Here is a 115,343-nt window from a genome sequence, read left to right as displayed (position 1 = left end):
TGCCTTTCTGCAAGACCTGCAGTTTTTTCGCCAGTTCGATTTCGGCGAAGTAGAGTTTGGGTAGATAGACCAGATCCCGCCCCTGGAAATCGGCTCGCTGGATCAGGCGCTTGGCTTCCACGGAATAGTCGAGCGCGCGCTCGATGATTTCGAGGTCGATATCCAGCAGCTCGGCGGTGCGCGATAGGAGGTCGTTGCGGACATAGGCGCAGTGCCCGTTGGCGGTCAGCTCGCCCAGGGTGAATTCGAGCCCGGCGCGGGCCCTGAGATCGGAATCCTTGGCAATGCCCAGCTTCATGGCGATCTGGTCGGCAATCAGGAAGCCGATGCCGCGGATGTCGCGCGCCAGGCAGTAGGGATCGCGCTGGACAAATTCGATGGCCTTGTCACCATAGGTTTTGTGGATGCGGAAGGCGCGCGTGGTGCTGATCCCGTGGCTAAAGAGGAACGACATGATCTGCCGGACGTTCTTCTGCTCGTCCCACGCCTTTTTGATGTTGTCCTTGCGCTGCTGGCCAATGCCCTCGACCTTGAGCAACTTGCCGGAGGATTTTTCGATGACGTCGAAGACATCGCGCCCGAAGGTTTGCACCAGCCGCTTTGCATATTCCTTGCCGATGCCCTTAACCAGGTCGGAAGCGAGATATTTCTCAATGCCCTCCAGCGTATCGGGCTTGGACATGCGCATTCTCTCGGCCTTGAACTGCCGGCCGTGGCGCGGGTCGGTGAGCCATTCGCCGTCGCCCGCCATCCATTCGCCGGGATTGACCGTGGGCACGGTGCCGGTCACGGTCACCAAATCCTTATGGCCGCGCACCTTGACCCGTAAAACGCAAAAGCCGTTTTCCTCGTTACGGAAAACGACCCGCTCAATCTGTCCATCCAGCTTGTCCATCTAATACTTCTTTTCGTATTCACCCTTGCCCAGTTTTTCATAGGTGGTGAAGCCGGCGTTCTTGGCGCGGTCGTGCAGGCCGGTTTGCGAGGCGCCGACGCTGGGGGCGGAGAGTTGCCGCCGGATCTTTTCGCCGCAGCGCGGACAGGCGGTCTTCGCCTCGGCATCCATGGTTTCCATCTCCTCGAACCCCGTTTTGCAGTGGCGGCAGGATTTTTTTGGATCAACGGCGGCATATTCGCGAATGGGCATGGGTTTAGCCTTCGGTTGGAATGGTGAAATCGACGAGCGCCATTTGGCGGACATCGAACACGCGCTTGATGTCCGACAACCGGGAGGAGCCATACCCGATGATGGCACCGGGATCGGCGGCATCCAGCACATGGCAGCGGCGGCCCTCCACCTCGACCCACGGCACGGCATCCAGCTCCGGATATTTGCTCGTGAAGCGAACCAGGGCGAACACGTGGTCGTCCGTGAAAACCATGTAGGTCGTAACGCCGACGGATTCAAGCAGCGAACAGAGCAGGACGGTCTGGTCTTCGCAGTCGCCGCCACCGGAGATCAAGGTGCTGAGCGGATCCTTGGCGTGCTCCTCCCCGTCGGCTGGATCGGAAACATAGCGGATTTCGTTGCTGACCAGCGAAAGGATCGCCTTGGTCTTGCGCAGCTCGTCGTCGTTGCAGTCGCGCACGGTACGGACGGCCAGCATATTGATCTGCTCGTCGAGATAATCCACCTTCTTGAGATAGCCCATGTAGTTGCCGGCAATGAGCGTGTTGGCCACATCCCCGATCTGCTCAATCTTGAAGATGGCCTGCCCGCATTTTTCCAAGGCCCCCAGGAAGCGCAGCCTGCCGCTTGCCGCATCGTTCCAGTTGGAGACCGTTACGGCAACGAAAGCCAGCGAAAGCAAGGCCATCAGGATTTGAACCATCGCCTTGCGAAAAACGATGAACAGTAGCGCCAGGCTTCCGTATATGGTTGCTGCAACCGCAACCGGGGAGGAGAGGTTCCGCACAACCATCCGCAACGAAAACAGGACAAGCAAGGCGCTCATGAACGCAACGAGATACCACGTCCGGGTATACATCGAATGTTTCCGGGGAGCCGTCCCACAGTTGAAGAGCGCGTTGCTGAACAGCATCAGCCCCAGCAAGGCCGCCGTTCCGCCCACGATTTTCATCGGAAGCGATGGCCAGTAGAGGTAGGTGCAGGCGCAGAAAATAAAGAGATAGAGCGAGAGCAGGGAGAACGAAATGCGCTCGTCGGCATTGAGTGAACGCGTTTCGCTCGGCTTCCAGCGTCTGACGGCCGGTTCCCTGCGTTCCTCAACACTCTGCATGTTTTCAGTCATAAAGCCCCCATTAGTACCCTGCGGCGCATTCGCAATCAAGCGATATCCGTGCCGGGTGGAGGGCAAAAACGCATGCGATGCCCGACTTGGGGCAACTCTAAAACACCTGGTTGCGTAGATGCAGCTCCGTGGGATGCGGTTTCAGGTAGTATTGCTGCCCCAGGTAAGGTTCCTGGTATTTGCGGACATAATGGTTGATGAGCGTCACCGGGACAATCAGCGGAACGTGCGCCTGCCTATAGCTCGCGATGGTTTCCACCAGTTCCTGCTTTTCATCCGGCCCAAGCTGCCTCTTGAAATAGCCGGCCATGTGCTCGAGCACGTTCACATGCTTCTTGATCGTGGCCCGCAACCGCAAGGCCTCCATCAGTTGCGCGTGATAGATCGCCTGAACAGCCGGCAACCGCTTCCCCTTCACGTCCGCAACAATCCGCCCCAGCTCCCGGTAGTGCGGAATGCTGTGCGACATCAGCAAGTATTTATGCCGCTCGTGGAACTTGACCAAGCCGGCGCGCGAATCGTCTTCGGCGAGCATTTCGCGCCAGCGCTTCAATGTAAAGAGGCGCTCGATGAAGTTTTCGCGCAAGGCGGGATCGTTCAACCGGCCCTCTTCCTCCACGGGCAACAGCGGGAAGTGCTGCATGAAGGCATGGGCAAACAGGCCCCTCCCCTTGTTGACCGGCATGCCGCCTCCGGTCGGGTAGACTTTTACGCGCTCCATGCCGCTGCTCGGCGACTTGCTCTTGAAAATATAGCCACACAGGTTTTCACGCTCGAGCTCCTTCACGCGCCGGGAACACCACGCCAGCATGGGCTCCGTAAGGTCGCGGCGCGTCTTGCCCGTAACCAAACGGGGATTTTCAGGATCGCCCTCCAGCCGCATTGTTTCGCGCGGAACGCCTAGCCCAAGCTCGAACTCCGGACAAACCGGAACAAACTCGAACCACTGGCCCAAGGTTCCCGTGATGTAGCTGTCGTGCTTATGCTGCCCATCATAGCGGACTTTTTCGCCCAGCAGGCAGGCGCTCACTCCGATTCGTATTTTTTCCATAGCCGACTCTCCCTTCTTGGTTGCAGTGCGGAAACGCCTACGGCAGCTCGAAGACCGAAATGCTGTGGAAGCCATCCGTTTCGTTCGGACCGTAGCTGAGATCAATGTTCGCGGCATAGACCTTGTTGCCGCGGCGGATGCATTCGGAGGGCGCATCCATGGACCCGTCCTCGCCGGTTCCCGGCTCGTTTTTGGCGACGATTTTCACCTTGCCGCTCTTCGGGCAGATGCAGGCAATGGCATTGCCCAGGAAGTCGGCCGTCCAGAGCTTGCCGAATTCGTCGATCTGCAAGCCATCAACGCAAGCAAGCCCCTGCTGCTTGCCCTTGCTGAATAGCGCCCAACAGGCCACTTCGCCGCTCTTCGCGAAGGTGGCCTTCCAAATTTCGGCATCGCCGAAGTTGCAGACAAACAGGTCGCCGTTGGCGGCATAAGCCACGCCGTTGGCACCGATTTGGTGTTCCTTGTTCCGGGTTTTCAGGGTCACGATCAGGTGCGGGTCGCCGAGCCCCTCAACCTCGACCGGACCGCCGTTCAACTCCTCGAGGGTGAAGCGGTAGGTGCCGGAGGTCAATGGATAGGTTTTATCGATGCTGGTATCGTTGACCACAATGTAGTCGCCATGGGCGGAAAGTCCGTTGGCCATCTGCAACCCCGCAACCACCACATCCGTGCCGACCGGCTTTCCATCCTGGATGTTGACGCGCAACAAACGGGAGAGTCCCGGCTGGTCGGAGACAAACGTCTGGTTATCGGCCACATAGAGATGTCCGTCGGAGCCGAACACCATCCCCAGCGGGCTCACCTTGCCGGTTTCCGGGTGCACCGGAAGGTCGGTAAAAACACGGACTTCGTCGTTGGAATCGATGATGCCAACCTTGGCCGGGTGCGACTGGTCGCCGACGTTGTTGATCGACAGGTAAATATTGCCATCCTTGCCGAGGGTCATTCCATCGGGGCTGTTCCACTCGTCCGGCAGCACAATCGGAGCGGAGGGTTTAACCAGCTCCCCGCCCAGCTTGCACAACCCGCTGCACCCACACGGCTCCGTCGTCTTGCACCCCGCAACCGCAAACACCGACACTGCCACCAAGCCCATAAATGTTTTCATTGCATCCATCTTCTCCGTATCCCCATCCATGCCTGAAAGCGTTCAGTTAAATCATCTAATGATTCCGCAGTATCTTGCCAGCTATTTCCCTAGGAAGTTGTCGTTTGCGGCAAGATGCCAGTCTTCGGACAGCATCTGGTTCGGAAGCAGAAACAGATCTGTCTTCATGCATTTTCCCTGTTCATTATTCATGAACATATAGGCTTCCATGCCCATTGCCACCAAAACGGCAGCGGCAACCACACGCTATTCCTCAATGATCACCCGGAAACCGAGGTAGGGCAGACGAATGTTTTCGTCGTAGCCCCAGCGCACGGCCGAGGTTGCATCCTCCGGCATGTCCGACCACGAGCCGCCTCTGACAACATACCTTCCTTCGCCATCCTTGGTGGCCGTCCACTCCTCGGCGTTGCCCGCCATATCGTAGAGTCCCCAGGCATTGGGCGTGTAGCTCTTCACCGGAGCGGTGACGTGGTGCCTATCGTTCACCTGTTCCACATAGGTGAAATACAGCGGTGCGTTGCGGCGCATCAACCCGCTGGCAAAGCGCGCCCTGTCGGACAGGTTTGCAAACCGGGCGAAGTCCGCATCGCGAGCTCCATACCAAAGGTCGGAGCCGGTCCCGGCGCGTGCCGCCCACTCCCACTGCTCCTCCGTCGGCAGCGCCACGGGCTTGCTGGATTCAATGGAAAGCCACTTGCAGAAGGAATTTGCCTTCCTGTGGCTGACGCGTACCGCGGGCTGGGCTTCGGTGTAGAGCGGTTCACCGCGCTCCGTCTGGTCTTTTTGCCGCGCTGGCTCACGAGAACCAGGATTTGCGGATGGTCCAAGCCGGAAATATCCACTTGGATCGTTCGCTCCTTCGATTCGTAATACCGCCATTCCAGCCCGTCGGCGCCCCGATCCCGATAGGCCGGGGGGCCGTTATTCCGTAACGGCTTCCTGCGCGGCGGCCATCTTCTGGAGAAACGCCACATTGCCAAATGCGCCGATGGCCGCCATGGCCACGACCCAGGTTGAAATTGTTTTTTTCATCGACTATCGACCTTCCTTCTTCGCACGCATGGCATGGGAAATCTTGATGGCCTTGGCGCGGGCCTCGTTGTCGTAGTTCCAGTATTCGTCAATCACTTGGTTGAGGGCGAACTTCGGATCGTCCTCGCCCAGCTCGGCGCGGCGCGCCTTGAGCTGCTCTTTCAGCGTTTCAATGACACCGGCATATTCCGGGTTGTCGTAGACATTGTTGTCTTCGGTCGGATCGTTCTTTAGGTCGTACAGTTCCCAGCCCGGCGGGGTGTCGGGTTCGGTTTCGCCCTTCCAACCGGCGCCGTAGAACAGGATGAGCTTGTAGCGCTTGGTGCGGATGGCAATGTGCGCCGGGTTGTCGTGGTGCGCCATGTGCATCCAGTAGTGGTAATAAGCGGCCTGCTTGGCATCCGCCGGTTCCTTTCCGGTCTCGAGAACGGTCTTGAAACTTTGGCCGTGCATGTAGTCCGGCGTCGCGACGCCCGCAAAATCGAGCATGGTCGGCGCATAGTCGATGTTCTCGACGATCGCCTCCGAGCGGCCGTTCTTGACCGACTTCGGATAGCGAACGATGAACGGCATGCGCATCGACTCCTCGTAGGCCCACCGCTTGTCCATGTAGTCGTGCTCGCCCAGCCAGAAGCCTTGGTCGCCGGTATACATGATAACGGTGTTGTCGTAGAGCCCTTCCGCCTTGAGATAATCCACCACTCGCTTGAGGTTGTCGTCCACGCCCTTGACGCAACGGAGGTAGGCCTTCATGTAGCCTTGGTAGGCATCGGCGATGATCTCGTCATCGGACTTCGATTGATCCAGATCCTTCGCCCACATGCCGCTCTTGGTGTAGTTGCGGCGCGGGTTGCGGCGGCCGATGGAGGTGCCGATGTAGGGCACCAGCTCGTCGTTGTGGCCACGCGTGGCAATGGAGCCGTGGTTCTTCCGGTCGCGCATGTTGTCGGGTTCGGGAATCTCGACGTCGGCGAGATAGGACTCGTAGCGCGGGGCATATTCGAACATGTCGTGCGGCGCCTTGAAGTGCAGTTTCAGGAAGAAGGGCTTGTTCGGGTCGCGCTTGGTCTTGAACCATTCCAGCGCCGAGTCGGCAATGCAGTCGGACGAGTGCCCTTTCATTCTAACCGCCCCTTCAAACTTCTGCGTCCAGCCACCCTGTTTATTGCTATATTGGCGGCTCTGCGTTTCCGTTGCCCCCGTCTCATAAAAGATGGGGTCGAAAAAGTCGCCCTGCCCCGGCAGCACCTTGTAGTAGTCGAACGTCGAAGGCCGTTCCTTGAGGTGCCACTTGCCGACGATGGCGGTCTGGTAGCCCGCCTTCTTCATTTCAAGGGATAGATACTGGCGCTCGGGCGGAAGCTTTTCGTTCAGGGTGATGCAGCCATTCACGGCGGCGCTCTGACCGGTCATGATGGCGGCGCGGCTCGGGGTGCAGATCGCGTTCTGGCAAAACGCGTTTTCCATCACCATGCCCTCATGGGCAATGGAGTCGATCGTCGGCGTCGGGTTCAGCTTTTGCAACCGCCCCCCATAAACGCCGATCGCCTGCGAGGTGTGGTCGTCCGACATCACGAACAGGATATTGGGCTTGCCGCCCAGGCAACTACCGGCAAGCAAAACAGACAACAGAACCAAGTTTTTCATCTTCATCATCATCACACTCCTTCAATTAGTTTAACGCGGCACCATACTGGAACCTTACGTTCCGAATCCCTCGTCGCCGCGGATCTGGTTCAGGAGCGCGTAGAGCTCCTGTTCCTTCGCCTCCGCCCGCACCATCGATCAGCTTCCATTCTCCCGATTTATCAACAATTGCATACTGTCCTTTAGACGAGTGCTGGATGAACCCGGCTCGGCGCGCTTTCGGCATCGGCTTGTCGTTCTTCGACTCGAGCCACGCGTAGGGCTCCAGATCGCGGTTCCAATGCCGCGCGAGCCGCCGGTGACGGGCGCCGTCTTTCCCTTCACATGAAGCCTCATTTCAAGGACCTCTATTTAGCAAAATCCTTAAAAGAAAAAAACTGGCTTCGACTGCATCCGTTGACAGGACAACATTTTGCACCCAATCATTTTTCTTCCACCCGTTCTTTAATAATCGCTCTTGGATATCGAGTTGCCTCAAATTAAATGACACCGAAGCATCCGATAGGATGCGGGCGGAAAGGATTCGTTGACTCACAAAAAATCACACCCTGTATACAGGGAGGATGAAAGAGATGAGTTGCGAAACCAGAATGGAATACATCGCGGTACAAAAACGCCGCTATAGGCGCGCGGAAAAGGCCTACAAGACCCGGTTGCTCGATGAAGTATGCGCGGTATGCGGCTATGATCGCAAGCATGCCACCAAGCTGCTCAACGACTCGTTTACGCCCTCCAGGGGCAAACGCGGCCGCAAAGGCGAGTACGACTCTGCTGAATTGCGCAAGACCCTCAAAACTCTGTGGCTTCGTTCTGGACAACTGTGCGGGAAGCGCCTCAAGCCTGCTATGCCACATTGGCTGAAGCACTATGAAAAACATTACGAACCGCTATCGACCGAATGCCGTGAAAAGCTACTGAGAATCAGCCCGGCAAGCATCGACCGGGTGCTCAAACCCTTCAAAGCGCAGTACCAGCGAAGGCGCAATACCGGTACCAAGCCCGGCTCGCTGCTCAAGAATCAGATCCCAATCCGCACCTCCACCGAGGACATCGACCGGCCCGGCTATCTCGAAGCCGACACAGTAGCCCACTGTGGCGGATCGATGAGCGGGGACTTCATCTGGTCGATCACCTATACGGACATCATAAGCACCTGGACGGTAACCCGCGCGGTCTGGAACAAAGGCGCTGAAGGCGTGATGCACCAAACCCACGACGTGGAAAACAAGCTGCCCTTCGCCATCCTGGGCTTCGACTGCGACAACGGCAGCGAGTTCCTCAACCACCATCTCACGCGCTACTTCCTGCAACGCAAACAGCCCGTCTGTTTTACACGCAGCAGACCGTACCACAAGAACGACAACGCCCATGTCGAACAAAAGAACTGGACGCACGTGCGCGAGTTGCTCGGCTACGACCGGCTCGACAACCCGGCCATGATCAGAGAGCTCAACGCACTCTACCGCGACTGGGAACGGCTCAACAACTTCTTCAAACCCTCGTTCAAGCTAAAAAGCAAGGTTCGCGTCAAAAGCCGGTACAAAAAGAAATACGATGCCCCCGCCACGCCCTTTGACCGCCTGAAGGTCAGCGGCATCCTTGGCGAACAACAGGAGGCTGCTCTGCAACGCGAATACGAAACGCTCGACCCTTTCGAGCTGGGCAATCGCATCCAGCGCCGACGTCGCAAGATCGAAAAAATGAAGAAAACCGGCGAGTCCGCCGCAGTCGGGGAACCCGGGTTCCCCGACTGCCTCCCCACCTTGACAACCCCCGAATTAGAGGGTACCCATTAATGCAGTCAAACGACTCCTCATCCGCACCTCTACGGTGTCATTTATTTTTGAGGCAACGCGATATTCCCCCATCCAGAACCGTCGCCGTTGCCCCGATTCCGAGACGATCGACGCCCTGCTCCAAATAGGCGACCGCGGTGGCCCAATCGCGGATGCCACCGGAGGCTTTTATTTTCATCCTGCCGCCGACTGTCTTAATCATGACATCGATGATTTCCAGCGTGGCGGAGGAGGAGCCGAAACCCGTGGAGGTTTTCACGAAATCCGCGCCGGCTTCGAAGGAGAGTTCGCAGGCCTTGGCGACTTGCTCCAAGGTGAGATAGCAGCTTTCCTGAATGACCTTCACAATCACGCCGGTTGCATGGGCGACTTCGACGACGGCCTTGATGTCGTCGCGCACGAAGTCGTAGTTTCCGGAGAGGAACTGGCCAATGTTCATGACCATATCGATTTCCTGCACGCCGTCTTCGATGGCTTGCCTGGCCTGTGCCGCTTTCACCGGGGTTGCATCCGCGCCATGCGGAAAACTGAGCACGCACGAAACCAGGACGGGCGAATCCTTGAGCAACCCGGCGGCAAGCTTTACGTCGCACGGCCGCACACACATGCTGGCCACACCGCGCTCGATGCACAGGCCGGCATTGTCGCGTACGTCCTGTTCGGTTTGCTCCGGTTTAAGCACGGCGTGGTCGATGGTGGCGGCGACTTGTTCAACAGTATACATAGTCAACTCCTTTATGCGCGGCCCGCTGAACCAAATTTGTTCATCTTGGCGGCAATGTTTTTCTTCATGGCGGCGTGAGGCTTTTCGTTCACGCCACGGGCGTGGGCAAAGTCGGCCACTTCCTTCGACGAAATTAGCATTGATTTCCCCTATCTCTTCCTTCCTGTTAAACCTGTTCGACCAACAAACCGGCTTCTTCAAGCGCATGGCGTGCGCCGGCGGGCAACCCCGTGTCGGTAATGAGCACATCGATGTTTTCCAACCCCATGATGTGCGCGAACCCCGCCCGGCCATATTTCGACGAATCGGCCAGCAGGATGCGTTGGTCGGATTGCGCGGCGGCGACTTTCACAATCTCCGCCATCTCCACCACATCGGCGGTGATGCCCTTCCCGAGCGAAACGCCGTCGGTGCCGAGAAAGGCCTTGTTGGCATGGAACTGCTGCATGTCGCGCGTGGCATTGGGCCCGAGCATCGCCTCGCCGGCGGCGCGGAATTCGCCGCCGACCACGGTCAGGCGTAGCGCCGGGTTGATGCGCGCCTGGGGGTAGATGAGCGTCGAGTTGGTCACAATGTGGATGTCGCGCTTGCCGAGCAGATATTTCACCATCAGCGGCGTGGTGGTTCCGGCGACAATCATGATGTTGTCGCCATCTTCAACATGGTCGGCGGCGGCCTTGGCGATGCGTTCCTTTTCCTCGACCATGTTTTTCTGGCGCTCCAGGATGGAGGGGTGGAAAGCGGGGAAAGCGCCGCCGCGCGTGCGAACCACCAGCCCCTTGTCGGCCAGCGCCTTCAGGTCGCTACGGATCGTCACGGCCGAAACCTCCAGCATTTCGCTGATTTCCGTAACCGTTTTCCCGCTGTCTTCCGATAGAATCCGCAGGATTTCCTTTTCCCTGCCCATCATCTGAACCATTGCGCCACCCTTTTGCATTGCTTTCATTTCGCTTGTGCAAGCATTTCGTTCTAACCACCCAACGTCTTCAATTCAAGTTTTTAGACAAAAAATATGGAAATCAATCTGCGCTTGGAAATTGACGGGATATCGAGGTGAACCTAAACTGTGTTGAGTTTATAACCGAAAAGGGAGGCAGGACGTGCCGGATCAGGAAAAACGCAAGAAGGGTTACAAGAAGAACGGCAAACTGGAAAAGAAACACTATGAGTCGGAGCTGGCCCGCTTGCAGGTGGAACTGGTGAAACTCCAGGAATGGGTCAAGTACAAGGGGCTTAAGGTGGTCGTCCTTTTCGAAGGTCGCGATGCCGCCGGCAAGGGCGGCGTGATCAAGCGCATTACCGAAAGCCTGAATCCCCGCGTTGCCCGGGTGGTCGCGCTGGGCAAGCCGACGGAGCGCGAGGAGACGCAATGGTATTTCCAGCGCTATGTGCCCGAGCTTCCCGCCGCAGGCGAAATTGCCCTGTTCGACCGCTCCTGGTACAACTGCGCCGGCGTGGACCGCGTGATGGGATTTGTTACGGAAGACCAGGTTCAGGAATTTTTCAAGTCCTGCCCGCAGTTTGAGCGCATGATTATCCGTTCGGGAATCATCCTGATCAAATATTGGTTCTCAGTCAGCGACGAGGAACAGGAAAAGCGGTTCCTCTCGCGGATCGACGATCCCACCAAACGTTGGAAGCTGAGCCCGATGGACTTGAAATCGCGCGAAAAATGGGCGGAATATTCCAAGGCCAAGGATGACATGTTCGAGCACACGGATATCGAAAAGGCCCCGTGGTGGGTGGTGGAGGCCGACGACAAAAAGAAAGCGCGCCTCAACTGCATTTCGCATCTGCTCAGCCAGATTCCCTATGAAGACCTCACACCGGAATCGATCAAGCTGCCTCCGCGGGCGGATGACGGTTCCTATGAGCGCCCACCGCACGAGGAACAAAACTTCGTACCGCATATCTATTAAGGCTACATGTCCAACGGCCTTGGACTTTTTGGGCGGGGATAGATGATTTTCGTCACCGAATGGGTTTCCGGCCGCCAGCCTCGACAACCGGGCAGTCCTATTCCGGGAAAGAGCCAAAGGCAGGATTGCGGCGACTGAGCAGGAAGTGGTGCCTGACCACCTGCAGCAGGAGCCAGGCATCGCGAATGGGTGCGACGTGGCTGCGGCGCTTGCGGTTGTAGATGGTCGATACCCGCACCGAGTCGATCCGGATATGCCGAAGGGCGGCGTGCACCAGCACATCGAATTCAAAAGCGAACCGCGGCAGGTCGCTCATGATGAACGGCAACACATCGGTGCGGTAGAAGCGGTAGCCACAGGGTGGATCCGCCACATAGATCCTTACCAACCGGTTCAGGATCCAAGCCATGGTTCGGTTCGTCCAGCGCCGGATATAGGGCATGCCGGTCGTGTCGGCCATGCGGTTGCCCACCAGCACGGGAATCCGGGTGCGCTCGTAGGCATCCAGAAAACACCCAATCTCGGCCGGGTCATGCTGCCCGTCGCCATCCACCACCACCACGGCGTCGAAGCCTTGGTTGCACACATGCTCGAAACCGCGCTTGAGCGAAGCGCCTTTACCTAGGTTTTCCGAATTGCGCAGGACACGTGCTCCGGCCTGTTCGGCCAACGTTGCCGTGTTGTCGGAGGAACCATCATCGACCACAACCACTTCGCAGGCCTGGTGCTCGATGATGCCGCGAACCACCTGCCCAATGTGCCCAGACTCGTTGAACGCGCAAACCAACACGCAAAGTTTTTCAATCTTCCCGGTTTGGTTTGCGTGATCCATGGCGCGGCATCCCGGTCAGGCAGTGACCATGTTATCGGCCCGGTAGGACGAGCGGACGAGCGGGCCTGAGGCGACGGCCTCAAAACCGATTTTGTAGGCGGCGTCCTCGAAGTCGGTAAATTCCTTTGGGGTGACGAAGCGCTTTGTCCGGGCATGGTCGCGCGTCGGGGCCATGTATTGCCCGATCGTCAACAGGCGGACACCGTGGTCATAAATATCCTGTAGGCATTCCATGACCTCTTCGTTCGTTTCGCCAAGCCCCAGCATGATCCCGGTTTTGACCTTGATGGAACCATCGCCGTATTCGGAGGCATGTTTCAAGATCTTCAGCGACCGCTCATAGGTTGCCCCGGAACGGATCGAGCGCTGCAGCCGCTTCACGGTTTCCACGTTGTGGTTGAACACCACCGGCCCGGCATCCAGCACCTTGAAGAGCAGCTCCTTGCGCCCGAGGAAGTCCGGCGTCAGCACTTCGACGGTCACTTCCGGCATGCGTGTTTTGATCGCCATGATGGTCTGCGCAAAGATTTCGGCGCCGCCGTCGGGCAGGTCGTCGCGGGTGACACTAGTGATCACCACATGCTTGAGCTTCATGGTTTCGACCGCTTCGGCCACGCGCTGCGGCTCTTCGGTGTCGAGGCCGTCCGGCTTGCCGGTGGCAATCGAGCAGAAGCGGCAATCGCGCGTGCAGACATTGCCGAGAATCATGATGGTTGCCGTGCCGTGGTTCCAGCACTCGTGCCGGTTCGGGCATTTGGCATCCTCGCAGACGGTGTGCAGGCCGTTTTTCTTGAGTGTGGCATGCGTTTCCGCATAGTCCACATCGGTTTGGATCGGGCGTCGCATCCATTCCGGGATGCGTGCGGGTCGTACTGTTTCAGTGGTATCAATCATTCATTTTCTCCGTTTCACCCCTGAAGCACCCCCGCAGACATTCACTGGCAAATCGGGGGAAACATAGCAGAACCTCCGTCCGGGGAAACAAAATTTAACGAAATTGAAGCCCCTGCGAGCTCCAGCGTTCCGTCCGCGTTGCAGCGGTACCCGTGCAAGTCCCATCAATAGATCGCGGAGATTCCAACGAACGGGCCTTCGAGCGAAACGTCTGCAGCGATTTCGCTCGTGGTTCCTTGCAGATCCACCGCGAAGTTGACCAAGCGGTAGCCACCAACGAGATCGAGCTTGAAGCGTCTATCGACTAAGCGATAGCCAAGATCGACCTTGTAATCGGAATAGACAATGTTTGCGCCATCCACATCGAGACTGAGTCCATTTAAAGCGAAACCATAAAGAAACCGCTTATACCTGCTATTGAAGTGCATGCGCAAGAAACCGAAAGGGAGCTGCCCGTCGTATACCAGGGCGGCACCCACCTCCGGGCTGATGCTTAGATCGACCATGGTTTGGCCCAGGCCAAAGCCGATGCCGAACACCGAGTCGCGGGTTTGGACAAAGTTGTAGTAGGCGCTGGCGAGCAGCATATCCACATCGATCTTCGTCTCGAGCGGTGTTTCGAAGAACAAGCCGGCATTGGCCCCGGATCCTGCGACCAGCGCCGATCCAGCTCCCTCGAACGAGGTAGGCATGTAGTTTATCCCAATGCCGAAACGCTTGTATTGCGCGGCGATGGCGAGCATCGCGCCCTGGCTGTCGTCCACGCCCATGGCATCGCCGGTGGTGACCATATGGCCGTATGCCCCCTCGGAGATGGCATTGTGGCTAACAATAGTGCCATCCAGTGAGCGGGAGCTGTAGACGACATTACCGGAGAAATGCCAGTTGGATGGCTTTTCCTGGGTTTCGCCATTCGAAACCAAGGCGAATCCGAGCAGGCCAACGATGATGCAAATGCGTTTCATGTTGTTCCCCAATCCTGCTTACAGGCCGGCAGTGTAGGTGATGAATGCGGCCACACCGGAGATTTCGGAGGCCCCGCCAACATCGGTGAAATCGATATCGCACCAGTTGCCGCGGATGCCCGCGCCCAGATAACCCCCCGGATGAACCTGCAACTCAAAACCCGTGCGGGCATAGGCGCCCCAGCCGAACGAGGTATCGGAATGGGAGGTGTTGACATAATCGCTCTCGGAATTGTAGTAGCCCAGCATGATCAATGGGCCCGCCCCGATGTACAGGCGAAGCTTTTCGCCCAAGGGAAGGTTGGCATAGACACCGCCGGCAATATCGAACATCCATAGGTAGCTCGACACATCGACATAAACATTCTTAACCCCGCTGTAGGTATTCACATCGTCGAACTTGAACCCGAGCAGGAAAGAGGCTTCCATGCCGAACTGGAGCTTTTCGCCTTTAGGCAAGGTGGCCCACGCGCCACCGAGCTGCGGGAGGGTCGACATATCGACCTCCACTGAATCGCCAGAACCGTTCTCGCTGGTGAACAACAGGTCGTCGTATCTAATTCCACCGAGCAAAGCCTGGATGGTGTAGGGTTTGCTGTCGTAGCCGTACTGGTTCGCGTGCGCGGTGAATGCACCCATCATGCACAATATGCCGGCGGTGATCGAGGTTTTCGTTTTCATTGGTTTATCCTTTCCCTTGGTTGTTTAAAAATCGTATGCGAGTGAAAAAATCAGTTGGTAGTCGTCCTGCTCCGGCGTCCGCCCGGAGGAGTCCGCGGTGGGTTCTTCAACGCGATCCCATACCAGGGAAACATCCAAGTCCAGATCGTCGCCGATCAGATCCATCGATAGCGTGGTGACCAAGTGGTGCGTGTAGGTTCCGTTCGACTCGTTGAGTACCCGGCAGGAATAGTCGAGCAGATAATCTATGTTCGAGTTGAGTTCATAGTCAAACATTGTGCCGGCCTCGAAATAAGGGGATTCCGATGCCTCGTCGCCTCCGGCCTCAACCGAGATATATTCGGTGCGCTGGTAACCGGCGCCGGCGCCGACCGACCATTCCAGCTTCGGATTGTGGAACAGATAATAGCCCACCCCGGTATGCACCGAATACTGCTGGTCGATGTTGCTGAACTTATCGCGATAGAATTCCGCCTCGACAATACGCCAGTAGACACGCGAGCTGAGGAACACATTGGCGTCCATGCTCAAGCGCTGGTTGTTCGCGGTTTCCTCGTTGCGAGTGCCGCTGTAGTTGGCAAGGTAGTCGAGATTGTAGCGGGTCAGCGCGGTCTGCCGTTTTAGGTTGGCGGAAACGTTCGCGTCCATCGTCTCCGAGTTGCCTCCGCGCATGTTCACACCGATGGATAGGCTGCCCGACCACTTGTTGCGTTCGTGTTCCGCCCGCTGGGCAATGGCAACGATTTCCTCGCGCGGGAAATCCACTGATTCGCCATCGTTGTGGAGAAAAATCCTATCGTGCTCCAGCTCCAGTTGCCCGGTAAAGATTTTCGCTTCGCCCCTCGTTTTCTGGACGAGTACGCGCTGGACATTGCGGGTGCGGAGGCGGATCACGTCTTCGAAATCGAAATCCAGCAGCTCCATTTTGTCGCTGTCAAACTCGAGGCTTTGGTCATACATCACCTTTAGATCGCCCTTGAGCCACTCGCCGGAATCCAATTGAATCCAGTCGAACTCCGAGTCGGGCGGAGGGTCGAAATCCTCCCAGGAGTCGGCGGCATGGCCCAATCCGCAAAGGCCGATGACCACGGCTCCGATGATCGCCTTCAAACCATCCCCTGGATTATTCGTTCCTCTATGCTCAAATCCAGTCATGTTACGAAGGATTTTTTCACCACAGAAGACACGGAGGCGCAGAGGTACGGGACACTCTGTGCCTCCGTGCTCTCTAGCAAAGCGGGTGGTTAAATTTTGCTCCGGCTCTGCTGGGTTCGGTTTTTTTATTCGTGCAAACAGCGTTCCATTCCTCCAGTTTTAGAAAACCATCGTTGCCTTCAGCATCCCGCGCGCCTCCAGATCCCAGACGATGCCGTCCACCACCCGCTCCATGTTGGAGGCCTTGGAATTGAAGCTGTATACCTCTTTCAGGCCGCTCCAAACCATTTTCCCGGAGCGAACATCGAATATCGATGTTTCAATCGTGTTGTCAAGGAAGCTGGCGGCCGCTTCATCCAGCTGATAGGAACTGCAATAGGTGGAACACGATCCGCTTGACGTCGCGTAGGTTTGGTAGGAGACGCCGTAAGGCACCAACTGGGTCCGGTCGACCGAGCCGACCCGGTGCGTGACAATCAGGGTTTGCACCTGGTTCCGCTTCAACAGGTTTTCGATCTGCTTCTTGTCGAGCTCCGTGAAATTCGTGACCGCGGCACGCAGGGAAACCGCGGGCACAAAGTTGCGGAGGCGTTCGGCGAAGATGGCCTCGAACTGCCCGGCGAGGTATTCATCCTCGAACGTGGCCAACACCGCCGTCTTTCCAATGGAGTGCTCCTGGAACTCCGGATTCACCCACGAATGGGTTTTGAGCGAGGAACACCCGCTCAGCAACAGGCCACTCACCGCCGCAACGGCGATTAGGCAGTAGACCCTCTTCGAGCATCTATTTCTGGTCTTTGGTAAAAACAGCGTTCCATTCCTCCGGCGTCAGGTTGGCCTTCATGGCTTTAAGCGTTTTCAGATCCAGCGCAAAACCCTTGGCTTGATCCGCCTTGAGCTGTTGCGCCACCGCATCGAAATCCTTCCCCGTGGATTCAAAATCAATATGGGTTTCCAGCAGCTGGACGAAATGATCCGTCACCGATCCGGCAACCTCTTTCATGCCATCCATGTGGGCACCGGTGGCCTCGAGAACCGCTTCACGCCGATCCTCATCCTCCACCGCGTGCTTAATGTTTTTTTCCAGATCCGCCGTCCAGCCGCTCCCGGCGGCGCCTCCGAGCATCAACAGGGCAATTAGTGCAATGAGTGCTGCAATCATTTTAGTCTCCTAGAGAAAAGCGATGTTCTTGAGTTCGTGGTAGTGGGCGGTAAGCTGTTCCCACTCCTCGGCGGAACAATGCTTGCGCAGTTCCAGGCTGTGGGTCTTGGCGGCCGAGCATAGGCGGCCTAGACTGGCGGCGACATCCTGCTGCAGTTCCTTGAGTTGCGCATCGGTCGTTTCATAGTTCCTCAGAGCCGTATCGTAGCGTTTCCGCGCCTGTTCCGAATCGGATGCAATGGCATGAATCTCCGTCTCGAAAGAGTCCATAACCGCCAGCATGGTGGACCGCCGCTCCGGATCCTGGATCGTCTTTTCTATGGCCGCGCGGTTTTCATCGCACTGCTTTGTTATGGCCTGCTCCGGCGAGACGGTTTTGCACCCCGTCAATGCCGCCAGCAGAACCGTGGTCATCATGATACGCTTGAACATGGCGTCTCCTTGGATTTAACGCCGGGGATCGATTCCCCGGCGCACGGGGTAGATCAGGGTTTATAGTTGCTGTATGGTCCGCCGACGCGGTCGTAGGTGTTGTCGAGTTCATCCTGGAGGATCATGGTCTTGCCATTGTCGGTGGTGAAAACCAGCTCCTTTCCAAGCTCGATGCTTCGGAATTTCCAACCTTCGGGCAGCTCAAGGCGTGAGCCGAGATCCTTCAAATCCTCGAACTTCTGATCGGGGAATTTGACATTGCTCATGGCTTTCATGCACCAGGTGTTGCCGTCCGGATCGTCCAGCAAGTAGACACGGGTGCCTTTACGGATGCCCATGCTGGTATCGCGCAGGGCATTCATGCTCTCATAGGGAACATGCACCCCCTTCAGCATGGCCGGCGGAATCGGGAACCACATGACCCAGTGCGCCTTGAGCCCCTGGAAATCGCGTACCTTGCCAGCCTTCACACCGAGATAATCGATCGTCCAACGACGCGGACCGTTCTTAACCACGCTCAGCGCCTTGTTGTCTTTCTTTACCTGTTTCAGGTCGATGGCATCCAGGATTTCCAAAGGAGAGCTGTCGCCCGGCCCTTTCGGATCCGCACCGTTCATTCCGACGGTATTGTAAACCCCCGCCGTCACGTTCTTGGTGAGGCCATTGCCGTAGACGAGAAGAATTTCGGTGTAGCGGCTGCCGCCAATACCATCGAACTTCATTTCCGTCAGTTCGGCATTGTCCGGCGGGATGGCTTTGCAGCCGGCCAAGAGGGCCAGTGCGGCCATGGCCGAAATTTTTACGAGGGTCTGTTTTTTCATTATTTTATTCCCCTTGCTTTTCAACCGATATGGCCACCATCTGGGTGGATTCGAAAACAATCTTCTCTCCGAGGCGGTGCTGGGTGAGGTCGATGTCGTCGCGCACGGCAACCGTGGTAATGCTACCGTCTTCGAACATCAGCGAGGCGGTTCGGGACAACCCATCGAGCGCCACAACAACGGCCGTTTCCCGTACCGTATCAATTGCGATGGCTCCGGGCTGTTCACCTTCGGCCGCGGCAACCACAACGGCTTCCTCACCATCGCCGAGTTCGGCGTCCGATGAGCCCATCGCGATGACCAGTTCCTCGGTTACCACGGCTTCGACCATGTCACCCTTCTTGATTTGGTTGAAGTTGACGGCTTCGGGGCCCACGGCAATCACTTCCACGATACCGCCCGGCAGCAGCAGGGCCACCTCGCGGGCTTGATAATCAATCCCGACCACCTTGGCCTGGATTTCCAGCGTGCTGACCACCACACCGCCCGGTACGCCTTCGGCCATGCCAACCACCACATCCATTTCCGCCGCCGGCTTCTTATCTGCAGCCGAGGTTGCAAGCACCAGTGCCAACGCACCCAGAACCACACCTGTTTTCATTCCAAACATTTTCATTCTCTATTTCTCCCTTGGGTTACTTTTGATTTTCCACATGTTCAACCGAGATGGCAACCGCCTCGAACATATCGATCACGACCTGGTCGCCGACCGTGGCTTGGTTCATTTCAATATCATCGCGCACGGTAAGGGTCTTGGTGGTGCCGTCCTTCAGAGTCAGGTTGATGGTGCGTGCTTCGGCATCGATCGCCGTAATCGTAGCCGTAACGCGAACCGCAGCAGCCACTAGGCCAGCCGGCATTCCCCCTTGCCTGGAGAGCAGCGCAACAACATCCGCGCTATCTTTCAAGTCGGCTTCGGAGGAGGCCAGCTGGAAGACGACTTCCTCGGTGATGACGGCATTGATGATGTCGCCCTTCTTCACCTGGTCGAAGTTAACGGCCGACGGATCGACCTTGGTCTTGACCACGGAACCGCCCGGAATCAGTAGCTTGACCTCGCGCTTCCTGTAGTTGATGTCGAGCACCTTGGCCTGCACCGCCAGGGTATCGACCACGGCACCGCCGGGAATGCCTTCCACCGCAACCGCGGCAACGTTTTCCTCGGCCGCGAGCCCCTTGGCCTCTTCCTTATACTTTGCACTCTTGCAGCCCGACGTCAACAATGCGCCCCCGACACAAACGACTCCAACCATGGCACATACATTTTTCTTCATTCTCTTCTCCTGTATTTGGTTTTGTTTCTGGTCAGTTTTCTCTTCGTTTTCATCTCTAAACTACTTCTCTTGATTGGGGGTTGATGCCTTCGGCGTCTTCTCCCCTGTTTTATCCCGAGTTTTGATTGGATAAGATGGGGTCGTTCCAAGCCCTTTTGCCGCACGCAAAAAAAACAGGGAAGACCCCATGAAAAATGATCTAAGGAAACTGCTTCGCTGGGTATGTCGCAAGCTTACCTACAACGATCTGGCTTCGGTGGTGCCGGTGCTGCTCGAAGTACTCAACGGTTCAAGGCAGGATATCGAACTCAAGCCGCAGGAAGTGCGGCCTCCGCACTATCGCCAGTTCCGGGTCGATCCTCAACCGCCGCTATGCGAACCATTGCTGCCGCACGCACCGCAAAAGGACTGGGAGGAGCTTCAGGCCGACCATTTGCGCGCCACGGGAAAAACAATCGCCAAGGTAGCGCGTCGGACGGGTTCGCCCATGCCGCCTGAAAAATGCCGATGCCGGCACTGCCATGCCCCCGTGCGCTATCTCTACCTCAACAACGGAAAGCTTGGGTCGCAGGTTCAGTGCAAGATCTGCAAAAGGACTTCGCCAACCGACAAGCCCCGGCGCGAAAGCAAGGCGCGCTACTGGTGCCCGCATTGCGGCTATGCACTCTTTCGATGGAAGGAGGATGGCCTGTGCACCGCCTTCAAGTGCCCGAACGACCACTGCCCCGTCTACGTACGGAACCTCGCCCAGCTCACGCCCGAAGAGCACGCCATGCGCAAAGCCGGAAACACCAGCCAGTTCAAGCTGCGCTACCTCTTCCGCGAATACCACTTCGCCTCGCAAGACCTTCCGCTCAAACGCCCCGAAGACGCCCCGGTCGATCTCAACCGCATCCACCACAGCCTGCATACCCTCGGACTCTGCCTCACCTTCTCCATCAGCCTCGGACTCAGCGCAAGGCTCACCGCCCAGGCGCTCGAACGCGTCTTCGGGATCCGCATCTCGCACCAGACCGTCGTCAACTACATCAAGGCCGCAGCCTGCCAGCTCGCCGACTTCACCGATGAAAACAGTCCCGTTCCCGAAGGAACCTGCGCGGCGGACGAAACCTACATCAAGATCGGCGGGAAAACCCGCTACACCTGGCTCGTCATCACCGAAACACGGCGGGCCATCTGCGGCTACAACCTCTCCGAAACCCGTGGGGCCGAACCGGCGCTCGGACTCATCCAAAGCATGTGCGGCCCGCCGGACGCGCCCCGGGCCGAAGCCTTCGAACTCGTCACCGACGGCCTGCCGTCCTACGACAGCGCCACCGTCGCCTACAACACCGCCGCCGTGGTGGCCGGAGGCGAAGCAGTCCTGAATAAACGTACCGTCATCGGACTCAAGAACCTCGATCCCGAAAGCGAGACCTACCGCGTCTACAAGCAGCTCATCGAGCGGCTCAACCGCACCTATAAATACCACACGCGACCCCGCGCCGGCTTCAAGAGCTTCGACGGAGCCACGGCACTCACCACGCTCTTCGTCGCCTACTACAACTTCATGCGCCCGCACGGCAGCCTCGGCGGGCATCCGCCCGTCGCGATCGCCTGCCTCAAAGGCAAGAGGCTCTACCCCGACATGTGGGTCGAGCTCCTCCGGCAAGCCGCATGAACAATCAAAACTCGGATGTCAAAGAACACGAGGCTTTCGCCTCAGCTACCCACAGCCCCGCTGTGCGTCGCCGCCCTCATCAGGGCTAAAAAACAACAATCAAATCATCGCCGACACAGAAACCATCCCCATCAAAAGCCTTCTTTCGGCCCAGTAAGGGGACCCATCTCACCTTGCTTCTCTGCCATCGGCTCTTTCATCGAAAATTTTACAGAACCTTGGTTTTTTATACAAAAATCACAATCAGCAGCAACACGACCCCGTATAGCAACGGGAAAGCCCATCGACAGCCGTGGTCGATCCGGCGGGCAAGGGCCTGGCGCCCCTGCCGATCGAAGGTTCCGACCACCAGGTTGACCAGGGCCGTGGCGCACATCAAAAAAAAGCTGGCCGCAAGGAAGGCATGGATTCGGGTAACGTAGGCGATTTGCGGAAGGAGGTCGCCGACCTTTGTTTGATAGGCCACGGCCGTCAGGATTCCAACGAAGGATGCACTCATTCGATTCCCGAGCGAGGAATGCTCCATCCAGAACACCGACCAGGACAACATGCAGATGACCATGAGCGGCAGCACCACCAACCGAATGATGAACAACGACTTGCGATGCACCATGAAACTCATGGTGACCGAAGAAAAACCATCCCCGGATTCCCTATTATCCGACATCCCGATTCCTGCCAGTTTCCACTGCGGCACCGATACCCGAAGCAGTTGATCGGTTTGATAACCGCTCATTTCGGAAGGCTTCAGCACGACCTCGTCCCGATCAAATCCCAACACCCCGAAATGGAGTTGCAGTTGCTGGGTATCGAATGGAATTTTTCTTAGATCAAACAACGTACGGGCATCGACCGTGATCATCTCCGTCTGCTGGCAACTGCCGTCCGGCGCCACCCGCAGCAATACCCCGTGGCTCGTGTATGTCCCCGCCGTATTGATCGGCATCAGCTGCGGAAACCAGGACGGGGATACTTTGTTAAACTGGAAGGTGCCGTTATATATTTTTTCCGCGCACCCGGCCTTCTCCGGGTCAAAGGCCAGACGGCTGTCCTTCCAACGAAGCGTCAGCATTCCGGAAATGCAAAACGTTTCGCTTTCTTCATCGATCGCATGGACATCCTGCAAATCGAACCCGACGCGAACCACCACCGGTCCATCTGCTGGTGGTGGCGTCAACATGGGCTCCAGGGGAAGCGGCTCCCCTTCCATTGCCCAGGTCAACGAAGCACACAGCGTAGACAGGATAAACATCCACATCCCTATTGTACGCTTAGCCATCATGCCTTTCCCATAATCCTCGCGGGCGCTACCACCGGAACGATCCGCCGAGAACCGGGCCACTGTATTCCATGGTCTCGATTCCCATGTCCGCCACGTCGTAATACATATAGCGCCAAGCCGCCACGATTTCAGCCCAGCCGAATGAATAGCCAAGCCCCACCGCCCCCTGCCAGGTGAAGTCGGAATCGCCCGCGCCCACATCCAGTTCGTAGGGAACAAATATGGATTTTCCGGGACCGAACATCAGTCGGCCGCGCGTGCCGATGATGGCATCCCAGTTTTCCACCTCAACCGTTTGACTGCCCGACCGGTCGGCTACCGTCACCGAGTTAACCGTACCGTTCAGCTTCCAGTCCAGGGTTTGGTCCACATCGAAGTAGCGGGTGCCCGCAATGACATTCATCGTCAGCCAGTCTTTCTCCACCGCCTGGTAGGTGCCGGCCAACGTCCAAAACAGATTTTCCAGCACCAGCCCCACATCGGCACTCGCATTGGCCGGCAGCTGCTGGTTGCCGACGGTAAAATCCTTCGTTCCGGATTTTGATCCCTCGATATCCATGTAGACGAAATCCGTCAGCACCCCCCACCTCCCTTTCCGGGCCTCGAACGAAACCATCAGGACGGCCTCGATGTTATCAAGTACATCCTCGACGTTGACCGTGAACGAGTCGCTACCCCCCGGTGGTGTAAAAGCCAACTGCCCGGACATATCCGGGAACCAGCCATAGATGCTGGCACCGAACTCCCATCCGTCGTTTTTTTGTGCTTCTTCTGCCAATCCCCCCGTTGCCGGGAGCATGAGTGCAGCCACAGCCGCCATGATGAATTTTGATGTATTGCATTTCATAATTTCCTCCATATCTTTTGCCTAGTCTTCCGCCGGGTTGGCGTGCATGGCGTCCTGCAGTTTTTTGATGTCTTCCGGCGATAGTTCCGGCCGGTCGATGGTGAGCGTCAGTTGGTCGAGTGTGCCGGTGAAGCGGAAGGGGCACTTGTAATCCTTGTCGGAAACCGGGGAACCGGTGTCGGCACCCACATCGAAGCTTTCGCACCACTGCATCAGCATCGGGATGGTCTTGTCGATCTTCTTGGTGGCGACCACCTGGCCGTCCACCTTGAGGATGCCGGCACCGCCCTGCCCCAGTCCGCTCGGGCTGCCGTACTGCAGGGTTGCGGCGCCGAGTCCGTCGTATTGGAAGTCGAACTCAAGCGTATGCTTCCCGGGAGCCAGCGCAGCCGCACCTTCCCACTTGAAGCGTTGCATGCCGAGCAGGTTGTAGGTGAAGGTGGGTTTCCCTTTCAGCAGATAGAACCCGTAGCCGGCAAAGCGGCCGCCGTGGGTCACAAGCATGCCTTCGGCACCGCCTTCGGGAACCACGACCTCGGCCTTAAGGTTGAACGACGAGGCCAGCACATTCGGCGCGTTGCCGTTGGGGGTGCCGGTCACTTCCCCGGAATAGTTGAACACGGAGCGGCCGGCCGAAAGGTTCGGGCGCGGCAGCAGCGAGCGGGTGAAGGTGGTGGTGTCCATTGGCAGCACCTGGTTCTTTTCCGCCTCTTCCCAGAAAAGCTTTTCGAGTTCCGTCACCTTCTCGGGATACTGGGCGGAAACATCGTTGTATTGCGTCCAGTCCTTGGAAAGGTCGTACAGCTCCCACGGCCAGGTCGAAGGATCGCCATAGTTTTTACCGCTGTTGTCCCACGGCGGGCGCATCACTTTCGTGCTCAGGATCCAGCCGTCGTGATAGATCGCATGGTCGCCGATCATTTCGAAATATTGGGTCTTGTGTGTCGAGGGTGCGTCGGCATTCTGTTCGTCGAAGGTATAGAGCATGCTGACGCCATCCATGGGATCCTGGGCGATGCCATCGATCATTTCAGGCAGCGGGACGCCGGTGGCTTCCATGATGGTAGGGGCAATATCGACCACATGGTGGAACTGGTTGCGGATACCGCCCTTGTCCTTGATCACCTTCGGCCAGGAAATGGCCGTGCCCTGCTTGGTTCCGCCAAAGTGCGAGCAGACCATCTTCGTCCACGAGAACGGCGTTCCGAACGCCCACGTCCAGCCGACGGACATGTGCGGATAGGTCTGGTCAGAACCCCACACGTCGTAATACTGCATCTGCGCTTCGACCGGCAGGTGCAGTCCCTGCACCGACGCGATCTCGTTCGGCGTGCCGGTTGCCCCGCCTTCGGAGCTGGTGCCGTTGTCGCCGGTGATGTAGATGATTAGGGTGTTGTCGAGCCGCCCCAGATCCTCGACCGTCTGGATCACGCGGCCAATCTCGTGGTCGGTATAGGCCACATAGGCCGCAAACACATTTGCCTGCTTGATGAACAGTTTCTTTTCCTGTTCAGAGACCTGATCCCATTCCTTGATTAGATCCTTCGGCCATGGGGTCAGCTTGGCATCCTGCGGGATGACGCCGAGTTTTTTCTGGTTGGCGAAGATGGTTTTGCGAAGCTCATGCCAGCCATCGTTGAAGAGTTCCATCTTGCTGATTTTTTCGATCCACTCTGGAGTCGGGTGGTGCGGCGCATGGGTGGCGCCGGGGGCATAATAGAGGAAGAAGGGTTGATCCGGGCTCAGCGCATCGACGGTTCGCATATAATCAATCGCGTCATCCGCCATGGCGGTAACCAGGTTCCAGCCGGGTTCGTTCTCGTAGGGATGAATATAGGTGGTGTTGCGCACCAGGTTGCCCGGTTGCCACTGGCTGGTGTCGCCGCCCATGAAGCCGTAGAAATAGTCGAAGCCCAATCCGAGCGGCCACTGGTCGTAGGGGCCGATCTTGCTGATCTGGATGTCCGGCGTGTTGTGGTTTTTGCCGAACCAGGAGGTCACATAGCCATGGCCTTTGAGGATGCGGGCAACGGACGCCTTATCCTTGGTCATTAGACAGTTGTAGCCCGGATAGCCCGTCGAAAGCTCAGGGATTGCGCCGGTGCCCATGCGGTGATGGTTGCGCCCCGTGATGAGCGACGCACGCGTCGGCGAGCAGACTGCGGTGGAATGGAAGTGGGTGTATCGCAGGCCGTTATTGGCCACGCGATCCAAGGCCGGCGTAGGGATAACGCCGCCGAACGTGCTGGACACGCCATAGCCCGCATCGTCGGTAATGATCAGCAGCACATTGGGCGCATCCTTACCTTTCGGTGCCACAACCGTGGGCGGCCAGTAAGGGGTTGAATCGATCGCGTTGCGCTCTATCGTTCCGCCAAAGTGGTCATCCACCGGTGGAGGGAGCTGCTTGCCGTCGAGGGTCGTTTTAGCGCTGGGCAACCCCGGCGTTCCTATCACCCTCGATTGATCTGTCTCGTTAGTTTTGCAGCCGGCCAAGCCGGTCGCCACCAAGGCTATGCCAATCATTATTCTGTATGTCTTCATGTCTCTTCCTTCATTTTCTATTAAACACTGGTGGGCGAGGCTGGCCGGTATGGTTCCTGACCCTACGGAATATAGTTTGAGCACCCGTCGCCAAGATAGTCGTAGGTGTTTTCAAACTCATCCTGCATCACCGTTGCAACGCCGCCGGTCGGTTTAAGCACCAGATCCTTCTCCAGCACTTTCACACGCGTGGAGAATCCTTCGGGCAGCTTTTTGTAGCGTTTGCCGAGATCTTTCAGCGTTTCATAGCTCTGTCCATAGCTGTCCCGATACGCTTTCATAACCCAGACTTTTCCATCCGGATCATCCAGCAGGAAAACTTCCTTACCCGCTTTGAAGGTAAAGGTGGATTTGCGCTCTACGGGACATCTTTTGTAGGTCAGGAAGCCCGGCTTCATTTCAATGTTGGCCGGCATATGACTCGAGGCCATCCAGTAATAATCCATGCCGTCGAGTTCACGTACGGCACCGACAGGAATCAGCATCTCATCCATAATCCAATGCCGCGGCTGGTTGAAATATATCCCATCCAGCTTGTAGTGCTTTATAAGCCCTTCGATATCCAGCTTAGACAACAGTTCATCCGGACAGGAATCCTTCGTCTTTTCCATGCCGTTTAAACCGGTCGGGTTATAGACATTCAATTCATTCTGGTCGCCCTTAACCCGAATAAAGAACAGTTCACAGAACCGCGCATCACGCAGGTTCTTGATCGGAATGTTAACGGCTTTTGCTCCATCCGCTTCATAGTCGAGATCCGCCGGCCCCTTTTTAGGAACATCGATATCCGCACCTGTACTTTTGCATCCCGAAAAGGCCATAAGGCCAGTAAGTGCCAATCCAGTTATCATGTATTGGGTTCGTTTCATTATTTTATCCTCGGTTAGTTATGGTTTCTGGTCAGTTTTCTCTTCGTTTTCATCTCTAAACTACTTCTCTTGATTGGGGGTTGATGCCTTCGGCGTCTTCTCCCCTGTTTTATCCCGAGTTTTGATTGGATAAGATGGGGTCGTTCCAAGCCCTTTTGCCGCACGCAAAAAAAACAGGGAAGACCCCATGAAAAATGATCTAAGGAAACTGCTTCGCTGGGTATGTCGCAAGCTTACCTACAACGATCTGGCTTCGGTGGTGCCGGTGCTGCTCGAAGTACTCAACGGTTCAAGGCAGGATATCGAACTCAAGCCGCAGGAAGTGCGGCCTCCGCACTATCGCCAGTTCCGGGTCGATCCTCAACCGCCGCTATGCGAACCATTGCTGCCGCACGCACCGCAAAAGGACTGGGAGGAGCTTCAGGCCGACCATTTGCGCGCCACGGGAAAAACAATCGCCAAGGTAGCGCGTCGGACGGGTTCGCCCATGCCGCCTGAAAAATGCCGATGCCGGCACTGCCATGCCCCCGTGCGCTATCTCTACCTCAACAACGGAAAGCTTGGGTCGCAGGTTCAGTGCAAGATCTGCAAAAGGACTTCGCCAACCGACAAGCCCCGGCGCGAAAGCAAGGCGCGCTACTGGTGCCCGCATTGCGGCTATGCACTCTTTCGATGGAAGGAGGATGGCCTGTGCACCGCCTTCAAGTGCCCGAACGACCACTGCCCCGTCTACGTACGGAACCTCGCCCAGCTCACGCCCGAAGAGCACGCCATGCGCAAAGCCGGAAACACCAGCCAGTTCAAGCTGCGCTACCTCTTCCGCGAATACCACTTCGCCTCGCAAGACCTTCCGCTCAAACGCCCCGAAGACGCCCCGGTCGATCTCAACCGCATCCACCACAGCCTGCATACCCTCGGACTCTGCCTCACCTTCTCCATCAGCCTCGGACTCAGCGCAAGGCTCACCGCCCAGGCGCTCGAACGCGTCTTCGGGATCCGCATCTCGCACCAGACCGTCGTCAACTACATCAAGGCCGCAGCCTGCCAGCTCGCCGACTTCACCGATGAAAACAGTCCCGTTCCCGAAGGAACCTGCGCGGCGGACGAAACCTACATCAAGATCGGCGGGAAAACCCGCTACACCTGGCTCGTCATCACCGAAACACGGCGGGCCATCTGCGGCTACAACCTCTCCGAAACCCGTGGCGCCAAACCGACGCCCGGATTCACCCAAAGCATGTGCGCCCCACCGGCCGCACCCCAGACCGACGCCTTGGAACTCGGCACCGACGGCCTGCCGTCCTACGACAGCGCCACCGTCGCCTACAACACCGCCGCCGTGGTGGCCGGAGGCGAAGCAGTCCTGAATAAACGTACCGTCATCGGACTCAAGAACCTCGATCCCGAAAGCGAGACCTACCGCGTCTACAAGCAGCTCATCGAGCGGCTCAACCGCACCTATAAATACCACACGCGACCCCGCGCCGGCTTCAAGAGCTTCGACGGAGCCACGGCACTCACCACGCTCTTCGTCGCCTACTACAACTTCATGCGCCCGCACGGCAGCCTCGGCGGGCATCCGCCCGTCGCGATCGCCTGCCTCAAAGGCAAGAGGCTCTACCCCGACATGTGGGTCGAGCTCCTCCGGCAAGCCGCATGAACAATCAAAACTCGGATGTCAAAGAACACGAGGCTTTCGCCTCAGCTACCCACAGCCCCGCTGTGCGTCGCCGCCCTCATCAGGGCTAAAAAACAACAATCAAATCATCGCCGACACAGAAACCATCCCCATCAAAAGCCTTCTTTCGGCCCAGTAAGGGGACCCATCTCACCTTGCTTCTCTGCCATCGGCTCTTTCATCGAAAATTTTACAGAACCTAGTTATGTTCTACTTTTTCACTTTGTTTGCAGCCGGAGGCGTCCAGCTTCCATCCAGAATGGATGGAGATTTTTGCGAAGGCCCGTATAGACGCAAGACCAGGTCAAACTGCCCTTCAGGCGCGGGCAGCCAGTTGGCTTCTTTTTCTTTTCCGGGCGATTCCGCCTGAATATAAATCTCGATCGACCCGTCGGCATTTTCGATCAATTCATCGCGCTGGCTCAAGGTGTAGCGATCCATGCTGTTGGGGACAAAGAACATCTTTTTGTCGTAGAGCGTCAGCGACCAGAAGCCCACCTTCTTAACAGGGGGCAGTTCCCCTTTTTCAAAGCGCAGGACATAGTTGTTTTTTGCGCCGTCATATTTCTTTCCGTCCGCATCGTTGAAAGAGAGCGGGTAGATCGCATCGTGCGGGCGGTTCCAGCCCGGCCCGAGGAAGCTAGCCATACCCCGGGTAATATAATCCGTTCCAAAGTTGCCCACGCCTTCGGTAAAATAGAGCCAGCCATTGGAGGTCGGCTGCTTCTTCAGGTGCAGGCCCATTTCCAATTTGGCTAGCTTCGGCACCTCGCTGAGTAGCTTTTGATCCAGATCACTGTACGCTGAAAGATCAAATTTTTCCCCGGGAACAATTCCGATTTCGGCCAGTTTCTCAAGCATACCGGTATCGGCTTCGTGCGGCGGATTCTTAACCAACAGCTTCGCAAAGTAGGAAAAATAATCACTGGTAGACAGCTCGCCCAGCTGCTCTTTAACAGCAGCTTTCATGTCGAGGGAAGGATCAACAACCCCTTTGGGTGGAGTGTAGGGTTTTCCATACGCACTCAGCGGATAGAGCTTCACCTGATCCTGCAGCTTATGTGCTGCCGCATAGTCTTCCGGTGTTCCGGTGCAATAGATTCGGCCGCACATCCAGATCATAGCCGTGGGAGATTCGATCTTCATCATTCCCGCCGGCACTTCACCTTTCCATCCTTTGGAAACAACGAGATACTCTTTTTGATCCTCTCCCTCAACACCGGCGCCAATCACATCAATCATCTCGGAATATCCATCCATCAGCGGCAGCATGTAATAGCGGTCGCCCATATCGGGCACACCAACCACCATAGGCTCTTCCGAAACATCGAGCCAGGCCAGCGTGTAGAGCGTATCCGTATTGGGAGCCGCGGCGGCATGGTCGTCCACCGCCGGATATTTGCGCATCTTGATCAACTGCCCCATCGGCGCCCCCGAGCCGGTCGGCACCTCGGTGTTGGTCTCATGTCGGCGTACCATGTCGAAGGTTACCAGTGGATAGGCATAGATATAGGCGTCCACCGCCTTCTTGACCACCGCGCTCTGGTGCACCTTTTTCGAGCATCCGCCCAACACCAGGGCCAGTGCACTCACCAATGTAAGAATACCAAGTTTTTTCATGTTCATCTCCTCGGAATTAAATGCCTGCGCGAACATGGCCAGGCAGCTAGTTTCATCGAGCCTTACTCGACTCTTTTCAGAAAGTCTTTGTTTTCCGACATGATCACCGTGTTTTTCGCCGGAAGGTTCAAGGTCGATTTCGAAACATGGCTAACCCCGGAGGAAAACTCGTCATAGTGGATTTCCCCGCTGATTGGATCACCACCCATGCTGCTCGAAAACGATTTGGAGATGAACAGCTTGCTGGCTTTATCAACCTGTATCGTCAACTGGTCTCCATTGAGTAGCACGTCCGAGGCCTTGGCCATCAAAACGCCTTTTTCATCCGTGATTTTGGCTTTGCTGAAAAAATCGAGCAGCTGCCCTTTGGTCATATACATATAAGCCAGGGAATATTCGATAGCCCCATCCAGATACTTGGCGTTGTTTTCCGCCGCCTTTTGCTGCATTCGCCCCCGAAGTCCCCGTTGCCGTTTAACATGGGTCTCGATATCCAGGTTTACCATGGAAATATCCCCATTCTCCTGGATGCTGATTTCATTGAGTATGTCCACCATTTCTTTTCCGTCAACGGTGACCTTGGAGGCTTTTTTCCAGATAAACGCTTTCATTTTATCCTTGTTGGCCGAATTCGCCTTGCTGATTTCGAGCGAAAGCTGGTCGCGATCCATTTCAGCCAAGGCATTCGATCCGACCAGTGCGATTCCCAAAACGGCAAGTGCTGTAAATAAACGATTCATGATATGTGTCCCCGTAATTTTTGAATGCATTAAAACTTCATCCCGATACCGACCATGGCCGACTCCACCAAACCATCCTGGAAATAGGTGTTCGACATGTAGGCCCACTCATATTCGATATTGGCGAAAAACTTATCCTTGAGCACCAGCATGGCACCGAGCGAACCACCGCCGTAGAACCCGAATTCATCGGCGCTGCCGCTGTCCAAAGTTCCGGAACGGGTGTAGTCGGAGAAGTGGCACCCCAGCGCGCCTTTGGCGAAAACCTTAACCGCTTTTTTACCCAGTATGATTTTCGGGGCATAATAGATCGGGATGGTTTTCACCTCATACTTAACCGTCTGGGCATTGCTGGTGCGCTCCGCCGATGTTTCCATGTATCCAATGGCAAAGCCGTGCAGCAAGGGGCCGCCCGTTGGATTCATTTCGAACACGCCGTTGATGCGCCAGCCATCGATATCCTTATCCACATCTTCATAGTTCGTGGTGACATATCCATAGCTCAAGCTAAAGTACTTGTTTGCGGCTGCCATGAAGCTTGCTGGTTTTGCGGGAGCCTTCGCAACGGGGGTGCCCGCCTGCTCCGTGGCTGCAGGAGCGTTGGTTGTTTCAGTTGCGGCGGTTGTGGTTTTTTCCTCCGCCATTGCAAGACCACATGCACAGATTGCAGTAATACCCAGTATTGTTCGTTTCATCGCCCATTCCTTTCGTTAATTATTCCATGATCCGGATTGACCCGGTCTGCTTCCATTCCCCGGTTACAAGGCCGATGCCCTCTTCATACACGGTGCGCAAATAATCCAATCCGCTTTGCGATACCACCTTTTCAATCTTCACCCCCGGGGACTCGCAGCACATATCCATCGCAAAAAAGACATGTTTGAAATCATGGGACCCGACATGCCTGCGAAATGCCTCCTCGGTTTGCCATTGCTCGAGATAGTCCACCTTCACCGGCTCGTTCGAATCCATGAGCACCCGGCAGTCGAGACATCCATTTTTGGACATGGTGCATTCCAAGGAGGAATGCAGGAGTTCAAGCGCACTCTTCGCGTCCTGCTCGGAGGCGAAATGCATGGAAATGTTACAGAAAATCCGTTCAAGTGGTTGCTGAGTTTTCATGGCTCCCTATAGGCATGAAGTGTACCACCACCGACCCGGGAACCGCCTGTCGGCATAATCCATTGAACAGGAGAAAGATACCATCCTTGCAGGTAGGTTCGATATAATTGAGAGCGTGCCGTGAATGACGATATTTCGTCACCAAGACCATATGCCGTCACTTTTCGGCACGACCCAAACAGGAGAAAAAATAATAATATTGCCAGGTAGAGGAACTTGCAAAACCTCTGGTTTTGCCGTTCCAGTTATCAGGTGCTGGTTGTTGGTTGTCAGGACAAGTCATACGCAACCAGCGGTTTAGCCCAATAACCAATAACTTTTAACAAAAACCGCCTCGCAAACTCGAAGGGTTTTGCAAGAGGCTCAGGTAGATGATTGTGCCTTATCCGCACGAAGGACGGGATGCCGAGCTTGCAGCGGGGCGAATCAGAATCTGGAAATACCCAGTTTCTTCATGCGGGAATTCAGCGTTGTTCTCGCCATGCCCAGCGCCTCGGCCGCCCCGCCGGCTCCCCCGATGCGCCATTGGGACTTTTCCAACGCTTCAAGAATATGGTTGCGTTCGACGTCGTCGAGTGTCGGCAGCTCGTGGCAAGGGCATTCCAGATTGGGAATATCGATGCAGAGTGTTTTTCCCTGGCTCATGATCATGGCCCGTTCAATCAGGTTCCGCAGCTCGCGGACATTGCCGGGCCACGAATAATTCTTCAGTCCCTTCATGGCGGGTTTCGGAATCGACTCGACCGACCGCCCCATCTTTCGATTGAACTGCTGAACAAACCGCCAGGTTAGTTCCGGGATATCCTCGCGGCGCTCCCTCAGGGGCGGCGCCTCGATGGGAAAAATGTTCAAACGGTGGAACAGGTCTTCCCGAAATGTGCCTTCCTGAACCATGTTGGGAAGGTTCCGGTTGGTTGCGGCAATCACGCGGACATCGGCATGGAGCGTTGCATGGCTTCCCAGACGCTCAAACTGGCCGTCCTGCAACACGCGTAGCAACTTGGTCTGCAGCTCCAATGGCAAGTCCCCGATTTCGTCCAAAAACAGCGAGGAACCATCCGCAAGCTCAAAGCGGCCGATCTGCTGGGTTATTGCCCCGGTGTAGGCCCCTTTTTCCCGACCGAAAAGCTCGCTCTCGATCAAGGCCGAGGGCAGTGCCGCACAATTCACCTTAACCATGACCCTGCTTTTTCTCGTGCTCTGTTCATGGATCGCATGCGCCAGCAATTCTTTCCCGGTCCCGGTTTCACCGGTAATGAACACGGTGGAATCGGTGGGCGCCACCATGCGTACCTTTTCCAGCATGTCGAAGACGGGTGCGGAACTGCCAATAATACTGTCATGTCCGGAAGCCCGGAAAACCTGTTCGCGTAAATAATCGTTTTCGTGGCTCAGCTGTTCCCGCAGGCTCTTGGCTTCGGCCAGGGCCTCCTTGAGTCGCAGCTCGCCCTGCTTTTTCTCGGTGCTATCGACCGAAAGCCCCATCAAGCGGCAGGCCGTCCCATCTTCGCGGCACCGGATATGGCCCCGCGTGGAAATCCACCGGACCTGACCACCGGTTAGAACAATCCGGTATTCCAGCGCAAACATCTTGCGGTTTTCCACCGCGTCTTCCAAGGTTGACACAACCATGCCGCGGTCTTCTTCATGGATCCGAAGTTCAAAATTTCCCGAGGTCAGTTCTTCGAATTCCTCGAATCCAAAGAGTTCGCGGGTTCGGTTCGATGCCCAAACCCTGTCCGAGTCCAGACACAACGACCACCCTCCGGCACCGGCCGCATCCATCACCATGGAAAGGCGCAGCGCACTTTCGCGTAGATCCTTCTCCAAAAGCTTTCGCTGGATGGCTCCGGCAAAGGTCTGGGCCACCATCTTCAAGCGGCGAATCAACGGTTCCGCCCACTCCCGTTCCCGCTGCAGGTCATTGAAGGATACCGCACCGAACGGGGCCCCCTCCCCCACGACCAAAGGGATGCACAAGGCTGTCCTAATCCCATAATGCCTCCACCCTGCGGCGTCAACTGCGGCTTCTGGTGGTTAATTTTCGGTAGACGAGAGGACAAAAACCTCATTGTTCTGCACCTTTTCCAACGCCCATGGAAAAAGTTCCGATGCCACCATCCGTTCCGGGACTTCCTCGGTAAGCAACGGACCGTAGAGATGCGTCAGCACCAAAATCTCCGATGCATCGGGGTCCATCTGCCATACGGCGGATAAATCCAGCCCAAGAAACTCGCAAACCTCCCGCTGCGCATCTTCAATTGCCGAATCCACTTCCTCGGAGGGCAGATTGATGAACCGGGCTGTCAAGCCCGCCAGCAGGTTTTCAAAACTCACTTGTTCAGCTGAACATTCCGTTTCCACTGGTATGCGTCTCCCCTAATACCGATTTGCGAATAACACCACTTGCGTCATTCAAAGCAACAAACTGCGACCCATCGGAGGATCTGTCAAAATAAAAGTCTGACGAACCAATGCTGGTCTTATTCAACTGATGCGGAGGCCTGAAGCAACAGCTTGGAAAACAGGGCGAGGAAATCGGGGTCGCTCAAGGTTCCCACATGGCTGTTCTCGAAACCATATGAACGTACCGCCTCGCCTTGTAGTTTGAAAGGAATCTGGCACTGGAGCGGAACAACGGTATCGTCGCCGGAGCCGGGAATGAAGGAAAACACCAAGTGATACGGTATCTCCTCCGGCCAATCCCATTGATGCAGATCCTTCAGGAAATCGCTACCCACCGCAACATCCCGCCAGGCCGGCAGAACGATCGGCGAATGCTCCACCCCGGAAGCGGCGGATGGCATACCGCCCATGGGACTGTTCACCGTAACCACGCCCCGGATCTTTGCGGCGGCCTCGGGAAATTCCTTGCAGTATTTTTTGATGAAGGAACGATTGACCAACCCACCCATGCTGTGGGCCGCAATGAAGATTTCCTCGAGTTGGTACCGCGCTGTCAAGGTGGCCATGGCGCTTACCAGATAGTCGCTGATCATATCCAGGCGAACTCCACTTGGATAGAAGACAACCCACGCTTGATAGCGCTCGGTATCGAGCGATTCGATCGCCGTTTCCCAGTCGTCCGGCCCACCGCCCATGCCATGGATGAACAAGACCGGCATTTTCCCGGCATCGTAGGGCTGAAGCAGGAATACCCCGCCCCCGACCTGTTCCAGGAAATCAGGAGCATGCCACATGCCCAAGGAGCAGTTTTCCGCACTGAAAATCGGATCGTCGAGTTTTCGAACGGCACCGATATTCTGCATGCTTCGCTTAAGCTTCTTCTTCATATCGGCCTCACTTGGCCAACTGGTGAGGGTGCCTTTTATCAAGAGTGCTGGCATGGTGATGACATCGTCTATTCCCACGCGGACCCTCGACATCACCGGATCGAACACCCCGGGTTCCTCGGGCTGGAAAATGCCGTCGCCATTGGAATCAACAAAGGCGGCAATGGCATAGTTGCCCGCCACAACCTGGAAACGATAGGAACCGGTCTCGGAGACGACCATGTTCCGCTCCTGAATCAACTTGCCCTGCTCTTCGCGGAACTGAACCGCCACCACAAGACCGGATGGCTCACCGTCCACTTTAACGGTTCCCTGGATGACTCCCGCCTGCTCAATGTATTCGGCATCCTCGCGCAGCTCCACGAGTTTACAGCCAGCAAGAACGACCATGGCCATCAGCAGTGCAACCTTGATTACACAATGTTTCATTTCACCTCTCCTATGTTTGCGCGTTGCATTACAGATTGCGTTCCCTACAGCGGGGAGAGAATACAAACGTTTGAAAAGAATGCAAACAGGAAAAGAAGTGGCCGGGCAGTATGTTCCGCCCGGCAGGATCAGGGATTAAAGAATCAGCCCTTCAGCGTATCGATCATCTTGCGGAGCTTTTCGCTTTTTTCCTGAAGCTCTTCCTGGCGTTTTTCCTGAACAGCGACCACATCGCGCGGGGCCCGGCTGGTGAAGTTTTCGTTGGAGAGTTTTTTCTTCACATTGGCCAGATGGCCGTTCACTTCGTCGAGCTCGGTTGTCAGCTTCTTGATCTCGGCATCGACATCCACCAAACCCTCGATCGACATATAGACCGTACCCAACGCGCTGATGCCGCTCGGCATGGCACCTTCCGGCACAAAATCGACGTCAATGGTCAACTCTTCGGCCTTCAACGCCGCAACAATGGAGGCCTTGTCGTCCTCGATCTTTTTCGCGACTTTTCCGTTCGCCGCGCGCACGCAGAACGTGGCGGTTTGCTTGTTGGCCAGGTTGTATTCCGCCCGCAGAATGCGACCGACGCGGATCAGGTCGTGCTTTCCGTCCACATACTTGACGATGGCCGGATCGATGCCGGACACCACATTCTGCTCCGGCCAAGGCGCCACCATGATGGATTCGTCTTCGTGGTTGTAGCCCATGCCATGCCACAGCTCCTCGGTCTGGAACGGCATGAACGGGTGCAGCAGGCGCAAGGCGGTCGAGAAGGAAAAATGCATAACCTGCAACGTGTGCTTCTTCTGCTCCGGCGATCCATTGAACAGGATCGGCTTGGCATATTCGATGTACCAGTCGCAGTAGCTATGCCAGAAGAAATCATACAGCGCCAGCGTCGCATCGTTGAAGCGGTAGCGCTGCAGGTTGTCGTTGACCGAAGCGATGGCTTCGTTCAGCTTGGCCAGCAGATGCTGGTCGTCCGGCGTGAGGTCGTCCTTGTTGAAAGCCAGGTCCTTGACGTCGAATCCTTCCGAATGCATTTCCATGAACCGGGCGGCGTTCCAGATCTTGGTGCCGAAGTTGCGGCCGATCTCGAACTTTTCATCGCTGATGTAGACGTCCTGCCCGGTGGCCGTAATCATCAGCAGCGAGAAGCGGAGCGCGTCGGAACTGTATTTCTCGATAATGTCGAGCGGGTCGATCGAATTGCCAAGGCTCTTCGACATCTTGCGGCCCTGGTCGTCGCGGACGGTACCGTGGATATAGACGGTGTCGAAGGGAATGTCGCCCATGACTTCCATGCCGGACATGATCATGCGGGCCACCCAGAAGAAGATGATCTCGTTGCCGGTAACGAGGGTCTTGGATGGATAGTAGAAGTTCAGATCGTCGCTTGTTGCAGGCCAGCCAAATACGCTGAAGGGCCAAAGCCAGGAAGAGAACCACGTATCGAGCACGTCTTCGTCTTGGCGAATGCTGGAGGACTGGCATTTTGGACACACCGTATCGGTGGTTTTCGATGCCCACTCGTGGTTGCAGTCGTCGCAGTAGAAAATCGGAATCCGGTGCCCCCACCAAATTTGGCGCGAGATGCACCAGTCGCGAATATTTTCCATCCAGCCCATGTAGGTTTTGTTCCAGCGTTCGGGCACAAACTTGATGCGACCGTCGTTGACGGCTTCGATGGCGGGGCGCGCCAACGGCTTCATCTTCACGAACCACTGCGGGGAAAGGCGCGGCTCAACCACCGTGTCGCAACGGTAGCAATGGCCGACCGCGTGGTGGTGCGCATCGACCTTCTCAACCAGCCCGCCGGACTTCAGGTCATCCATCAGCTGCTTACGGCATTCGAAGCGGTCCATGCCTTCATACGGCCCCGCATTTTCATTCATGATGCCCTGGTCGGTCATCACATTGATCTGAGGAAGGTCGTGGCGCAGGCCCATCTCGAAATCGTTCGGATCGTGCGCCGGAGTAACCTTCACCAGGCCGGTACCGAATTCCGGATCCACATAATCGTCGGCAATAATCGGGATTTCGCGGTTGGTGATCGGAAGAACAATCATTTCACCAATCAGATCCTGATAACGTTCGTCGCGCGGATTGACGGCAACCGCCGTATCGCCCAGCATCGTTTCCGGGCGGGTGGTTGCCACAACGATCTTCTGCTTCCTGCCCTTGACGGCATAGCGCAGATGGTAGAGGGCCCCTTCGACATCCACATGCTCGCTTTCTTCGTCGGACAGCGCGGTTTCGCAACGCGGGCACCAGTTGATGATGCGGTTTCCGCGATAGATCAGATCCTTGTCGTAGAGGCGGCAGAATATTTCCAGGACGGCTTCGCTCAACCCTTCGTCCATCGTGAAGCGCTCGCGCTCCCAGTCGCACGAAGCACCCAGCTTCTTCAACTGGTTGGAGATGGTGGAGCCATACTCTTCCTTCCATTCCCAAACGCGTTCAACAAACTTTTCGCGGCCGAGGTCGTCGCGGGATTTGCCCTCTTTCTTCAGAGCGCGCTCAACGACGTTCTGGGTGGCAATACCGGCGTGGTCGGTGCCCGGAACCCAGGTTGTATTCTTGCCCTGCATGCGGGCAACGCGGGTGAGCACGTCCTGGATGTTGTTGTTAAGCGCATGGCCCATGTGGAGGATGCCAGTCACGTTCGGCGGCGGGATCACGATGCAGAACGGGTCGCCCCCGTCCGCGCTGTCGCCGTGGAAACGGCCATCGTCCATCCATTGCTGGTACCACTTCTCTTCGACCTCTTTCGGGTCATACTTTTTTGCTAGTTCACTCATATCTTTTCCACCGAATATACCTCGCAGAGGCGCAGAGAGCGCAGAGGTTTACTGTTCAAAGTTATTTACTATCCGCTTAATGCCATCTTTCAGCAGCGAAACATTAAAATTAATTAAAAGCCCCAATTGCAGATCCATCAGCTTTAAATACGTCCCTGTCTGCTTAGAAAATAACGGTTTCAATTCCCCAACCGACTTTACTTCGACAATGACGGACTTATTCACTAATAGATCAATTCTATATGCATTTTCCTCAACAACACTCCCTCTGAACGTCAAAGGAAGATAAATCTCTTCGTCAACTTCATACCCCATGTCGCGCAACACTTTAGCGAGACACTTTCTATACACAGACTCAAGTAGCCCCGGCCCCAGTTCTTTATGAACTTCAATGGCAGCTTTTATGATGTCGCCGGAAATTACATTTAAATCAGACATTCACAGCCTCTGCGCTCTCCGCGCCTCTGCGAGGAATAAAACTACCCGACATCTTCCTCATTGAGGAACAGCTTGTATTCCACGCCATCGACGAGGGCTTCCCACGAGGCTTCGATGATGTTTTCCGAAACACCGACGGTGCCCCAGGAGGTTTCGCCGTCGGACGATTCGATGTGCACGCGCGTTTTCGCCGCCGTGGCCTCTTCGGGATCGAGGATGCTCACGCGGTAGTCCGCCAAATGCACCCCGTCGATGCTCGGATAGAACTCGTGGAGCGCACGGCGCAGGGCCATGTTGAGGGCATCGACCGGGCCGTCGCCATCACCCACCGTGAACGCCTTTTCGCCGTTCACCTTCAGCTTGAGCGTCGCCTCGGAAAGGCACGGTTCGTTCTTGCCGCGTTTTTCGACGATCACGCGGAAGCCTTCGAGTTCGAAGAAGCTCTTGTGCTCCTTGAGGACCTTTTTGATGAGCATCTTGAACGACGCATCGGCCGCTTCGTAGACATAGCCTTCCCGCTCCATTTTTTCCATGGTCTGGAGAATCTCGCGCACCTCCGGCGACTTGCGGTCGATATTGTCGAGCCCCATTTCGATCAGCTTTTCCATCACGTTGCTCGCGCCGGACAGTTCGGAGATCAGGATACGGCGACCGTTGCCGACCGATTCCGGCGGCACATGCTCGAAGCTCTGCGATACCTTGCGGACTCCATCGACATGCATGCCGGCCTTGTGGGCAAAGGCGCTATCGCCAACAAACGCGGCGCGCTGGTTATCGCGCAGGTTGGCCTGCTCGTTCACGAACTGCGAAACCTGCTTGAGGTTTTTCAGCTTCCCCGGGTCGGCCAGGCAGGTTTTTCCGGTCTTCAACAGAATGTTGGCCGCCACCGAAACCAGGTTGCAGTTTCCGCAACGTTCGCCAAAGCCGTTGATTACGCCCTGTACCTGCGTTGCCCCGGCACGGACCGACTCCATGGCGTTGGCCACGGCGGTCTCCGAGTCGTTGTGCGTGTGGATGCCAACCGCCACATCGAATTGTTCGCGGATTGCCGTCGTGATTTCGAATACCTCGTGCGGCAGGCTTCCACCATTGGTATCGCACAGCACCAGCACATCGGCACCGCCTTTGACGGCGGCTTCCAATGTTTGAAGGGCATATTCCGGGCTATCCTTGTAGCCGTCGAAAAAATGTTCGGCGTCGTAGACGACTTCCTTGCCGTTTTGCTTCAGGAAGCGGCAGGTGTCTTCGATCATCGCCAGGTTTTCCCCGGCGGTGGTCTTGAGCACCTCGGTCACGTGCAGGAGCCAGGTCTTGCCGAAGATGGTGCAGACCTCGGTACCGGCTTCGAGCAGGGCCAGCGTGCCCTTGTCTTCCGCCACGTCCACTCCCGCTCGGCGGGTGCTGCCAAAGGCCGCAACCTTGGCATGTTTCAGGTTTTCCTTCTTGATGTCCTTGAAGAAAGCCATGTCCTTCGGATTCGAAGCCGCAAAGCCGCCCTCGATATAGTCCACCCCGAACGAATCGAGCATTTTCGCCACGTGGATCTTGGCCACCGGCGAAAAGGTAACGCCTTCCGCCTGCGCACCGTCGCGCAACGTGGTGTCGTATATAAAGACTTTTTCTTGAACATTCATAAGGGTTTTCCTGTCATTCGAAACGCGGAAACATACCCCACCCCCCGAAGCCGAACCAAGCCCGAAGGGGGAATTTCTGCGAATGCCCGCATCATGGCGGAAGAGAGCGCGCTACGTCGGAAAGCACAGAAGAAGGCATGGAACATGCGTTGTAGCGAGGTTTTATCATCAACAGGCTCACAATAGATTAATATATGCTATTCTTACTTGCGATTTGGGCAACACCCATGGATGAATCTACGGAAACGGAAAAGACTTCACATGAAAAAACACATAACAGAATCTAGAGCACGAAAACTCCGGCAGACCCTATTCGTCCTGCTGGCCTTCATCCCAGCCTTTGGCACCTTGGCGCAGGAAACGATTGTCTCCTTCCCCTTGGACGACGATCCGGGCTGGAGCACGGACGGCCTATGGGAATTCGGTGTTCCGCTGGGCATTGCGGGCGACCCAACCACGGGCTACACCGGAACCAACGTCTATGGCTACAACCTTGCTGGAGCTTTCCCTATATTCAATGCACCGCATTGGCTCACCACAACGCAAATGGACTGTTCCGATCACGTGAATGTTGAGTTGAAATTCAAGCGTTGGCTCTGCGTGGACGAAGGGCCCGCCCCCTACTATATGGCGGTGATTCAGGTCAGGAGCGGCAGCTCCGGCTGGGCAACCGTTTGGTACGACGAAGGAAATGCGATCATCGACACCTCATGGGTGGACGTATCCTACCCGATTGGAGAGGTTGCAGACCGAGCATCGGGCGTGCAGGTGCGCTGGGCCATGGGAACGCATGATGACCGCGACAGTGTTTGGGGGGGATGGAACATCGACGATGTAATGCTTGTAGGCGATCCGGCGGACATCATGGATGTGGAACCGGGCACGGACTGGGCGGCAACGGCCTACGTCGGCAGTCCGACCGCTCCCTCCGAGGCCATATACACCATCACCAACATTAGTTCCGGCAGTGAGATAACCTGGACAACAACGAAGTCCGATGACTGGTTGATGCTCACCCCGTCCAACGGGACGCTGCAGGCGGGCAACTCGACCAACCTAACGGTGGCCATCGACACCACCGGCCTTGCGCCAGGCACCTATTCCGCAACATTCCAGATTAGCAACACGAACACCGGCAACAGTACCACGCGCAGCGTCGAGTTGGAGATCATCGATCCGATGGACGTCACCCCGGCAACCGATTGGGAAACGACCGCCTACGAAGGCAGCCCCCCCGCCCCGTCATTCGTATCCTACACCATCGTCAACCACAGCGCTTCCAACGTGCTCGATTGGACGACGACGGCCTCCGATGACTGGCTTTCGGTTTCCCCGCCCAGCGGAGCGCTGCCGCCGGGTTCTTCGACCAATGCCATCGTGGCCATCGACACCTCCGGTCTTTTGCCGGGTACCTACGCCGGCAGCGTCCAGATCGAAAATCAAAACTCCAGCAACACCGCAGTACGCTCCGTCGGCCTGGAAGTCCTGGGCGTTCCCGGGCAAATCGCCATCCTGCCAGCCGGAGGCTTCGTGGTCACCAACCTGATCGGGCAGCAACAGGCACGAACGTTGGTGGTCTCCAACGCGGCTCCGGTGGGAACCCTCGACTTTAGCATCGAAATGCAGCAAACGGGCTATGCCCCTCCGGACGATCCGGCTCCCATGATGGCAGCCATGGTCGAGTATTCCATGGCTTCGGAGAGCGACCGGATTCGTGAGGAATACACGTTCCCCCTCCCCGTGCTGAATTCGGATGGCGAATTCGACCATGTGCATGTCGCCGGCCTGGAAACGCACCTGCGCACCGGTGCGCCGATGGTTCCGGTCAAGCCCGTCACCTTCGCGATACCCGCCGGGATGGAAGCAGGGCAGCTGACCGTGGAGGTGCTGGAGCAGATTGAATTACCGGGAAGCCACCACCTGGCCCCGGCCCAAACCCTGGTTATCCCGGGAGAACAGGAGCCGGAAACCACCCCGCCCGACCCAGCCATCTACGGTACTGCGGCCAACTGGCCGGGCATCGACGGCGAAACCGTGGGAACCTACGAAAAGCGCGGACAGCGCTTCACCACGCTCAACCTCTTCCCGTTGCAATACAACCCGGTGTCCGGCAAAATCACCTATGCCACCAGAATGCGGGTGCAGATCGACCTGGATGGCGGCCGTGCCGCCTATGCCACCTTCGACGAACCCACCTCATCGCTACCGCCGGGCGGCCCCTACAAGCACGTCATCATCACCAGTTCGGCGTTCGAAGCCGCTCCGGGTCCATGGAACTTCCAGGCGCTGCGCGACCGCCGCACCGCCGAAGGTCTTGCCTCCACCATCATTACCACCGATTGGATCTACAGCAACTATGATGGAACCCGCCCCGACGGCGGAACCGACAATCCCACGAAAATCCGCAACTTCCTGATCGATGCCTACGAAAACTGGGGGACGGAATACACCCTGCTCGGAGGAGCGGCGGACGTAGTTCCGCCCCGCCTGTTCAGGGTCGACCACCAGCGCGCCGATTCGACGAACCTCGTGCCTTTTGTCGATAACTTCCCCGTGGATATGTATTACGGATGCCTCTCCCCCACGGAATGCACGTTCGATGGAAACACGAACGGCTTCTACGGGGAACCCGACGACGGCATCGGCGGCGCGGACGTCGATCTCTACGCCGAAGTCTACGTGGGGCGCGCCCCGGTGGAGGACGAGATTGAGCTGGCCAACTTTGTCCGGAAAACCCTGGCCTACGCCGATTCCACCGATCCCTGCCTCCAGCGCATTTCCATGGCCGGCGAGGCGTTGAACTATGGAATTAACAAGTATGCAAAAACCATGCTGGAACAGGTGCGCCTGGGCGGGGAGTACGACGGGTTCTTTACCCGGAGCTTCGCCAACCACACCCGGGGCGACCTCCCGGAGCTGGACACCTCGGTGAACCTGTACGATGCGGATTCCACCTGGTCGAAAACCGACCTGGCCGATTTGGTGAACGGCGGCATCCATGTGCTCAATGGGCTCGGGCATGCGAACGAAACGCGCCTCTTCAAAATGTTTACCTCCGACCTCCCGATCTTCACCAACCAGCAGTATTGCTTCATGTATTCACAAGCCTGTGAAAACGGCGCATTCGACACCGACGATTGCTGGGCGGAAGAGGTTGTTGCCATGCCCTACGGTGCGTTCGCCGCCGTGATGAACGTCCGCTTCGGCTGGGGCGTAAAGGACAGCACCTATTGCCCCTCCAACCGCTTCAACCGCGAATTCTGGGACTCGGTGTTCGGCGACGGAAAAATGGAATTGGGCAAGGCCAACCAGGAAGCCAAGGAAAAACTCGTTTGGGACATCAATGGGCCGGCCATGCGCTGGAGCTATTACGAGCTAACCCTCTTCGGTGATCCGGCGCAGCGCCTCCACTTCCCCAACGAACCCGAATGGCTCTCCGCCAATCCCTTGGCGGCCGATGGCCTACGGGCCAGCAACAGCGTCGAAGTAGCCATCCAGTTCAACGCCGAAGGCGTGGCCAGCGGCTCCTACACCGGCGAGCTGACCGTGGCAAGCAACGACCCGGGCAACCCGCTGCAAGTGGTGCCCATGGTGATGGTCGTGCTGCCGGACGACCTGTCCATCGCCCCCGATTGGGGCATTGAACTCTCGGGTTCGCAAGGGAGCCTGGCCCTGCCGTACGACTCGGTCTACAGCCTGACCAACAGCGGTTCCGCACCGCTGGATTGGATGGCCACGGGATCGGCCTTCTGGCTGGAAACCATCCCCGCATCAGGCACGTTGCCGCCCTTCACCCAAACCAATATCACGGTATCCATCGCCGCCACGGCCAACGCCCTGCCCGAAGGCCTGTACGACGCCTCCGTCACCTTCTCCAATTCCACGAGCGGCGCAACGTTCAGCCGCCCGGTGCAACTGGATATCGACCCGCCCGCCCCCGTTGGCTTCACCACGTTTGCTCTCGACGCCGATCCAGGCTGGAGCACCGAAGGCGGCTGGGCCTTTGGCCAGCCGCAGGGCCAGGAAGGTGATCCCTCTTCGGGCTACACCGGAACGAATGTCTATGGATACAACCTCGCCGGCGCCTACGGCAACAACCTGCCGCAACAGTGGCTCACCACCTCCGCAATCAATTGCTCGGGACACCTTAACGTGCAACTGAACTTCCGCCGTTGGCTGGGCATCGAAGCTTCCTCCAACGACCAGGCCACCGTAGAGATTAGCACCAATGCCTACAAATGGGGCGCCGCGTGGCATCCCGTTTGGGCGCACGACGGCGATGCGCTGACCAACTCCAGCTGGGAGGAGGTCAGCTACGACATTTCCGCCATTGCCGATGGGCAGCCAACGGTCCACATCCGCTGGAGCATGGGGGCCACCGACTCCACCAACACCTATTGCGGATGGAACATCGACGATGTTGCCCTTGTTGGAGAACCGGTTGTCGCCGACGCCAACAGCAACGGCATTCCCGACTGGTGGGAATACCACTATTTTGGCTCCAACGTTGCGGCCAACGCCCATGGAGATGTGGATGCGTACGACAACATGGCCGAATATATCGCGGGAACCGATCCTAGCGACGGAAATTCGTTCTTCGTGCTTTCTTCGTATAGCGAAACCATCGGTGGAACCAACGAGTTTATTCTGGAATGGCATTCCCTCGAAGATCGCTACTACGACATCTGGCGCTCGACCAACCTGTTCGACGGATTCGAAACCTGGGAAACCAACCTCGAATATCCACAGAACACCTACACCGACACCACGCACAGCGCATCCAACAGCTTCTACATGCTGGACGTGCGGATGAAATAGAAATCCATCCAATACTTCCAAAGGAGTGCCGACTGCAAAGACGGCACTCTTTTTTTTGCCGCGCAAGCCCAACAATTACGCATTAATATGCGTATTTAGCCCCCGCATTTCCCCTTGCAACGAGCCTTAATCGGCGTATATCCCGAGACCGGGCTTTCAGGAATGCCGAACACAATTCATGAATCCGCCCCCGGGAAAGGTGGTGATTATTAAAATCAACGGGAACGGCCAAACTAGAACCACATGCGAGGTGCACAATGAAAATCAACGGGAAGACGGCAACAAAACGAAGCGCATTGCTTGCGCTGGGCATCTGCTGCGCTGCGATGCTGATTGGTTGTAATGATGATGATGGCGGCGGTGATGGAGATGCAAGCCTTGCTGGAACAACATGGGTCGAGGTTGGAAGTCCATCCTCAACACTAACGTTCTATTCAGACGGAACCTCGTTTAGAATAGTCGATACCGCCGATGGAACCGATGCAACAGGTAGCTATACTCTTACGGGGAACTCGTTCACATTCTCCGCCAGTCTCACCGATGACTACGGTGATACCATTGGATTCTCAGGCACGGGAACCATATCAGGGAATTCGATGACCATTAACGTAACCATCAAGGTAAATGGAGATTTCTGGGCCTCCTTCACGGTGCCGTTTACGAAACAATAGACGGCGCAAGCCGACCACCCTTCAGGGACAAAAAAAAGCCCCGCCGGATTGACGGGGCTTGCTGGAGGGGCAGCGCTCGCTACCCGGACGCCGAAGCCGGCATCCCTCCATTCCAGAGCTAGATCGAGGCGTATTCCTTAACGAGGGAGTTGCCCACGATGTCGCGCTGGATCTGGTTGGTGCCTTCGTAGATCTGGAGGATCTTGGCATCGCGCATCATCTTTTCGACCGGGTATTCCTTCATGAAGCCGTAGCCGCCGAGCACCTGAACGGCGTCGGTGGTGACGGACATGGCCACGTCGCCCGCATAATATTTACACATGGCGGAAATCTTGGAGACATCCTTCACGCCGGCGTCGAGCGTGCGGCAGGCGGCGTAGGTGATGGCGCGCGCGGTTTCCACCTTGGTGGCCATTTCGGCGAGCATCCAGAGCAGGCCCTGGTTGGCGATGATCGGCTTGCCGAACTGCTTGCGCACCTTGGCATATTTGACCGCTTCGTCTAGCGCGCCCTGTGCAAGACCGACGCCCTGGGCGGCAATGCCCGGACGGGAAACGTCGAACGTTTTCATGGCGAGCAGGAAGCCCATGCCTTCGCGGCCAATGAGGTTTTCAGCCGGCACTTCGCAGTCTTCGAAAACGAGCTCGCGGGTGGCGGAAGCGCGGATGCCGAGCTTGTCTTCCTTCTTGCCGAAGGAGAAGCCGGGGGTGTCCTTTTCAACAATGAAGCAGGAGACGCCGCGGGCGCCCTTGGCTTTGTTGGTGACCGCGAACACCGTGTAGATGTCGGCTTCGCCGCCATTGGTGATCCACTGCTTGGTGCCGTTGAGGACATACTTGTCGCCCTTCTTGACCGCGGTGGTCTGGATGCCGCCGGCATCGGAGCCGGCGTTGGCTTCGGTCAGGCCGAAAGCCGCCCATTTTTCGCCGGAGGCCAGCGGGGAGAGGTATTTCTTTTTCTGCTCGTCGGAACCACCGATAATGATCGGGTCGGCACCCAGGGCGTTGGCGGCGTAGGAGACGGAAACGCCAATGCAGTATTTGGACATGGTTTCGATGGCCATGCAGAAGCCGAGCTGATCCGCGCCGAATCCACCGTATTCCTCGGGAATATACAGACCCATCAAGTCCATCTGCGCCAATTCCTTAAGCAGGTCGGCCGGGAAAATCCCCTTTTCGTCGAGCTCCGCCCGAACAGGAACGATGCGCTCCTTACCGAAGTCATCAATCAGGTTGATGATTTCCTGTTGTTCTTCACTGATACCCCAGTTAATAGCCATGTCTTTCTTCTCCTTGTTAGTTGTAAATAATTAAGAATTCAGATTTGGAATGTAGAATGGTTGGCGGGAGCTTCCCGCCCCCTTTTCAAAAGGCGTCGCAGACCGACAGTTCTTAATTCATAAATCTATATTCTTCATTCCCCTACTCCCCTTGCGCTTCGAGGAAGCGTTCGGCTTCCAGCGCGGCGGCGCAACCGGTTCCGGCTGCGGTCACCGCCTGGCGGTAGATTGCGTCGGAAACATCGCCCGCCGCATAAACCCCTTCGAACTTGGTCTTCACGCCATCGGCGATCAGATAGCCGACCTCGTCCTTTTCCAGCTGCTCGAACGCCTCGGTGTTCGGCTTGTGGCCGATGGCCGAGAAATAGCCGGCCGCTTCGATATCGGTTGTTTCGCCGGTCTTCGCATTCTTGATGCGGACGCCGGTCACCCCGGAGTCGTCGCCGAGGATTTCATCGATCACGGAATCCCATGCCATCTCGATTTTCGGATGGTTGATGGTACGGTCGGCCATGATCTTGGAGGCGCGCAGCTGGTCGCGGCGATGCACCAGCGTGACCTTCGATGCAAAGCGCGTCAGGAACATCGCTTCCTCGCAGGCGGTGTCGCCGCCGCCGACAATCACGACCGGAACATCCTTATAGAAAGCGCCGTCGCACGTGGCGCAGGCGGATACCCCGCGGCCCATGAATTTTTGCTCGGACTCAATGCCGAGATATTTGGCGGTCGCGCCGGTGGCAATGATGACGGTCTTGGCTTCGATCGGATCGCCGGCCATCATTTCGAGTTTGAAGGGGCGTTCGGAAAAGTCGGCTTTTGCAACCGCATCATACTGCAGGAACTTGGCGCCGAAGCGCTCGGCCTGCGCCTTGAGCTTATCCATCAGCTCGGTGCCGTCGATCCCGTCCGGGAATCCCGGAAAGTTTTCGACTTCGGTGGTGGTGGTGAGTTGCCCGCCGGGCTGCATGCCCTCGATGACGAGCGGCTCGAGGTTGGCGCGGGCGGTATAGATCGCGGCGGTCATACCGGCTGCACCGGCTCCGATGATTACAACTTTTTCCATAATCAGTTCCTTCTGTTTGGATTAATGGTTCGATAGCCTACCGAACCAACAATCCTGAATCAAACCGCCAATCGATTAATGTGGGGCAGACATTCCTGCCTGCCCAGTTCAACTGAAGGGCAGGCTGGAAAGCCTGCTCCACGAAATTACGACGCCTTTGCGGCGGCGATCTGTTTTTGGAATTCCGGCACGATCTCGTGCAGGTCGCCGATGAGGCCGAAATCGGCAACATCGAAGATCGGCGCGTCGGGATCCTTGTTGATCGCGATGATCATGTCGGAACTCTGCATGCCGGCGAGATGCTGGATGGCACCGGAAATGCCGCAGGCAATGTAGACCACCGGGCAAACGGTCTTGCCGGTCTGCCCCACCTGGTGGTGGTGCGAGATCCAGCCCGCGTCCACCGTGGCGCGCGAGGCGCCGACAGCCGCGCCGAGCTCGGCGGCGAAGTCGTAGATGACCTTGAAGTTTTCGGGCTTTCCAACCCCGCGCCCGCCGGAAACGATGAACTGCGCGGCGTTGAGGTCGATGCTGTTGGTGTCGGCTTCGTGAACCGATTCCAGACGGCGCATGCGTTCCGGCACACCGGACAGATCGACGGCATAGGGCACCTGCTCGCCGGCTTCGTTGTCGGAGAGCTTGTTCTTCTTGAAGACGTTGGAGCGGACGGTGGCCATCTGCGGACGATGGTTCGGGCAGATGATGGTGGCCATGATGTTGCCGCCAAAGGCCGGGCGGGTCTGGAGGAGGTTGCCCTCTTCCACATCGAAGTCCAGCTCGGTGCAGTCGGCGGTGAGGCCGGCATCGACCATCACGGCGACGGTCGGCGCCAGGCTGCGGCCGATGGTGGTGGCGCCGTAGAGGACGATTTCCGGCTTCTTCTCGTTGATCAGCTGGGCGACCGCACGGGAATAGTAGTCGTTCTGGTAGTCGGCCAGTTTCGGATCGTCGATGGCGTAGACCTTCTTGGCTCCGAAGTTGTAAAGCTCCTGGCAGAGTTCCGCTCCATTGGCGGACGGAAGGACGGCACAGAGCGTGTAGCCCGATTTTTCGCAAAGCACCTGGCCTTGGCTAAGGAGTTCCTGCACCACACCGGCAATCTTGCCTTCGCGCTGTTCCGCGTATACCCAAAGTTCTTTTTCTGCGCTCATAGTATGTGCTGCCCTTTCAGTTTTCCGATGAGTTCGGTGATCATGTCGGCGGGTTCGCCGGAGAGGATTTCCTTATTCAGCTTGACCGGCGGCGCGAAGACCTTGGCCACCTTGGTCGGGGAGCCGGCGAGACCGATGTTGCCTTCGTCGGGCTGAAGCTCGTCGAAGCCCCAGCAGGGGATCTCGGCCTTCTTGGCGGCCATTTTTTTCTTGAGCGACGGCATGCGCAGCTCGTTGGCTTCCTTCACGACGGTGAGGGCGGCGGGTTTGTCGACATCCCAGATTTCGTAGCCGTCTTCGGTCACTTTGTTGACCTTGAAGGTGTCGCCGGTAACTTCGATGCCCTTGGCGTAGGTGAGCATCGGGATGTCGAGGAAGTGCGCCACGCCGGGGCCGACCTGCGCGGTGTCTCCGTCGATGGCCTGTTTTCCGAAGAGGATCAGGTCGATGTCTTCGAGTTTCTTGATGGCCAAGCTGATGGTGTAGGACGTGGCCCACGTATCGGCGCCGCCAAACTTGCGGTCCGAAACCAGGATGGCTTCGTCGGCGCCGTGCGAGAGCGCCGTACGGAGTGCTTCCTCGGCCTGCGGCGGCCCCATGGAAATCACGATCACCTTTCCACCGTGCAGATCCTTGAGCTGCAGTGCCATTTCGAGCGCGTTTTCGTCGAACGGATTAATGATGGATGGAACCCCTGCGCGATTCAGGCGATTGGTCTCGCGGTCAATCGTGACCTTGTCTGAATCGGGCACCTGCTTAATGCATACTACGATGTTCATGAACACCCCTTTCCCGAGTTGATAAACAAAAGCAGGAGAATATGGAAACCGCCAGCACCGCTCAAGACCAAACGCGCACAAACCGTCTGGATCAAACCACGGGTAGACTGTAAATCAAATGTCCGAAATTCGAGCGAGAAGAACCCCATGCCAGAATGAACCTTATTCTACATCGACCAAAACGAAGAAAAGGAGCATCGGCATGGGGCAGAGGAAAGTAGCAACAACGACCGCAAGGGCAAGCAGTCGAACACCAATACATGACCGAAGCGGTAGCCTTTCCTGTATTTAACTTATTTTCAATCATTTACAACTATACCCCCGCTCCGAAATATCCTAATGTTGATCCATAACAGGAGGGTTTCATGAGAGGACGTACCGTTGGTTCAGTGATCGTTGCAACAACCGCAGCCTGCCTTGTCCAGGGCTGGACACCCAAACCGGTCGAGGATGATCCCCTCGTTCGCATGCCCGGCACCCAGCCGGGACAGGTCGTCGATCTCGAATCCGACAAGCAGTGCCTGAGTTGCCACGGTGGCAGCACCTATGAAATGGAAAACTGGAAAGGCTCGCTGATGGCGCAGGCCAGCCGCGACCCAATTTTCTGGGCGGGAATGACCGTTGCGGCGCAGGATGCCGTCTGGGCACTCGGAACGCCGAACGCCGCCGATATCTGCGTCCGCTGCCACTTCCCGCAAGGGTGGCTGGACGGACGCTCGGATCCCGTAAACTGCACCGATATGCGCGGCGAAGATTACGACGGCGTCAGCTGCAAGATTTGCCATTACATGTATGACCCCTTCTACCAGGCCACCTACGACGGCACGCGCGAGGGCAACGACTGGGTTGGATATTGGGACGAGAACGGCAACCTCCAGGGCGCGGTCGACGACACCCGCAACGCCGACGCCGAGGCCGCTTCGGCCATCACCCATTTCCGAGGGGACGCCTTCTTCACCAACGACGCCCCGAAGAGCGCAAGCTATACAGAAAACGGCGGGGGCCACATGTTCATCGTTACCCACACGACGGGCATCAGCGACGGGAAACGCGCCTCGTTCTCGGATGCCCCCGCCAAGCACGACTGGCTCTACAGCCGCTACCACAAAAGCAAATACATGTGCGGCACATGCCACGATATTTCCAACCCCGCCCTGGCCAACTTGGACTACATTGGCACCAACGCCAGCCACGGTGTCATCCTTCCCTCGGAATCGCAACCGGCCTACAGCTATGCCCACGTGGAACGAACCTTTTCCGAATTCATGCTTTCCGACTTTGGACTTCAGGGCGGCACCGACGGCACCGGCCCCTACCATCCCAGCAAGTTCAACACCTCGCATGCGGAGAACAAAATTGCCACCTGCCAGGATTGCCACTTCCGCGACATCGAAGGCGTAAGCTCGGCCAAGCAAGGCAAGGTTCGTCCAGGCGATTCGACGGCGCACCCGCTCAGCGGCGTGCCCGAGCACCGCATGATCGGCGGCAACCTCTGGGTGCCCTACCTACTCGCCAGCATTGAGCCCACCTCGCCCAACTACAGCCCGGCCAACGAGGCGCTGCTGAAGCAGGGCCCCGCCGCCCTGACCCTGGACTTTTCCCAAGGCGAATCGCTGGATCCGTTCCTTCTGCTTGAAACGATCGAACTGTCCGGCCAGATGCTGCAGGACTCCATTTCCATGGACGACGCGAACTACAGCCTCGACGACGGCGAATTCACGATGCGTCTGCAGAACCACACGGGCCATAAGCTGATTTCCGGCTATCCGGAAGGACGACGCATGTTCCTGAACGTCAAGGCCTACGCCAACGACGAGTTGATCTATGAAATCAATCCCTACGACGATGCCGTGGGCACGCTCAAGGGACTCGATGCGGACTATTCCCCCAACAGCCCGGCTCTAAGCGACTGGGAGGAATACGAGGACGAGCTCGTCTACGAGGTGCATCAGGCCAGCTCAGTCCTAACCAACGAGCACACCACCTTCCACATGGCGCTGGCCACCCACCGCGTAAAGGACAACCGCATCCTGCCGCGCGGCTTCCGCATTGCCGAAGCCGCCGACCGGCTTTGCGAACCGGTCTGGCACGGCCACTCCGACACCAACATCCACCATGAAGAAAACTTCTACACCCAGGCTGAATACGAAGGCGGCTTCGATGAAATCGAAATCGAACTGCCCAAAGGCACCGAACGCATCGAGGCCGTACTCTACTACCAGACCACCAGCCGCGAGTTCATTGAATTCCTGCGCAACGAAATCAACGGCGCCGGCACGCTCCCCAACGTCCCCGGCGCGGGGGGCGACCTGCCCTACCTTGCCCAGACCGACCCTTGGTTTTCCGGCCTCAAGGCCTGGGGCGACACCATCTGGCAACTCTGGGACAACAATAAGCACATCCAGGGCGCCGCTCCGGTGATGATGACCAACACCCTCGTGCAGCTCGATGTTTCCGACACCGACTCCGACGGCATCCCCGCCTACTGGGAAATCGAGCACTTCGGCGGCGCCACCAACGCCCTTGCCGGTGTCGACTCCGACGGTGATGGCGTGAACAACCTAGGCGAATACATTGCCCTCACCGATCCCCACGACGACGAATCGGTCTTCACGTTCACCGCCGAATTCGAGCAAACCGACAGCGCAACGGAAGCGACCGCGGAATTCGAAACCCACCGCTCGCGCGACTATGCCCTGGAGGAAACCACCAACCTGACCATGTCAGCGGCGTGGACGAACGTCAGCGGCTACCACCGAGGCATCGACGACGAAATGGAACTGGTCAACACCAACGCAACCGAAACCGGGACGTACCGCGTCAGAGTAAAACTACCTTAAACAAATCAAATGAGCCGAGAGGCTTCACGAGTGAGCCCTGAGTTTATTACGAACCACGAGGAACCAAACAGCAGGCCCACAGCAAAAACACACCTAAAAGCGTAGCACCTTGCGTATATCGCCTCATTTGAACGTGTTATAAATTTTTTCAAAGCTCAGCACCTGTTATATTTTCGGTAAACGGAGAGGGGTCGACATGAATACACATCGTTCCAGACTGGGCTTATTAAACGGGATTCTTGTATTGGGACTGGCTGCGAGCCTTCAGGCCAAGCCGGAATTCTGGGAAACGGTTTTTCTTACCGCCTATCCCGAACTCCATGATACGCCGGTCAATCTGCTCAGTTCAGTTGAAACCAGCGAAAACGCCCTGAAGCCCAACCATTGCGGGATCTGCCACCTGGATTTCAGGGGCGGCGGTCAGCGCAACGGTTTCGGGTCGCTGTTCCACGAATATGTGAAGAAAAATGATGTTGATGTTGCCTTCACCAAAGCAATCTACGACCCCGACAACAAAGGCAGCACGGATCCCGACAGCGACGGCGCCACCAGTGCGGACGAACTCTTCGACACCACGACATATTCCAACACACCAACCCTCCCCGGTTGGTCGGCGGGCAACATCAACCAATCCTCACAATGGAACAAAAACAACGAATTTCCCGGTTTCAATGCCGAAGTGTCTGCATACCTGACACCGATAAGCGGCCCTGTAACCGACACCGACCCGCCCGTCATCACAATAACCTCGCCGAACGGCGGTGAAACCGCTACCGGCAACAACTCCTTCCCCATCACGTGGACGGCAACCGATGCGAGCGGCATCGCCGGCATCAACCTCTATATCTCGCTGGACAACGGTGCAACCTACAAACCCCTTGCCCTCAACCTGCCCGACTCGAGCAGCTTCACCTGGTTTGTTGAAAACCGTCCCTCCAGCGATTGCCGGATCATGGTCGAAGCCACCGACACCCTGCTGAACCAGACCAATAAAACCAGTGCATCCACCTTTACTATCGTTTCGCCGGCCGGAGGACTGGCCCCCACCACCCTGCGTGACTTTGACCAGCCCGGTTCACAACCCCTCGTTGATTCCGGTCAGGTGCTTGGCCAACCGGGTAGTTGCGCAGGCTGCCATGGCAATTACGATGAGGCGCACGAACCCTTCTTCAACTGGCTCGGCAGCATGATGGCGCACGCCTCGCACGATCCCATCTTCCAGGCCAACATGGTGATTGCCAACCAGGACGCCCCCGACTCGGGAGACCTCTGCCTGCGCTGCCATAATTCACGCGGCTGGCTAGACGGTCGCTCCGTTCCTACCGATGGGTCACAAATGACCACCCTCGACGACATCGGGGTGGCCTGCGACCTTTGCCACCGCATGGTTGACCCGCTCAACCACCCCGGTGCCCCGGGGATCGACACCAGCATCCTTGCTTCACTCGATGCGGTTCCCACCTCACCCGGAACAGGCCGATATGTCATCGACCCGGAATCCAACCGGCGCGGCCCGTTCGACGACACCATCAGCCCCCATCAGGATCTATTCTCACCTTTCCACCGCTCCTCCGCCCTTTGCGGCACCTGCCACGATGTCAGCAATCCGGCCTTCCAGCGCGACGGCACCAACCCTGAATATCTGCCGAATGATTTTGATGCAGCGGCAACCAACTTCTCGCCGGAAGTGCTGGCTCCGGTTGAGCGCACCTATAGCGAATGGCTGCACAGCGCATACAACACAACCAACGGCGTTTATGCCCCGCAGTTCGCGGGCTTCAAGGCCGACGGCATGGTTGCCAGTTGCCAGGACTGCCACATGCCCGACACGCTTGGCCATGGTGCCAACACCAACCTTTATCCCGTGGCTCTGCGCCCCGACATGCCGCTGCACGACATGACCGGCGGAAGCTCCTGGTTGCTCAAAGTGATGCCAACCGTGACCAACTTCCCCTATGCCGCCGGAACCCCCGAGGCAACGGCGCTCACGAACGGCGCCGAGCGCGCCGACTACATGCTGCGAAAAGCGGCCCGTATGTCTGCTGAACAGGTAGGCGACGACCTGAATGTAATGGTGGTGAACGATACCGGCCATAAGCTGCCCACCGGTTATCCCGAAGGCCGCCGTATGTGGATCAACCTACGCTTCTACGATGCCGGTACAAACCTCCTTGCCGAGCACGGCGGATACGACTATGGCAGCGGGTTGCTGACCAACAATACGACGGTGTACGAAGTCCATCCAGGCATTGGAACAAACCTGGCGGCCACACTGAACTCGCTCAACCCCGGCCTCAACATCGAACCGGGGCCGTCGTTCCACTTCGTACTGAACAACCAGATATTCGAAGACAACCGCATTCCTCCGCGCGGATTCATAAACAGTGAATTCGACACGTTCGGGGGAGCCCCGGTCGGACACCATTACGATGACGGACAGTATTGGGACAATAGCCTCTATCCTATCCCGGAGGGAGCGGTCAGCGCCCATGCCCGGCTCTACTACCAGAGCACCAGCAAAGAATTCATGGAATTCCTGCGTGATGAGAATACGACCGACAACACAGGCACCAATGTCTATAACCTCTGGCTTGCTAACGACAAATGTCCACCGGTGCTCATGACCGAAGCCTTCTGGCCGGAAAACTTCACGATCGATTCCATCGGCCCGGTTGACGGGAATAATATGGGAATCAGCTTCAACTCTATTTCAGGCTACACCTATTGGGTTGAATTCACAGATTCCCTTGCAAGCAACACAGTATGGAAGCCGTTTGCCAGCAACAGCTGGTTCGAGGTATACGGGAGTCCCAGCATCGTTACGGACGACTACTCATCCGCCACATCCGGTGGCGCTCCAACCAACGGGCACCGGTTCTACCGCATCCGGCGCTGATTCCCCGGAAAACAGAGGCTCTTCGCTACAAGGCCTCCAGGGATGACAAGCCGGCGGGATCGCGGACGACCTCCCGGCTCCATTGCCTAACCAGCAACTGCGGATAGACCGGGAAGATATTGTATTTCCGGGCAAGCTTCCTGAAGTCGGCATCCTGTCCGGGAAAACGATGGCCCAAGGCCATGCACAGGAGCGCTTTTTCGGATGCATCGACGTGCAACCCCGTAATTTGATCCAGCTCGGGCGGGGTGTCGGATGCGAGCAAACCGGCCATCCTGCGCTCGGACAAGGAGTTGCCCCCCACCTCATCGACGGCCTTTTCATAATGGAGCTGTGCGAGATCGAACTGTTTTTGTTGCATCGCGGCGCAATAGAAGACCAGGTGCTCCCACCACGCATGGTTTTCATCCTTCGTCAATTCCATGTCGGCCTCGGGGATTTGGCCGGCATGGATCAGTTGCCGGAACCGTGCCGACGGATCGCCGGCCTCGGCAATGAGTCCGAGATAGGCATCGGTGTTGCCGACGGCATAATAGCGAACGGCGTTGAGTGCCGACAGCCATTGCGGGGAGCGGTTGCTGAAATCGATAGCGAATTCCTCGGCCTCGCGGTGGTATCCGGCCAACGTGAGGCTGAGTACGCGCAGGCTGGCCGCCTCGAAGGAATCCACAGGGGTGGAATGCAACAGGACATCGTAGTTGCGAAGCGCCATCAGGGTCTGCTCGCACACGTTGCGGAAATCGTCGTTTGCAGGGTCGGCGGCAACCGCTTTTTGGGCATAGGCCAACGCCTGGCCATATTCCCCATGCGCAACCAGATCGCTGGCAACGGCGTGGTATCCGAGTCCCCCCATCCCCTGCCCCTTTTCGGAATGGATGAAAAACTTGCGTGCGTCGGTGTGGTTTTCCATCACCCGGCCAAGCAGGTAGAATCCCGCCGGATCATCGGGGTGTTGCTTGCACCATGCCGTATACTCCCGCAACAGGCGGTTGCCGGAACCGGCGAGCAGGAAATGATCCTGGTAGTGGAGGTGCCATGGGAGCAGGGCCGGCGAAACGGAACAGCCGGTCATCAGGAACGATGCCACCTCTTCATCGGTGGCGCCATCCAACGCCCCCCGCAGCAAGGGCACCACCTCTGCGGTCGCGGGATTCATCGCTAAGGCCCGGCGGGCATACTCCTGCGCGCCCGCGCCAAAACCCAGCTGATTAAGCCGGTCGACCACCGCCATATGCGTTTGTGGCCGGAATAGGTTGACGCGGCTATTCACCTCGGCCTCGTTCTCTTTTTTATTGAACGAGAAGAGCGGATGCCCCACCGAGGAAAGCCCATGCACCTTTTGTCCAAAGCAATAGGTGGATCCGCCGCCATCCCCCGCTTCATCCTGGATGGTCAGAACCGCCATGGCGTCTGGATTGATCACCAAAAGGTGCTTTTCCAGCAATTGCCTGAACAACGGGATCCCATAGGTGAATTGGTGGTTGGGGTGGCCTTCCATTCGTAGCTCGTGCGCACCGAGCTTGAGCTTGACCTGGCGCCGTTCCCCGGATGCAAGTGTGTAGGATTTGGTATCCAGCACAACGCTGTATTCCTGCAAGGAACCATTCACGATCCATGCCCGATGGGAGCGAAGGGCAACCATGCCCTGCATCACAATGAAAGCCGCCGCAAACGTCGCAACCGATAGCAAGGGAACGTAGGCCTTGAATGCGGTTTCCGGTTGAACAGCCTGCTTTCCGAGGTTCGGCGATCCGGCCAGGGACTCCTTCAGCCGATGGCAGAACTCCAATAATTCCTCCGCCTCTTTCCCCGCCCCGAGAACGATCGCTTTTCGGGCGTATTGCATGCTTTGTTCATAGTCGCCAAACCGGCAAAGCCCTTTTGCAATGAGGTGCTGGATTTTCGGGGACGTTTCGAACCGGGCCGCATGGGAACGACGGACATCGTTGAACCAGATGGCTTCATCGAACACCATAAGCGTCTGGAGTGCGTGGCAACAGACTTCCGGATCGTCCTCATTGGAACTAAACCCATCAACCATCAACGCCAGCTGTTTCTTGTGCTCCCGCGTGTGCTTCTTGAGTGAAATCACGCCCCGGTGCCCGCAATGCGGACATTCATCCATGATATAGTATTGTCCCCATGGCAGTAGCGGGAGCCTGTAAAAATGGATAAAGCGGGTCGTCGCATAGGAAGACAGAACCTTGAGTCTCCGGCATTCCGAACATCGGTTGGCATGGGAAACCACCTTGGACTTCCCTACATATTCCATGTTGAAACTACCATTCACGCCGAACACCCGCCTTTCCATTCACCGGTTTGGTCCAAAATACAACTTGCTTAAAAATCGATAAAAACCGTTTTTTACAAAAGCCTTTTCCGTACCACTTACTAAAAAAACATTTAAACGGGGCGTGCGCCGGCACTTGCCCTTCAAAGCAAAGCCAATCGGTTAAAATCACAATAGACTGCAACGCTGTACATTACACGAAACCAATAAAAAAACATGGAACCAAAACTTTTTGGCATTTTTTTTGCTCATTATGGGAATGAGCCATTTCTAATTTTCAGGTTTGAGAATCGTTCGGTTTCAAATTCTCTCACTTTCGAGTCATGGAGAGTCTCATTCTGGGTAAATCAGGGAAAACACCGGGAAATGCCAACAGGGCATGCTTAATGCTTTATTTTTGTGAGTGAAAAATACCGACAAGGAAAACCAACCATGACCACCAAGGAGAAGAGGGCAAGCTTGGCAACGACTTCAACATCCATGCGAAGAAAAGGTGGAAGCTCCATTGTCGAAGTGCTTGTTGCCTTAACCGTGTTCGCCCTCTTTGTTTCGGGGGCCACCAAGATGATGCTGGCGCATCGCCAAATGTCCGATATGGCGCGCGAACACTACACCGCCGCCAACATTGCCAAAAACCGACTGGAGCTGATCCGCTCATTTGAATTCGGCCAGGTGGACAGCTTTTTGGAGAACAAGGTGCCGGTGGACAAAAGCGGAGCCCCGGATCCCGAAGGATATTTCCGGCGCACCACGCAAGTCGACTCCATTAATGACAACCTGATCGAATTGATCGTCACCGTTGAGATCCGCGACCGTAAAACCCTGGGTTTCGACGGCAGCAACGAATATCTGAGAACCTTCTTTGCGCAATACCTGACCGAGGACTCGTCGGTCGGCGGCGGAGTGGCGCCAAACTCCACATCGTAAGGTGAAACCATGAAAAGAAAACGATCCCAAGGATTCACCCTGCTGGAAGTCATCGCATCGGCCTCGTTGCTGGTAATGGCGATGGGCATGGCCATTACGGGATATATTTTCACCTTGAAAAACGTCAACGAAGCCGATGTGCAGAACGATCTGGACATCGACTTGCAGCTGGCGATGGAACACCTGAAGAGAGACCTTCGCCTTTCGTCCCTCGACACCATCTTCTACCACCCGGTCGGAGGCGGCCCCTACCAGGCCATCAGTTTCCCCATGGCCTACGACAGCACCGGCGACGGCATTGTGGAACGGGATGAAGAGAACAAGATCATTTGGGATGAAACCATCATCTACCACATCCGCCCCGGCGACCCGGACAAGCTAGTGAAAACCACGTTCAGCCCGCGCGACAACACCCTCACCGATGCCCAGCGGCAGGAACAACTCGATAAAGTGGTGGATTCCGGTTCCGGTAGCGGCACCTATAATGGAAGCAATGCAAAATCGAAAATTTTGTTCGCCAATCTGCTGGATTGGGAGATCAACCCCAAGGCCGGACGGTTCGATGCCTATTCCTCGACCGTGACACGGGACCGGGCGAACCTTGGCTACATGCTGCTCGACCCGGGCGAACACAAGATTACGTTCACGGTGGTGGACAAGCACAGCAAGAGCACGGGCTACAACATCGGAATCGACCAGCTGGTGGTATCCGGTTCCGCCAGCCCGCGCGAAGCCGAAGAACAACTTCCGGCCACCTCGCAAACCGGGGCCTCGGCCATCAACCAGTATGTCACGGAAGGATCCTGGAAGGGCAACCGCCAGCTCTACTTCCCGGCCTCTTCAATCGGAAGCAGCTTCACCCTCGTCATGGAAAACGACCGCTGGGAGGAAACCAACTTCAGCGGGCTGGGCTACCAGGCCAAGGATGCCCGGGTGGAATTTCTCGACACCATCAGCCCAAGCGATTTCGTGGTGCAGCTCGATGGCATGGATTATACCTGGGAAGCGGAAAAGCAAGCCGGCTCGCTGCCGGTCTCCCCGCCCGTTGGCCTGATGCAAAACTGGGTGGTGCGCACCCTGCAAAAAGGGGCCGATCTCGCCGACAACGGCAACTGGTTCGCCTACAACGGACGGAAATGCCGCCTCAAGTTCCAATCCGCCGAAAACGGCAACTTCAGGGTTACCAATGTATTCATCGGAGAGTCGGCGGCGTCGGAAGTAGCCAGTATGGATTTCGATCCAGCCACGATGACCGTAGTGAAGTTTGGGGGAAGCATTGGGAGCCCCACCGTCGGCCCCGGCACCAGCTTCTTTTCCGACTGGATCGATTTCCCCATCAGCAAAGACAAGAACTACCTGGTTTCCTACCGCATCGCCAACAACGCCGACAAATGCCAGCCCGCCAAGTGGAAGGATGTCTGGCCCAACGCCGCCATGACCTGCCAAGTGATCACCGATGCCCCCAGCCTCGTCGAAGTGGCAAAGGATCCAACCTGGGGAGACCGCTCGGAAACACGCATGGACATGGATGCCATTCTCGGCCTGGCGGCCATCGAGGCCAGCTTCCCTTCGAACGGGACGTACAGTTCCCAGATTTTCGACACCCATCTGGACAAGCCCACCTACGGCGACATTACCTGGAACGCGGATGTGCCGTCCGACTCGACGATTGCGTTCAAGGTAAGGAGCGGCAGCCAGCCCGATCTTTCGGACGCGGACGACTGGGAAACCATTACCGCCTTCACCGGATCTTGCCGGGTTCCGGGCAGATGGGAACGCTATGTCCAGTTCCAGACGCTCCTTCAATCCAGTTCGGACGGACTGTATTCCCCTATTCTCAGGAATGTCACGATCGACTGGAATGGCGAAACGCAGCTGGTCAATATCGGTGGCATCTTCACGAAAGGCCCCGACTACGGAACATTTGAAATCAGCGTCGATGGAGAACCCTTGCGCTCTGCGCTCATCATCGACCTGGAAATCTACGACGATGTGACCCTATTGGATGGAAAACGGCGAAGAATCACTTCATCGCTGAAAACGGAACTGACACCGCGAAACAGCGGTATGTAGGAAAAGGAGTACTCCCATGAAAGAACGTAACACAAAGAACGGCTACGCCCTGCTCACGGTCATGTTCATCATCATGGCGCTTGGAGTGGGCGTGGGAATACTGGCCCAACTCGGCCAACAACGCGTGTTCGATGCCAACCGCCAGACCGACCGGGTCAAGGCGCTCGCCTACGCCGAAGCGGGGATCGACTATGCCTATTCCATCCTATCGACGGATTTCTCCCAACGTGACAATCCCGATGCGTTCTCCTTCGATCCCGATGCGGAGATGGCCTCCGTTTCTTCGCTTAGCTCCGCAGATAGCTCATACGGCGATGGAAACTTCTCCATCAGCCTGACCACCATCAGCAACCGCTACGTGATCATCAATTCCGCAGGAAGCGTCGGTAGCCAGACCGTCCAGGCCGAAGTGCTCGTGGAAGACATCTATGCCGGTAGTGGAACGGAAACCAGCGACAACGGCTATGAAGACATGGAAGGCTTCAACTATGCGATTCTTTGCGGCGGCAACTTTGATTTCAACGGGTGCGGTTCCATTTTCAGTCCGGCAGGAAATGCCCTCTTCCATGCCAACGGAAGCATGGACCTGGGAGGAACCACCGACGCCCTCATCAACCTCTCCTCTTCCGCCAGCATCGATATCGGAAACAACGTAATCATCGGCGGCGACATTACCGCGCCCGACTTCGGGAAAACCAAATGGAGCAAGGTCACGGTGAAGGGGACCAAAACGCAGCGGGCCGTTGCCCCTGTCGCCATCCCGGATGTCGATCTCACCCCCTACTACAACCATGCCCTGAAAAACGGCGAGGTCTACAGCAGCATGCCCTCGGGCAACCGATCGCCCGCAGGTGGAATCCTCTGGGTCAACGGCGATGCCGAGATTAAAGCAACGATCAATGGAACGGTCATTGCCACCGGCGACGTCCAGGTGAATACCGGAGCCGCCATCGTGACCCCGACCTCCGACTTTTCATTCAGCATCGTCTCCCGCGATGGCGACATCACCATGAACGGCGGGGATGTGAGTGGCCTGATCTATGTAAAGAGCGGCAACTTCAACTATCAGGGCAACGGATTCATCCGGGGCCAATTGATCGTCAATGGCTACATCAAGAATGCCGGCAACTCCGATATCATGGCAGGATATGAGCAGCACATCCCGAAACCGCCCACGAGCAGCTCAACCCCCGCGCAATGCCTACCGCTGATTTCCGCCTGGCAGAAATAGTCCCCCCCCCCCCAACAAACCCAAAACGAACCCGAAATTCGGAACAATGGATTTCGGGTTTTTCCTTGTGGAACGTGAGAGGCCGGATCCGGAATGGGCTTTCCCTCCCCGGATCTCGCCTTTGATTCTCACGCGAGATCGCGGTTCGGAAGGATCGTCCTCTCTGTGGTGGGAGCTTTCAGGTTAATTGCATATCAATCGTCCAGCAGGACATAGATATCGTCGCTGTCGTAGCGGTTGGGGCCGACGCCATTGGGGCCGAACGAACCAACCACGGGACGCATAACGCCGCCCACCCTGTAGTCCGGGTCGAAAAAGTAGGGATTGCCCCAGGGATCAAGCCGGTCACCATTGTAGTAGGGCCCCTTCCAGCCGGTATATGAACCATCCGTTCCAACCAAGCCGGACGTATCGCCCAAAAGATCCCATATTTCCGTACTCCCGCCATTGTTCCGGGCCTTCTGGTTCGGCCATCTGCCGGTATCCCAGGCCAGTTGGAGCGTTGCGGTCGCGAGGATTTCCACCTCGGTCTCGGCCTTCTTCACTTTCCCCTTGTTGGTTGCCGACAACACGGCAAAGCTTCCCATTGCCGCCAACACTCCAATTGCAGCAACTACAATCATCATTTCATTCAAGGTATAACCGTCTTTATCCGTGCGAACCATTGCAACCTCCTTGGACATGGAATCCCATAGAGTTTTACACTTGCATTTTGAATGCCATGTCACCCAAAGGTTGACACTCAATAACCTTCGCATTGCCGAGTCATCCAGAATTCCACCCATCCAATCATCCGAAACCATAAAGTTAACGGCACAGGTTCCAAACGCTTTCGATTGACTCACCCCGAATAAAATACCAATACTCCGATCATTATTTAAGGAGAGCGATCCCATGGATTTTGACGTCATTGTTATCGGAGCAGGCCCCGGAGGTTATCCGGCGGCGATCAAGGCGGCCCAATTGGGTGCGAAGACGGCCATTATTGAACGGGAATGGTTGGGTGGCACCTGCCTGAACTGCGGTTGCATCCCCACCAAGACCCTCATCGCCGGAGCCGAGGCCTATCAACAAATCCTCCATGCCGAAACCTTCGGCATCAAAGTCGGAAAGCCGGAAATCGACTATCCCGCCATGAAAACGCGTAAGGACGGCGTGGTTCAAAACCTGCAAAGCGGCATCGGTTCCCTGCTCAAGGCGCATGGCGTGGCCGTCTTCGAAGGAACCGGCTCATTCCAGGATGCCAACACCATTGCCGTGAAATCCAACGATGGCTCCAGCCAAACCATTACCGGAAAGAACATCATCATCGCCACGGGTTCCACCTCCACGGTTCCCGGCTTTATTCCCAAGCACGAGCGGATTGTCGAAAGCCGCGCCTTTCTCGAACTGGAAAAACTGCCCGAAAGCCTGCTGGTGCTGGGCGGAGGCTACATCGGCTGCGAGCTCGCCTGCATGGCCGCCGGCCTGGGCGTGAAGGTGACCATTGTTGAACTGCTGGCCGATGTGCTGATGCTGCTCGACAAGGATGTCCGCCAGGTCGTGAAAATGCACATGAAGGATTCGCTTGGAATGACCCTGCTCACCGGCGACGCCATGGAAGACATCCAAGCCACGGATGCCGGGGTAACGGCGAAGGCCGGCGACCAGACGATCGAGGCCGACATGCTGCTGGTGGCGATTGGCCGCAGCCCGGTGACCGACGGCCTTAATTTCGAGGCTGCCGGAGTGGCCGCCAACGAACGCGGCTACATCGAGGTCGATGAACTCAACCGCACCAACGTGCCCCACATCTACTGCATTGGCGATGTTTCCGGCCGCATGCAGCTCGCCCACGCCGCCACGTCGCAAGCCATGTATGCCGTCGAACACGCGCTCAAGGGCGAGGAAAAGATCGAAGAAGTCGTCATTCCCGGCGTCATCTTCACCTCTCCCGAGGTGGCGCTGGTGGGGCTAACCGAAATGGATACCAAGAAACTGGGCATCGAAACCAACATCGGAAAATTCCATTTCCGGGGACTTGGCAAAGCCATGGCATCCAACGAAACCGAAGGATTTGTGAAGATTATTGCCGACAAGGCAACCGATCGCATAATCGGTGCGCAATGCGCGGGGCCGCATGCCACCGATCTGATCAGCGAAATGGTCATTGCCGTGCGCGAGGAGCTGACGGCCGAAGAGCTGGGCAACACCGTGCACGCCCACCCCACCTTCGCCGAAATCTGGATGGAGGCGGCCCACGCCTTGCATAAGGCCTGCATCCACGCCCCACCCGCCCGATAGCCCGGCCTCCGCAAGCATGGGGCGCGGTTCATCCAGCCAATCATCATACTTATGCAAGTAAGATATTCATTCCCAACCCTGAATACGTGCATATTCATCAACATCATACTTATGCAAGTATGATATTTAACAAAGGTGCGCCCAACATCGGTTTGCGCCGGGATTATGCCTCCTCCGTCCAAGAAAGCGGTCAGATAACGTCCCCTTTTCCAAACGCTTTTTGCGTTCCAAGGGATTGACCCGTGAGAGCCAAACCGATACGTTTCGCGGCAATTTACTAAGGAACCAGAGCAACAACGTAAACATGCGCAAAATTCTCCTCCATCTCATCCCCCTCCTGATCACAGCCACGACCGGTGTTGCACAAGACACCATCAAGCTTAAGAATGGCGACATCCTAAGCGGAAAAATCCTGAAACAGGATTCCTACACCGTCTATTTCAAGTCCGACTCCTTTGGTTCCGTTAGCCTATATACACGGGACATTGCGAAAATCACCGTATCGACCGAGGAGTTGGGCGAAATCGAGGTGCCTGCCGAAGCACTTGCCCCGGTGGTCGAAGAAAAGCCCCTCCCTGCCGTTGAGGCCCATAAGCCCGATCTGGCGAAGCATCCGCCAAAGGAAAACAAACAGTGGTCGGGCCAGGCCGGACTCTCCTTTGCCATGCGCGAGTCGAACTCGCTCCAACAAAAAAACGACGGGACGCTGCAGGAGACCGAGGAATCGTTCGAAACCTACCGCATCAATGGCAACATTGCATGGACCGGAGGCCAGAACCAACTGCGCTGGGACCTGAACTATCGCTACAGCAAAAGCGACCTTCGAAAATATGACGACCTGTTTAACGTAAAACAAAACTACAACTATACGTTCAAACAAAAAACCTACTACACCGAGGCAAAAACCCTATTCCAGCGCGACTACCGCCGGGGCATCGAAGAGGAATTCCTCCAAACGGCGGAACTGGGGATAAACTGGTTCAAGAACTCGTCGAAATTCGAACTGTCAACCTCCGTGGGCGGCGGTTACCACGAGTATAACCGCGTCAAGCGCGACTGGCAGCAGAACGTGCTGGCGGAATACGACGAAGCCATGCCCAAATTCGTGCTGGACCAAAACCTGAAGTGGCAGTTGGTCAACTCACTTACGTTTATTGAGAAATACACCCACTTGGGCGATCTGGAAAACTACCACTTCCTCTTTACCGCCGGGCTGGAGAACAAGCTTATCCAGGAGCTGTTCCTGCGCGTCGAATACCGGCTGGAGCGCGACACCGAGATTGCCTACGATGGCAAGGGCTACTATGACCGGGCGCTGCTAACGAGCATACTCTACAAGTTTTAATCCTAAATCCGGGAATGGGCATGAGGAACCGTGCGTCTACGACGCATGCGCTTTGACTCGTTGGGGGCGTGGACTCGAACGGCTTGTAGTCAGCCGCTGAGCAGGATTTCGGTTCCAGGTGGAAGCCCGTCGATGGTCGACCCGGCTTGATGGATTTGCGAACCGGTTCTCCGTTTTCTATTTTCGTATCAAGATCGACACCTGACTTGATGCGAACCGATTCTCCGTTTTGTTAATCTCAACCGTTCCAACAAGTTGCGGAATATCGCGAAAAATCTGGGTCAATTCGACCCGGTTTTCGCTTTTTGAAAAGCATCAAGGCCGCTCCACCGAGCTTGATGGAAAAGCGAACTTGAGCCCCCTCGCAACCCCAGTTGTTCAGAAGCGTTTCCATACCCTTCAAAACACGGTTTGGGGTGGCTGGATACGCCCGGTTTCGATAGGTTTACGAACCCTTTTACTTTCCGGGGGGTACGGAAACATATCAGCGTACTTAACGCGTTGGGTTTGAGCGAAGGGTTCAAGGATATATGAGCGGTTTTTTGGTTCATCACGGAAGTGCGACCTCACAGGCGTCTGCTCGTTGATAGGTTCGGCAAGTCGTAGATTTTCAGATGCAGGTACCGTTCATCCCGATAACCGTAGGCCTGGCGGGTCAACCAACCGATCTTGTTGTTGAATCCCTCCTGGCTGGCGTTGGTGAGATAGCCATGTTGCCAGTAGGCCAACAGCCCGTCCATGCGTCGCCGAATGGTCCTGGCCATCTGCTTCAGGCAGGCAATCCCTGATTCATCGGCCATGGCGCACCATTTCTCGAAGGCCAATTTCGCCACGGTTGCGCCGTTGGCGATGCGGTAGATGTTGCGAAGGTATTCTTTCATGGCCGAGGCCGTTCCGAGGTCATCGAACTCACCTCGCAATTGATCGAGTTCCCCTTTGGCTTCAGCAGATAGGTTCTCCACGTTGCGCAGCAGCAGCCAGCGCTTGTTCTTGAGTTGTTTCTTCTGTTCGTCGCAGAGCTTGTTCATCGTGCTGCGCCGCAGCTTGTCCATCCGCTCGTTCATCAGCTTGATGACGTGGAAGTGATCGTAGACGATGTCGGCATCGGGCAGCACGTCGGCTACCCATGCGCTGTAGGAGTTGGCCATGTCAATGGCGACGGCCTTGATCTGCTTCGCCTTGCGCTTGATCCGCTTTCGGAACTTCTTGAGGGCGTCGCCGCCTTTGCCCTTGCCGATGAACAGCACTGCTCCCGATTCCAGATCGCGCACTACGGTGATGTAGCCGAGCTTCGAGCCGAGGTGGACTTCATCGATGCCCAGATACGCCACGTCGTCGAGCCGCACCTTCTTGTACTTCTTTTCCAGCCAGGCTTTCTCGATGTTCTTCACCGTTTCCCAATGCAGGCCGGTAAAATGCGCCACGTCGCTGATCGACATGGCTTTGCGAAGCCCGAGGACGAAGCGGGCGGTCCACTTGGTATAGCGCACGTATGGATCGGGGCAGAATGAAACGGGTTCATGGCTGGAAGACCCGCATTCCCGGCAGCGGATACGCCGGGTAGCGACGCGCATCAACGTTTTTTAAAACCGATGCAAAGGCCTCGGATATCGCGCGTCCTGCCGGTTTCGATGATCGAAGTGTGCCTCGATCGGCACTGCGGGCAAGCCAGTTGCTTGGCAGTAGAGTGCAGATAGTAGATCTCGCAATCGGCTGTTCGTTCCGTTTTTTGGTATTTGTAACCGCGGATTCCTTGGGTATGGTGCAGGGAGCTGGTTGTCATCTGTTTCCTTTCTTTGTTGGAGAACTTTTAAGGGAACGACAACCAGCTTCTTTTTTCAACCCTCAGGTCGCACTTCCGTGATGAACCGGTTTTTTGAGAATGTTTCAGGTGTTTGAGAAGTTTTTTGAGGCGCCTGGCCGGAATCATTTCGTACTATTATCGTTCCGGCGCTTAACTCACGCTCCCCCTATTTTAAGGCATTCCTGCTCCGGACTAATTTCCGTGGAGGCCAAATGTTAGATAAATGTAACTATTTATGCCGAGTAATATCGGAAATATTATGATTTCCATTTTTGATATGTAAACTTTGAGTTGGAGAATACGATGAAGAGCAGACTCGCAGGCATCCTTTTAGCATCCATCGCCGGCATAAGCCTGGCGGCGGAACGACCGAACGTTATTTTGCTGATGACCGACGACCAGGGCTACGGCGATATGTCGTGCCATGGAAACCCGGTGCTGAAGACGCCCGAGATCGACAAGCTCTATGCTCAGTCGGTGCGCTTTACCGATTTTCATGCCGCCCCCAAGTGCACCCCGACCCGGGCACAGCTGATGACCGGGGTTGACGCCATGCGCAACGGGGCAACCCGCGTATGCCAGGGCCGCTCGCTTCCGCACCCCGATTTTAAAATGATGCCGCAGTTTTTTGCCGATGCGGGCTATGCCACCGGCTTGTTCGGCAAATGGCACCTGGGCGACAGCTATCCCTATCAGCCGCGCTTTCGCGGTTTCCAGGAAGTCCTGTCGTTCCGCGCGTGGGGAATCACCTCGCTGGCCGATTATTGGGGCAACGATTATTATGATCCGATGCTGGAACTGAACGGAGTTGATAAACCCTATACCGGTTATTGCACCGACATCTTTTTTGATGAAGCCATGAAATGGATGCAGCAGCGCAAAAAGGAAGGCAAACCGTTCTTCCTGTACCTGCCGACCAACACGCCGCACGTTCCGGAACAGGTGGCCGACACCTATTCAACACCGTACAAGGGAAAATACAAGGGCATGGATATCCCGGCCGACTTCTACGGCATGATCGCCAATATCGATGAAAACATCGGCAAGCTTGAAGTGTTCCTGAAAAAGCAGGGCTTGCGCGACAACACCATCCTGGTCTATCTGGCCGATAACGGAACGCAGAACCGCAATGCCATGACGCTCTTTAACGCCGGAATGCGCGAGCACAAGGGCTTTCCGTACGAGGGCGGGCATCGGGTGCACCTGTTTGTCCGCTGGGAAAACGGCAAGCTGAAACATGGAACCGATATTGCTGAATTAACCACGGTACAGGATCTTCTTCCAACCCTGATGGATCTATGCGACCTGGAGGGCGATCGATCGGCCTTCACGGGAACCAGCCTGGCCAGCCTGCTGAAAGGTGAACAGGAAAAGCTTCCGGAACGCATGGTGGTTTCCCAGATTGGATATACCTGCCAACTCTGGCAGCAGGCGGTTGTGATGAAGGATACCTGGCGGCTGATCAAGGAAATGAAGAACAAGAAAAAGAAAATCACTGGTGGAATGGCACTCTACAACATTGCCGAGGATCCTGGTCAGACCCAAAACGTCTACACCGAATATCCGGAGATCGCTCAATCCATGGAGGCCTATTATGAGCAGTGGCATGCGGCCGCTCGGCCGCTCTGGGAAAAGAAGCGCTACATCACCATCGGCACCGATCATGAAAATCCGTTAAAACTGTATTCCAACGATTGGCAGGGCGATTATTGCGACAACCCGCAGGGCTTGATCGCGGGGAAGGCAAAGGGGTACTGGGATCTTATTGTTGACCGCGACGGAACCTACGAAATCGAGCTGCGGCGCTGGCCGGAAGAGTCCGGGAAACCCCTCATCGACTCTTTTGATGAAACCTCAAACAAGGGGGCCCTCCCGGTGGCCAAAGCCCGGCTGCAGGTCGGCGAGTTTGACCAAACTCTCGATACGCAGCCTGAAGCTACCGTCGTGCGGTTTTCCACTCCCCTCAAAGCAGGTACAACCACACTGACCGCAGACCTGCTGAATAAACAGGGCAACGTGATTTGCGGAGCGATGTACGTTAAGGTTACGCGGAAGTAGCCCGCACATTTTCCAGGCATTGGAAAACACTCTTCCAATGCTTGGAAAACCTACTGACCGTTTTTCCAAACATTGGAAAACGCATGGGAAGCAAGTAGATTCAAATAAACGCGCGATGTTTACTTCCCGTTTACCGGCATCCACTTTTTGTGCTCTTTAATCACGGGAACGTATTCAGATTTCCCTTTAGGCCCTTACAGGCCGCGCAGGAACGACATGTTGTTCCTTACGGACATGTTGTCTGGCGTAGCGTGGAATTCCGATTCCGCGTATCCGCACGAGCGATAACCCCGGCACGCGAGAACTCGCAGTTGGAACTACGAGCTACGGCTTTGCATCGGCTGCCGAAGGCCTTTTGTTCCGGGCGCAGCCCAGGAACAAACCTAGCATCTTTCTGTTTAAACTAGATGATATTCTCGACGTTGTTATCACAGAAGGTCGCTAAGTGCGCAAAGGTAAGTAATTCCATGTTTCGCGCTCTTTGCGACCTTCTGTTAGCTCATAACATAGTTATTTTTCCGGATAGGCCGATCCAAGCTTATGCATCGTCAGCGATTCCAGCAAAGCCCCATCGCCGAGGGCGAAAAGTTTTACGGGGCGGTTGCCTGCCGTGGGTTCTACTTTGATGTGCATGCAGAGCAGGCCGTCGTTGCCGAAGATTTCCAACACACCGCGGTCGACAAGAATTTGAAGACGAACTTTGCCGGCGATGGTTGCCAATGGCCGGGTCAGCCCCTCACAGGTGATCGTTTCATCCGCACAGTTATACGCGGCCTTGACGCCGCGCAGGTTAAACACGACTTTTTCCGCATTGCCCGGCCTGAAGGTGCAGTCCAGTTCAAACGCGTCCCCTTCTGTACCTTCCATGATGTTTTTCCCGGAAACTATTTTACCGCGTTTCCAGGTGTTGGTGGTTTCACGAAGCAGGGCGAGTTCAGGCACCGGGTTTGCATGAATTCGCGCACCGTCACCGGTGGTACGTAACGTCAGTTCCATAGGGAAATTGATCAGGTTATTAAACGGCATACCGGGATATCTGGCTGTTCCATGAACGATTAATATACGTCTTCGATCATCCGGCATGCCGCTGAACGTCTGGGTGGCGGCAAAGCTGTTTCCCTGCCGAATGGTAAATGGTCCGCTTTCGGGCGCAAATCCATAGCCGTCAAAGTGGCCAATAAAGTATTTGCCGGCCCCGGCACACAGAATCCATTTCTTATTGTTTGGATCCCCATCCAGCGGCAGTTCGAAGATATTGGGCACCTCGATGGTTTTCGGAAATACAAACGTCGAGGTCGGCGTCCAGTGGAGCAGGTCCTTTGATTCAAAAAAGCCGAATGTACCTCGCTCGGGCATCTCCCGTGATAAATCCAGCCAGAGATACATCACCCATTTTTGACCCGGCTCATACCAAAAAACCTTGGGATCGCGTTCATCCCGTCCAAACGTATTGGGCAGTACGGGATTGTTTTCATATTTGGTCCAGGTCATCCCGCCATCCAGACTATAGGCCATGCATTGGGTAAACTGACTGCGGTTGGCCATGCGGGGCAGAATGTTGGATCCTCTATTGGCGGCGGCGGTATAGAAAGCAAGAAGCGCGTTCGTTCCGAAGCCGGCGGAATTATTCCAGTCCTTCACAGAGCTGCCCGACCACATGGCTCCCGTTTCATCCGGATAGAGCCATATCGGTCGCTCCTCCCAATGGACCAGGTTGGTGCTGACGGCATGCCCCCAGTGCATGTTGGCCCAGTCTGTTCCATATGGATTGTGCTGATACCCCAGATGATAGGTGCCGGAATCATAGACCAGTCCGCAGGGATCGTTCAGCCAGCCGCGCCGGACGGTATAATGAAAAATCGGCCGCAGCGCCTCATCATAGATGGTTTCGGCTCCAACAATCTCGTCCGACAGAATCAATGCATCCAACTGTGAAGCGCTGGCATGAACATCGTCCACCCTCACCAGGGCCTCTTCACCCTAAACCTCCGAGAGATCAAGGAAGGCATAAAAATCCGGCGTCTCGGTCTCGGCCAGCTCGATCAAAAACTCGTGAACAACCAATCCGTCCACCACCAGTTCCATCCGCTTCTTAGGTGCACCGGTTTTAACCGGCAGGTTCAAATACCGCTTGTTGAGCATGATGACCGCATCAAACGAAAGATCGCTTTGGACGATGTGATCCACCTGAACAAAGCCCCACGCATTCGTGGCCGTGTCCAGGATCTGAATGGTCGCCGTGCGGCCTTTCAGTTCGCTGACATTCCACTGCATCCAGGTCAGTTTTCCTGAATCGCCCATGCCGACCGCCGACCGAACCGGCCGGCCGTCAATCATGAGGTTCATGCAGGTTTTTCCCCGCTGGTTGCCACCTCCAATCAGGAACTGGATATAGTCGCGCTGGACAGTGAACGAACGCGAGGTCAGGCTGCCCTCCCCCGCATCTCCATCATGGTGACTGCTGGCAAACTGACACCCCATAAAGCCGGTCACGTTCTTTTTACCGCGCGTCTCGTTGGAGACCGGCTCTGTACCAAAAGCGCGCCCTTGGGTTTTCCAAGGAAAAAAGCGTGAGCTCTCAAAATCCTCAATGAGGATATCCAATGAAGATCGGGGTGCGGCTTTCTTAAAGCTATCCAGCTGCTGTGCCGCACCAACCCCGACGCACAGAGCCAGATGGATCGCAAGGAGTTTAAACATTACTTCCAAATGGAATGCAGCCGATAGATTTTCAGCGATTTAATGGCGCCGTTTTTCACCGCCGTTTCGGTCGAGTCGATCTGTTCCGGCGTGCGATGACGTGCCTTGTAGTACAAGCCACCGTTGGCATAGACCTCATTAAACGTACGATCCGTAAAGATGCGTGCCGACTTACCTTCGAAGGAGGCGTCGATGCCATTGATCATCAGCTCGTGCAAGCCATCCTCTTCGAACTCAATAAGCACTTCGGTCAGTTCCCCTTTGCAGTCATCCAGGCTGCCCAGCTCTTCGGCGCGCAGGGTTTCCAGCTCTTGGATGGGGATGGAGGCCAGGCGCAGCCCTTCTTCCGTTTTTTTCAATTGAAGCTCATGCGGCAGGGACATCGCCTGACTCGTCAACTGTCCGGGATAGCGGTCAGTGAACTGTTTTTTGTTCTTTAGCCATCCGATGCGAATCACGCGACCGTCCGGGGTCTGGCTGAAGTTCTGCGCGGCATAGAAGCTGCCGTGCTGCGTCGTCCAGAAGCTTGCCGGCCCCCCAAAGGGGCCGGATTCCTTATGGAAGGTTTTTCCGTCAAACCGACCGACGAAATATTGAGCCTGTCCTCCATAGAGCACCCATTTTGTCTCGCCATCGATCTCGAAAGGAAAGATGTCGGGACATTCAAAGGCGGCGGCACGATGCGGATCGGTGAATGCACCCGTTCGCTTCCAGCTCCTCAAATCCTTGGATTCATGGAACGTGAAATTATAATTCTGCTCCTTTTTGTTATTTCCCGCCATCGGGACAGCTTCGGTTTCGGCGCAAGGGTCACTGTTAAAGACCACCAGAACCCATTTTTTTTCGGGCTCATACCAGAACACCTTCGGATCGCGACCCGTGTGTTCAACAATCGGGTTTTCCGGCAACTCCTTAAACGTGATCCCGCCGTCATGGCTATACGCGAGGCATTCGCCCCGCCCCGTGCTGGTGAAGGCGACGAACAGCGTGTTTTCGCCCAGCCCGGCCGAGTTGTTGAAATCCACAAAGCCGCCGCCGGAAAACATCATATCCGCCGTAGTCTTCTGGTACAGGGCAATGGGTTCATGCTTCCAGTGCACCATATCGTCGCTGACGACATGCGCCCAGTGCATGTTTCCCCAACCAATTCCAAAAGGGTTGTGCTGGAAATAGAGGTGATATAACCCGTCGTGGTAGACCATGCCGTTCGGATCGTTCAGCCAGCCTTTACGCGCCGCGGCATGAAACTGGTTGCAATACGGTTGCGCCAGGTCCGCCGCTTTTTCCTGCGGCAGGTCATCGCCGATCCTGATCTGTTCAAAAGCCGCCTGAAAGTCCTGCGGGTTTGTTGCATCCGACACGATTTTCACCGTGACCGTACTGCCTTTCAGCTTGAAGGGGGCCAGCGGGTATGTAGCGATCCAGTCCGCTTTACCGTCGCGCGGCAAGGCAACGTCAAAATCCTGCACGAGTTTTTCCCCGTCAAAGATTCCCAGTTTTACCCGAACTTTTTTGCCTGACGCATTATCAACCGGGATATGCAGATGGGTCTGATCGACCGCAAGGGTCTTCTCCAAGGGCGCAACAGCAGGCTGTTCGGACAGGACAATCTGATCAACACTGATATGCCCCCAGCCCCCTGTGCGGCGGTCAACAATTTCAACCACAGCCGTTTTGCCTTCAAATTCACGCAGATCCCAGCTCACTGGGCGCAACTCCTCGGAAGCAAATCCCGCCGTTTTCCGCACGGGCTTTCCGTCCACAAGTAGCTGGACAAAAACTTCATCGGAAAACTTTCCGCCGCCAACCAGCAGATTCATCCAGGGGCGATCAATCGCAAACTCGGGCGAGCGCAGCATTCCGATGGAACCATCCCCGCCATGATACGAACTCGCCAGCCCATCCCCCATGTAGCCGCTGACCTTCTTCTGCTTCGGCAGCGTACCTTTTGCCGGGGCTTTGCCAAAGGCCTTGCCTTCTTTATGCCAATCGCCGTAGGTGCCGCCCTCAAAGTCGGCAATCAGGATATCAGCTCGGGTGGCTCCATGGCAGACCGCCGTCACGAGCACGAGAGTAAGTAGCGTTATAATGCGTTTCATAATTAATGAACTTCCTTCAAATATAGTCTTTATCGGATACCGAGTTTTTCCTGCATCTCTTCAAGCGAGACGCCCTTGGTTTCCGGCACCATAAACTTCACCCAGACCAGTTGCAGGATCATCATGAAACAGAAGAAACCAAATACGGCGGCGGGAGCAAAGGCCTCCACCATTTTCGGGAAAAACAGCGTCAGCAACGCCGCAAAGATCCAGTGCGTGAAACTGCCCAGCGATTGACCGGCCGCCCGGTTGCGGTTCGGAAAAATTTCGCTGATAAACACCCAGATCACCGCTCCCTGCCCGATCGCATGCGCTGCAATGAAGGCAAAGATGCACGCGGGAACGATGGCAAAGTTTTCCGTGGAGAACGCCCAGGCGCAAAGCCCCAGGGAAGCGATGTAGCCGAACGACCCAATATACAGCAGCGTCCGCCGACCCAACCGGTCGATCAGCCAGAGACCCACAAAGGTAAAGACCAGATTCGTTACACCGATCCCGACCGACTGCAACAGCGCGGCAGATTCTTCCAGCCCCGTCATTTTAAAAATACGGGGAGCAAAATAGAGGATCGCATTGATGCCGGAGAGCTGGTTGAAGAACGCAATCAGGAACGCCAGTGTAATGGGCTTCATCAGGCGCGGTGCAAAGAATTTTTCAGCGTGGTCCACCTTCGCAACAGAAGCCGCAACCTCGTCAGCCAGGGATTCGAGTTCCCCGTCGGTCAGCTCCGGGTTGATGCGGCGGAATACATCCATTCCGCCTTGGCGGTTGCCGCCATGCGTGATCAGCCAGCGCGGACTTTCCGGCAGGCCGAAACACATGATCGAATAGATCAGCGCCGGAATCGCCTCAACCCCCAGCATCCAGCGCCAGGAGTGTTCGCCCACGTTCGCCAGCAAGGCATTGGAGAGGAACGCAATCAGAATACCGAAAACGATATTAAACTGGAACATGCCCGCTAGCTTGCCCCGGTCTTTCGCCGGCGCAATCTCGGAGATATAAAGCGGCGCGGCTACCGTTGAGATCCCGACACCCAGCCCCCCGATAAAACGGGCAACCATGAAGGAGTAGACCTCCGGCGCGAAGGCCGAGCCGACCGCCGAAACAAAATAGAGAATACCGATCCAGGTCAGCGTCGTTTTCCGCCCGAATTTTTCCGTTGGCCAGCCCCCGACCATCGAGCCGATCACCGTGCCCCAAAGCGCCATGCTGATGGCCAGGCCATGCACCGTGGCATTCAATCCCCATAGGGTTTGAATGGTCTGCTCTGCGCCGGAAATCACGACGGTATCGAAGCCGAACAGGAATCCCGCCAGTGCGGATGTCAGCGCCCAGATGAATAGTTTTTTATTATGCATATTTTGTTCCGTTCTTTACATTCTCCGGGAGTTCCGGTGTTGCACTGTCCTGCATGCAAACATAGGTCGACACCTGGAGCGCATGGTCGTTAATTTCATCGATCGTGCGTCCCGCCAGCAGGCTCATGCACAAGGCTGCACTGAAAGAATCTCCAGCTCCGACACTATTAATCGCCTTGCCCGGATATCCAGGCTGATCACTGATTTCGTTCATGGTTGCCAGAAGGCTGCCGTCAGGCCCGCGGGTATAGGCAATCATCTGCAAATCAAAACGCTCAACCAGCGTCAACAACTGCTCTTCAACCTTACCGGACAAGGCAAACATCCGGGCGACCACCGGCAGTTCTTCATCGCTTAACTTGAGCACATTGCACAACTCTAGGGAATCCGCCACGATTTCCTTCGAATAAAAATCCTGGCGGAGATTGATATCATAGATTTTCAGAGCATCCGGTTTCATGGCCTGCAGAAAACCCCTAATGGTTTTGCGGGATCCCTCATTGCGCTGGGCGAGCGAGCCAAAACAGACCGCGTCTGTTTTTTCAGCCAGCTGGACCAGAGCATCCGACCAGGGAATGGAATCCCATGCGACCGGCTGCTTGATTTCGTAAACCGGTTTACCGTTTTCATCCAACTGGACATCAACCGTTCCGGTAGGCAGACCGGGCGTTTCCGCAACGAACTCATCCGGAATGTTTTTCGACGCCAGAATTTCTCTGATATCCCCACCCAGCTGATCCTTGCCCACTGCGCTAACCGGGATGCCCTGTGCTCCAAGTTGCTTGCAGTGATAACAGAAGTTCAGCGGAGCACCCCCCAAACGAGCCCCCGTCGGGAATAAATCCCAAAGCAGTTCCCCGATTCCCACAATATTTTTTTTCGTTTTCAACAGACCAGACCTCGTCAAATTAAATGCACTATTCAGAATGTGATGAAAGGTATAGCATCGCCATGACCGCCCGCCTATTTACATTAAGATTACATTTATTCTGAATTCATTTTCCCATAGATACCAGCTGCAAGAGAGTATAAATTGGAGGTTGACTTCTATCCTAGTGTAAATATTTTTACCTTTCATTGACAATCCAGCCAAAAAACCCTTCGAGATCCATGGCGACCAAACACCAAACCATCTACACCGAAATTGCAGGCAGCATCAAAAACGGAACCTTTAAACCGGGCGACATGCTGCCGACGGAACTGGAGTTGTGCCGGCAATTCAATGCCTCCAGGCCGACGATCGCCAAAGCGATGGAGCGCCTGGTGGATGAAGGTGCCATTGAACGGACGGCGGGTCTCGGCACCACGGTGCTTTCTTCCGAGCTGACCGAAAAAAAGAGAATCGGCCTTCTGATACCGCGCCTGGGCCGAACCGAAATCTTTGAACCGATCGTCAGGGCCATGACCGAAGCGTGCAACCTGCACGCCTTGGAATTGATCCCGCCTCCCATCCCCCCCGAATCGCACAGTTTTGAAGAAAGCACGGAATACATTTGCTCGCGGTTTATTCAGGGGAAACTCGATGGCGTCATCTTCACCCCCGTTGAACATATTGAAAACGGAGTGCAGTTTAATCTGTCCATTCTCGACCGGCTGAAGGCGGCTGAAATTCCCGTTGTTCTTCTGGATAGGGATGTTGTCAAATGGCCGGAACAAACCGCCAACGACCTGGTCGGCATCGATAATATCGAGGCCGGCTTTGTCGTCGCACAGCACCTGATACAACAGGGTTGTTCAAAATTGATCTTCCTCACGCGCCCCAAGCCGGCGACAACGGTTCGGTTGCGCATTATGGGATGCCGCGAGGCCCTGCTGAATGCGGGACACCCAGCGGAAGCCCTGCAGATTGTTAAGATCAATACCCAGACCGAGTTCACCGCAAAACATCTGCTCAGTCACGATGCGGACGGGCTGATCTGCGCCAACGATTCGACGGCAGCCCAGGCCCTCCGCCTGCTGGTCGACGCGGGTGTATCCATTCCCGGAACGATGCGGGTAGCCGGGTTCGATGATGTTAAATATGCATCCCTGCTATCCGTACCGCTTACGACCTACCGCCAACCCTGCAAGGAAATCGGAACCGCCGCGGTTGATGCCATCCTACATCGAATCAGGCACCCCGAAACCGCTCCGCACCGCACCACGCTTCAGGGGCAGCTGATTATCCGGGAGTCCACGCAACGCGTGTAAATCATGCTGTAGTGAATTCGCATATTTGCAGGCATTCCCATTTCAAATTCGTTTTTGAAAACTTAGTGCACAAACAAAAAAAGCGACTCCCGAAGGAGCCGCCCTTTACATACCAGGCCATTGCCTGATGGTTTATTCATCGATGGTGTAGAACAACTTCGGCAAACCGGGGATGGCGTTGGTAACCGGCGACACGGCATTGGAAACCGAAACTCCCCATTCTCCGTTCATTAGATCAGTATTGGTCATAACGTTGTAACTGGCACCGTTTTCCCAGGACAGAACGAGCGACCCATCATCACCCGGCGTCAGGCGGAGGTCGGTTCCCAAGGCGGCCAGCTGCAGACCGTTGAGCACGGCAATGTCAGCATCCGCATCACTCAGGTATTCGATCCAGAGCGTATCCTGCACCGCATTCGGGGTGAAACTGATCCGGACATAGTCGGCCCCCTCGGTGAGGGGATGGGGACCTTCGATTGCGTCGGTGGTCGCGTCACCGACTTTCGTTGTATTGGCGTCGATGGACCTGTCCGTATCCGTATCCAGGCGCACCACGAATCTCGCGTCGCGGCCCGACTGGGCAGCACCGTACACCACCAGTTCATAAGGCATCCCGGGTTTCAGTCCTTCAATAAAGGCATGGCGAAGAGCATTATCTTTCAGCAGGTGGTCACTCATCAGGCCCACGGCATTCGTAGCGAAGGAATCATATTCGGGATGGCTGGCGGAATACGCATAGGCTTCCGTCAACAGGCCTACAAGAACCGCCGACTTACCCGAAGCCGTACCATCTGAATTTACCAGCCCCCCCCACAACAAATTCATTGGTGTACTGGCCGCCGGAAATGGTTGCCGTATTCGTCGCATCGATGGGGGTCGGCGGTGCCACGGCATTCCAGAGGTCATTACCGGCATCCGCCAGCGCGCCCTGACCCGAATAGGTAACCGAATGGGTATCCCCGCCGACGCCCGGCTGGAAATCGACATTCAAGACAGACACCGTCGCAACCGAAAGTTTTTCACCCTGCACATAAAACACAATCGTCTCATAGGTGACACCCCCTGTTCCGGAAGCTGCGAAGGTGATTGCTTGCGCACCGCCGGGGCCGGCATCGGGCCAGGTCAGGGTGCTTGAGACCGACCCGGCACTGGAACTCCCCGGAAAGGTCGCCCCAGCGGGCAGGCCGCTGGCTGAGAGCGTGATCATCGCGCCCGGGTTGTTCGTATCGGTCGCCGTAACCAACAGCGTTACATTGCTTCCCTGAGCAATCGTCAGGTATTCAGGCAGGAGCTGGCGAAAGAGAAATATTTGCCCTGAATGGGTAACACAAGACGGGTGTTGCGCCCTCTCCCCGACAGATATCCGAAACTTCGACGGGCTTCGCACCAACCCCGACGATCCCTCCACATATCCGAACGGAGAACCCTACCCGTCAATAGCAACCGTCTATTGCCAGCAACTTGTGATAACCTCCGATCACCGTGGCGAAGAAATAGAGCTCTCTGCCGCTTTGCCTCGGGACTGGGAAAATACTATTCGGGACGGCGGACTGTTTCCGGTATTGAACTCCCCCACTTATGCCATTAACGGCTGGCCAATCTCCATTGAATGTCACGGCAAAGGATGGGTGCGGATTGCGCTTAACCCCGATTTTCGGACCACCGGCTTAAGTGGAACCTGCGTCCTCAACATGGTACAAAAGGACGCATGGAAATGGGAAGAAAACGAAGAACATTCACGGACAAGTTCAAGGCCAAGGTGGCGATTGAGGCCATCAAGGGCGTGAAGACATTGGCGGAGCTGGCATCGGAATATCAGGTCCATCCGAACCAGATTTCGGATTGGAAGAAGCAGTTGCTTTCGAATGCGCCGGATCTTTTTGCATCGGGGAAAAAGAAGCAGGCTCAAACGGAAGAAGAGCTTACGGCTCCACTTTACGAAGAGATCGGGCGTCTGAAGATGGACGTGAAGTGGCTCGAAAAAAAGCTATGAGCCTGCCGCTTTCAACGCGCCGCAGCTGGGTGGAGCCCGGCACCGATTATTCGGTTCGGCGGCAGTGTAGGCTCGCAGGCGTCCCCAGATCGGGCTTCTACTACGACCCCGCCCCGGAAACGCCGGAGAACCTGCTTCTGATGCGTTTGATCGACGAGCAGTATCTCCGGCATCCGGAGTTCGGCTATCCACGCATGACGGACTGGTTGCGTGATCAAGACTATGATGTCAATCACAAGCGGGTCGCCCGCCTCATGCAGCTGATGGGGATTCAGGCCATCACGCCCGGTCCGCACACGAGCAAGCCCGCCCCGAGGCACAAGATCTACCCTTATTTGCTGCGCAATGTGGACATCGAACGGGTGAACCAGGTTTGGAGTACGGACATCACCTACATCCCGATGCGGCATGGATACATGTACCTGACCGCCGTAATCGACTGGTACAGCCGCTATGTGCTCGCCTGGGAGCTCTCAAGCACCATGGAGAGCACGTTCTGCGTTGATGCGCTGGAGCGTGCGCTGACGCAGGGGAATCCGGAGATATTCAACACCGACCAAGGAAGCCAGTTCACCTCGAACGCCTTCACCGGTGTCCTGTTAAACGAGAACATCACCATCAGCATGGACGGGCGAGGCCGGGCGTTGGACAACGTATTCATCGAACGACTGTGGTGGTCGGTGAAGTATGAGAAAATCTATCCCGCATGCTATGCCGACGGGCATGCGTTGCATCGGGGCCTTGACAGCTATTTTAAATATTACAACCACGAGAGGAAGCACAGCGCTCTGGACAAACGCACCCCCGCCGAGGTATTCATGGAAGGAGCAGTCAGAACATGATCGCAAGTGATGCCGTCGCTGCGCTCCGCCCTCGGCCCTCCGGGCCGCCCCTTCGGGGACGGGCTCCGCTCCGCGACGGCATCATGGAAGGGCGGCTCGTTGGCCGCCAGAACACGGAACAGGGAACCGCAGGTTCCACCTTAAGTTCACCGATCCGTGGTTTAAGATTGGGGGTAGGCGCAGATATATCTGGGAGAAGACGACATCGATTACAGAGGTACCAGAATGGCTGAGTGGGTATTATCTTTTCGTTTGAACGAGATTGGCCGAGGAGGCTGGAAAAAGCTATCAGTCGGTGATGAGAAGATCATGATACAGCTTACTTGGCATACCGTCGCTTCCTGAAACGAGGAATCCAACAAGCACCTTTGCCTGAAACCTTAGGACTTTCAGTAGCGGATCTCCTCTTCAGGATGTTGATCAAATAAACATTTAGCCAGGTGGCACGGGATACATCCTAGACTCCTAAATACTACTTCCGCTTACTAACGACTCCGAACTTGGGCGTTTTACCGGGTATGAATCTATATGTCTCGACTTCAATTGTAAGACGTCACGCAATATTACCGAACGGTAGTAAAACATGATACGAATGGCAAAATACCACCAATTATTACCGTTCGGTAAAAAAGGTTGTCTTTGATTCTTTTTGTGCTAGGTTTATTACCGTTCGGTAACATAAGGAGCAATCATGACTGTTGATGAAGTCGGAAAAATTATTCGAAGAGCCCGTAAAGCGCAGGGCATCACTCAGAGTGCATTGGCGATGACTGCCAACACAGCGCCCCGCTTTATATCGAATCTCGAAAACGGCAAGCCGACCTGCGAAATCGGCAAGGCTCTTCACGTTCTCGAATGCCTTGGCATATCCATTGAAATGAAGGACCCGGCATGAAAACGCTGATTGTATATTTTCACAGCCAAAGAATCGGCACTCTGACTCAGGACTCCATTGGAAAATATGCTTTCCAATATGACTCGGAATGGACCAGCGACCCGTCTGCACATCCCCTTTCACAATCCCTACCCCTGCGCGAGGAAGCCTATGAGGAGAAGGAATGCGCGGGATATTTCGGCGGTCTGCTGCCGGAAGACTTCAACCGTGATCTGATTGCCCGCAACATTGGCATCACGGCCGGAAATGATTACGCCATGCTGAAAGTGCTCGGCGGTGAATGCGCCGGTGCCGTAACCATTCTGGATCCCGAGCAGGAAATAACGATCCGGGAACACAGCTACCATCCTGTCTCACAGGAAGAACTCGAGACGATTCTCGACACCCTGCCCCACAAGCCGCTTCTGGCCGGGGAAGCAGAAGTTCGCCTGTCCCTGGCCGGCGCCCAGAACAAGCTGGCCGTGTATCACGACAAAAACGGATTTGCCCTGCCCCTCCATGAATCCCCGAGCACCCATATCCTGAAACCGCAAGTCAAAGGATTCCCCGGTCTGGTTGAAAATGAAGTCTATTGCATGCAGTTGGCCCGCAAGGCCGGCCTGCCGGTTGCAACCGTTGAAGCAGTCCAGACCGGACCGCACCGATGCCTGATGATTGAGCGTTACGATCGCGTTGGTGAAGGCTCCGGGCTGCGACGCCTACATCAGGAGGACTTCTGCCAAGCCATGGGTATTGTCAGCAGGTATAAATATCAAAATGAAGGCGGCCCAACCCTCGAGCAATGTTTTCAGCTTGCGCGTAAATCTTCTTCCCGGCCAGCCAAGGATCTGATCACTCTGTTTGAAGCCGTACTTTTCAACTACCTGATCGGCAACAACGATGCACACGGAAAAAACTTTTCGCTGATCTATCGCCCCTCTGACGATCAGCTTCGGATTGAACTGGCCCCGTTATATGATCTGGTCAGCACAGCGGCCTACCCCGATCTGTCGCCGAGAATGGCCATGAAGATCGGTAGCAAATATAATCCGGCCGATCTCCGCTTACGACATTGGGAAGCCTTTTGGAAAACAGTCGGGTTTTCGCCCAAACAGGCGCTCGGGCAAACACAAAACTTTCTGGAACGGATTGATCAGCTTCTGCCGGATTCAGCGACCTGCGAAATGGACGAAAAGATACAGGCAACCATCCAGAAACGCCACCTCATCCTGACCCGCATGTTGACGACATAGCCCACTGCCATCTGGGCACTACGAGTTATCCCTACTCGGAAGCCAGCTCGGCCAAAGATCATAAAACAAGTTCGCTTTAAGCCATGAGTGGTGTCCTGACTGGATGCCCTGGGGCTGAGGCCCTTGGGGTGTGAAAAACACAAGTTCGCATTTGCTCGACTAGGCTGGATTCGAACCTACTTCACCTTCCCCCCAATCCGTCTGTAAGTTCAAAACCGACTACTTAGACAACATGGTTTCGGATTGCCGTCCCCTATGGCTACCTTACGAAAAAACCTGCGACGTGGAGGGCGGAGAATGGAGAGCGAACGGAGAATATTTGCCCAAAAATCAACATCCGGCACCAAGCATTGGGGATCAGTCCCGAGTAGAGAATTTCGAAATGCCGCATTTACTGGGTAAAATGCGTATTTTTCCCGCGACGGGAATTGATGGGAAGTTCGTATTAAGAAAGTTTGGTGCCGGAGGTGGGACTCGAACCCACACAGATTTCTCCGCGGGATTTTGAATCCCGTCAAATACATAACTTCAACCAACTATAGAAGGTTATTCTAATTATATGATGCATTTATGATGTATTTCAGTTGATTTACATGACCTCTAATCGTACCGTTTGCAACGCAAATGAACAGGTACGCACAGGCATGAAGACAACCAGCAAAAGAAGCTACACCAAACGAGGCTATGGCCGGCTCTACATTCGCACAAAGGATGGCAGAGAGCGGAAGCCAGGTTCCGGGTTTAAAGGAACATATTATCTGGAGTATAACTATCCTACAGGAGAAATAAACCCTGTAACGGGGAAGCAGGTAAGCAAGCGCAAGAAGGTTCAACTCACATTTGAAGATGGCTCACCTGTCACTACCCACCCAGAAGCGGAGAAGGCACGGGAGCGAATTGTAAACCAGTATCTTTCCGGCAATAAGAAGGAACGCCTCGAACGGCTCAAGGCGGAGCTAGAGGTTATTGAACACGATCAAGCCAAAGCCATTGAGGACGCTAATCCCCCGCTAACCATAGAAGATGCATGGGAGGCTTATCTTTCAAGCCATGAACGCCCCGACAGCGGAGAAGAACTTCTGCGGCGCTATAAAGGCTATTGGAACAAGTTCTCCGGCTGGGTCTGCGCGCAAAACTCCGAGATACAATTTTTGAGGGACATTTCCACAAAAGATGCGAACCAGTACGCAACCCTTCTCGTAAAGAAAAAAGTCACGCCCAACACGTTCAACAAGCACACCTGCTTCCTGAGGTTATTGTTTAAAACTCTTAGTGAACCGGCCCGGCTTGATAGCAACCCCTTTGATAAAATAAAAAGCAAGAAGCTCAAGACAGAGCCCCGCCGCGAGCTGGGCATTGAGGAGCTAAAAAAAGTGCTAGCCGAGGCAACAGGCGAACTACAAACACTGCTTTTAATCGGCACCTTCACCGGGCTGCGTATTGGCGACTGCTGCACCCTCACATGGAATGAAGTTGACCTGGAACGCGGCTTGATCCGCCGCGTTCCAAACAAAACAAAAAACAGCAAGAAGACCCCGGTTACGATTGGCTTGCCAAATGCCTTACTGGCCCAACTAGGACGCACGCCCAAGGGGAAGCGCAAGGGGTACGTGCTTCCAAAATATTCAGCTCTCTACATATTCAGAAACAAAGACGGCGAACAAACACGACGCTCACTCATATTCCGTGAGACACAGGACCATTTCGAGAAATGCGGAATTCAAATCCACAAAGAAGACACCGGCTATAAACTCGAGCCTGTCACCGGCAAGCCCGGAAAATTCAAAAAAGTGCACACCGGGAAACGCGCCGTAGTTGAAGTAGGCTTCCACTCATTGCGACACACCTATGTTTCCCTGCAGGCGGAACGAGGAACCCCTTTAGCAGTCGTGCAGGCCGTTGTTGGACACGGGAACCCGGCCATGACTGCGCACTACACCCATATTGGAGAGGAAGCCGCTCTACAGGCAGCGAAGGCCTTGGACTCCGGCATTACCGATGCGGAGTTCGAGGAGGTTCGCGAGGTGCCTAGGTGGATCAGGGAAAAACTGGAGGCGATGACGGCAGAGAACTGGGAAAAGATTAGGGGGGAGTTGCTGTGAGCAAGAAAAAGCAATCCAAGGCGTACCAAGGCAAGATTGCATTCGAGGAGTATGGCAGACGAGTAGCAACCTATATTGATCCGAGGTTATTCTATCTATCCAACGTGGCAATCACGCTATCCTCCTTTCATCGGGACGGCATCCTCTCACCGGAGGACATAGAGTTTTTCAAACAAGCTCTAGTCGCAGAGCCCCTCCCTCAAGAAGAACTGCAATTCAAAGCGCGTCAACTGGACGAGCGCCTCAGAGAAAAATTTCAAAATATCACACGTGATGCAGAGAATACCATGCATTCCTTTTTATCGTGCTTGAACAAATATGATCGATCAGATGATAACCAAGACGATGATACTGTTAACTTGTTGGCCTGTCTTTGCACATCCATGGATCTACTGCATTCGTGGAAAGATGCAGACGATGAAACGATCCGTGATGCAGTACGTGACGTAGTTTATGAAAGATTGGTTATCGACATTGAAACTGCCGAACGCGTCATTAGCCGGCATCTACAGGTTTGCACACGAAAGGAATTCCAAGAAAAACGCGCGCCATTTAATGCCAAAGGGCTGCTGAAATTTTGCCACTTCAGCCAGAGGAATTCCTGCCCTAAAAAAGCCGCGGCTTTTCTTCGATCACTAGACAAAATAACAGTCAAACTTCACCTGGACCAAAATAGTCTTACCCCCAAGGGTGAAGATGAAACCACATGGCTTGCTGATGAGGATTTTATCGAAAGCCTGAAGAAATGCCGCGACATACTCCGACAACTCCACGCTTTACCCGAGCTCACGAAAAGCCTTATTGCACGTGCTCTCCAAGAGGATCTAGTCAACAATTTTCAACTATATGAGAAGAGCGCATACGGGAAAAACGCCAATAACCCAATATCCGAGTTATGCCTTGTTGACCTTCTTATGGCTAATACTGATTTCTACGAAAATACTGCGAAGCACTTTGATATGATGATAAAAGACTTGTCCTCCAAACGCCACAACAACCAGATCAATGCACTGGCTGAATTCTCCGGCTTATGCAAAATAAATGGCATCAAACTGGCATATACCAAACAGTCCCACTGCTACGAAATAGCCGACATTTTTCTACGTCTAAGCAATCTCTCCTCTGGACAATTTGAGCAACAACTTAAGGTTGCGATAGAGCGCGCTGAATCATAAACGAATCATAAACGAATCATAAACGAATCATTTTCCATACCAACATCTAATCAAAATAAATATGTCGAAAATAACATCTGTCGCAATTCATTGCTGTCCTTAATCTTCCGTATAAATCCCTAATAATCAGAATTTGCAGGCCCCTCACTGGGGGGACAGTAAGTGGCTAGTTATGATTTCATCAGATCCGTTAAGCAATAAACGGAGAAATCAGATGAAAAACACGACAAGACAGCTCGTCCAGCTGGCGATGGACAACGATCCGGAGATCGATCCGCACATGACGAAAGAGTTTCTGGCCCTCTTGGCCGGAAAAACACGGCGTCGGAACCTAATATCACTCAAAGCGAGTTCAGCAATTTTGGACTGTTGTGAATTGACCGTCAGGCGAATGGTCAAGCGCGGTCAGATCCACCCGATCAGATTTTCTGCACGGCGGATCAGATACGACGAAGAAGAGATACTTCGCATCGCCTCTCAAGGTATCGCCGAGGGGGTACAAAATGACTGATAAAAAAGACCCCGCGCTGGCAGGCGCGGAATCCCATACTCGAACACAAGAAGAACATATCATGATCGATGCTACCCTGCAAGCGTTCGATGTTGCAGCTGAAGAAGCGCGAGTTGCCTCAAATTAAATGACACCGAAGCATCCGATAGGATGCGGGCGGAAAGGATTCGTTGACTCACAAAAAATCACACCCTGTATACAGGGAGGATGAAAGAGATGAGTTGCGAAACCAGAATGGAATACATCGCGGTACAAAAACGCCGCTATAGGCGCGCGGAAAAGGCCTACAAGACCCGGTTGCTCGATGAAGTATGCGCGGTATGCGGCTATGATCGCAAGCATGCCACCAAGCTGCTCAACGACTCGTTTACGCCCTCCAGGGGCAAACGCGGCCGCAAAGGCGAGTACGACTCTGCTGAATTGCGCAAGACCCTCAAAACTCTGTGGCTTCGTTCTGGACAACTGTGCGGGAAGCGCCTCAAGCCTGCTATGCCACATTGGCTGAAGCACTATGAAAAACATTACGAACCGCTATCGACCGAATGCCGTGAAAAGCTACTGAGAATCAGCCCGGCAAGCATCGACCGGGTGCTCAAACCCTTCAAAGCGCAGTACCAGCGAAGGCGCAATACCGGTACCAAGCCCGGCTCGCTGCTCAAGAATCAGATCCCAATCCGCACCTCCACCGAGGACATCGACCGGCCCGGCTATCTCGAAGCCGACACAGTAGCCCACTGTGGCGGATCGATGAGCGGGGACTTCATCTGGTCGATCACCTATACGGACATCATAAGCACCTGGACGGTAACCCGCGCGGTCTGGAACAAAGGCGCTGAAGGCGTGATGCACCAAACCCACGACGTGGAAAACAAGCTGCCCTTCGCCATCCTGGGCTTCGACTGCGACAACGGCAGCGAGTTCCTCAACCACCATCTCACGCGCTACTTCCTGCAACGCAAACAGCCCGTCTGTTTTACACGCAGCAGACCGTACCACAAGAACGACAACGCCCATGTCGAACAAAAGAACTGGACGCACGTGCGCGAGTTGCTCGGCTACGACCGGCTCGACAACCCGGCCATGATCAGAGAGCTCAACGCACTCTACCGCGACTGGGAACGGCTCAACAACTTCTTCAAACCCTCGTTCAAGCTAAAAAGCAAGGTTCGCGTCAAAAGCCGGTACAAAAAGAAATACGATGCCCCCGCCACGCCCTTTGACCGCCTGAAGGTCAGCGGCATCCTTGGCGAACAACAGGAGGCTGCTCTGCAACGCGAATACGAAACGCTCGACCCTTTCGAGCTGGGCAATCGCATCCAGCGCCGACGTCGCAAGATCGAAAAAATGAAGAAAACCGGCGAGTCCGCCGCAGTCGGGGAACCCGGGTTCCCCGACTGCCTCCCCACCTTGACAACCCCCGAATTAGAGGGTACCCATTAATGCAGTCAAACGACTCCTCATCCGCACCTCTACGGTGTCATTTATTTTTGAGGCAACGCGAGCGGGCCACACAACGAACCTTACCGCCTATTACGACATTACTCGCAAAGAGTACTTGGTATGGAACGGCAGTCAATGGATTCACCATTCTGAATCTCAACTCAAACGCAGACTGCGCCAGGCCGGCATCTCGGCCAAGCCATCTGACGGATTGTTGCTAAGCGCGGCGGATAGCGAAATTCTGAGGGTTCAAGATAACTGCGCAGTCTCTTATGCTGGACCTCTCGCCGGCTATAATGAAGGCATCACGGAACAGAACGGGAACCGCGTGCTCGTGACACTTAGCCCTCAGCTTTTAGAACCCGTAAAGGGGGGCTTTGACGTCCTGCTGAAAACCATCAAAGCCATATTGGATGATCCCGACCAACCAGCTCAACTGCTTCATTTCTTCGGCTGGCTCCAATGGGCTGTAGCAGCCCTGCGGAGCGGCAGCTTGATGCCTGGGCAGGCCCTAGTCATGGCAGGACCTGTTGGTTGCGGCAAGAGCCTGCTGCAGAATCTATTCACCATAATCTTTGGAGGACGATCCGCAAAACCTTACCAATATATGATCGGCGGAACGGATTTCAACTCCGAGCTATTCGCTGCGGAACATTTGATGATCGAAGACGAAGCCCCCTCAACGGATTACAGATCACGCCGCAAACTGGGGAGCTTTATCAAGCAAATCACGGTTAATCAGGACCAGCGGTTTCATGCAAAAAAAAGGGATGCGTTAATGTTGAAGCCCTTTTGGAGATTAAGCATCACTCTCAATGATGAGCCGGAGGACCTGCATGTCTTGCCACCGCTCGATGCAGGAGTTGAGGACAAACTGATCATACTGCGAGCCTTCAAACGTGAGTTGCCGATGCCGGCCACAACTCGGACAGATAAAAAAGCTTTTTGGGAAACTCTCCTCTCAGAAATACCGGCATTTTTATACTGGCTGCTCAACTCGTATAAGATACCGGACGCTCTGACCTCGGACCGGTTTGGCATTGCTCATTACCACAACCCGGATTTGATCACGTCCCTGCACACCACAAGCAATGAGGCGGAATTCCTGTCGCTTGTAGAAGCGTACGTCAAACTCCCCTATGCGGGAACCGCCGCCAATCTGGAAAAGGAGCTTCGACAATCAGCAGGGCGACAAGCTGACAAACTACTGTTCTTCGCCGGAGCCGCAGGGACGTATCTGGCACGCCTGTCAAATCTGCCCAACCCGCAGGTAATTAAACAGCGGAGTGCGACCGAAAACAGGTGGCGGATAGTCACGAAGGGAAGTCTGCTTTTTGACCCTCCTTCTCCCCCTATCAGCCACTCTAGTGGAGGGGGTGGAACCCTCTAACTCAATTCATAGAAAAACGGTAGTAGAAAAGATATGAGCACACTCGAACACCCCGAAGGAACTATTCTCCCAGAAACAGGAACAGACCCCTCCACATCCTCCACAACTACAACCATCCCTAGTGTATTTAGGAGACAGAAATATGAAGCAACTCACAAAGTACAATAAGGCCCTCCAATCTATCCCGTTACCCGGTGGCGGAGGATGTCACCCTGCTCTACTTGGTGTCGCTAACCACGGAGTCATGGCGGAACTGACAGACGAACGGATGTTCACCGATATCCGCAACTCAATCCCCGACGGCGACCGCCCGGTTCCGGACAACGAGATCGATGCGGCTATACGGCGCGCAAGGCAGGATCTTACCGGAATCACCTCCACCGGTGGACGGCCTGCCGTTCCCCACAAACCCCGCCCCGTGATCAAATCCGCCTACCTGCCCCACCTCCTGAAACAAGGCAAAGGGATCAGCGAGCAGGATCTCAGGGCAGTCTCGCCGGTACAACTGCTTGAAGTGCCACAGTACGATGCCCATTTCATCCTACAAGTCCTGTTCAACCCCGAAGACATCCTTTTTCTTGGTGGACGGTACGATACCGGGCTCAGACCTGCGAAAGACTGGATAGACTATATTCACGGGCATGGGACATCCGGCCTTCCCCACATCATTCCCAACCCCCTCACAGGCAACCTGGGCGAAAAAAAAGGCGGCGGGCTGTCGTTCCGGTGCGACGCGGCGGTCAAGGCGTTTCGCTACACCGTGGTGGAGTTCGACAATCTCAGCAGGGAAGATCAACTTGCATTCTGGGCAGTGGTGCCCCTCCCCGTGGCCGCACTGATCGACAGCGGCGGGAAGTCGATCCACGGGTGGATAAGGACCGATGGCATCACCGATAGTAAGGTGTGGACAGAGAAGATCGAAACTGAATTGTATGCCCGGCGGCTGATCCCGATGGGTGTTGACCCCAACTGCAAAAATGAGTCGCGACTTAGCCGTTTGCCTGGGCACTGCAGAGAGGAGACGGGTCGCTGGCAAACGCTGCTATACCTGAACCCACATCCGGTACGGGGAGCAATCATCGGGGGCAAACAACACTCACACAGTGCGCACCGACAGAATCTCACTGGTCAACCACGCCATGAACAATGATTCCAGGTACCAGATTCAGGTCTCCCGCCGAGATCCAGTCTCAGAATGTAAAGTCGACGACGCGCCGGACACGGTCCTCGCGATGGACGAGAAAGGGCGTGGTGCCGACATAGCCCTCCCCTATGGAGCAAACAACGAGGCGTCATGCCTCATTGAAGACAAATAAGAAAACGGGGACATCCCCGTGAAGAGCAGGAATAACATGAAAAAGACAAAGAAAATAAAAAACGAGAAATTCACGCTGACCAGTCAGACCAAAGAAATCGATGGCGTCACTCTTCACCGAGTACAGGCGACCTCTGATTTCGGCGATGTTCAGTCGGGGGATCGAGGCGGTTGGCTCGAGGAAACGCGCAATCTCTCCCCGCGGGGAAGAGCCTGGGTGGCGGACAACGCCGCAGTTTACGGCCGAGCAAGGGTTCTGGGGAATGCCCGAGTGGAGGGCGATGCGACGGTCTGCGACCGCGCCAAGGTGTCAGCTAGCGCGAAGATTTCCGGCAAAACGCGAGTCTATGAAAATGCCCAGATCTACGGCAATGTGGAAATTAGCGGTGCGGCTAAGGTATACGGGGATGCATCGGTCTACGGCGACGCAAAAATCAATGGAGCGGCACGAGTCTTTGGGAGGGCGCGCGTCTCCGACCATGCGGAAATCAGCGGGTTTGCGAGGATCTTTGAAAACGCCAAAGTATGGGACCACACGCAGGTGTCGGATTGCGCGACCATTCACGGAAACGCTTATATCAGTGGAAACATCATGGTGGACGGGGTGGCAGAAATCTCAGGAGACCTACGCATCAGCCTGCGCTCTAATGACAACGGACCGAGCACCGAAGTAACCTGCGATACGTCATCCTTTCGTGGCTTCCACCATTCATACTATCGGAAAATGGAGCATCTTCCCGTCCCCGGCCACCTCGTAATCACTCTGAGGGATGCCCTAAGTAATCAGGGGGCGGATTCAATGAAGAGTGAGCTTCGGGCGAGATTGCCAGCCGTATTGACCATCTCGTTCTTGGCGGCGCTGCTCGGAGCGCGAAACATCCAGGCGGTCGTGGAGTTCGGCCAGAGTCTCAACGCGTTTCAGGCCTATGCACTGGGGCTGCCCAATTCGGCCACTGGTGGCGATCTCTGGCATAACGACCCGGCGACCTACACTGAGTTGCATCAGTTCTTCGATATGGATGTAGTCACCGAGACTCTGGAGAAATGGCTAAAGATACACAAGGACGAGCTGCCCGAACATATGGCACCCGACAAACCATTTGTATCCAAGGTGCTCGAGGGCTTTAGACTCATATTCCAGCCGGAACCTAACGTAGCGGCGGCGCAGAGATAAATCGGAACGGCCCCAAAGGCGGGGTGATGGCGCCGTTGCATTCGGCGTCATCGCTTCCCCCGGCGGAACGAACGAGTCTCATGCGAGGCCGTATCGTATTAAGAGAAACACACGAAGGAAACGAAGATACATAATGACAGATGATACATATCGAATGAAGATAAGGAGAAATATACGATGAGTAAGCGTAAGTACCAAATTCTGACATGCGCTGAGGCAAAGCAACTCGCCCGAACCGTTGACAGAACGAATGAGCGAATCTATATCGATGATTTAGAAGTGCTGGCGGCTCGCAGTGAAAATTACGCGCTATTGGATAACGCGATTGGGCACAAGCACTACAGGCTCTCCATCGAAACGGCGCAAGACAAAGAGATGCGGCAGGTGGTCCTCTTCCAGAATCAATGGATTGGCACAGTGGACTGGGGTATTCCAAACAAATTATTTGCCCATTGGAACGAGTGGACCAGCGTAGAACTCAAAGACCTCGACAAGATTGCCCAGATTCAGATGATCTTGCCAAAGCCTTCCCATGTCGCTGGTTTGAGCTGGGGCCCCATCGTACTATTCGCTGTCATGCGGATGCTACCGGAACACTGGCTTGGATGCTTTGGAGTCCATCCTGTGGCCACCGAAGCTTATCTAAAAACATCCGACTCAGAAGCCCCGTACCTCGAGAAAATGGGCTGGAGCAAGGCGCTGGGGGGAAACGACCACGTAACGCGATGGGTAAAGAGTTTGCATGACACAGACTCTTAATCCCTTAGGCAGCCGGATCAGGATTCACACAACCAAACAAGGACAACGAAATGAAGCGGATTCAAAAAGTTACCGAAGTTATCTGCACACCACTCGAAGGAGAACGAAAATGACGAACATCAATCCGAATGAAATCTACGTGTACGCCGCAACCAGCGACAAATTCGCTGAAACCGCAAAGGCATACATGGGTCCGTGGTATGATTGCCTTGAGTCGCAGGTCGACGGCTATGATCTAGGTCAGATCGTTCTCTACCAAAAACACTTCTGGCTGGGGGCATTCCTCTGGCGAAGAGGTAGGCACTTCTCGTATCCGAGAAACCGCTTTTTGGGCTGGCATATTTCACAACAGGCAGAACGACTTCCTCTCGTGATTGAATGCCTCGGTTTCCAGCCGATGCATCATTCGCCAGACCAACCCAACTACGGAAGCATCGCGCTCAATGCGGCGCTACTATCTCTGCAACCTGACTGGGTCGACTATTTTGGATATGCTCCGCTGCTAGCGGACACGCATCTTGAGGCAAGCAGCGGATTCGCCGGCTACTTTAAAGAAACCGGCTGGACACGGACAACGGACAAGAATCCCCGGGCGGCGGCCAGCCATTGGCTCAAGGAACTGGTTCCCGATGCGAGGGCCATCATCACGGCCAAGCACCTCGACAAAGCCTATACCGGCGGAACCTCACCATACGTCGATGGCTTGCTTCCCATTAAGGATGAGCTGTTGTCCTCATTTTCAGCCGCCTTCAAAGAAGTGCATGATCCGCGCGAAAACAATAGTCACTATCCTCTGGATACTTTACTGGCGATCACGCTGCTTGCATTGATTTCCGGGAGTACGAGCATCAATGGGATTGTTAAGTTTTCTAAACGCATATCCTGCAACCAGGCTCAGCTGCTAGGACTGCCCTTCAGCAAAGACGGCAGCACATTCGATCTGCCGAAATACCATAGCTATTACCGGCTTCTATGGAGGCTTGATATCATGCAGCTGGCGCCGTTCTTCATCAACTGGCTCAATACGCACATGGCTCAGCTGCCGGGTGTTCTACATCCTGACGGCGATATCGTGCGTGATACGCTATTCGCGTTTAACCGATTCCGAGCCCCGCCTGCTACATGGCGCGTCAAAAGGGAGTTTGAGTTGCCTATAGGCGCCGACCCCGATAATCCAGGGTGTTTAAAACGGGATGCCGCCGGAAATCTTATAGATTAACGACCTCCTACTTGCGATTTTGCATATGTATAGTCCTGATAAAATGGCAGTTACGCAAATCCAGTCGGCATATGCCAAATTTATTTAGCCCCAAATATCGCTACTACCGCTCAGCACGCTGAATTCAGAACCACGCAACCGTTGATAATAAAGGCATCACTTACGCGGCATAGCAAAAGAAGAACCTTTTGTCCCAAATGCGTAGTTTTGCTTATGCGACATGAACAAATGAACCGATACCCCGAGCCGACTTTGTAATCAGTGAAACACCTCCGTCGCCATGTAGGGCACCACCTTCATACGCGGCGGTGCCAATGGGCCCTATACAGCTGTTAACAACGGCAGAAGAGTGAAATGGGTGAAAAACGTGCCTCAGCGTGTTATTAATAATTGAAGGAAAGGTCAGCCTATTCTTCATCCAACTCGCCCCGGCACTTGCTTCCGCGGCGTTTCTTTATTCACCCAAAACCATAAGGAGGTTTCCAGTGCTACGTCTAAACGCTTCGTTTCAAAAAAAGGTGCCGGCTGAGGTCGAATTTAGCTCCAAAAGCTTCATGGCATCCGTGGAGTTGGAGCTCCCGGCGGGGCTCACGGAGTCCGAGTTGAAAGAGAAGATTGCCAACACCTTCCGCCTGGTCCGTGACTCCGTGGAAGCAGAACTGGCAAAGAATACCGCATCAGCAGGGCAACCCGAACCACAGCACCTACCTGCCCCGGCAGAGGGCAAGGCCAGTAACCGCCAGGTGGGCTATCTGCTCGACCTCGCGAAAGCCAGAAACGTGACGCTCATGCAGCTGAACGTCGATGTTAAGACGCGGTTCGGCGTGGACTCGATCTATGATCTCGACCGCAAAAATTGCAGCCGCCTGATTGATGAATATCAGCGGGCAGCCTGACTTCCCCCACCCCAAACACCCGGCCCCGTCGCTCATATGAGCGGCGGGGCTTTTTCATTTAACGGAGAAAGTACATGAAGATGACATTAAACGAACTGCGCAAGCGGCCACATTGGAGCTTCAGCTCACTGAACTCGTTACTCAACATTTGCAGCCTGAATTGGTGGTTTCAGAAGATCGAGAAACTCCCCCCGTCCCACACCAGCGTGAACCTAGTGGCGGGGTCGGTATACCATCGTACCCTCGATCAAGTGTTCCTAGCCCGGAAGCTCGAGATGCCACTGACGCTGGACGAGGCATTGGAGCTGTATACGCAGGACTGGCGAGCAGCCTCGAAGGAGGACCCGCCAATCAAGTATGGCAAGCTCGATGCCGCCGGGGTTGAGGAACAGGGTCGCGGACTCATCAAGGTGGCATGGAACAATATCGACCCATCAGAAAAAGTGCTGGAGGTGTCGGAGGCGTTCTGCGTGCCGATCAGTCACGAGGGCCGTTTTCTTTCCAAGCCGCTGATTGGCGAGTTTGACCTTGTCGTTGAAAAGGCTGGCGCTCCGATCGTTGTGGATTGGAAAACCAGCGCCACCCGTTGGCCAAAGGCAAAGGCTGACAAATCGGCACAAGCCCTGGCGTACTCGTATGCCTATGACCTCATTCACAATACCAACCCAGTGGTGAGATTCGATATAGCGGTAAAAAACAAGACCCCGATTTTCGAATCCCACTCCACCTCCCGTACCCGGGAGGACTGGAACCTGTTGGGTGCGCTGGCGGCGAAGGCGGATCAGATCGTGGAGCAGGAGTTGTTTTACCCGAGTCTGGATTCGTTCGCATGCAATGACTGCCCCTTTGCCGGGGCGTGTAAGAGCTGGTGCAACGGGGAATATTCCATCGCCCAGGCCGCCTGATCCACACCCTGCATCAACCACCCCCACCCCGTCGCGCCATCCCGGCACAGCGGGTTTTTAGTTTAAACCACAACAAAATGGAGAAATGAAAATGGTACTTCAATTACATACAGATCTGGCGGTAAAAGAGGCTGCTTACGACGGAACTTTGCTGACGTCACCGGAACATGTTGAAGCGTATTTGAGTGAGCTGAAGTCGGCTGCACAAGAAGCGTTTGTGGTTATTGCGTTGAATGCTAAGAACCGGGTGATCGAGAAACATCTGGTTTCATTGGGCACCGTATCATCGGCGCTGGTCCATCCTCGTGAGGTGTTCCGGCCGCTCATTCAAAGCGGAGCATCGTACACCATACTGGCGCATAACCACCCCAGCGGAAGTCCTTCTCCTTCTTGCGAAGACCTGAAAATTACAAGACAGCTCATCGCAGCTGGCGAGATCATGGGCATTAAAATTCTAGATCACGTAATTATCGGAAATACAGCCTTGAGTCTACGAGAAGCTGGGTTGTGCAATTTCGGATAAGGAGGAAGTCGAATGAGCAAAGTAGTCATTAAGACCGCAGACGGCATGTATGTTGGCGGAGGCAAGGAAACGGAGTTGGTGGACCGCATCACCCGGGCCTACGTCTACGAGGACGGACCGGATGTGGACACCCAGATCAGCATCGTGAACGCCGTATATGGCTGGCAGTGGAAAAAGGTTGATGCGGAGCAGGAGTATGACCGGCAGCTGGCCGGTGCAGGTCCCTGATATACATCAACTGTTCCAACTGGCGGAAGTGCGGCATGCCCGTCTCCCGACAGTTGGTGCAGTTGCAAACATGATCCAAACAGTTCCAACTGGCGCAAGATACCGAACGCGAAATCGTGACCGTTATGACAGTTGCGAACACATCAGGCCTATGCACCGCCAGGCGCTCGCAGGAAGCGCGAAGAAGAGGCCGCCTCCAATCCGGGAGGCGGCTTTCCGCAGTTTAAACCCCAAGGAGAAGCAACGATGAATACGATAGAACTTAATAACGATAAATATAACCGCGCCGACTTTGCCCGCATGAAGTCGGTGCTCGCCTGTGCCTCGAAGGATTCCACCCGTCACGTCATCACCAAGGTGCTGGTGGAGAATAATGAAGACGGCATCACCATCATCGCCACGGACGGCAAACGGATGCGCAGTGACCGCTTCAGCCTCGAAGCCGGACCGGGTATTTACGACATCAAGGCGTGTACAGCGAAGACGGTCTTTCTGACCCAGTGTCAGGAGGAGCTTATCTTCCCGAGTTATCGGCAGGTCATTCCCATCAGCTCCGGCGCTGGCGTCTATACTCTGGAGGGCGTCGGCAAGCAGTTTGTGCTGTGGGCCACCGCCGGACTCGGGTGCTGGGTTGATCCGAAGCTGGTGGAGCTCGGTGACGACGAGGCCGTGACTCTCCATATCCAGAAGATCGATCCGAAAAGGTCCCCCGTGCTCGTAACGAATGAGACGACGACGCTGGTGGTCATGCCGATGATGCTCGATCACTACTGGATCCAGCAGATTGAAGCCATCCAGACCGAGCGTGTAATGCAGGCGATGAAGGAGAAGGAAGACAGGATCGCGGCGTAGCAGCAAACTAGATGACAGCGAGGCCACCCAATCCCGGGTGGTCTTTTTGTGCCCACACCAAACCCAAGGAGACAACCCATGAGTGCGTATCAGAAGATTAATAAAATGATCACCGCCCGACTTATCGAGCGGATAGAAGCAACGAATACCCTGCCCTGGAAGAAGCCGTGGACCTCGGTGAGCCTGATGCCTCGAAATCTGGTAACCGGAAATAACTACAGAGGGGTAAATATATTCCTGCTGCACATGCTCGGCTACGCATCCCCTTATTTCCTGAGTTTCAAACAGGTCACGGCGATGGGAGGCAAAGTCCGGAAGGGCGAGAAATCCTGCCCCGTCGTGTTTTGGCGGATCGTGGATGCAAAAGAGGACGACCCGAAGCAGAAAGGATACGCAATGCTCCGGTATTACCGGGTGTTCAATGTCGAGCAATGTGAGGGCCTTCCGGAGAGTAAAGTTCCCGTAGTGGAAATTCCTACGCGGGAACATACGCCGCTGGAGATCGCTGAAGAGTTGGTGGCCAACATGCCCAACAAACCCGACATCGGTTATGGCCGGACGCTGGCATCGTATAGCCCGTCAATGGACTGTGTATCGATGCCTTCCCCGGAGTGGTTCACGTCGGGTGCGGAATTTTATGGAGCCCTGTTTCATGAAATTTGTCACTCGGTCGGCCATGAATCAAGAGTAGGGCGAAAGGCTATCATGGAGCCCACGGGCTTCGGATCGCATGCCTACTCGCAGGAGGAGCTGGTGGCCGAGATGGGGTCGGCGTTTCTGTGCGGGTACTGCGGAATATTGCTATGTACCGAAACCAACTCAGCAGCCTATCTGCGGGGCTGGTTGGAGAAGCTGAAGTCAGACCCTTCCATGCTCATCAAGGCCGGCAGCGAAGCGCAGAAGGCGTTCGATTATATCATGGACGCCAGAGCGGCTGAACAGCAGGCTGAGCTGCAGCAGGCCGCGTAACATCCCTACGGGAGTGCCGGCGAACGGTGCTCCCTCCCTCTTCATTCAACAAACAGGAGATTCAACATGAGCGCATACATTGTAGCAAAAGAACACGTAGCTTACCTGGCCGCCATGGCCATGGCCGGAACCGGTAAGCCGTATGGCGGCGGACTGGAATGGTATCACGGGGAAAGTAGCCGAGACTGCATCCGAGAGGGAGAATTAACTGCAGCCGTAGAAGCCGCCAACATGCTCTGGAAGGAAAACATGATCTCCGTGGCCCACCGCTACAGCGATCCGGTTGAAGAACTGCCGGGCGACCGCTATGTCGAGGACGACATAACAGAGGCGGACGTTGCCTTCCAGCAGGCCACCGTTGCGTTCGAGCCGGTCCAGGTGCTCAAGTCCTGCAACTGTCTGGAATACCAGAGCTGCGAGCATCCCGGTTGGGAAGCCAGCGAGGCCCACGCCTTTCTTCAGGCCTTGAAGGACAAGGCGGTCCGCGCCCTGCCCGGGTATGAGCGCGCCCGGTGGGGCGCACCGGTGGCAAAGGCGGAAAAGGCGGGTGCGCTATGAGCGACCAACCCGATAACAGCAAGTGCCCGGTCTGCGGCAGCCCTCACATCGAGGGCGGCATCGTGGAGATCTGCGGTATGGAGGCCGTGCAGGAAATGATCTGCACGGAGTGCGGTGCGTCGTGGGAGGAGGTCTACACCTTCACCCGGCGCGACAACATCAACGAAGGAACACCCGATAAACGCAAGGAGGCCTGAATGCATAATCTGCACATTATTGTGGCCCGGGCCGACTCGGCAGAAGAGGCCATGGCGGAAGTGGACGCCTACATCGATGGATGGGGCGATGAAAACAACTGGCGCTCGATCGCCGGGGCCGTTGACGCGAACGGCGCATGGTATGCCGGTGAAGCGGATTCGCGATACACCGGCCCCTTCACGCTCGAAGTGCTGAACAGGGAATTGATGGACGCCGTCCGGTTGAACCCGGACCCGGAAGTAAAGCACGCGATCACCATGCTGGCCGCCGGCAATTACGACGGAATTACGGAAGGGACTCCGGCGGAAGTCTGCGGCCGCCTGTACGCACTGAAGGAGTTCGTCGACCGGCTGCATGCCGTTTATTCGGCCGGGCTGTCCGGCAAGGGCGCAATGGACCGGAAAGGTCCGCTCTGCGTATTCGGTACGCGGTTCCGCCCGTGGGAGTACACCGAGTTCGGCGTCACCCATATGGATGACGAGCGGCGGTCAGGAATGCGATACGCCGTGCTGTTGGATATGCACAGCTGAACCTGAAAATCACACAAGGAGCAAAATCATGAAACGATTCACACAACACGTCGACCTGCGCAGCCGCGCGGCGATGATCGCGTTCCTGCGGACACACAGCCGCTACAGCACGATGAACAAGCACCTCCTACGCAAACAACCTCAAGATCCACACGCTGGGTTTCCCGGCGGAGGTGATGGACAAGGCGTGGGAGATGCTCGATTGCAGCGAAGTGCGGTGGGCCATTGACACCCGGCTGCAGGAGTGGGCGCAGGAATATAACTGGACATGGCAGGCCGGCTTCAACGGCCGCAGCGGCGGATACCTGGTGCTCTACCAGGGCGGACTGAACCGCAAGAATGCCAGAACCGCCCGCTGCGATCTGTGCGGACGGTCGACGTGGCATAAGGCGGACACGCCCTGCACAACAGACGGCTGCATCGGCCTGCTGCGGGTGCTGCCCGAACCGGAACCGAAAATCATCACATGGCCCGGCAGGTCCGTGGACCAGGGCGAGGATTTCAGTCAATGGTACATGAGCGACCTGCGCAAGCGCGTGCGGCTGGTCTGCTCGTTCGACCGGCTGTGCGACGATGTCGTAGACATCTTCGTCGGCTTCTGTCGCGACTATGAAATGGTCGAGACCGAAGTCCTCGTACCCACCACCATCAAAACCTTACAACCAACAACAGGAGATTGATCATGAGCACAAAAAGCCATGTCGGTATGGAACAAAAGGTCTGCCCGGTCTGCGGACAGGCGTTCGATACAGGCACCATCCTGCTCGACAAGCGGTTAAGAAACAGCCTCGACCGTCATACGGTCACCGGCTGGGACCTGTGCCCGGAACACGCCGCGCTGTGGAAGAAAGGGTATATTGCGCTCGTCGAGTGCGATCCGCAGAAGAGCACATTCACCGGCGGTACCATCAGGCCGGAGAACGCATACCGAACCGGGCGTGTCGCCCACATCCGCACGGCGGCCGCCGCGCGGATCTTCAACATCGCGCTTACCGGCCCGGTGGCGTTCGTCGAGCCGGGTGTCGTGGAGATGCTCGGACAACTGCAACCTGAAGGAGAGCACGAATCATGAACAAACCACCGAAAGGATATTACCGACAGCTGCTGCCGGCCGAGCTGGCGCACCTGCGGCTGGCTCTCACGAACCAACCTATGACGGGCGTGGAACGGCACAAAGAGCTCGCGGAACCACTGGCCGAATACTTCGACAAGCAGACGGACGAGCACGCGGCGTACTATGCCGAAGGGCTGCGGTCCGGCGCAATGGTACCGGTTGTGCCGCTGGCACAAATCAGCAAGCCGGGGCACTGGGCACCCGGCGAACTGTTCATGAAATCATAGGAGGCACCATGGCCAAGATACTGAAGGACATTGAGATGGCGGAGATCATAAGCCGGGCGGTGGAGGACAAAACGGTGATCGAAGAATACGAGGCCTACCGGCACTTCCTCGAAGACCTGGGAGAGCTGATCTGCACCCACTTCGGCGGGGAGCCAGGCAGAGTTTCCGGACCTGCTTATCCCGGGGACGAACTCGGCTGGACCTGCGGGTTCCACATCAACGAGGGCGTGCCGGATGACGGCGGTGTTTTCAACCGCTACGACACCGATGAGGCGTGGCGGGACGGAAAGGAGGTGCAGGCATGAAAGATTACGAAGCAACAGTCGAACCCTGCCGGTCTCCCTATGGCGTAGAGCTTGACATCGCCGTGCCGGAAAGCCGGTTCCCCATCATCGTAGCGCAGGATGTTTACGGTGAAGTCGCCGAGCGCCTGCAGGTGCTCGTCTATCCCGCGGGCGAAGGGCCCGAGGTGGAGGAGTCTGTCGGTGTTCGTTTCAATCCCGACGGCACCATCGCCGAAGTTTGTGTGCCCTGCGATGTTTCCGTCGCAAAATGGGACGCACCTGAACCCACCAGCTGGCTTAGGGAACGCGACGGCGCATAACCGCCCTCCTTCTCAGGCCCAGGCCGTCCCGATCCCCGGGGCGGCCTTTTTATTTTCATAAACAACCCACAAGGAGACAGAACCATGAAACCAAATGAATATATAAATGCATGCCTCGAACGGCTGATTCCGGAACTGACCGGCCTCACCATCACCGGAGGCGTCGTTGATGACTCCGGCGAATACTGGGGCTTTGCCGCCAAAGGTAAACAGAACGGCAAAACAGTCGAAAAGACGGTTTTTGTGATGGCGGATCCGGAAAGCAACGGCCCCGGTTTCCTCGAAATCAACGACGGAGTGGAACCCGATGTTCCCGCGTTCACCGAATACTGCCCCGCCTGTGCGGCCGAGGTGCCCTATCGCGCACAGAAGGAATTCCCGTGCCCGGTGTGCGGGGAGATCCTGCTGCCGTGCAGCGCCTGCCTCGATCAGCATGGGGTTGATGGTGCCGCCTGCGATACCTGCCCGTGGGAAATACAATTAAAGGAGGATGCGCCATGCCTGAAATAATCAAACCGCTCTTCCCCCTCGGCCGACTGGTCGTCACACCGGGCGCGCTTGCTGCGCTCGAAGAAAACAGCACCGGCTGCACCGAGTTTCTGGAGCGGCATGTGACCGGTGACTGGGGCGAGATCCTGTGCAAAGAAGACCGCCAGACCAATGTCGAGGCCGTCGCAAGCGGAATGCGGATACTATCCGCCTACCGGCTCGAAGACGGAACCAGGATCTGGCTGATCACCGAAGCCGACCGCAGCTCAACCTGCTGCCTACTCCCGTCCGAGTATTGAGGAGGATCTTATGAATGTATACCGACACTGCCCGGGATGCGGGCGGGCGTTCGACCAGAAGACCTGGCAGCGGGAAAGCTTCTGCGGAAGCTGCGGAGAGCCGCTTAAAACGTCACTCCGGCGTGATGAGCCGCTCAACATTAATCCCTACCCCGATCAACCATCCCCGAACCTGAACTCCGGCATCAACGGTCTGCTCGACCAGCTTGGCGAATGCGCAAAGAAACATCCCTACTGCTTTTCAGCGGGGATGCTGGCGGCCGGGATCGGCGGCATCATGCTAGGCCCCGGTCTGGTGACGCTCGGCCAGGGTGTGATGGTGATCGGCGGCATCCTGGCTGCCACCGGTATGCTCTCCGTGCTCTACGTCGAAAAGGAGCAGGCCGAAAAGTGGGTCTCCGCCGGACTGCTGGCGCTCGTGGCCGGGGCGGGAGTCGCCCTGGCCGGCTTCGCCCTGACCATCGCCGGGGTTGTGGCGGTGGTCGGGGGCGCCGGAACTGCTACCAAAGCGACAGTCCAGGCCATCCTGCGCAAGCGCATCGAAAGTCAGCTCAAGGAGAAATCCGTTTCTGAACTGATCGACCTGTCCCGCCAACTCACCTGACGCCCCGCCCCGCGCGGGGCGGGCGGGTTTTCTTTACCTATCGATGGTTTGAAGCGAATGCTCTCCTGCGCATTAAGTAACAACTTTCATGTCGCTTATTTCTGAAGCCATATCGCGCGAAGTGACTCCCAAATAAAAGTGGGTGCCCCGCCGAAGCAGGGCACCCACAAGCTCTAATCATAGAGCCGGGTGACGACTGCGTAAAATCAGCCGAACATTTTTTTCGTAAATTGACGCACTCTCACCTTTTGTTTTCAGGCTCAGTCGTTCCAGACGACTTTCCGTATAGGCCACCGGTTGAAATGATGATTGCACATGTGAGCGTTCAACGTTCATTCTAGTTCCTTACATTCAGATCCAGCACATCCTGAAGCTTTTTGATTGTCGCAATGTGCTTTTCGGTTACTTGTTGAATGGGGTTTTCTTCAAGGACATCCGTGGGCACATGGTAGAACCGACCATCGGAATAGAGCTTGTATTCCTTGTCCCGCGCCCAGATTTTTTCCGAGGCTTTTCCCCACCGGGGATTGTAGTAGCAATAGATGGTGTCGCGGACGTCCTTCTTTTCCCCCGCAAGCACGGGCTTGAAACTTTGCCCGTCGGTCTCGAATCCTGCAGGGAGTTCGACCCCTGCAAGGTCGGTGATCGTCGGCAGCATGTCGGTAAAGTCGATTAACGCCTCGCTCGGCTCCTGCGCTTCGATACCTCCGCCCCAGACAATCAGGGGGGCATGCGTTCCGCCATCGGTCATCGAACCTTTTCCGCCCTTGATGACGGTTCCATCCTGCATCGGCGTCCGCATCCGTCCGTGCGTTCCGTTGTCGCCGGTGAATAGAACGACGGTGTCTTCATAGAGGCCGAGCTCCCTGAGCTTCGCCTCGAGTCTTCCAACCACCTTGTCGGTGTAGGCGCACATATCGGCGAAGTTTTGTCCTTCGGATTGATCCGTCCCCGGCGAATCGGGTGTATGGGGAAACGGACTATGGACAAGGATTGCCGGATAGTAGACCAAAAACGGCTTATCCTTGTTCCTCTCCATGAAATCCATCATGAATTCCGCGCAAACGTCGGCGCCATATTCCTCTTTCTTTTGATCCCGCCACGCCCCGTTCTGAAAGAGAGCCGGTTCCCAGTAGCGCAGCCTTTTATTTGGTTCGACCTTTCCCTTGATCTTCTTACCCTGAACCGGATCGTAGTATTCGATCATGTTCCACAGGCAGTGCTCGTCGAAGCCAAACCCATCGATGGCCGATGCCCCCCCGCCCAGTTGCCACTTGCCGGCAATGCAGGTTGCGTAGCCGGCATCGCGGAACAGGTTTCCAATCGTTTTCTGGGTGGGGTCGAGATAGCCGAACGCCTTATAGTTCCGGTTGTTGTATTTCCCGGTCATGATCTCGACGCGCGAGGGGGTGCACAGCGGCGTGGAGTAGCAATGGTTGAAGCGCACGCCAGCCTTGGCGGCGCGGTCGAGGTTCGGCGTTGAATAGGTCGAGCCGTAGGCGCCGACACATTCATAGCCCATGTCGTCGGCCATGATCAGAATAATATTTTTGCGCCCGTCCGCTCCTGCGCTCAGGCAGATACCTGCGAGGCAGAGTATTGTAAAAAACTTCATCATTCTTGCTCCGCGTCTTCTTTGCCATTGGTAAAAAGCAGGCCGAACAGAACCATGATCACGGCGGCGGCAATGCAAGGGATCAACCAATACTGCTGCCATCCCTGCAGCACGTCGACCTCCCTGCCCTGCACAACACGTGCATACAGCTTGGCCGCAACCTGCGCGCCCACCAGCATGCCGATGCCCTGCGTCACAAGGATCAGCAAACCCTGGGCCTGCCCGCGCAGCGCCACGGGTGCGACCTTGTCGACATAGATCTGCCCGGTGACGAAGAAAAAGTCGTAGCAAACGCCATGCAGCGCAATGCCTGCGAGAATCATCCAGAGCGTTCCCGCCGGAGCGCCGAGGGCAAAGAGGCCATAGCGCGCCACCCACGCAAACATGCCGACGAGCAGCATTTTCTTTACACCGAGCCGGGCAAAGAACAGCGGCATGACCAACATGAAGAAGATTTCCGACATCTGGCCGAACGACATCTTGAAGGCGGGATCGGCCAGGCCGCTCGTATTCACGAACACCGGGGCATAGGCATAGTAGGCCGCCAGCGGGATGCAGATGAGTGTGGAGCTGACGATAAAGACCAGGAACGAGCGTTGCTTCAGCAAGGACAACGCATCGAGGCAGAGCAGGTCGCGAACGGAAATTTTCTGTCCTTTGGCTGGAGGCGGCGTATGCGGAAGCGTTAGGCAGTATAGCCCGAGCAGCACGCCGGCACCTCCGGCAATCTGCAGCGGCAGCGCAGTTTCATCGGCATGGAACACCTTGCTCACCACAAAGTTGGCGGCAATCCAACCGAGAGTTCCGAACACGCGGATCAGGGGGAACTGCTTTTCCTGATCCGTGATGTTGTGGAAGGCCAGCGTGTTGGTGAGGCCCAGCGTCGGCATGTAGCAGACTGTGTGCAGGAACAACATCGTGACAAACAGCGAGGACGAGGCCGCGCCATCCACCACCATCGGCGAGCAATAGAGCACGAGGCCGCCAACCACATGCAGCACCCCGAGCACCCGCTCGGTGGCAAAAAAACGATCGGCCACCATGCCCAGCAGGAACGGCGACAGGATCGCGGCGATCGGCCCCACGGAATAGGCCCAGCCGATGGCATCGCCCATTTCGGTTTTCAGCATGTAGTTCCCAACCGTAACAAACCACGCACCCCACACAAAAAACTGCAGGAACATCATGGCCGACAAACGCGCCCCGATAAACGAGTGTTTCACATCTGCCCCCATCACATTCCCCCCAGACGGCCAGCCGCCAGTTTAATGTCTTCCGCACGCGTATCGCCGCCTTCACGTTCGATCGCCAGAGCCCCGGTGTATCCAACCGCTTCCAAAACCTGCATGAAGGCAACACAATCCACTTCGCCGTCGCCCCAGGGAACTTCGACCCCCCACTCGCCGGGATTGGGCGAACTTATGGCATCTTTGATATGCACATGCTTGATCCAAGGTGCCAGAGTGCGCACCGCCTTGATGGGATCACCCATGCCGTAGAGGATCATATTTGCCGGATCAAAATTGACGCCCAGCGCTGGATGGTCGAGCTCTTCGAGACAGAAGCGCAGATCCTCGGCGGTCTCCTGGCCGGTTTCCAGCAGGAGCATCACCTTCTTTTCTAGGGCGGCATCGGCCAGCTCCCGGATGCGGGTGCAGAATTTGCGGTAGCCATCTGCATCGTTGTGGTCGATGAACCCCGCGTGCATGGAGAGAAAGTCGACGCCATATTCGGCCGTCAGGTCGATCGCCTGCAACGCCAACGCACGGTTTTCTTTCCAACACTCGTTGGGCATGATTCCACCGGTTTCACGGATGCTTTCCAGCGTGGAGTAATCCTCCTGCGGGAAGCCGATCATGGTGCTGGTGCTCATCCAGTTGTTTTGCTCTATGGCCTCACGGAAGGTGTTGACCGTATCGATGCCGAGATGCAAATGGGTCAATCCGGTTTCCTTCAGGGTCTGCGAAACTTCGGCAAGGTCGTTGTGCAATGACCAGCTGCATATTCCGAGTCGGTATTTTTTCTTCATTGTATGATCTCCAACGCCATGCGCACCGATTCGCGCGCCTGCTCTGGCGTGATTATTTCTTCCACATTCGCTCCCGACAGCAGCCGGGCAAAATATTCAATTTCCCCCTGATACCCATCGCCCTCGGCCAGATCGGGCACAAAGGGTTCGTCCTCAGCCGGATAGACCTTCAGTTCATTGTCCTTAAAAACAGCGGCGGCTTTTTCGAAAACAATGCTATAGGACATTTCGAAACCGAACGGTTCCGGCATGAGCCAGCTGGCCGTGGCCGAAACCACGCAGCCTCCGCCATAATCCACCAGCGTATGGACATGCCTTGAATCAACGCGGTCCGAACGAACCTCCTGCGGCACCCCGAAAAGGTGCTGGATAAAATCGAGATCGTGAATATGAAGGTCGAGCGCAATGCCCCCGCTCTTGGAAGAATCCGAAAGCCAGCTGTCGCCGTCCCATGCAGGCGCATAGGTGAGCCGCGAAAAGTCCGCCGAAAGAACCTTCCCGTATTCGCCGCCACCAACGGCCGCCTTCGCCCAGGCATAGGCCGGCCAGAAGCGGATGCATTGCGCAACCATCAACTGCTTCCCGGCCGCCCTTGCCGCGTCGATCATGGCATCGCAGTCCGCAACGCTAAGGGCCATGGGCTTTTCGCACAGCACGTGCACCCCGGCCTCCAGGCATTGGATGGAAACCGCCCTGTGGAGATGGGTCGGCAGCGCAATCGACACCGCGTCGAGATCCCCGCGGGCGAGCATATCAGCCACGTCGGTATAGATGGCAATGCCTTCGAGATCCAGCACATCCGATCCGGCTTCGATGTTCCCCTGCTTGGCAGTTCGGACAATGGGGTTGGCATCGCACACCGCCACAACCCGCACGCCGTCGAGCGCCTGCCAGTTGCGCAGGTGGACGCCCCCCATGAAACCGAGTCCAATGATTCCGACATTGATCATGACACTCCCTCCACTTCCCAGCCCTCGCGATATTCGCGGCGGACAAACGCGTTTGCGGCCGAACTATTTATAAAGCGCAGGTTGGCGGCATCCCATTCGAGGCGTTCGTCCGGGAAGCGCGTGGCCAGGCTCCCGAGCAACACGGTTTCCGTCAGCGGCCCACCATAGTCATGGAAGTCGGCCAGCGGCTTCACGTTTTCGCCGCACGCGGCGGCGATGAAATCCTTGTAGTGGTCGCGCGCCGGGAATTTTGGATAGCGGTAGTCCGCAAACTTTTCACGCGGGTATGGAACAGGCAAGCCGCCGTGCGGCACCAATAGTATGCCATCGGTTCCAATATAGACTCCGCCCTGCCTCGGCATTTTTTCCCCGAACATTTCGACAAATTCGCGAGGAGGACGCACCGATCCGTCGCACCAGGTGGCCTTGACGGTTTTTCCCGCCGTGTAGCGGTTCCCCGGAAAGACATATTCAAGCTTTTCATCGATAGCCCAATTGGTTTCATTCGGCACGGCACCGACAGATTTCACCGCCAGCGGCGCCCGGAGCCCCAAGGCCGCAAACATGGGGCTGTAGATATGGCACCCCATGTCGCCCAGCGTGCCGGTTCCAAAATCCAGCCGCTTGCGCCAGGTCTTGGGGTGGTAGCCCCCTTTGATGTAGGGGCGTTCGGCGGCAATGCCACACCACAGGTCCCAGTCAAGTCCGGCGGGAACGGGGTCGCTCCTGTCTGGAAGCGGCTGGGGGTCGCCCCAGGTCTTGTTGCTGAAGATGTGGACTTCCTTGACCTTGCCGATGACTCCGTCCTGGATCATTTTCACGGCGAGGCGTTCGTAGGTGCTCGACGTGAGCTGGGTTCCCATCTGGGTAACCACGCCCTTTTCCTTGGCAATTTCGGCCATGCGCCTTGTTTCGTAGAGGGTTTGCGCAAGCGGTTTTTGGCCATAGACATGCAGGCCAAGGTTCATCGCCGACACCCCGATGGGCGCGTGCATGTGGTCGGGTGTGGAGACGTTGACCGAGTCGAGGTTCTTGTGCTCCTTCTCCAGCAGGACGCGCCAATCCTTGTAGACGCGGACATCGGGGAATTCCTCCCGCACTGTGGCCAGCGCCGTTTCATCCACATCAGCCACCGCCACAAGTTTCAGGTGGTCGCTGCGTACCAGGGTTTTGAGGTCGCGGTTCGCCATGCCGGTCACACCAAAACTGGCGTGGTTCAGCATTCCGTTGGGCGAGGCGCCTGCCGTTCCAATATTGAATAACGGGAGACCTGCAACCGCCGATGCCTTGACAAAGGCTCGTCTACTTTTATTCATGAGCCAACTCCTTGATCAAAATATTCCGGAATGCAACGGCGCTGCCATGCCCTGCAAAACCAAAGTGGCCGGAGGTAAGCTCCTTCCCCGGATGCTGTTTGTTGCCCATGTATTCCGAAACCACGGAAAGGTCGGCATCCAGGATCCGCGTTCCGTTCAGTTCAACCTGGATGGTTGATCCGGCCACATCGACGGTCTGGAAATTCCATTCGCCCGGTGCGCGCAAATAACCGCGGTGCGCCGGAACCATGCCATAGGCCGATCCGTGGTACTGCCGGCTATCCAGCTCGGTATATTTCGGGGAAGTGTTGTCAAGCACCTGCAGCTCGCACATGCCGGCGTAGGCGGGATTGCCTTTGCCTGGGTAGCGGAGTGCCAGCCCATTGTTGCCGCCCGGAGGAACCTTGAACTCGAACCGGACGGAAAAGTCGGCATATTCATTTTCCGTAAAGACGGTGCCGCCCTTTTTGTCCTTGCACCGGATGGTTCCCGCGTTGAACTCATAGCTTTCAACCTTCCCTTTCCAGTTGCCCGGGGCGCCGCCGCCGTTCCAGCAGTTGGCGGCGAGGATGCGGTTGGCTTCGGCTCCGCCGATCTCGCGGATGAATATGTTGCGCCAGGCAATCTCCCCACCGTGGGTCTGCAGCTGGATGGGCCCCGTGGGCGGAATCGGCTTATTGCGGTCGAAATAGTTTTCCAGCCGGGCGTGATCGACAACCAGCTGGCCGTTGAGTTCAACGGTGACACGCTCCCCGACCATGAGAATGCGCATGGCATTCCATTCGCCGAACGGCTTGTCGGCCAGCACGAGGGGATCCTTGCCTTCACGGCTTGCTTTATTGTTCCAAAGCCCGCCCGATCCCTTGTCCGCACCCAGCTTGAACTTGGCTTGGTCGGTGTAGTCCCAGATCTGCACCTGGGGAATGCCGCGCAGATAGACGCCGCTGTCGGCGCGTGCTTCGGTTTTATATTCCAGAACGAGTTCGAAGTCGGCATAGTTTTTCACGGTCGCCAGGGTCAATCCCTTGCCATCGTTGACGAGAACCCCCGATTCGGCGCGCCAATGCTTATTGATGTTTTCGAAGCTGGCCAGGCGTCGGGCTTCCTTCCGCTGTTCGGTTTCCGCCATCCAAACGACCGGATTGGCCGTCCGCAGCCCCCACCAGCCGGACAGATCCTTCCCGTTGAAAAGAGGGCTAAACCCTTTCCCGGGAACATCCGCCTGCGCATTTAGCAGCAGTGCCGGAACAAGCCATGCGATCCTGTAGATTCTACCAATCATTCACTTTCCATTCAATTCCGCCAAAGACGTATGGTTTCATGGTTGGAAAGGTATCAGGGAGGGGCACCCGTCGTCTTGTAAAATAAAGGCATTGATGTGTAGATTACCAAGGGCTTTTGCGACCCTTGGAACGGTATTCCCCCGCAGAGATGCCCATCACCTTCTTGAAGCCACGGGCAAAGTGGCTGTGGTCGTAGAACCCAGTCTCCATGGCAATGGAAGCAATTGTGTCGTTCGAGGAACTGAGCAGGTTGCAGGCCGCACGGATCCGGACATTCAGAATGTGCCGAGCCGGCGTGATTTCAAACAGCTTCTTGAAGCTTCGTTCAAACTGGCTGGGCGAGAGAGAGGCCTCCCGCGCCAGATCCTCAAGCTTGATAGGCGTGGCGTAGTTTTCCCGCACATACTCGAGCACTTCATTCATTTCCGTATAGGGACGTAGCATCTCATAGGCATCGGTCATGTTTCGGGCGATGCAGGCCAGTCCGACAATCTCGTTCTCATGCGAATAGAGCGGAATCTTCGTGGTCACAAACCAGTTGATCGAGTTGTTTGGATCGGGAGCCATTTCCACACGATCGATAATGCTTTCGCCGGTTTGCAATACATGCTGGTCGTCTTTCACATAGGTATCGGCACGATCCGATGCAAAGATGTCGTAGTCGGTTTTCCCGAGCATCTCTGTCTCGTTTTCGAAACCGCACAACCGGGCCGCCTCATCGTTGGCCATCATCACGCGACCATCGAAATTTTTGACAACAAAATAGATGCCTGGAAGAAAGTTTAACAGCTGCTTGAGCTGCGCACCATGCAGACTTTCGCGAAACGCGTCGCACTCCTGAATGAGTGTCTCCTTGCTTTGTGTATCCCTACTCATATGTTGCTCAACATATATTACATCCTTCGTTCCATGCACAAGCCTCTAGTAAAAAATACTGGATGGGCACTTCTTGGGCACTTCTTGATTTCCGCACACCTACCCATCCGGCTGGTTCCATAGACGATAGGGATCATCCAACCGCTTTTGCTCCGAAAGCAGCAGCGCTTCCATCTCGGCCAGTTTGTCCGCATATTTCGGATCGTCAGCCAGATTAAGCTGGTTCGGCTTGGGCTGGTTCCCGGTGAAAGCAACCACATCGGGATCGTGGTGTTCCTTGATCAGTTCGTCCGGGTTTTCAGCAAGATTGAACAACTGTGTCTCGCGCACTTTGCCGTCTAGCACATCGTACTTGATCAGCTTCCAGTCGCCTTTTTTCACGCAGCGCATGCCCGGCTTGGTTCCGCCGCAGTAGACGCCGTAGAGCACGTCGCGAACGGCTTCCTTCTTGCCTTCGAGCACAGGTTTAAAACTGATCCCTTCGTTCAATTCGGGGGATTCGATGCCCGCGAGGTCGAAAAGGGTTTTGCTGATATCAAGCAGGTAGATGTTGCCCAACGCCCGCCCTTTCTTCACTCCGGGTCCCTTGACGATGAACGGCACGCGCCAGGTATGCTCGTAAAGGTTTTGCTTCCCGGTCAATCCGTGGCGCCCGATGGCGATGCCGTGGTCGGCGGTGTAGATGATGTAGGTGTTGTCGAGCTCGCCCATGGCTTCGAGCTTTTCGAGGACGCGTCCAATCTGGATATCGATGTTTTCGGAGCAGGCGTATTCGCGGCCAAGCTCGTTGCGGATGGTGGCTTCGTCGCGGTTTTTCCAGACGCCGGACACCTTCTCTTCGTCGCGCAATCCCGGGTGGCCGTGGTGGAACGGATGGGCGGGCAGATAGTTCACCTGGAGATCCGGCGCCGGATTTTCCGGACTGAGCTTGGGCAGGCTCTTTTTATCGCGGTGGTTGGTCGCGCCGTATTTCCGAAGCAGCTCCGATTTTCCATCGCGTATGTCGTGCGGATGGGAGAAGCCGAAGTAGATCAGGAACGGATCGGCATCCTTGCTCTTTTCGCGGGCATCGAGGTAGTCGAGCACCTGCCGGGCATGCCAGCCGCTGCCCTCGGGATCGGGTCCGCCACGTTTTGTGGCGTCGTGGCGAACCGTGAACAATTCATTTGCGGCCTCGTAGCTGTTGCCGTTCTTGCAGGTGCGCATGGTATCGTAGCCCGCTTTGTTGAACACGGCTGGAAGGCTGTCGTTTTCGGCATCGAACGGTGTGACGGGCGTTTCGTTGGCCAAGGGCGTGCCGGGGTGTTTTCGCGGCGGGGATCCTTTCTTTGGCGGCCTAACGTGCGGCAACCGCCACACGGTGCGCCCCGTCATGATCATATGCCGCGACGGCCGGCAAACCCCGCCGATGAAAGCGCCCATGTGGTAGGAACCGTCAAAAACCAGCCCCTCCGCCGCCAGGCTGTCAATCACCGGGGTGTCCAGCGGCGAATCGGAATCGTAAACCTTCAGATCGAACGGCGACTGATCGTCCGCGAGGATAAAGAGAAAGTTTGGCCGCTTTTCCGCAAGGACGGCGCCCGTTAGGAGCAGCATGGCAAGGCCGCTTGAAAATGTCTTTGAGTTCATGCGTGGTTCCCCTATTTCTTCTTTTTGACCCGTTTCCGGGGCTTGTTCAGTTCTTTTTTGAAGAGGTCGATTTCGGCATCGTTCTTTTGGACAGCCCCGGGCGTGCTGCGGCCATTGGCCACATAGGTTTCCAGAAGCTGGATCAGCGCAGCGACTTTTTCGGGATGCTCGGCCTGGAGGTTGTTTTGTTCGCCGAGATCCTCTCGCAAATTGTAGAGCTGGACATCCGGCAGCCCCTTCGCCGCCGCGTCCGGATCCTTGGGAGAAGCCCAGCCGCCGGATCCCGGCGCGAGCAGCAGCTTCCAATCACCCCGGCGAATACCAAACCGGCCATTGATCGAATGGTGGACAATGGCTTCCCGCCCCTCCTTTACCGGCTTGCTGTACAGGGCCGGCAGAAAGCTGACGCTGTCCTCGGCGGTGTCGTCGGCCAAAGCTACCCCAAAGAACTCGGCAAAGGTGGCCATCATGTCCGACAGGCAAATGAGCTGGTTGCATTGCGTCCCGGGCGCCGCATTGCCCGGCCAACGCAGGATAAAGGGAACGCGGTGGCCGCCATCCCACAGATCGGCCTTGTGACCGCGCAGGTTGGCGCTGGGATAATGCCCCGCGGCTTCCAGATCTTCAAATTTCGCGATCGGGGAAGTCCCGTTATCCGTGCTGAAAACAATGATCGTGTTTTCGCGCAGCCCATTGCGGTCAAGCGCCGCCATCACCGCCCCGACCGAGGCGTCGGTCTGCATGATGAAATCGCCATAGCTTCCGAGCTCGCTTTTCCCTTGCCACTCCTTGGAAGGAGCAATCGGGCCGTGCGGCGAGCTGAGCGGAAAGTAGAGAAAGAACGGTTTTCCGGCTTTGGCTTCGGTGCTTTTGCGATCAATGAAGCCAACCGCCTCCTTGGTCAGCGCGGGCAGCACGTCAACCACCTTCATGTCTTCGACAATGGTGTCGTCACGAACGATGCCGCTCATGGCGCCGGCATGGTGGAAGCCATAGAAGGAATCGAACCCCCGGGTGATCGGTCCGTCGGGAATATGGGTGCCGACCGGAAACCCGGAGGGATAGAATTCCCTCGTCTCCCCCTGCACGGGCGCGTTTTTCAGCCCTTCAGGAATTTCATAGTTATAGTCGAGGTGCCACTTCCCGACAATCGCCGTGCTGTATCCCTGATCGCGGAACAGGTTGGCGAGCGTCGCGCGGCCTTCGGCGATCAACGGATCGGCGTTGCCTTTCACAACCCCCCGCTGCAAACGCGTGCGCCAGTTGTAGCGACCGGTCAGCAGCGCGTAGCGCGACGGGGAGCAGACCGATGAGCTGGTGTGTGCGTCGGTGAAGACCACCCCTTCTTCCGCCAGCCGGTTCAGGCTCGGCGTCGGGATGCTGCTCCGCTCCGGATTGAGGGCTTCGATTTCTCCATAGCCCATATCATCGGCATAGATAAGAACCACGTTCGGTTGATCCGCAGCGCCAGCAGCCATAACGCACAAGAAAGATGCGAGAGCAATTTTCCTCATTGGATTATTTCTTCCCGGGGGTTTTACGGGCATGGCCATCCAGATTCACGTGCCCCGTGTTTTTCAGCACTTCGTTCGCGTCCTTGACGATCGCGTTGGGATCATGCTGTTGCTCATCGGTCGCGATCTCGAACGACCAGGCGTACATGCTGGAGCCCAAATCAGCCGGCGGAGTGATTCGCAATCCGTTGGCGGTCATTTCCCAAGCAACGTCCGCGGGGGAACCAAGCAGCTTGACCGACTTAACCTGATCCTTCGTCCACCCCGCGGTGGCGTCGATCATGAATGGAGCGGCGGGTTTTTCCAGCTTAATCGCATAGAGCGCCTTGCGCTTGGTCGTGAAGGCGAGGTTCTCGTTTTGCTGCTCGAATTCCTTCCAGTAGCGTGTGCCGTAGATCGCGTCGCCGTTGATCTTCAGCCACCCGCCCATTGCGCGCAACCGGCTCACCTGCCACTCCGGAATCGTGCCGTCCGCTCTTGGCCCGATATTGATCAGGAAATTGCCGTTGCGGCTGATGGTTTCGATCAGGC

The 115,343-nt window shown here is 56.0% G+C and carries 107 protein-coding genes (2 of these 107 cut by a window edge); 46 read left to right on the top strand and 61 right to left on the bottom strand.

Annotated features, from left to right (window positions below):
• The 8 genes from recD2 to E9954_RS05105 form a co-directional block, all read right to left on the bottom strand.
• Nucleotides 1–895: the beginning of an SF1B family DNA helicase RecD2 gene (recD2, locus tag E9954_RS05135; protein WP_136078146.1), read on the bottom strand. 1,262 nt of this gene lie to the left of the window's left edge; 895 of the gene's 2,157 nt are visible here — the first part of the coding sequence; the start codon lies at nt 893–895; the stop codon falls past the left edge of the window.
• Nucleotides 896–1,147 (bottom strand): FmdB family zinc ribbon protein, encoded by a 252-nt coding sequence (locus E9954_RS32310; RefSeq protein WP_168441983.1) that lies wholly within the window; start codon nt 1,145–1,147, stop codon nt 896–898.
• A gap of 4 nt (nt 1,148–1,151) precedes the next feature.
• Nucleotides 1,152–2,252, bottom strand: coding sequence for a transglutaminase-like domain-containing protein (locus E9954_RS05125; RefSeq protein WP_136078144.1), 1,101 nt, complete (start codon nt 2,250–2,252; stop codon nt 1,152–1,154).
• 97 nt (nt 2,253–2,349) lie between these two features.
• The gene (locus tag E9954_RS05120) at nt 2,350–3,303 is read right to left on the bottom strand and encodes a YbgA family protein (RefSeq protein WP_136078143.1); all 954 of its coding nucleotides are present in this window, start codon (nt 3,301–3,303) and stop codon (nt 2,350–2,352) included.
• A 37-nt stretch (nt 3,304–3,340) separates the two neighbouring features.
• Nucleotides 3,341–4,414, bottom strand: a complete 1,074-nt coding sequence (locus E9954_RS05115) for an NHL repeat-containing protein (RefSeq protein WP_136078142.1) — start codon at nt 4,412–4,414, stop codon at nt 3,341–3,343.
• An 81-nt stretch (nt 4,415–4,495) separates the two neighbouring features.
• A complete protein-coding gene (locus E9954_RS32305; protein WP_168441982.1) occupies nt 4,496–4,657 on the bottom strand; it encodes a cupin domain-containing protein in 162 nt (53 codons plus the stop codon).
• Nucleotides 4,658–4,660: 3 nt separating this feature from the next.
• Nucleotides 4,661–5,296 carry a formylglycine-generating enzyme family protein gene (locus tag E9954_RS05110; RefSeq protein ID WP_136078141.1) on the bottom strand — a complete coding sequence of 212 codons (636 nt, stop codon included), beginning with the start codon at nt 5,294–5,296 and terminating at the stop codon, nt 4,661–4,663.
• A gap of 156 nt (nt 5,297–5,452) precedes the next feature.
• The gene (locus E9954_RS05105) at nt 5,453–7,102 is read right to left on the bottom strand and encodes a sulfatase family protein (RefSeq protein ID WP_342793750.1); all 1,650 of its coding nucleotides are present in this window, start codon (nt 7,100–7,102) and stop codon (nt 5,453–5,455) included.
• Nucleotides 7,103–7,668: 566 nt separating this feature from the next.
• Here E9954_RS05105 and E9954_RS05100 point away from each other — a divergent pair.
• Nucleotides 7,669–8,892 carry a DDE-type integrase/transposase/recombinase gene (locus tag E9954_RS05100; protein ID WP_136077388.1) on the top strand — a complete coding sequence of 408 codons (1,224 nt, stop codon included), beginning with the start codon at nt 7,669–7,671 and terminating at the stop codon, nt 8,890–8,892.
• Between the two features lie 37 nt (nt 8,893–8,929).
• On the opposite strand, the gene deoC is transcribed toward E9954_RS05100, so the two are convergent.
• From deoC to E9954_RS05090, 3 genes are read right to left on the bottom strand one after another with little or no spacing between them, the layout of a single operon-like run.
• Nucleotides 8,930–9,616 carry a deoxyribose-phosphate aldolase gene (gene deoC, locus E9954_RS05095; RefSeq protein ID WP_136078140.1) on the bottom strand — a complete coding sequence of 229 codons (687 nt, stop codon included), beginning with the start codon at nt 9,614–9,616 and terminating at the stop codon, nt 8,930–8,932.
• A gap of 11 nt (nt 9,617–9,627) precedes the next feature.
• Nucleotides 9,628–9,756, bottom strand: a complete 129-nt coding sequence (locus tag E9954_RS33450) for a hypothetical protein (protein ID WP_281281193.1) — start codon at nt 9,754–9,756, stop codon at nt 9,628–9,630.
• Nucleotides 9,757–9,782: 26 nt separating this feature from the next.
• Nucleotides 9,783–10,562 (bottom strand): DeoR/GlpR family DNA-binding transcription regulator, encoded by a 780-nt coding sequence (locus E9954_RS05090; protein WP_222847061.1) that lies wholly within the window; start codon nt 10,560–10,562, stop codon nt 9,783–9,785.
• A 154-nt stretch (nt 10,563–10,716) separates the two neighbouring features.
• On the opposite strand from E9954_RS05090, the gene ppk2 reads away from it, so the two are divergent.
• On the top strand, nt 10,717–11,535 hold the full coding sequence (ppk2, locus tag E9954_RS05085; protein ID WP_136078138.1) for a polyphosphate kinase 2: 819 nt from the start codon (nt 10,717–10,719) through the stop codon (nt 11,533–11,535).
• A gap of 97 nt (nt 11,536–11,632) precedes the next feature.
• On the opposite strand, the gene E9954_RS05080 is transcribed toward ppk2, so the two are convergent.
• The 11 genes from E9954_RS05080 to E9954_RS05030 all read right to left on the bottom strand — a co-directional run bounded on the left by E9954_RS05080 (nt 11,633) and on the right by E9954_RS05030 (nt 19,751).
• The gene (locus E9954_RS05080) at nt 11,633–12,367 is read right to left on the bottom strand and encodes a glycosyltransferase family 2 protein (protein WP_136078137.1); all 735 of its coding nucleotides are present in this window, start codon (nt 12,365–12,367) and stop codon (nt 11,633–11,635) included.
• Between the two features lie 15 nt (nt 12,368–12,382).
• Complete coding sequence (gene lipA / locus E9954_RS05075) at nt 12,383–13,261, bottom strand: lipoyl synthase (RefSeq protein ID WP_136078136.1); 879 nt, start codon at nt 13,259–13,261, stop codon at nt 12,383–12,385.
• A gap of 164 nt (nt 13,262–13,425) precedes the next feature.
• Nucleotides 13,426–14,226: a hypothetical protein gene (locus tag E9954_RS05070; protein WP_136078135.1), complete on the bottom strand. Its 801-nt coding sequence runs from the start codon at nt 14,224–14,226 to the stop codon at nt 13,426–13,428.
• Nucleotides 14,227–14,244: 18 nt separating this feature from the next.
• Nucleotides 14,245–14,907 (bottom strand): outer membrane beta-barrel protein, encoded by a 663-nt coding sequence (locus tag E9954_RS05065; protein ID WP_136078134.1) that lies wholly within the window; start codon nt 14,905–14,907, stop codon nt 14,245–14,247.
• Nucleotides 14,908–14,931: 24 nt separating this feature from the next.
• On the bottom strand, nt 14,932–16,017 hold the full coding sequence (locus tag E9954_RS05060) for a DUF481 domain-containing protein (protein WP_168441981.1): 1,086 nt from the start codon (nt 16,015–16,017) through the stop codon (nt 14,932–14,934).
• Nucleotides 16,018–16,221: 204 nt separating this feature from the next.
• Nucleotides 16,222–16,806 (bottom strand): hypothetical protein, encoded by a 585-nt coding sequence (locus tag E9954_RS05055; protein ID WP_136078132.1) that lies wholly within the window; start codon nt 16,804–16,806, stop codon nt 16,222–16,224.
• A 40-nt stretch (nt 16,807–16,846) separates the two neighbouring features.
• The gene (locus E9954_RS05050) at nt 16,847–17,224 is read right to left on the bottom strand and encodes a hypothetical protein (RefSeq protein WP_136078131.1); all 378 of its coding nucleotides are present in this window, start codon (nt 17,222–17,224) and stop codon (nt 16,847–16,849) included.
• A 9-nt stretch (nt 17,225–17,233) separates the two neighbouring features.
• A complete protein-coding gene (locus E9954_RS05045) occupies nt 17,234–17,656 on the bottom strand; it encodes a hypothetical protein (protein ID WP_136078130.1) in 423 nt (140 codons plus the stop codon).
• Nucleotides 17,657–17,709: 53 nt separating this feature from the next.
• A complete protein-coding gene (locus E9954_RS05040) occupies nt 17,710–18,477 on the bottom strand; it encodes a hypothetical protein (RefSeq protein ID WP_136078129.1) in 768 nt (255 codons plus the stop codon).
• 4 nt (nt 18,478–18,481) lie between these two features.
• Nucleotides 18,482–19,093 (bottom strand): hypothetical protein, encoded by a 612-nt coding sequence (locus E9954_RS05035; RefSeq protein WP_136078128.1) that lies wholly within the window; start codon nt 19,091–19,093, stop codon nt 18,482–18,484.
• 19 nt (nt 19,094–19,112) lie between these two features.
• The gene (locus tag E9954_RS05030) at nt 19,113–19,751 is read right to left on the bottom strand and encodes a hypothetical protein (RefSeq protein WP_136078127.1); all 639 of its coding nucleotides are present in this window, start codon (nt 19,749–19,751) and stop codon (nt 19,113–19,115) included.
• A gap of 187 nt (nt 19,752–19,938) precedes the next feature.
• Between E9954_RS05030 and E9954_RS05025 the strand changes: the two genes are divergently transcribed.
• On the top strand, nt 19,939–21,411 hold the full coding sequence (locus E9954_RS05025; protein WP_136078126.1) for an integrase core domain-containing protein: 1,473 nt from the start codon (nt 19,939–19,941) through the stop codon (nt 21,409–21,411).
• 226 nt (nt 21,412–21,637) lie between these two features.
• Here E9954_RS05025 and E9954_RS05020 read toward each other — a convergent pair whose 3' ends face one another.
• The 4 genes from E9954_RS05020 to E9954_RS05010 form a co-directional block, all read right to left on the bottom strand.
• Nucleotides 21,638–22,663: a ligand-gated ion channel gene (locus E9954_RS05020; protein WP_168441980.1), complete on the bottom strand. Its 1,026-nt coding sequence runs from the start codon at nt 22,661–22,663 to the stop codon at nt 21,638–21,640.
• 55 nt (nt 22,664–22,718) lie between these two features.
• Entirely contained in the window at nt 22,719–23,540 is an 822-nt protein-coding gene (locus E9954_RS32300) for a hypothetical protein (protein ID WP_168441979.1), read from the bottom strand.
• A 21-nt stretch (nt 23,541–23,561) separates the two neighbouring features.
• Nucleotides 23,562–26,084 carry an arylsulfatase gene (locus E9954_RS05015; RefSeq protein ID WP_136078124.1) on the bottom strand — a complete coding sequence of 841 codons (2,523 nt, stop codon included), beginning with the start codon at nt 26,082–26,084 and terminating at the stop codon, nt 23,562–23,564.
• 62 nt (nt 26,085–26,146) lie between these two features.
• Nucleotides 26,147–26,953 (bottom strand): hypothetical protein, encoded by an 807-nt coding sequence (locus tag E9954_RS05010; protein ID WP_136078123.1) that lies wholly within the window; start codon nt 26,951–26,953, stop codon nt 26,147–26,149.
• A gap of 187 nt (nt 26,954–27,140) precedes the next feature.
• On the opposite strand from E9954_RS05010, the gene E9954_RS05005 reads away from it, so the two are divergent.
• Nucleotides 27,141–28,613, top strand: coding sequence for an integrase core domain-containing protein (locus E9954_RS05005; protein ID WP_136078122.1), 1,473 nt, complete (start codon nt 27,141–27,143; stop codon nt 28,611–28,613).
• Nucleotides 28,614–28,841: 228 nt separating this feature from the next.
• Here E9954_RS05005 and E9954_RS05000 read toward each other — a convergent pair whose 3' ends face one another.
• The 10 genes from E9954_RS05000 to cimA all read right to left on the bottom strand — a co-directional run bounded on the left by E9954_RS05000 (nt 28,842) and on the right by cimA (nt 40,702).
• The gene (locus E9954_RS05000) at nt 28,842–30,251 is read right to left on the bottom strand and encodes a DUF1254 domain-containing protein (protein WP_222847060.1); all 1,410 of its coding nucleotides are present in this window, start codon (nt 30,249–30,251) and stop codon (nt 28,842–28,844) included.
• Between the two features lie 62 nt (nt 30,252–30,313).
• Nucleotides 30,314–30,991, bottom strand: coding sequence for a hypothetical protein (locus E9954_RS04995; protein WP_136078120.1), 678 nt, complete (start codon nt 30,989–30,991; stop codon nt 30,314–30,316).
• 29 nt (nt 30,992–31,020) lie between these two features.
• On the bottom strand, nt 31,021–31,686 hold the full coding sequence (locus tag E9954_RS04990; RefSeq protein WP_136078119.1) for a hypothetical protein: 666 nt from the start codon (nt 31,684–31,686) through the stop codon (nt 31,021–31,023).
• Between the two features lie 19 nt (nt 31,687–31,705).
• Complete coding sequence (locus E9954_RS04985) at nt 31,706–32,068, bottom strand: putative quinol monooxygenase (RefSeq protein ID WP_281281228.1); 363 nt, start codon at nt 32,066–32,068, stop codon at nt 31,706–31,708.
• Nucleotides 32,069–32,539: 471 nt separating this feature from the next.
• Nucleotides 32,540–34,093 carry a sigma-54 interaction domain-containing protein gene (locus E9954_RS04980; protein WP_136078117.1) on the bottom strand — a complete coding sequence of 518 codons (1,554 nt, stop codon included), beginning with the start codon at nt 34,091–34,093 and terminating at the stop codon, nt 32,540–32,542.
• Nucleotides 34,094–34,150: 57 nt separating this feature from the next.
• Nucleotides 34,151–34,477 (bottom strand): hypothetical protein, encoded by a 327-nt coding sequence (locus E9954_RS04975; RefSeq protein ID WP_136078116.1) that lies wholly within the window; start codon nt 34,475–34,477, stop codon nt 34,151–34,153.
• Between the two features lie 119 nt (nt 34,478–34,596).
• Nucleotides 34,597–35,835, bottom strand: a complete 1,239-nt coding sequence (locus E9954_RS04970; protein ID WP_136078115.1) for an alpha/beta fold hydrolase — start codon at nt 35,833–35,835, stop codon at nt 34,597–34,599.
• 143 nt (nt 35,836–35,978) lie between these two features.
• Nucleotides 35,979–38,630 carry a valine--tRNA ligase gene (locus tag E9954_RS04965; protein WP_136078114.1) on the bottom strand — a complete coding sequence of 884 codons (2,652 nt, stop codon included), beginning with the start codon at nt 38,628–38,630 and terminating at the stop codon, nt 35,979–35,981.
• A 48-nt stretch (nt 38,631–38,678) separates the two neighbouring features.
• Nucleotides 38,679–39,068: a GxxExxY protein gene (locus E9954_RS04960; protein ID WP_136078113.1), complete on the bottom strand. Its 390-nt coding sequence runs from the start codon at nt 39,066–39,068 to the stop codon at nt 38,679–38,681.
• A gap of 41 nt (nt 39,069–39,109) precedes the next feature.
• Entirely contained in the window at nt 39,110–40,702 is a 1,593-nt protein-coding gene (cimA, locus tag E9954_RS04955) for a citramalate synthase (protein WP_136078112.1), read from the bottom strand.
• Between the two features lie 261 nt (nt 40,703–40,963).
• Here cimA and E9954_RS04950 point away from each other — a divergent pair, with 261 nt between their 5' ends.
• Nucleotides 40,964–45,520: a C25 family cysteine peptidase gene (locus E9954_RS04950; RefSeq protein ID WP_168441977.1), complete on the top strand. Its 4,557-nt coding sequence runs from the start codon at nt 40,964–40,966 to the stop codon at nt 45,518–45,520.
• A 257-nt stretch (nt 45,521–45,777) separates the two neighbouring features.
• Complete coding sequence (locus E9954_RS04945) at nt 45,778–46,191, top strand: hypothetical protein (RefSeq protein ID WP_136078110.1); 414 nt, start codon at nt 45,778–45,780, stop codon at nt 46,189–46,191.
• Nucleotides 46,192–46,309: 118 nt separating this feature from the next.
• Here E9954_RS04945 and E9954_RS04940 read toward each other — a convergent pair whose 3' ends face one another.
• From E9954_RS04940 to E9954_RS04925, 4 genes are all read right to left on the bottom strand, one after another.
• Nucleotides 46,310–47,464, bottom strand: a complete 1,155-nt coding sequence (locus E9954_RS04940) for an acyl-CoA dehydrogenase family protein (RefSeq protein WP_136080151.1) — start codon at nt 47,462–47,464, stop codon at nt 46,310–46,312.
• 148 nt (nt 47,465–47,612) lie between these two features.
• Nucleotides 47,613–48,533, bottom strand: a complete 921-nt coding sequence (trxB, locus tag E9954_RS04935) for a thioredoxin-disulfide reductase (protein WP_136078109.1) — start codon at nt 48,531–48,533, stop codon at nt 47,613–47,615.
• 146 nt (nt 48,534–48,679) lie between these two features.
• Nucleotides 48,680–49,684 (bottom strand): electron transfer flavoprotein subunit alpha/FixB family protein, encoded by a 1,005-nt coding sequence (locus E9954_RS04930; RefSeq protein ID WP_136078108.1) that lies wholly within the window; start codon nt 49,682–49,684, stop codon nt 48,680–48,682.
• Complete coding sequence (locus E9954_RS04925; protein ID WP_136078107.1) at nt 49,681–50,463, bottom strand: electron transfer flavoprotein subunit beta/FixA family protein; 783 nt, start codon at nt 50,461–50,463, stop codon at nt 49,681–49,683. Before E9954_RS04925 ends, E9954_RS04930 begins: the two co-directional genes overlap by 4 nt.
• Nucleotides 50,464–50,828: 365 nt before the next feature.
• On the opposite strand from E9954_RS04925, the gene E9954_RS04920 reads away from it, so the two are divergent.
• Together E9954_RS04920 and E9954_RS04915 are read left to right on the top strand one after the other, a co-directional pair.
• Complete coding sequence (locus E9954_RS04920) at nt 50,829–53,303, top strand: multiheme c-type cytochrome (protein WP_136078106.1); 2,475 nt, start codon at nt 50,829–50,831, stop codon at nt 53,301–53,303.
• Nucleotides 53,304–53,499: 196 nt separating this feature from the next.
• Nucleotides 53,500–56,199: an Ig-like domain-containing protein gene (locus E9954_RS04915; RefSeq protein ID WP_136078105.1), complete on the top strand. Its 2,700-nt coding sequence runs from the start codon at nt 53,500–53,502 to the stop codon at nt 56,197–56,199.
• A 25-nt stretch (nt 56,200–56,224) separates the two neighbouring features.
• On the opposite strand, the gene E9954_RS04910 is transcribed toward E9954_RS04915, so the two are convergent.
• Nucleotides 56,225–58,489, bottom strand: a complete 2,265-nt coding sequence (locus tag E9954_RS04910) for a tetratricopeptide repeat protein (RefSeq protein WP_168441976.1) — start codon at nt 58,487–58,489, stop codon at nt 56,225–56,227.
• A 432-nt stretch (nt 58,490–58,921) separates the two neighbouring features.
• On the opposite strand from E9954_RS04910, the gene E9954_RS04905 reads away from it, so the two are divergent.
• Genes E9954_RS04905 through E9954_RS04895 form a run of 3 tightly spaced genes read left to right on the top strand, consistent with a single transcriptional unit; the run spans nt 58,922 to nt 62,720 of the window.
• Nucleotides 58,922–59,416 (top strand): type IV pilus modification PilV family protein, encoded by a 495-nt coding sequence (locus tag E9954_RS04905; RefSeq protein WP_136078103.1) that lies wholly within the window; start codon nt 58,922–58,924, stop codon nt 59,414–59,416.
• 9 nt (nt 59,417–59,425) lie between these two features.
• Complete coding sequence (locus E9954_RS04900) at nt 59,426–61,489, top strand: PulJ/GspJ family protein (protein WP_136078102.1); 2,064 nt, start codon at nt 59,426–59,428, stop codon at nt 61,487–61,489.
• A gap of 16 nt (nt 61,490–61,505) precedes the next feature.
• Nucleotides 61,506–62,720 (top strand): hypothetical protein, encoded by a 1,215-nt coding sequence (locus E9954_RS04895; RefSeq protein WP_136078101.1) that lies wholly within the window; start codon nt 61,506–61,508, stop codon nt 62,718–62,720.
• A 194-nt stretch (nt 62,721–62,914) separates the two neighbouring features.
• On the opposite strand, the gene E9954_RS04890 is transcribed toward E9954_RS04895, so the two are convergent.
• A complete protein-coding gene (locus E9954_RS04890; RefSeq protein ID WP_168441975.1) occupies nt 62,915–63,385 on the bottom strand; it encodes a prepilin-type N-terminal cleavage/methylation domain-containing protein in 471 nt (156 codons plus the stop codon).
• A 229-nt stretch (nt 63,386–63,614) separates the two neighbouring features.
• On the opposite strand from E9954_RS04890, the gene lpdA reads away from it, so the two are divergent.
• Together lpdA and E9954_RS04880 are read left to right on the top strand one after the other, a co-directional pair.
• Nucleotides 63,615–65,003 carry a dihydrolipoyl dehydrogenase gene (lpdA, locus tag E9954_RS04885; protein ID WP_136078099.1) on the top strand — a complete coding sequence of 463 codons (1,389 nt, stop codon included), beginning with the start codon at nt 63,615–63,617 and terminating at the stop codon, nt 65,001–65,003.
• Nucleotides 65,004–65,307: 304 nt separating this feature from the next.
• Entirely contained in the window at nt 65,308–66,348 is a 1,041-nt protein-coding gene (locus E9954_RS04880; RefSeq protein ID WP_136078098.1) for a DUF481 domain-containing protein, read from the top strand.
• Between the two features lie 566 nt (nt 66,349–66,914).
• Here the strand turns inward: E9954_RS04880 and E9954_RS04875 are convergent.
• Nucleotides 66,915–67,922, bottom strand: a complete 1,008-nt coding sequence (locus tag E9954_RS04875; protein ID WP_136078097.1) for an ISL3 family transposase — start codon at nt 67,920–67,922, stop codon at nt 66,915–66,917.
• 533 nt (nt 67,923–68,455) lie between these two features.
• Between E9954_RS04875 and E9954_RS04870 the strand changes: the two genes are divergently transcribed.
• On the top strand, nt 68,456–70,210 hold the full coding sequence (locus tag E9954_RS04870) for an arylsulfatase (RefSeq protein WP_136078096.1): 1,755 nt from the start codon (nt 68,456–68,458) through the stop codon (nt 70,208–70,210).
• Nucleotides 70,211–70,720: 510 nt separating this feature from the next.
• Here E9954_RS04870 and E9954_RS04865 read toward each other — a convergent pair.
• Genes E9954_RS04865 through E9954_RS04845 form a run of 5 tightly spaced genes read right to left on the bottom strand, consistent with a single transcriptional unit; the run spans nt 70,721 to nt 77,256 of the window.
• Nucleotides 70,721–72,175, bottom strand: a complete 1,455-nt coding sequence (locus E9954_RS04865) for a glycoside hydrolase family 32 protein (protein ID WP_136078095.1) — start codon at nt 72,173–72,175, stop codon at nt 70,721–70,723.
• A gap of 15 nt (nt 72,176–72,190) precedes the next feature.
• Entirely contained in the window at nt 72,191–72,910 is a 720-nt protein-coding gene (locus E9954_RS04860) for a hypothetical protein (RefSeq protein WP_136078094.1), read from the bottom strand.
• Nucleotides 72,910–75,009, bottom strand: coding sequence for a glycoside hydrolase family 32 protein (locus E9954_RS04855; protein ID WP_136078093.1), 2,100 nt, complete (start codon nt 75,007–75,009; stop codon nt 72,910–72,912). The genes E9954_RS04860 and E9954_RS04855 overlap by 1 nt, the downstream gene beginning before the upstream one ends.
• A gap of 29 nt (nt 75,010–75,038) precedes the next feature.
• Complete coding sequence (locus E9954_RS04850) at nt 75,039–76,367, bottom strand: sugar porter family MFS transporter (RefSeq protein ID WP_136078092.1); 1,329 nt, start codon at nt 76,365–76,367, stop codon at nt 75,039–75,041.
• Complete coding sequence (locus tag E9954_RS04845) at nt 76,360–77,256, bottom strand: carbohydrate kinase family protein (RefSeq protein WP_168441974.1); 897 nt, start codon at nt 77,254–77,256, stop codon at nt 76,360–76,362. The genes E9954_RS04850 and E9954_RS04845 overlap by 8 nt, the downstream gene beginning before the upstream one ends.
• A 221-nt stretch (nt 77,257–77,477) precedes the next feature.
• Between E9954_RS04845 and E9954_RS04840 the strand changes: the two genes are divergently transcribed.
• Nucleotides 77,478–78,557 carry a substrate-binding domain-containing protein gene (locus tag E9954_RS04840; protein WP_136078090.1) on the top strand — a complete coding sequence of 360 codons (1,080 nt, stop codon included), beginning with the start codon at nt 77,478–77,480 and terminating at the stop codon, nt 78,555–78,557.
• Nucleotides 78,558–78,689: 132 nt separating this feature from the next.
• On the opposite strand, the gene E9954_RS04835 is transcribed toward E9954_RS04840, so the two are convergent.
• Both E9954_RS04835 and E9954_RS04830 read right to left on the bottom strand, forming a co-directional pair.
• Nucleotides 78,690–79,382, bottom strand: a complete 693-nt coding sequence (locus E9954_RS04835) for a hypothetical protein (RefSeq protein ID WP_136078089.1) — start codon at nt 79,380–79,382, stop codon at nt 78,690–78,692.
• Nucleotides 79,330–79,800, bottom strand: a complete 471-nt coding sequence (locus tag E9954_RS04830; RefSeq protein WP_136078088.1) for a hypothetical protein — start codon at nt 79,798–79,800, stop codon at nt 79,330–79,332. Before E9954_RS04830 ends, E9954_RS04835 begins: the two co-directional genes overlap by 53 nt.
• A 471-nt stretch (nt 79,801–80,271) precedes the next feature.
• Between E9954_RS04830 and E9954_RS04825 the strand changes: the two genes are divergently transcribed.
• The 31 genes from E9954_RS04825 to E9954_RS04680 all read left to right on the top strand — a co-directional run bounded on the left by E9954_RS04825 (nt 80,272) and on the right by E9954_RS04680 (nt 103,600).
• Nucleotides 80,272–81,392, top strand: a protein-coding gene (locus E9954_RS04825; RefSeq protein WP_407947718.1) for an IS3 family transposase whose coding sequence is annotated in 2 segments (ribosomal slippage) — nt 80,272–80,535 and nt 80,538–81,392 — 1,119 coding nt in all. Because the reading frame shifts where the segments join, the coding sequence is not laid out codon by codon here.
• A gap of 691 nt (nt 81,393–82,083) precedes the next feature.
• Nucleotides 82,084–82,287: a helix-turn-helix domain-containing protein gene (locus tag E9954_RS04820; protein ID WP_136078086.1), complete on the top strand. Its 204-nt coding sequence runs from the start codon at nt 82,084–82,086 to the stop codon at nt 82,285–82,287.
• A complete protein-coding gene (locus tag E9954_RS04815) occupies nt 82,284–83,519 on the top strand; it encodes a type II toxin-antitoxin system HipA family toxin (protein ID WP_136078085.1) in 1,236 nt (411 codons plus the stop codon). Before E9954_RS04820 ends, E9954_RS04815 begins: the two co-directional genes overlap by 4 nt.
• A 644-nt stretch (nt 83,520–84,163) precedes the next feature.
• On the top strand, nt 84,164–85,621 hold the full coding sequence (locus E9954_RS04810) for a tyrosine-type recombinase/integrase (protein ID WP_168441973.1): 1,458 nt from the start codon (nt 84,164–84,166) through the stop codon (nt 85,619–85,621).
• The gene (locus E9954_RS04805) at nt 85,618–86,796 is read left to right on the top strand and encodes a hypothetical protein (RefSeq protein WP_136078083.1); all 1,179 of its coding nucleotides are present in this window, start codon (nt 85,618–85,620) and stop codon (nt 86,794–86,796) included. The genes E9954_RS04810 and E9954_RS04805 overlap by 4 nt, the downstream gene beginning before the upstream one ends.
• A gap of 214 nt (nt 86,797–87,010) precedes the next feature.
• On the top strand, nt 87,011–87,307 hold the full coding sequence (locus E9954_RS04800) for a helix-turn-helix transcriptional regulator (protein ID WP_136078082.1): 297 nt from the start codon (nt 87,011–87,013) through the stop codon (nt 87,305–87,307).
• Nucleotides 87,300–87,434 carry a hypothetical protein gene (locus E9954_RS33445; protein ID WP_281281191.1) on the top strand — a complete coding sequence of 45 codons (135 nt, stop codon included), beginning with the start codon at nt 87,300–87,302 and terminating at the stop codon, nt 87,432–87,434. Before E9954_RS04800 ends, E9954_RS33445 begins: the two co-directional genes overlap by 8 nt.
• Before the next feature lie 89 nt (nt 87,435–87,523).
• Nucleotides 87,524–88,747, top strand: coding sequence for a DDE-type integrase/transposase/recombinase (locus E9954_RS04795; RefSeq protein ID WP_136077388.1), 1,224 nt, complete (start codon nt 87,524–87,526; stop codon nt 88,745–88,747).
• A 34-nt stretch (nt 88,748–88,781) separates the two neighbouring features.
• Nucleotides 88,782–90,137 carry a hypothetical protein gene (locus tag E9954_RS04790; protein ID WP_136078081.1) on the top strand — a complete coding sequence of 452 codons (1,356 nt, stop codon included), beginning with the start codon at nt 88,782–88,784 and terminating at the stop codon, nt 90,135–90,137.
• A 142-nt stretch (nt 90,138–90,279) separates the two neighbouring features.
• Nucleotides 90,280–91,287: a hypothetical protein gene (locus tag E9954_RS04785; RefSeq protein ID WP_168441972.1), complete on the top strand. Its 1,008-nt coding sequence runs from the start codon at nt 90,280–90,282 to the stop codon at nt 91,285–91,287.
• Nucleotides 91,288–91,489: 202 nt separating this feature from the next.
• The gene (locus E9954_RS04780; protein WP_136078079.1) at nt 91,490–92,626 is read left to right on the top strand and encodes an LbetaH domain-containing protein; all 1,137 of its coding nucleotides are present in this window, start codon (nt 91,490–91,492) and stop codon (nt 92,624–92,626) included.
• Nucleotides 92,627–92,803: 177 nt separating this feature from the next.
• A complete protein-coding gene (locus E9954_RS04775) occupies nt 92,804–93,385 on the top strand; it encodes a hypothetical protein (protein ID WP_136078078.1) in 582 nt (193 codons plus the stop codon).
• A gap of 109 nt (nt 93,386–93,494) precedes the next feature.
• Entirely contained in the window at nt 93,495–94,604 is a 1,110-nt protein-coding gene (locus E9954_RS04770; RefSeq protein ID WP_168441971.1) for a transposase family protein, read from the top strand.
• A 485-nt stretch (nt 94,605–95,089) separates the two neighbouring features.
• On the top strand, nt 95,090–95,500 hold the full coding sequence (locus tag E9954_RS04765; RefSeq protein ID WP_136078076.1) for a hypothetical protein: 411 nt from the start codon (nt 95,090–95,092) through the stop codon (nt 95,498–95,500).
• 74 nt (nt 95,501–95,574) lie between these two features.
• Nucleotides 95,575–96,405, top strand: a complete 831-nt coding sequence (locus tag E9954_RS04760; RefSeq protein ID WP_136078075.1) for a PD-(D/E)XK nuclease family protein — start codon at nt 95,575–95,577, stop codon at nt 96,403–96,405.
• An 85-nt stretch (nt 96,406–96,490) separates the two neighbouring features.
• Nucleotides 96,491–96,928 (top strand): JAB domain-containing protein, encoded by a 438-nt coding sequence (locus tag E9954_RS04755; protein WP_136078074.1) that lies wholly within the window; start codon nt 96,491–96,493, stop codon nt 96,926–96,928.
• A gap of 12 nt (nt 96,929–96,940) precedes the next feature.
• Nucleotides 96,941–97,156: a hypothetical protein gene (locus E9954_RS04750; protein ID WP_136078073.1), complete on the top strand. Its 216-nt coding sequence runs from the start codon at nt 96,941–96,943 to the stop codon at nt 97,154–97,156.
• Between the two features lie 246 nt (nt 97,157–97,402).
• On the top strand, nt 97,403–98,008 hold the full coding sequence (locus E9954_RS04745; RefSeq protein ID WP_136078072.1) for a beta clamp domain-containing protein: 606 nt from the start codon (nt 97,403–97,405) through the stop codon (nt 98,006–98,008).
• A 78-nt stretch (nt 98,009–98,086) separates the two neighbouring features.
• Nucleotides 98,087–98,977 (top strand): ArdC family protein, encoded by an 891-nt coding sequence (locus tag E9954_RS04740; RefSeq protein ID WP_136078071.1) that lies wholly within the window; start codon nt 98,087–98,089, stop codon nt 98,975–98,977.
• Between the two features lie 66 nt (nt 98,978–99,043).
• A complete protein-coding gene (locus E9954_RS04735; protein ID WP_136078070.1) occupies nt 99,044–99,535 on the top strand; it encodes a hypothetical protein in 492 nt (163 codons plus the stop codon).
• Nucleotides 99,532–99,732 (top strand): hypothetical protein, encoded by a 201-nt coding sequence (locus E9954_RS04730; protein WP_136078069.1) that lies wholly within the window; start codon nt 99,532–99,534, stop codon nt 99,730–99,732. Before E9954_RS04735 ends, E9954_RS04730 begins: the two co-directional genes overlap by 4 nt.
• Complete coding sequence (locus E9954_RS04725) at nt 99,733–100,263, top strand: hypothetical protein (RefSeq protein ID WP_136078068.1); 531 nt, start codon at nt 99,733–99,735, stop codon at nt 100,261–100,263.
• Between the two features lie 28 nt (nt 100,264–100,291).
• Nucleotides 100,292–100,492, top strand: a complete 201-nt coding sequence (locus E9954_RS04720) for a hypothetical protein (protein WP_136078067.1) — start codon at nt 100,292–100,294, stop codon at nt 100,490–100,492.
• Nucleotides 100,476–100,943, top strand: coding sequence for a hypothetical protein (locus tag E9954_RS04715; RefSeq protein WP_136078066.1), 468 nt, complete (start codon nt 100,476–100,478; stop codon nt 100,941–100,943). The genes E9954_RS04720 and E9954_RS04715 overlap by 17 nt, the downstream gene beginning before the upstream one ends.
• A gap of 2 nt (nt 100,944–100,945) precedes the next feature.
• On the top strand, nt 100,946–101,335 hold the full coding sequence (locus E9954_RS04710; RefSeq protein WP_136078065.1) for an ATPase: 390 nt from the start codon (nt 100,946–100,948) through the stop codon (nt 101,333–101,335).
• Nucleotides 101,332–101,604, top strand: coding sequence for a hypothetical protein (locus E9954_RS04705; protein WP_136078064.1), 273 nt, complete (start codon nt 101,332–101,334; stop codon nt 101,602–101,604). The genes E9954_RS04710 and E9954_RS04705 overlap by 4 nt, the downstream gene beginning before the upstream one ends.
• A gap of 8 nt (nt 101,605–101,612) precedes the next feature.
• Nucleotides 101,613–101,909 carry a hypothetical protein gene (locus E9954_RS04700; protein WP_136078063.1) on the top strand — a complete coding sequence of 99 codons (297 nt, stop codon included), beginning with the start codon at nt 101,613–101,615 and terminating at the stop codon, nt 101,907–101,909.
• A complete protein-coding gene (locus E9954_RS04695; protein ID WP_136078062.1) occupies nt 101,906–102,208 on the top strand; it encodes a hypothetical protein in 303 nt (100 codons plus the stop codon). Before E9954_RS04700 ends, E9954_RS04695 begins: the two co-directional genes overlap by 4 nt.
• Nucleotides 102,209–102,292: 84 nt before the next feature.
• Nucleotides 102,293–102,718 (top strand): hypothetical protein, encoded by a 426-nt coding sequence (locus E9954_RS04690; RefSeq protein WP_136078061.1) that lies wholly within the window; start codon nt 102,293–102,295, stop codon nt 102,716–102,718.
• Nucleotides 102,706–102,996, top strand: a complete 291-nt coding sequence (locus E9954_RS04685; protein ID WP_136078060.1) for a hypothetical protein — start codon at nt 102,706–102,708, stop codon at nt 102,994–102,996. Before E9954_RS04690 ends, E9954_RS04685 begins: the two co-directional genes overlap by 13 nt.
• Nucleotides 102,997–103,006: 10 nt before the next feature.
• Nucleotides 103,007–103,600 carry a hypothetical protein gene (locus tag E9954_RS04680; protein WP_136078059.1) on the top strand — a complete coding sequence of 198 codons (594 nt, stop codon included), beginning with the start codon at nt 103,007–103,009 and terminating at the stop codon, nt 103,598–103,600.
• 177 nt (nt 103,601–103,777) lie between these two features.
• Here E9954_RS04680 and E9954_RS32295 read toward each other — a convergent pair whose 3' ends face one another.
• The 11 genes from E9954_RS32295 to E9954_RS04630 all read right to left on the bottom strand — a co-directional run.
• Complete coding sequence (locus E9954_RS32295) at nt 103,778–103,936, bottom strand: hypothetical protein (protein ID WP_168441970.1); 159 nt, start codon at nt 103,934–103,936, stop codon at nt 103,778–103,780.
• Nucleotide 103,937: 1 nt separating this feature from the next.
• Entirely contained in the window at nt 103,938–105,218 is a 1,281-nt protein-coding gene (locus E9954_RS04675) for a sulfatase-like hydrolase/transferase (RefSeq protein ID WP_168441969.1), read from the bottom strand.
• Nucleotides 105,215–106,438, bottom strand: coding sequence for a nucleoside permease (locus E9954_RS04670; protein ID WP_222847059.1), 1,224 nt, complete (start codon nt 106,436–106,438; stop codon nt 105,215–105,217). Before E9954_RS04670 ends, E9954_RS04675 begins: the two co-directional genes overlap by 4 nt.
• An 11-nt stretch (nt 106,439–106,449) precedes the next feature.
• On the bottom strand, nt 106,450–107,244 hold the full coding sequence (locus E9954_RS04665; protein WP_136078057.1) for a sugar phosphate isomerase/epimerase family protein: 795 nt from the start codon (nt 107,242–107,244) through the stop codon (nt 106,450–106,452).
• Nucleotides 107,241–108,194: a Gfo/Idh/MocA family protein gene (locus E9954_RS04660; RefSeq protein ID WP_136078056.1), complete on the bottom strand. Its 954-nt coding sequence runs from the start codon at nt 108,192–108,194 to the stop codon at nt 107,241–107,243. The genes E9954_RS04665 and E9954_RS04660 overlap by 4 nt, the downstream gene beginning before the upstream one ends.
• Nucleotides 108,191–109,510, bottom strand: a complete 1,320-nt coding sequence (locus E9954_RS04655; protein WP_136078055.1) for a Gfo/Idh/MocA family protein — start codon at nt 109,508–109,510, stop codon at nt 108,191–108,193. The genes E9954_RS04660 and E9954_RS04655 overlap by 4 nt, the downstream gene beginning before the upstream one ends.
• Entirely contained in the window at nt 109,503–110,792 is a 1,290-nt protein-coding gene (locus tag E9954_RS04650) for a 3-keto-disaccharide hydrolase (RefSeq protein WP_136078054.1), read from the bottom strand. The genes E9954_RS04655 and E9954_RS04650 overlap by 8 nt, the downstream gene beginning before the upstream one ends.
• Nucleotides 110,793–110,895: 103 nt before the next feature.
• Nucleotides 110,896–111,669: an AraC family transcriptional regulator gene (locus E9954_RS04645; protein WP_136078053.1), complete on the bottom strand. Its 774-nt coding sequence runs from the start codon at nt 111,667–111,669 to the stop codon at nt 110,896–110,898.
• Nucleotides 111,670–111,768: 99 nt separating this feature from the next.
• Nucleotides 111,769–113,298, bottom strand: coding sequence for a sulfatase-like hydrolase/transferase (locus tag E9954_RS04640; protein WP_136078052.1), 1,530 nt, complete (start codon nt 113,296–113,298; stop codon nt 111,769–111,771).
• 11 nt (nt 113,299–113,309) lie between these two features.
• Entirely contained in the window at nt 113,310–114,776 is a 1,467-nt protein-coding gene (locus tag E9954_RS04635) for a sulfatase family protein (RefSeq protein WP_222847058.1), read from the bottom strand.
• 40 nt (nt 114,777–114,816) lie between these two features.
• Nucleotides 114,817–115,343: the end of an alpha-L-fucosidase gene (locus tag E9954_RS04630; protein ID WP_222847057.1), read on the bottom strand. Its footprint extends 1,108 nt past the window's final position; 527 of the gene's 1,635 nt are visible here — the last part of the coding sequence; its start codon lies off the right edge, out of view; the stop codon is at nt 114,817–114,819.

Source organism: Pontiella desulfatans, from assembly GCF_900890425.1.
In the GTDB taxonomy this organism is placed as follows: domain Bacteria; phylum Verrucomicrobiota; class Kiritimatiellia; order Kiritimatiellales; family Pontiellaceae; genus Pontiella; species Pontiella desulfatans.
This window is presented reverse-complemented; position numbering and strand designations above follow the sequence as displayed.

What these genes read in the sequence shown, in the direction of transcription:
- E9954_RS32310 (WP_168441983.1), bottom strand. Translation starts at nt 1,147, where the DNA reads ATGCCCATTCGCGAATATGCCGCCGTTGATCCAAAAAAATCCTGCCGC.
- E9954_RS05125 (WP_136078144.1), bottom strand. Translation starts at nt 2,252, where the DNA reads ATGACTGAAAACATGCAGAGTGTTGAGGAACGCAGGGAACCGGCCGTC.
- E9954_RS05120 (WP_136078143.1), bottom strand. Translation starts at nt 3,303, where the DNA reads ATGGAAAAAATACGAATCGGAGTGAGCGCCTGCCTGCTGGGCGAAAAA.
- E9954_RS05115 (WP_136078142.1), bottom strand. Translation starts at nt 4,414, where the DNA reads ATGAAAACATTTATGGGCTTGGTGGCAGTGTCGGTGTTTGCGGTTGCG.
- E9954_RS05110 (WP_136078141.1), bottom strand. Translation starts at nt 5,296, where the DNA reads ATGGCGGTATTACGAATCGAAGGAGCGAACGATCCAAGTGGATATTTC.
- E9954_RS05105 (WP_342793750.1), bottom strand. Translation starts at nt 7,102, where the DNA reads ATGAAGATGAAAAACTTGGTTCTGTTGTCTGTTTTGCTTGCCGGTAGT.
- E9954_RS05100 (WP_136077388.1), top strand. Translation starts at nt 7,669, where the DNA reads ATGAGTTGCGAAACCAGAATGGAATACATCGCGGTACAAAAACGCCGC.
- deoC (WP_136078140.1), bottom strand. Translation starts at nt 9,616, where the DNA reads ATGTATACTGTTGAACAAGTCGCCGCCACCATCGACCACGCCGTGCTT.
- E9954_RS33450 (WP_281281193.1), bottom strand. Translation starts at nt 9,756, where the DNA reads ATGCTAATTTCGTCGAAGGAAGTGGCCGACTTTGCCCACGCCCGTGGC.
- E9954_RS05090 (WP_222847061.1), bottom strand. Translation starts at nt 10,562, where the DNA reads ATGAAAGCAATGCAAAAGGGTGGCGCAATGGTTCAGATGATGGGCAGG.
- E9954_RS05080 (WP_136078137.1), bottom strand. Translation starts at nt 12,367, where the DNA reads ATGGATCACGCAAACCAAACCGGGAAGATTGAAAAACTTTGCGTGTTG.
- lipA (WP_136078136.1), bottom strand. Translation starts at nt 13,261, where the DNA reads ATGATTGATACCACTGAAACAGTACGACCCGCACGCATCCCGGAATGG.
- E9954_RS05070 (WP_136078135.1), bottom strand. Translation starts at nt 14,226, where the DNA reads ATGAAACGCATTTGCATCATCGTTGGCCTGCTCGGATTCGCCTTGGTT.
- E9954_RS05065 (WP_136078134.1), bottom strand. Translation starts at nt 14,907, where the DNA reads ATGAAAACGAAAACCTCGATCACCGCCGGCATATTGTGCATGATGGGT.
- E9954_RS05050 (WP_136078131.1), bottom strand. Translation starts at nt 17,224, where the DNA reads ATGATTGCAGCACTCATTGCACTAATTGCCCTGTTGATGCTCGGAGGC.
- E9954_RS05045 (WP_136078130.1), bottom strand. Translation starts at nt 17,656, where the DNA reads ATGTTCAAGCGTATCATGATGACCACGGTTCTGCTGGCGGCATTGACG.
- E9954_RS05040 (WP_136078129.1), bottom strand. Translation starts at nt 18,477, where the DNA reads ATGAAAAAACAGACCCTCGTAAAAATTTCGGCCATGGCCGCACTGGCC.
- E9954_RS05035 (WP_136078128.1), bottom strand. Translation starts at nt 19,093, where the DNA reads ATGAAAATGTTTGGAATGAAAACAGGTGTGGTTCTGGGTGCGTTGGCA.
- E9954_RS05030 (WP_136078127.1), bottom strand. Translation starts at nt 19,751, where the DNA reads ATGAAGAAAAATGTATGTGCCATGGTTGGAGTCGTTTGTGTCGGGGGC.
- E9954_RS05025 (WP_136078126.1), top strand. Translation starts at nt 19,939, where the DNA reads ATGAAAAATGATCTAAGGAAACTGCTTCGCTGGGTATGTCGCAAGCTT.
- E9954_RS05020 (WP_168441980.1), bottom strand. Translation starts at nt 22,663, where the DNA reads ATGTTTATCCTGTCTACGCTGTGTGCTTCGTTGACCTGGGCAATGGAA.
- E9954_RS32300 (WP_168441979.1), bottom strand. Translation starts at nt 23,540, where the DNA reads ATGAAATGCAATACATCAAAATTCATCATGGCGGCTGTGGCTGCACTC.
- E9954_RS05015 (WP_136078124.1), bottom strand. Translation starts at nt 26,084, where the DNA reads ATGAAGACATACAGAATAATGATTGGCATAGCCTTGGTGGCGACCGGC.
- E9954_RS05010 (WP_136078123.1), bottom strand. Translation starts at nt 26,953, where the DNA reads ATGAAACGAACCCAATACATGATAACTGGATTGGCACTTACTGGCCTT.
- E9954_RS05005 (WP_136078122.1), top strand. Translation starts at nt 27,141, where the DNA reads ATGAAAAATGATCTAAGGAAACTGCTTCGCTGGGTATGTCGCAAGCTT.
- E9954_RS05000 (WP_222847060.1), bottom strand. Translation starts at nt 30,251, where the DNA reads ATGAAAAAACTTGGTATTCTTACATTGGTGAGTGCACTGGCCCTGGTG.
- E9954_RS04995 (WP_136078120.1), bottom strand. Translation starts at nt 30,991, where the DNA reads ATGAATCGTTTATTTACAGCACTTGCCGTTTTGGGAATCGCACTGGTC.
- E9954_RS04990 (WP_136078119.1), bottom strand. Translation starts at nt 31,686, where the DNA reads ATGAAACGAACAATACTGGGTATTACTGCAATCTGTGCATGTGGTCTT.
- E9954_RS04985 (WP_281281228.1), bottom strand. Translation starts at nt 32,068, where the DNA reads ATGCATTTCGCCTCCGAGCAGGACGCGAAGAGTGCGCTTGAACTCCTG.
- E9954_RS04970 (WP_136078115.1), bottom strand. Translation starts at nt 35,835, where the DNA reads ATGAAACATTGTGTAATCAAGGTTGCACTGCTGATGGCCATGGTCGTT.
- E9954_RS04965 (WP_136078114.1), bottom strand. Translation starts at nt 38,630, where the DNA reads ATGAGTGAACTAGCAAAAAAGTATGACCCGAAAGAGGTCGAAGAGAAG.
- E9954_RS04960 (WP_136078113.1), bottom strand. Translation starts at nt 39,068, where the DNA reads ATGTCTGATTTAAATGTAATTTCCGGCGACATCATAAAAGCTGCCATT.
- cimA (WP_136078112.1), bottom strand. Translation starts at nt 40,702, where the DNA reads ATGAATGTTCAAGAAAAAGTCTTTATATACGACACCACGTTGCGCGAC.
- E9954_RS04950 (WP_168441977.1), top strand. Translation starts at nt 40,964, where the DNA reads ATGAAAAAACACATAACAGAATCTAGAGCACGAAAACTCCGGCAGACC.
- E9954_RS04945 (WP_136078110.1), top strand. Translation starts at nt 45,778, where the DNA reads ATGAAAATCAACGGGAAGACGGCAACAAAACGAAGCGCATTGCTTGCG.
- trxB (WP_136078109.1), bottom strand. Translation starts at nt 48,533, where the DNA reads ATGGAAAAAGTTGTAATCATCGGAGCCGGTGCAGCCGGTATGACCGCC.
- E9954_RS04930 (WP_136078108.1), bottom strand. Translation starts at nt 49,684, where the DNA reads ATGAGCGCAGAAAAAGAACTTTGGGTATACGCGGAACAGCGCGAAGGC.
- E9954_RS04925 (WP_136078107.1), bottom strand. Translation starts at nt 50,463, where the DNA reads ATGAACATCGTAGTATGCATTAAGCAGGTGCCCGATTCAGACAAGGTC.
- E9954_RS04920 (WP_136078106.1), top strand. Translation starts at nt 50,829, where the DNA reads ATGAGAGGACGTACCGTTGGTTCAGTGATCGTTGCAACAACCGCAGCC.
- E9954_RS04915 (WP_136078105.1), top strand. Translation starts at nt 53,500, where the DNA reads ATGAATACACATCGTTCCAGACTGGGCTTATTAAACGGGATTCTTGTA.
- E9954_RS04905 (WP_136078103.1), top strand. Translation starts at nt 58,922, where the DNA reads ATGACCACCAAGGAGAAGAGGGCAAGCTTGGCAACGACTTCAACATCC.
- E9954_RS04900 (WP_136078102.1), top strand. Translation starts at nt 59,426, where the DNA reads ATGAAAAGAAAACGATCCCAAGGATTCACCCTGCTGGAAGTCATCGCA.
- E9954_RS04895 (WP_136078101.1), top strand. Translation starts at nt 61,506, where the DNA reads ATGAAAGAACGTAACACAAAGAACGGCTACGCCCTGCTCACGGTCATG.
- E9954_RS04890 (WP_168441975.1), bottom strand. Translation starts at nt 63,385, where the DNA reads ATGGTTCGCACGGATAAAGACGGTTATACCTTGAATGAAATGATGATT.
- lpdA (WP_136078099.1), top strand. Translation starts at nt 63,615, where the DNA reads ATGGATTTTGACGTCATTGTTATCGGAGCAGGCCCCGGAGGTTATCCG.
- E9954_RS04880 (WP_136078098.1), top strand. Translation starts at nt 65,308, where the DNA reads ATGCGCAAAATTCTCCTCCATCTCATCCCCCTCCTGATCACAGCCACG.
- E9954_RS04875 (WP_136078097.1), bottom strand. Translation starts at nt 67,922, where the DNA reads ATGCGCGTCGCTACCCGGCGTATCCGCTGCCGGGAATGCGGGTCTTCC.
- E9954_RS04870 (WP_136078096.1), top strand. Translation starts at nt 68,456, where the DNA reads ATGAAGAGCAGACTCGCAGGCATCCTTTTAGCATCCATCGCCGGCATA.
- E9954_RS04860 (WP_136078094.1), bottom strand. Translation starts at nt 72,910, where the DNA reads ATGTTTAAACTCCTTGCGATCCATCTGGCTCTGTGCGTCGGGGTTGGT.
- E9954_RS04855 (WP_136078093.1), bottom strand. Translation starts at nt 75,009, where the DNA reads ATGAAACGCATTATAACGCTACTTACTCTCGTGCTCGTGACGGCGGTC.
- E9954_RS04850 (WP_136078092.1), bottom strand. Translation starts at nt 76,367, where the DNA reads ATGCATAATAAAAAACTATTCATCTGGGCGCTGACATCCGCACTGGCG.
- E9954_RS04840 (WP_136078090.1), top strand. Translation starts at nt 77,478, where the DNA reads ATGGCGACCAAACACCAAACCATCTACACCGAAATTGCAGGCAGCATC.
- E9954_RS04835 (WP_136078089.1), bottom strand. Translation starts at nt 79,382, where the DNA reads ATGAATTTGTTGTGGGGGGGGCTGGTAAATTCAGATGGTACGGCTTCG.
- E9954_RS04820 (WP_136078086.1), top strand. Translation starts at nt 82,084, where the DNA reads ATGACTGTTGATGAAGTCGGAAAAATTATTCGAAGAGCCCGTAAAGCG.
- E9954_RS04815 (WP_136078085.1), top strand. Translation starts at nt 82,284, where the DNA reads ATGAAAACGCTGATTGTATATTTTCACAGCCAAAGAATCGGCACTCTG.
- E9954_RS04810 (WP_168441973.1), top strand. Translation starts at nt 84,164, where the DNA reads ATGAAGACAACCAGCAAAAGAAGCTACACCAAACGAGGCTATGGCCGG.
- E9954_RS04800 (WP_136078082.1), top strand. Translation starts at nt 87,011, where the DNA reads ATGAAAAACACGACAAGACAGCTCGTCCAGCTGGCGATGGACAACGAT.
- E9954_RS33445 (WP_281281191.1), top strand. Translation starts at nt 87,300, where the DNA reads ATGACTGATAAAAAAGACCCCGCGCTGGCAGGCGCGGAATCCCATACT.
- E9954_RS04795 (WP_136077388.1), top strand. Translation starts at nt 87,524, where the DNA reads ATGAGTTGCGAAACCAGAATGGAATACATCGCGGTACAAAAACGCCGC.
- E9954_RS04785 (WP_168441972.1), top strand. Translation starts at nt 90,280, where the DNA reads ATGAAGCAACTCACAAAGTACAATAAGGCCCTCCAATCTATCCCGTTA.
- E9954_RS04780 (WP_136078079.1), top strand. Translation starts at nt 91,490, where the DNA reads ATGAAAAAGACAAAGAAAATAAAAAACGAGAAATTCACGCTGACCAGT.
- E9954_RS04775 (WP_136078078.1), top strand. Translation starts at nt 92,804, where the DNA reads ATGAGTAAGCGTAAGTACCAAATTCTGACATGCGCTGAGGCAAAGCAA.
- E9954_RS04770 (WP_168441971.1), top strand. Translation starts at nt 93,495, where the DNA reads ATGACGAACATCAATCCGAATGAAATCTACGTGTACGCCGCAACCAGC.
- E9954_RS04760 (WP_136078075.1), top strand. Translation starts at nt 95,575, where the DNA reads ATGAAGATGACATTAAACGAACTGCGCAAGCGGCCACATTGGAGCTTC.
- E9954_RS04755 (WP_136078074.1), top strand. Translation starts at nt 96,491, where the DNA reads ATGAAAATGGTACTTCAATTACATACAGATCTGGCGGTAAAAGAGGCT.
- E9954_RS04750 (WP_136078073.1), top strand. Translation starts at nt 96,941, where the DNA reads ATGAGCAAAGTAGTCATTAAGACCGCAGACGGCATGTATGTTGGCGGA.
- E9954_RS04745 (WP_136078072.1), top strand. Translation starts at nt 97,403, where the DNA reads ATGAATACGATAGAACTTAATAACGATAAATATAACCGCGCCGACTTT.
- E9954_RS04740 (WP_136078071.1), top strand. Translation starts at nt 98,087, where the DNA reads ATGAGTGCGTATCAGAAGATTAATAAAATGATCACCGCCCGACTTATC.
- E9954_RS04735 (WP_136078070.1), top strand. Translation starts at nt 99,044, where the DNA reads ATGAGCGCATACATTGTAGCAAAAGAACACGTAGCTTACCTGGCCGCC.
- E9954_RS04730 (WP_136078069.1), top strand. Translation starts at nt 99,532, where the DNA reads ATGAGCGACCAACCCGATAACAGCAAGTGCCCGGTCTGCGGCAGCCCT.
- E9954_RS04725 (WP_136078068.1), top strand. Translation starts at nt 99,733, where the DNA reads ATGCATAATCTGCACATTATTGTGGCCCGGGCCGACTCGGCAGAAGAG.
- E9954_RS04720 (WP_136078067.1), top strand. Translation starts at nt 100,292, where the DNA reads ATGAAACGATTCACACAACACGTCGACCTGCGCAGCCGCGCGGCGATG.
- E9954_RS04710 (WP_136078065.1), top strand. Translation starts at nt 100,946, where the DNA reads ATGAGCACAAAAAGCCATGTCGGTATGGAACAAAAGGTCTGCCCGGTC.
- E9954_RS04705 (WP_136078064.1), top strand. Translation starts at nt 101,332, where the DNA reads ATGAACAAACCACCGAAAGGATATTACCGACAGCTGCTGCCGGCCGAG.
- E9954_RS04700 (WP_136078063.1), top strand. Translation starts at nt 101,613, where the DNA reads ATGGCCAAGATACTGAAGGACATTGAGATGGCGGAGATCATAAGCCGG.
- E9954_RS04695 (WP_136078062.1), top strand. Translation starts at nt 101,906, where the DNA reads ATGAAAGATTACGAAGCAACAGTCGAACCCTGCCGGTCTCCCTATGGC.
- E9954_RS04690 (WP_136078061.1), top strand. Translation starts at nt 102,293, where the DNA reads ATGAAACCAAATGAATATATAAATGCATGCCTCGAACGGCTGATTCCG.
- E9954_RS04685 (WP_136078060.1), top strand. Translation starts at nt 102,706, where the DNA reads ATGCCTGAAATAATCAAACCGCTCTTCCCCCTCGGCCGACTGGTCGTC.
- E9954_RS04680 (WP_136078059.1), top strand. Translation starts at nt 103,007, where the DNA reads ATGAATGTATACCGACACTGCCCGGGATGCGGGCGGGCGTTCGACCAG.
- E9954_RS32295 (WP_168441970.1), bottom strand. Translation starts at nt 103,936, where the DNA reads ATGAACGTTGAACGCTCACATGTGCAATCATCATTTCAACCGGTGGCC.
- E9954_RS04675 (WP_168441969.1), bottom strand. Translation starts at nt 105,218, where the DNA reads ATGATGAAGTTTTTTACAATACTCTGCCTCGCAGGTATCTGCCTGAGC.
- E9954_RS04665 (WP_136078057.1), bottom strand. Translation starts at nt 107,244, where the DNA reads ATGAAGAAAAAATACCGACTCGGAATATGCAGCTGGTCATTGCACAAC.
- E9954_RS04660 (WP_136078056.1), bottom strand. Translation starts at nt 108,194, where the DNA reads ATGATCAATGTCGGAATCATTGGACTCGGTTTCATGGGGGGCGTCCAC.
- E9954_RS04655 (WP_136078055.1), bottom strand. Translation starts at nt 109,510, where the DNA reads ATGAATAAAAGTAGACGAGCCTTTGTCAAGGCATCGGCGGTTGCAGGT.
- E9954_RS04650 (WP_136078054.1), bottom strand. Translation starts at nt 110,792, where the DNA reads ATGATTGGTAGAATCTACAGGATCGCATGGCTTGTTCCGGCACTGCTG.
- E9954_RS04645 (WP_136078053.1), bottom strand. Translation starts at nt 111,669, where the DNA reads ATGAGTAGGGATACACAAAGCAAGGAGACACTCATTCAGGAGTGCGAC.
- E9954_RS04640 (WP_136078052.1), bottom strand. Translation starts at nt 113,298, where the DNA reads ATGAACTCAAAGACATTTTCAAGCGGCCTTGCCATGCTGCTCCTAACG.
- E9954_RS04635 (WP_222847058.1), bottom strand. Translation starts at nt 114,776, where the DNA reads ATGGCTGCTGGCGCTGCGGATCAACCGAACGTGGTTCTTATCTATGCC.